This window comes from Nonomuraea sp. 10N515B (genome assembly GCF_052245915.1).
GTDB lineage: Bacteria > Actinomycetota > Actinomycetes > Streptosporangiales > Streptosporangiaceae > Nonomuraea.
This window is the reverse complement of record NZ_JBQQBQ010000033.1, coordinates 1-112,477: the sequence shown is the minus strand read 5'-3', so window position 1 is coordinate 112,477 and position 112,477 is coordinate 1. Positions and strand designations below refer to the sequence as shown.

Here is a 112,477-nt window from a genome sequence, read left to right as displayed (position 1 = left end):
CGCCCCTCGGGTTGCCAGGAATACCATAGGGGGGTATGGTGTTGTCACGGGCAACGAACCCGATGGAGGACTGACATGGCCGGATACAGCGATAGCAAGCATGAGCAGGCGATGAGGCTGCGTCGCATCGAGGGGCAGATCCGTGGCCTGCAGCGCATGGTCGACGAGGACAAATACTGCATCGACATCCTGACCCAGGTGTCGGCGGCCACCAGCGCGCTGAGGTCGTTCTCCCTGTCGTTGCTCGAAGAGCACCTTGCCCACTGCGTGGCCGAGGCCACGAAGAAGGGCGGCCCGGAGGCCGACGCAAAGATCAAGGAAGCCTCCGACGCCATCGCCAGACTTGTCCGTTCCTGACCGCATTGATCGAAGGAGAGATCGCCATGAGCACCGCCACCTACACCGTCAAGGGCATGACCTGCGGCCACTGCGTCAGCTCGGTCAAGGAAGAGGTCAGCGAAGTGGCCGGCGTGACCAACGTCGAGGTGGACCTGGCCACCGGCCTGCTGACCGTGGACAGTGACGCCCCCGTCGACCCGGCGAAGATCGTCGCCGCGGTCGAGGAGGCCGGATATGAGGTGGCGAACCCGTGAACACCGCAGTCAAGCTCGGTTCCTACGTCCTGGGGCTCGCCGTCGTCTTCGGCGGCGCCCTGGGCGTGGGCAAGGTGGTGGGGCCGGTCGGGACGCCCCAGGCCGAGGATCACGCCGCGATGACGACCATGGCGACGCCGACGGCGAGCGCGGGACACGGGGAGCACGCCACCGAGCAGGCGAAGAGCGATACCCCCGGGGGGCTCCAAGTGTCCGAGAACGGCTATACCCTCAGCCCATTGACCACCATCAAGGCCGGCGAGCCGACGGACTTCCGTTTCACCGTGACCGGTCCTGACGGCAAGCCAGTCACCGACTACAAGGTTGAGCACGATAAGAAGCTGCATTTGATTGTGGTCTCCCGGGATTTGGGCAGCTTCCAGCACCTGCACCCCGAGATGACACCCGATGGCATCTGGTCGGTGAAACTCACGCTGGACGGCCCAGGCGCCTATCGCGCCTTCGCCGACTTCGTCCCCACGGGCGGGAGCGGCCTGACGCTCGGCACAGACCTGCTGGTCGACGGCGATTACGCACCCAAAGCCCTGCCCGAGGTCAGCCGGACGGCGGAAGTGGACGGCTACACTGTCACCCTCGACGGCGACCTGACACCTGGGCAATCCAGCAAGCTCACCCTCAAGGTCAGCAAGGACGGCAAGCCCGTGACGGACCTGCAGCCCTACCTCGGCGCCTACGGGCATCTGGTGGCCCTGCGCGCCCGGGACCTGGCCTACCTGCACGTTCACCCGGACGGCGAGCCCGGCGACGGCAAGACCCCGGCCGGACCCGAGATCGTCTTCTATGCCGAGGTGCCCAGTGTCGGTGACTACCGGCTCTTCCTGGACTTCCAGCATGACGGCAAGGTCCGCACCGCCGACTTCACGCTCGGCGCGGGCCAGCGGCCGGCGATCCCGACTCCCACGCCCACATCCTCTGGGCACAGCGACGACAGTCACGGCCACTGAGCGAGAGAAAGGAGAACGGTGATGTCCTCCCTCACCGATGACCGGACCAACGCGGTCGAGCTCTCGATCGGCGGCATGACCTGCGCATCCTGCGCCAACCGCATCGAACGCAAGCTCAACAAGATGGACGGCGTGACCGCGACGGTCAACTACGCGACGGAGAAGGCGAAGGTCACCTTCCCCGAGAGCGTCGATGCGCAGCAGCTGATCGCCGAGGTGGAGAAGGCCGGTTACACCGCCGCGCTCCCGGCGCCGCCCAAGGCGGAATCGGCCGAGCAGGAGCCGGAGGACGAGCTCCAGCCTCTGCGTAACCGCCTCATCACCTCCATTGTGCTGGCGGTGCCGGTGATCGCGATGGCGATGATCCCGCCGTTGCAGTTCACGAACTGGCAGTGGTTGTCGCTGGTGCTGGCCGCACCGGTGGTGGTGTACGCGGGCTGGCCGTTCCACAAGGCCGCCTGGACCAACCTGCGGCACGGCGCCGCGACGATGGACACACTGATCTCGATCGGCACCATCGCCGCTCTGGGCTGGTCGTTGTGGGCGCTGTTCTTCGGCACCGCGGGCACCCCCGGAATGACGCACCCGTTCGCGTTCACCATCGAGCGCACCGACGGCTCCGGCAACATCTACCTGGAGGCCGCGGCGGGGGTGACGGCCTTCATCCTGGCCGGGCGCTACTTCGAGGCCCGCTCCAAGCGCCGCGCGGGCGCCGCGCTCCGTGCGCTGCTGGAACTGGGCGCCAAGGAGGTGGAGCTGGCCGACGGGCGGCGCCTCCCGGTCGAGCAGCTCACGGTGGGCGACCGGTTCGTCGTCCGTCCTGGCGAGAAGATCGCCACCGACGGCGTGATCGAGGAAGGCACCTCGGCGGTGGACGCCTCGATGCTCACCGGTGAGTCCGTGCCTGTCGAGGTCAAGCCTGGCGATGGGGTGACCGGTGCGACGGTGAACGCGGGCGGCCGACTGATCGTCCGCGCGACCCGGGTCGGCGCCGACACCCAGCTCGCCCAGATGGCCAAGCTGGTCGAGGAGGCCCAGACCGGAAAGGCGCAGGTGCAACGCCTGGCCGACCGCATCTCCGGCATCTTCGTCCCGATCGTGATCGCGCTGGCTCTCGGCACGCTCGGCTTCTGGCTCGGCACGGGCGACGGCGTGGGCGCGGCGTTCACCGCGGCGGTCGCGGTGCTGATCATCGCCTGCCCGTGCGCGCTCGGCCTGGCCACGCCGACCGCGTTGCTGGTCGGCACCGGCCGGGGTGCCCAGCTGGGCATTCTGATCAAGGGGCCGGAGGTGCTGGAGTCCACCCGCCGCATCGACACCGTGGTGCTGGACAAGACCGGCACGGTCACCGAAGGCAAGATGACCCTGGTTGACGTGCACGTGGCCGACGGCGAGAGCGAGGAGGAGGTGCTGCGCCTGGCCGGCGCGCTGGAGCACGCCTCCGAGCACCCGATCGCCCAGGCCGTTGCCAAGGGCGCCGCCGCCCGCGTCGGCGATCTCCCGTCGCCGGAGGACTTCGCCAACGTCGAAGGGCTCGGTGTGCAGGGCATCGTCGACGGGCACGCGGTCCTGGTAGGCCGGCCCCGGCTGCTGGAGGAGTGGTCACAGCACCTCACCCCCGACCTGGAGCGAAAGCTGCACGCCGCCCAGGCCGCCGGCCGCACGGCGGTCGCGGTGGGCTGGGACGGTCGGGCGCGGGCGGTGCTCGTGGTGGCCGACGTGGTCAAGCCGACCAGCGCCGAGGCCATCGCACAGTTGCGGAAGCTGGGCCTGACCCCGGTCCTGCTGACCGGGGACAACGAGGCCGTGGCCAAGGCGGTGGCGGCCGAGGTGGGCATCGACGAGGTCATCGCCGAGGTGCTGCCCGCCGACAAGGTCGACGTCGTCAAGGAACTGCAGAACGAGGGCAAGGTCGTGGCCATGGTGGGCGACGGCGTCAACGACGCCGCCGCGCTGGCGCAGGCCGATCTGGGGCTGGCGATGGGCACCGGCACCGACGCCGCCATCGAGGCCTCCGACCTGACCCTGGTCAGAGGCGACCTGCGGGTGGCCGCCGACGCCATCCGGCTGTCGCGCAGGACGCTCAGCACGATCAAGGGCAATCTGTTCTGGGCGTTCGCCTACAACGTGGCCGCCCTGCCACTGGCCGCGCTCGGCCTGCTCAACCCCATGATCGCAGGGGCCGCGATGGCGTTCTCCAGCGTCTTCGTGGTCAGCAACAGCCTGCGGCTCCGCCGCTTCAAGTAGAACGACTCGGAATGGGCTCCGTCGCCGATCGGCGACGGAGCCATCCCTTTGGAATCGATCCGCTCGCCGCGATTCCGGTGTTCCTGACGCTGACGCGGCTCCAGAGCCCGTCGGCCCAACGGCGGACGGCCCGCGTATCGGTGCTGGTGGCCGCGGGGATCGCGGCGGTCTTCGCCGTCGCCGGAAACCATCTGCTCGACGCCTTGGGCATCTCGCTCCAAGCCTTGCAGATCGCCGGCGGTGCGCTGCTGGCGCTGATCGCGCTCGACCTCCTCAAAGCGGATTGCGCGCGGAAACGGCTCATCGCTGGGGCGCTGAAGTTCTGGATGCGGTGGGGCGTGTCCTGAGCGCGTACCGTGTGCGGCCGCGCGGCTTGTACACCGCCAGCACGGTGGCCGCTAGCAGCAGCATCAGGGCGAGCACGGTGTGGATGAGGACGGAGGGGTTTCGCAGCAGGCCCAGGTCGGTGTCCGGTGCTGCTGCGAGGCCTGCCAGATAGCCGAGCGTCTCGGTGTACATGAGCAGGACGACGATGGCGCCGACGTTGATCAGGAGCTTGAAGATGACCCAGTAGTGCCGGAACAGGCCCCACGTGGTTCCCAGGGACTGGACGAGGCCGGTGAACAGCGAGGCGACGGCCAGCGGGATGAGGGTGTACCAGGCGGCCGGCTCCATCACCAGGTAGACGGCTCGTACGGTCTGATCGTCCTGACTGGTCAAGCCGATGACAGCCAGGGCCAGGAAGGCGAGGACGGCGCCGAGCCAGCCCACCGACGAGGTGATGTGCGTGGTGAGGACCAGTTTGCGGAGCGGGGGCGCCATGGTCCTCATGAGGTGACGAGTTTTGCGACCGCCGACGTCGCAGCGGAGTGGCGACCGGGCCCGTGCTCACCCGTGAGCAGCAGGACGACGAAGAGCAGGACCAGAACGGCGGCGATGATCCCCGTCACCTTCACCCAGCGTGGCATGCCGACATCGCTGTCGGCGCGGTCGCGTTCATCAGCCATATGGCTGTCCTCCATGGATTGTCGGCCTGCGTAGGCCTATGTTTACAAAACACTCCGTCTATATCAATACATTGTGTATTGATCCTTTTGTGTCGTATGCTCAAAGCATGCCCAGGCTGTGGAATGAGACGATCGAGGCGCATCGCCGTGATGTACGTGATGCGATCCTCGACCGCACTTCGGCACTCGTGGCCGAGCACGGGCTGCGGTCGGTCACGATGTCCCAGATCGCGGAGCAGGTCGGGATCGGGCGCGCGACCCTCTACAAGTACTTCCCGGACGTCGAAACGATCCTGCTGGCCTGGCACGAGCGGCAGATCACCGCTCATCTCGGACAACTCGCTCGTGTCCGCGACCAGGCTGGCGGCCCTGACACGCGGCTGCAAGCCGTGCTGGAGGCGTACGCGCACATCACCCAGCGGTCCCGGGCGCACGGCGATGGTGCGCTCATGGCGCACCTGCACCGCGACGAGCAGGTTGCACGAGCACAGCGACAGCTCCACGACATGATCCGTGACGTCTTGGCGGAAGGCGTGCGGAGCGGGGTGTTCCGCGATGACGTCGCGCCGGACGAGCTCGCAACCTACTGCCTCCACGCCGTATCGGCGGCCGGTGAACTGCCGTCCGAGGCCGCCACCCACCGACTCGTCAAGGTCATCCTGACTGGGTTGCTGAGGTAGCCCGGCCGGCGGCCGGCAGGCGGGCGGCATCGCAGTCTGGCCGTCTGACGGCGGCGCTCAGCCGGTAGGGGCGAAAGCCGTGGTGAAGGTCTTGCCGCCGTCCTTGGAATCCAGGACCGTCCCGTCCTCCATGGCGGCCAGCAGGCGCTGCCGGTTCACGGCCGTGAACGCGGTCGCCTGGCCAGGGAGCTCGCCGACGGCCGACCAGCTCTTGCCGCCGTCCTGGCTGGTGTGGATCTTCCTGTCGGCTCCGGCCCCAACCAGTACCTCGCCGCGGAGCACGTCCACGTGGCTGAGCAGGGGTGCCTTCGCCACGTCGGTGAAGTTCACGCCGCCGTCCTCGCTCACCTTCAGCCCGTCTGGTGTGGTGGCGTAGATGCGCGAGGGCTGTTCGGCGCCGGCCCCGAGGTCGATCACCTTCTCCTCGGTGCCTTGCGTCCAGGTGGCGCCGCCGTCGAAGCTTCGCCAGACCTTCGAGGTCTGGCTGTCGAAGGCGTACAGGTTGTCGCCGGCTGGCTGGATGGAGTGGAAGTCCGCGGAGCCGTCCGCCGAGATCACCTTCCAGGTGACACCCGCGTCCGTCGACTTGATAAGGCCGAGGTGTGGTGGGCGTTCCGGCGAGACCTCCTCGGCGGAAGGATGCCCGCTGGCCAGGAAGGTCTTCGGGCCGGCGATGGTGAAGCCCATGTGGTCCTGGTCGCGGTCGGCGACCCGGGCGATCGTCGTCGGCGACGTGACTTTGAACAGTCCGTGGTGTCCCGCGACGTAAAGGCTGCCGTCAGCGAGATCGAGGCCGAGTCCGTGGACATGGCCCACACCCGGTTCGGGGTCGGCCTGCCCGTCGTGCTCCGGCGCCGCTTGACCACAGCCCGCTAGGGCCGCCACAAGCGCCACGCCTGCGGCGCTTGTGCGCAGCCGCCGACTCACACACCTCATGGGTGCGAGTCTACTACCCGCTACTATCGCCCTTCGTAGAAGATCAAAGCGTGATGAGGAAGGAATGGCAGTGGTGGGCGAGAAAGGCGCCCAGACCGGGGGCTGCGGCCAGGGCGGTGGGACCGGCGAGCAGCGCTGTCACCGCCAAGAGCCCCGAGAGGCGTTCGCGCCATTCGAGCGGCGCCTGCGGATGCAACATCCGGCGCACGCGGATGAGCGCCGTTTCCCCGCCCGCGCCCAGCGCGAATGCGGGAACTCGTCCCGTCGCCAACCGGACCAGGGCCGCCGCGATGTGGATGCGCGGGTGATGGCGTGCGGCCTCATCGTCGGCCAGCAGCTCGACCAGGCGGGCGATCTCTGCCCGCGCCTGATCGAACAGCGGGATGCGGGGAAACGCCCGCGCCAGGGCCTCGGCGGCGGCCAGCACCAGGTGGTGGTGCCCGCGCAGGTGTGCCTGCTCATGGGCGAGCACGGCGGTGACCTGCTCCGGCGCCAGCGAGCGCAGCGCCCCGGTGGTGATGACGGCGTGCCCCTTCCGGCCGGGCAGGCAGTACGCCAGGCGCTCCTTGTAGTCGACCACGAGCGCGCCGAGGTCGTGATCGTGCCTGCCGAGCAGGGCGAGCGCCTCGGCATGCCGTCGGCGTCCGCGACGCGTGCTCAGCAGGACGGCTCCACCGGTATAGGCAAGCCGCGCCAGGACCAGTCCACCGATGAGCAGGCCGATCCGGGCGCTCGTCGTGCTCAATGTCGCTCCGTGGCCCAGCAGGGCCGCGCAGGCCTCGAACAGCGCGGCCAGGCCGTGCCCCACCACGGAGGCGGGGACGGCGATGGCAAACGCTGACAGCAGCACCGAGACCACCACCGAGGCGCCCGCCGCCTGCCACATGGCGATGGCCAGCCGGGGCGCTCGGTCGGTCCAAGCGGCCCGCCGCAGCAGCCGCGGCAGTGCCACGGCGGCGAAAGCGGCGTACGCCGCGAGGGCGATCGCCACCGTCACGAGCTGCGTCCCCTCGGCGGGTACACCTGGAGCGCCGCTTCCAAGGCGCTGGCCTCGTCAGGGGTAAGTCGTTCGAGGAAGTGCACGAACGTGGCCGCCCTGTTGCCGCTCTTGGCCAGGGATTCGCGCATCACGTCGGCGGTGTAGGCCTCCTTCGACGACACCGCCTCGTAGATGTACGCCCGGCCGACCGGCTTGCGCTTGAGCAGGCCCTTGGTGTGGAGCTTGTCCATCACGGTCATCACCGTCGTGTAGGCCAAGGCGCGGTTCTTCCGCAGGTGCTCCAGGACGTCCCTGACCGAGGCGGGCGCGTTGATGGCCCACATGCGATCCATGATCGCGGATTCGAGCTCCCCCAGACCACGCACCATCTACCAGTCCCCTCTACCCGCCGTTCGTTTGATGCTACCGGCGGTCGTAGACAAGCGGGTAGGCGTGCATTCGCGCTATGCCAGGGTGTCCAGGCGGTCGCCGGCCATGATGGCGCGCTTGACGCGGATCAGGTCCTTTGGGGCGTTCACCGCGACCCCGCCGACGAGCAAACCATCTCTGGCGAAGGCCACCGCGAAGCGGTTCTCCTCCGGCGATCCGGCGACGACGCGGCTGGTGTCGGCAAGGTGCGGCAGGCCCGCGATCTGGACGCGGGCCCCGTGCACATGGGTGGCGGCCACCACGTCCGGCGCACCTACGGCGAACAGGCGCTCGTCGCAGACCACGCCATCGCTCAGCGCCAGCCCGCTGCCCTCCAGCCAGTCGGTGTTCGGCACCACGCCCATGCCCGCGACCACCAGATCGGCGGGTAGCGTGCGGCCGTTGCTCAGCCGTATCCCTGTCACCCGTCCGGTTCCGTCGAATCCGGTCACGCGGGCCTCGCTCACCAGGTCGACGCCGTTGTCCCGGTGATGGCCCGCGAGCCAGCGCGCCGCCTCTGTGCCCAGGACCCTCTCCATCGGGTACGGGGACGCGTCCACGAGGGTGACCGGCAGGCCGAGGGAGCGGGCGGTCGAGGCGACCTCCCCGCCGATGAACCCGCCGCCGATGACCACCACGTTGCCGGGGCCAGTGGCCAGTTCGGCACGCAGAGCCAGGGAATCTTCGATCGTGCGCAGAGTGTGCACGCCGTCCCTTCAACCACTGGTCGCCGAGTTCCTCCGCGCCGGGCAGCATGATCTCGTCGTCGCCCTTGAGCATGCTCTTGGACAGGGGCGGGCGGTTGTAGGGGAGATGCCTTTCCCCGCCGATCAGCATGATCGTTCCGTCGAAGCCCTCTCGTCGCAGTGCCTGGACGGCACGCAGACCGGCCAGGGACGCTCCGACGACCGCGATGACATTCAGCTCTCTCATGCGGAGGAGAATACCCCTACGGGGTATAGGATTTAGCGTGATTTATGTCTCATATACCCCTAGGGGGTTATGGTGGTTCGGGTGGCATTGCTGGCGTGACGGCCGTGGATGTGGACCTCGCCACCGGCAAGGTGATCGTGACGGGGGACGCGCCCATTGACGAGGCGCTTGTCCGCGACGCTGTCGAGGAGGCGGGCTACGAGCTGACCTCCGCCTGACCTGACGCCCGGTGGAAGCGGCTTCCATTGGTGAACGGTGGCCGGTCGGGGGCCGTACCTTCCCATGACGGCACCCGGCCGGCTCGGCCAGTACTACGAGACTCGTTAGTACTATGGGATTTGGAATACGCCGATCATCAGAGGAGGGGCTGATGGGAGTCGTGCGGCGACGCCTAGCGTTGCGGGTCGCGCGCGGTCTCCTGCTCGTCGCCCTCGCCCTAGGCGTGGGCGGCATGCACACCCTGGGACACGTGGACGGCGGGCACGCTGGCTCGCCACCGGATGCCCACGGCATGGGCGTCGCTCAAGAGCCCCCTCTCACCGTTCCAGCGGGACTGCAGGCATTCGTTCCCGAGCAGAAGATGCCTGGACTCGACCCGACCAGCGTGTGCCTGGCCATCCTGTCCTCGCTCATGGTCGTGTTGTTGATCGCTGCCTGGATCCGAGTGCGGCGACGACTCGGGGACAGCAGCGGGGTGCTGCCATCGGTGCGGCGGGTGGCCCGCCCTCCGCCGAAGCCCACGTCCGTGAATCTGGCAAGTCTCTCGATATTGCGCATATAGGCCGATGACCTGCGGACGAGCTCTGAGGCAGCCGTCCGCACGACAGGCCGAACGTTCCGACAACATCGAGAGATCAAACGACCATGCGTATCAACCGCAAGCTGTCCTTCGCCGCTGCCGCGGGTGCCCTCGCTCTGCTGACCGCCTGCGGGAGTAGCGGCGACTCCATGGCGGGACATGAGGGGATGAGCAGCAGCAGCGCGCCTGCCGCCACCACCGCCGGCGCTTCGCCGTCCGCCGCCTTCAACGACGCGGACGTCACGTTCGCGCAGATGATGATCCCGCATCACGAGCAGGCGGTCGAGATGGCCGACCTCGCGGCGACGCGGGCGAGCGATCCGGAGATCAAGGAGCTCGCCGTCAAGATCAAGGCTGCTCAGGACCCGGAGATCCAGACCATGAAGGCCTGGCTGACCGGGTGGGGCAAGGCCGCGCCCGAGGGTGGCATGGGCCATGAGATGCCGGGTGTCATGTCCGAGGAGGAGATGAAGAAGCTCGAGGCGGCCAAGGGTACGGAGTTCGACGAGCTGTTCGCCCAGCAGATGATCGCCCACCACAACGGAGCGATCGAGATGGCCCGCACCGAGCAGACCGACGGCTCGAATCCGGAGGCCAAGGAACTGGCCAAGACCATCGAGACCGCTCAGCAAGCCGAGGTGGAGGACCTTCAGAAGATCCTTGATCGGCTCTGATGTCTGACCCGCCCGGGCGCGACCTGCGCCCGGGCGGGGACGCAGATGCGTGCTACAGCAGTTTGCCGGGTGTGATGGGCAGGGCTCGGATATTGATCCCCCTGCCCATCAATGTGGGACTACACCGTCGGCGAGCACCCGCCGGTAGTTCGCCACGCGGTCGTCGACGGTGTCCAGGCAGCAACTGGAGCACTTCACCTTCTCCGAAGAGGTGTAGTAGAGGCAGCAGGTGTTGCGCAGGTAGAAGAGTCCTTCCCGGCCACCTTCCACGAGCCGGATCAGCTCGCCGAGGCGGTCGAGCCCGCCGGTGGCGGCGGCCAGAAAGGTCTGGTGGGCGCTCTCCAGTTGGTCGACGTCGCCGCCGCGCCGGCTCGCGATACAGAAGGCGGCCGCGCAGCCGTGGGCCACGCCGCCGTAGAGCTGGCGTAACCCGGCTCGGGTGCGGACGTGCATGGCCTGGGCGAGGGGCAGCAGGTGGTCGTCCAGCACCCACGTGACCAGGGTCTCCACGGGCGCGTCGGTGACGGTGGGTTCGCGCAGCCCGACGCCCTCGAAGCCGTGATGCGGGGAGAGCCGGATGGCGACGTTGTGCGGCCGCATGTCGATCACCACGCCGTCGACGGCCCAGGCCAGCACGGCGGCCGCGGTCACAGTGCCCGCGTACACCGCCATCACGGTCAGTGCGGTCGCGTGATCGGAGACCTGGCCGCTGGCCCGTCGCTCGGCGTCGAGCACCTGTTTCAGCTCGCCGGACCACGGATCCAGCAGTTGGTCGCAGGCGATCCAATCCTTTCCCGGCGCGAGCCCGCGCTGGAGGCGGAAGCGGTCGCCGAAGGATTCCAGGCGTGCGAAGACGTCCGTCACTCTGTCCGTCCTTGTCAGGTCTGAGCTGCTTCAAGCAGTTGGGCCGTGTACGGATGGGAAGGTGCGCTGGCGAGGTGGGCGGACAGGCCGTGCTCGACGACGGCGCCGCTGCGCAGCACCACGATCCGGTCGCACGACTGCACCGCCTCGCCCAGGTCGTGGGTGACGAACAGGACGGCGAGCCCGCGATCGACGGCCAGCGTGCGGAGCGTGGTGGCGATGCCGGCGCGAGTGGAGACGTCCAGCATCGAGGTGGCCTCGTCGGCGACCAGGAGGATGGGATCGGCGGCGAGCGCCCTGGCGATGGACACGCGCTGCCGCTGCCCGCCCGACAGCTGACCGGGGAAGCGCTGCAGGAACTCGTCCGACACCGGCAGCCCGGAGGCGCTCACCGCCTCCCGCACCCGCTCGGCTCGCTGTTCCCGTGGTGCGCCGGTCGTCACGAGGGGTTCGGCCACCAGGCTCGCGACGCGCATCCCGGGGTGGAGCGCGTCGTAAGGGTCCTGGTGGACGAAGCCGATCCGTTGCTGGAGGCGGCGCAGCGCACGGCCCCGCCGCGTGGTCAGGTCCTCACCCGCGATCTCCACCCGGCCGCCGGCCGGGCGCAGCAAACCGAGCATGATCCTGGCCAAGGTGCTCTTGCCTGAGCCGCTCTCGCCCACCAGCGCGACGATCTCTCCAGCGTGGATGTCGAGATCGACGCCACGCAGCGCCTCCACGGTCCTCGTCCGCGTCCGGTAGCGATGATGGACACCGGCCACGCTGACCACCGGAGCTCCCAGCGGATGGTCGCCGCGCGGCACCACTGGGAATGCCGGTTTGTCGTAGTGGTGACAGGCCACCTGCGCCGGGCCGTGCGAGCGCAGCGGCGGCGCTTCCTCGCTGCACAGGCTGGTGGCCAGGGGACAGCGTGGGGCGAACCGGCACCCTTCCGGCAGCAGGTCGAGCGCGGGCGCGGAGCCGGGGATGCTGCCCCACGGCACCTGCCGGTCCGCGACAGGCGTGGCCGTCAGCAGGCCCGCCGTGTAGGGGTGGGCATGCTCGGCGGCCAGCGTACGGGCGGGGCGCACCTCGGCGAGGCGGCCCGCGTACATGACCGCCACCCGGTCCGCGTACGGCATCAGCCCGGCGAGGTCGTGCGAGACGATGAGCATGGTGGTGCCGAGACCCGCGAGCAGGGCGAGGACCTGCCGTTGCGTGATCGCGTCCAGCCCCGTGGTGGGCTCGTCGGCGATCAGCAGCCGCGGCTCGCCCGCCAGGGCCAGGGCGATCGCGACCCGTTGCCGCTGGCCTCCGGACAGCTCGTGCGGATAACACCGCAGCATGGCCGGCTGGAGGCCGACGCGTTCCAGCAGCTCGGCCGGTTCCGCGTGGCCGCCGTGCAGGGTGAGCATCTCGGTGAGCTGGGCGCCGATCCGGTGCACCGGGCTGAGGCCGGACATCGCGCCCTGCGGCACGATGGCGACCCGGCGGCCGCGGATGTCCTTCCAGTCGGTACGCCCGGCCAGCTCGTCCTCGCCGAGCTGCGCGGAGCCGGTGATGGAAGCGGTGCGGGGGAGCAGCCCGAGCAGGGCGCGGGCGAGCGAGGTCTTGCCGCAGCCGCTCTCGCCCACGAGCGCCACGACCTCGCCCTCCGCGACGTCCAGGCTGATCCGGTCCACCGCGGTCAGGTTGCCGTAGCTGATCGTGAGGTCGCGCAGTGACAGCGTCATCGGCCGGCCTCCCTGAGTGCCGGGTTGAGTCGTTCCTCGACGGCGACGCCGATGAGGGCGAGGGCCAGCACGGTGAGCGTGATCGCGGCGCCCGGTGGCAGCGCCCACCACAGCCAGGCCTCCGACAGGAACACGCCGTTGGTCTGCACCCAGAACAGCGTGGTGCCCCAACTCGGCGCGGTCGGGTCCCCGAGGCCGAGGAACGACAGGGTCGCGTCGTAGATGACGGCACGCATCGCCGTACGGACGAAGACCGGGATGAGCAGCGGCCCGATCAGGTAGGAGCCGTGCCGCAGGAGCAGCCACCAGCGGGGCGCCCCCATCGCGCAGGCCACCTCCAGATGGCCGCGCGACCAGGCGGTCAGCACGGCGGCCCGCAGCACCCGGGCCGGGACCGGCCAGAGGATCAGGGCCAGGATCGTCACCCGTGTGCCGAAGGACTGGCCGAGGAAGGCCGCCGCGAGAATGTAGAGGATCAGCTCGGGCAGCACCAGCATGACGTCCGTGCCGCGCATCAGCGTGGCCGACAACCACCGCGGCCCGATCCCGGCCGCCCCGCCCACCAGCGCCGCGAGCGCGGTGGTGGCCGCGGCGACGATGAACGCCAGGCTCAGCGAGGTGCCGGCGCCGACGATGAGCTGGTCGAGGAGGTTCCTGCCGAGATCGTCGGCTCCGAGCGGCAGCCCCGCTCCCGGAGGGGCGTAGGGCTGCGCCACCCGGGCGCGGCCCGCGTCGTCGGGCAGCAGCGTGCCGTAAAGGGCGACGCCGACGATCGCGACAAGGATGCCGGCGCCGATCAGCCCTTGCGTGCCGAGGAGGCTGCGGCGGCGGGCGCGCAGGAACATCATGGGCCGCCTCCGGTTCTGGCGCGTGGATCGAGCAGCGGGTAGGTGGCGTCGGCCACCGCGTTCATCAGCACGACCATCAGCGTCAGCACCAGGAACGCGCCCTGCATCAGTGGATAGTCGCGGGCCGTGATCGCGTCGAAGGTCAGCCGGCCGAGCCCCGGATAGGCGAAGACGGTCTCCACCACGATCGAGCCCGCGGCCAGGAAGCCGATCTCCATCATGAGGATCGTGTGCACGGGCAGCAGGGCGGGCCGCAACGCATGCCGCCTGACAAGCCGCCCATAAGGGACGCCTCGGGCGTGCGCGTGCTGGATCGGCTCGCTGGTCAACACCGTCAGCAGCGACGAGCGGGTGTAGAGGAACAGGTAGCCCATCCCGGTCAGCGTCATGGTGGTCACCGGCAGAATCAGATGCAGCAACACCCCGGAGACCGTCACGCCTTCGACGCCCGACACCCCGAAGGTCGGCAGCAACTGGAGTTGCACGCCGAACAGGACGATGAGCAGCATCCCCAGCCAGAACTGGGGAAACGAGTCGAGCACGATGGCCGTGCCGAGCAGCCCCGAACCCTTGCCTTCGCGCCGGCGCAGCGCACCCAGCACACCGAACGTCACGCCCACCAGCGCAGTGCAGATGATGCTGGTGCCAACGAGCAGCAATGTCCACGGCAACGCCTCGCCCAGCGCCTGTGTCACCGGCCGTCCGTCGGACAGTGAGGTGCCGAGGTCGAGGGTGAAGACGCCGCCGAGGTAGTCGAGGAACTGCTCGTGCAGGGGCTTGCCGAAGCCGTACTGGGTGGCGATCTGCGCCCGTTCGTCGTCAGTCAGCCTCGCGAGCGCCTCCGGGCTGCCGAACGACTTCAGCGGGCCGCCCGGCAGGGCGCGGGGCAGGGCGAAGTTCAGCGTGAGCGCCACCACCAGCACGGCGGCGTACTCGGCCAGCCTGCCCGCCGCATATCGCCAGGGCATCACGGCTTGAACTCGACGAGGGAGAACTTGTTGAGCACCGCCGAGCCGTTCTGCCAGGCCCAGCCGCTGTAGACGTCCTTGCGGAAGGCGTAGGCGCCGTTGCGGTAGTAGAGCGTCAGGAACGGCATCTGCTCGGCGATCTGCGCCTGGAGCTGCTTGGCCGCCGCCGTCCTGTCCTCCATGGTGAAGGCTGAGGTGAGGGTCTTCACGACGGAGTCCACTTGGTCGTCCTTGAAGCCGACGATGTTGAGGGAGCCGTCCTCCGGGTCCGAGGCGACCAGCTGGGCAATGGTGCCGCTGCTCAGCATCACCGGAGCGGACCAGCCCCACATGGACATGTCGTAGTTGCGGCCCTTGCGTACGTCGTAGTCGGGCCACACCTTCGCATCCAGCGAGTCGGGGTCGAGCGAGGACACCTTCACGGCCACACCCACTGCCTTGAGCATGTCGCGGATCAGCTCCGCGCTACGCAGCCGGTCGGTGGAGGTGCTCTGGACCAGCAGTTCGTACGACATGGGCTTGCCGTCGAGCACCCGGATCCCGTCGGCGCCCGGCTTGGCCCCCAGCGCGTCGAGCTCACGCTTGGCCGCTTCGACGTCGTAGAGCGGGGCGAGGCTGTCGGGCTTGACGGGGGATTCGGCGTGGATGAAGCCCGGGTTGCCGGGCGTGCCCTGGCCGAGCAGGGCCGTCTTGACCAGGTCGGTCACGTCGATCGCCTTCGCCAGCGCGCGCCGGACCTCCGGCTTGTCGAACGGGGCCCTGGTGGTGTTGAAGGCCAGCAGCGTCGAGGCGAACTCGGTGCCCTTCACCACGCCGATGTTCGGCTGCCGCTCCAGCGCCTGGAGCTGCTGCGGCGGCACGATACGGGTGGACAGGTGGATCTCGCCGGTGCGCAGGGCGGCGAACTGCGTGGACTCCTCCGGAATGACGACGATCTTCACGGTGTCGGCCTTCGGCTTGCCCATGGCATAGGAGGCGTTGGCGGTCAGCGTGTAGCCGCGGGCGTTGTCGTACTGCGTGAGCTTGTACGGGCCGGTGCCGATCGCCTTGTCGGTCCCGGCCTCGCCGACCTTCTCCACCGACTCCCACAGGTGCTTGGGCAAGATCGCCATGTCGGCCAGAATGCGCCGCGGGAACTCCGGATCGGGCGCCTTGAGGGTCAGCGTCACGGTGTCGCCGCTCGCGGTCACACTCTCCACCGGCCGCACGTCGATCGAGGAGTCACCCTCCAGGTGCTTCTTGTAGAACTCGACGCTGAACACCACGTCGTCGGCGGTCAGCGGCTTGCCGTCGTGCCAGGTGACGCCCTGCCTGAGCGGCATGGTGAAGACCTTGTTGTCGGTGGTCTGGATCTGCCTGGCCAGCAGCGGGGTGACCCCGTCGCCCTGGACGATGACCAGCGTGTCGAAGATCAGCTTCACCAGGTTGTTCCCCGGATAACCGGTCTGGTTGGTGAACGGGGTCAGCGTCCCCTCATCCGAGGAGATGGCGATCGTCACGCTCTTGGCGGCAGTGGAGGTCTTCCCGCTCTGTGGAGGCTCGGTACCCGCGCCGCACCCGGCCAGAGCTAACCAGAGTGCGGCCGCCATCGCGATGAACATCCTCGATTGCCGGTACACGGAACCTCCCGGGGGTATAAGAGGTCGAGATCGCCGCCGCGGTGGGCGAACGGGTGTTTCATGCGACTCTATAGAGGTTTTCCGTAGATACAAGTGCCCAATATGTAAACTCCGTAATTCCGCTGCACGGCTCCTTTATGAGGCCGTTTATGCCTCTGAGCTGCTCTTATATAGGCCATAAGCATGGTCGAGCGGCTGGGAAGAGGCTGTTAGCTGACCGTCCGTAACGGTCACGAAACGATGCTTCCTATTGATCATCGTAGACCCAAGGCCTTCCGGCCTGCCGCGATCTCTACTTGCATCGATACCCAGGTGGGGTATAAGTTGTCGCCCAGATGCGCTTGATCGACCTAGAAGGTAGCAATGTCTGAATCAATTCACCACGCTGGCCATGAACACCGGGATCACGACTCGCATGATCACCATCGCTCTCAGAGCGATGATCATGAAGCGCACCAGATGAAGGTGACCTGGGGAGCGGCCGCGTCGGCGACGCTGCACTGCCTCACCGGTTGCGCCATTGGCGAGGTCCTCGGCATGGTGATCGCCACCGCGCTGGGCTGGCATGACGTGCCCAGCATCATTTTGGCCGTCGTCCTGGCGTTCATCTTCGGGTACGCGCTCACGCTGCGTGGCCTGTTCCGTGCCGGCGTGGACTGGCGTAAGGCGCTGCGGCTCGCGCTGGCCGCGGACACGCTGTCGATCCTCGTCATGGAGATCGTCGACAACGGCGTCATGGTGATCGTTCCGGGCGCCATGGACGCCGGTCTCGCCTCTGTGTTGTTCTGGGGTGCGCTGGCCTTCGCGCTGTTGGTCGCGTTCCTCGTCACGTGGCCGATCAACAAGTGGATCATCGGACGGGGGAAGGGCCATGCGGTCATTCATGCCTACCACCACTGACGACCCGCACTCCTGAGGCCTCTCCTACGAGCGATAGCGCGAAGACCGACAGCGAAGCGCCCTCGTATCGAGGGCGCTTGCTTCGCTTCGTGCTCTACGCCGTCGCCTTGACGGCTGAGCCCGCCGCGGTCCGCTCCCGCGTGACGCGGCGGCGCCGGGTCGGCAGCCCGAGCGTCGGGTTGGCCACGCCCCAGGCGGCGCCTTTGCAGACCAGCTCCTTGTAGACGGCGGCGAGCCGTCCGGCCAGGACCGCCGGTACGGCGCGGTCGTCGGCGGTGACGTACTGGATCAAACCCTCCTTGCGGCCCAGTGAGATGCACTGGTTGAAGTAGCGGATCGGCGTGTTCGGGAGTTTCCCGCCGGTCAGGCGCGCCGCGATCGCGTCGGCGGCCTGCCACGCGGTCGGAATTCCCGAGGCGCACGACATCCGCAGCGGCTTGTCCCCTGGGCCCATCACCATGGCCGCGTCGCCGACGGCGTACACGTCCGGGTGTGAGACCGAGCGCATGGTCCCGTCGACCACGATCTGGCCGCTGCCGGTGACCTCCAGCGTGGTCGCCTTCGCGATCGGGTGGGTCGCGAAGCCGGCGGTCCACACGGTGACCGCGGCCGGGATGGCCGTGCCGTCGGCGGTGGCGACGCGGTCCGCTTCGACACCGGTGACGGCGGCGTGCTCGTGCACGGTGATCCCGAGCTTGCTGAAGACCTTCCGCAGGTGCTCGCGGCCTTTGGGCGAAAGCCAGTCGCCGAGGCCGGCGCGGGCGGCGAGGGTGACGTCGAGGTCCGGGCGGGCCTCGGCGATCTCGGTCGTGGCTTCCACGCCGGTGAGGCCGCCGCCGACGACGACCACGCTCTGCCCGGCGTCGAGGCGGGCCAGGCGCTCGCGCAGCCGAAGTGCTCCGGGGCGGCTGGCGATCTCATAGGCGTGCTCGGCGGTCCCGGGGACGCCTTGGGCGTTCCAGCCGCTGCCGAGGGCGTAGACGAGCGTGTCGTAGGCGAGTTCTTCTGCGCCGGACTCGGGCGCGATCGAGGCTGCGCCGGACTCGGGCGCGATCGAGGCCGCGCCGGACTCGAACGGCGCGATCGGGCCTGCGCCGTTCGCGTCGATGACGGTGACGGTCTTGCGGTCGACGTCGACGCCGGTGACCTTCGCGAGCCTCAGCTCGACGCCGGTGCCCGCGAACATCTCGCTGAACGGCCGGGGCTTGAGGTCCTGTCCGGTCGCCAGCTGGTGCATGCGGACGCGTTCGACGAAGTCGGGCTCGGCGTTGACGAGGGTGATGGCGACGTCCTCGCGGCGCAGCCGCTTGGCGAGGCGGCCGGCGGCGATGGCTCCGGTGTATCCGGCTCCGAGGACGACGATGCGGTGCTGCATGTCCTTGCTCCTGTCGTGCGCGGGTTTGCCCCTTGAACCGGGCGGCCCGCCGTTTCCTGACAGGAACGCGATGTGAAGCACCTCACACAAGCGGTCAGAAGCCGTTGAACAGGGGCTCCCCGTGGTCGACGCCCGCCCACTGCGCGGTCGCGCGTTCGAGCTTGTCGGGGTTGACCTGGTTGCGGAACGCGGCGATACCATCGGCGGTGACCTCCAGGCACATGACGCCGATGACCCGCCCGTCCACGACGGCCACGACGGCGGGGTCGCCGTTGGCGGTCCAGGCGTAGATCTCGGGCACGCCGCCGGCCAGGACGCGCTTGGCCTCGCTGGGTTTGAACAGGCCCCGCAGGAACTTCGCGACCGCGACGGCGCCCTCGAACGCCTTGGCGCGGGCCGGAACTTTCCCACCGCCGTCGCCGATCGAGATGGCGTCCTGGGTGAGCAGGCGCACGAGCGGCTCGGTCCGGCCGCTGGTGGCGGCCGCCAGGAACTCCTCGACGATCCGCCGGGCGGCGGCCTTGTCGATCTCGGTGCGGGCCTTGCCGTCCGCGACGTGCTTCTTGGCGCGGTGGAAGATCTGCTGGCTGGCGGCCTCGGTGATGTCGAGGATCTCGGCGATCTCCCGATGCGGATAGTCGAAGGCCTCCCGCAGCACGTAAACCGCCCGCTCGTTGGGGGAGAGGCGCTCCATGAGGGTGAGGACCGCGTAGGAGACCGATTCGCGCTGCTCGGCGGTGTCGGCAGGGCCGAGCATCGGGTCCCCGGCGAGCAGGGGCTCGGGAAGCCATTGGCCCACATAGGTCTCGCGGCGCGCCCGTGCGGAGGTGAGCTGGTTGAGGCACAGGTTGGTGAGGACCTTCGTCAGCCAGGCCTCGGGGACCTCGATGCGGTCGACGTCGGCGGCCTGCCAGCGCAGGAACGTCTCCTGCACGGCGTCCTCCGCTTCGCCCGCGGAGCCGAGGAGGCGGTAGGCGATGGCCTCCATGCGCGGCCTGGAGACCTCGAACCGGTCGACGTCGTCCGCGGTCAAGGGCATGGCCCGATCCTAGCCCGCACGGCGTGCGACGCGCCCTGATCTGCACGGCCACGGCTACGCTGCCTTATGCGCCGCAAGACCACCACCGTCCTGTCCGTCGCCGCCCTGCTGATCGCCGGCACGGCCACGGCCTGCAGGACCACTGCCGACCCCGACCCCGGCACCGCAACAGGCACCGAAGGCACCGCAACCGGCACCGCAACCGGCACCGCAACCGGCACCGCACCCAGCAGCGGAAGCGAGGTGGACTCCGTCACCCTGCCCGCCTCCCTCACCGCCCAGAAGCTGAGGTGGAAGCCCTGCCCAGCCCCGTCCGTCCTCCAGGGCGCTGACAGAAGACCGGGCAGGCTGGCGGACGGCACCGCCTGGCAGTGCACGACGATGAAGGTGCCACTCGACTACGCGAAGCCGGACGGCGAGACGATCGACCTCGCCCTCATCCGGGCCGAGGCCAAACCGAAGACCGAGTCCAAGGGACGGATCGGCTCGCTCGTCTTCAACTTCGGCGGCCCCGGCAGCTCCGGAGTGGCCTCCCTGCCCCAGTTCGCCGCCGACGAGTACATGAAGCTGCACGAGCGCTACGACCTGGTGAGCTTCGACCCGCGCGGCATCGGCAACAGCGGGGGCGTGCGCTGCCTGGACGACAAGGCCCTCGAACGCTGGCTCGCGGCCGATACCACCCCTGACGACGCCACCGAGCTGGGGCAACTGCGCACCAGGTCCAAGGCGTTCATCCGGGCCTGCGAGAAGAACTCCGGCAGGATACTGCCGCACGTCGACACCGTCAGCGCCGCTCGCGACATGGACCTGATGCGTCAGCTCCTCGGCGACCGCAAGCTCAACTACTTCGGCATCTCGTACGGCACCGAACTGGGCGGCGTCTACGCCCACCTCTTCCCCGAGAACGTCGGCCGCACCGTCCTCGACGCCGTCGTCGACCCCACCCAGGACGATGCGGCCGTGGCCCTCAGCCAGGCCAAGGGCTTCCAGTTGGCGCTGGAGAACTTCATGAAGGACTGCGCCAAGGAGCCCGACTGCCCCACCGGCTCCGGCCCCGCCGCCCGTGAGAACACCGACGCGGGGATCCGCAAGATCACGGCCCTGCTGAAGCGGCTCGACAGCAAGCCGCTGAAGGCCGGCGAGGACGGCGGCGAGCTCACCCAGGCCGAGGCACTCACCGGCATGGCGGCCGCGCTGTACGGCAAGGAGACCTGGGTCATGCTGAAGTCCGGGCTGCGGGACGCCATGAAGAAGGACGGGGACGGACGCTGGCTCCAGTTCCTCGCCGACTTCTACAACGGCCGGGACAAGAACGGCCGGTACAACAATCTCCAGTCCGCCTACACGGCCGTGATCTGCGCCGATTCCAGCGACCGCTACACCGAGCAGGATGTCCTGAACCGGCTCCCGGAGTTCCGTGACGCATCGCCCGTCTTCGGCGAATCCATGGCCTGGACCCTGCTCACCTGCTCCGGCTGGAAGGTCAGGGAAGGATCGTCGCGGACCGTCGAGGTCAGCGCCAAGGGCGCGGAGCCCATCGTCGTCATCGGCACCACAGGCGATCCGGCCACCCCGTACGAGGGCGCCCGGCGGATGGCCGACCAGCTCGGCGAGGGCGTCGGCGTCGAGGTCGCGTACAAGGGCGAGGGCCATGGCGCCTACCCCGGCAGCGACTGCGTCACCGACGCGGTGGACGGCTATCTGCTCGATGGCAAGGTCCCGGCCGACGGCACTGTCTGCTCGTGACGCCCGGTGCCTCCGGAGGCGTCAGGTGTTGGATGTCCGCTTTGTAACCAAGCCTTGACGCCCATGGATAGGACAAGTTAACTTCCTTGAACTTCAGGATTAACGTTCACGTGAACGTTAATCCTCTTGGTTCGTAGGAGGACGACTTGGAAAGCGATGATCTGCGTCGCGCGCTGATCGCGGCCGATCCGAAGCTGTCGAAGTTCAACCCGCTGCCCCGCATCCTCGCCTTCGACGAGTTCAACACCGGCACCCACGGCTGGACCGAGCTCATCGGCAACCATGACGGCCACGGCAATCTCGACACCGTCGACAAGCACATGCGCGACTTCCGTCCGCCGCAGCTCAGCTCATGCGACTTCTTCGACACCGGCACGCACGGCGCGATGAGCGGCACGTACGCGCTCAAGGTGGCCACCAGAGCGGTCACCGGACACACGGGGGTGGCGATCCGCCGGCTGACGATGGCGCGGCGCGGGATCGTGCAGTTCGAGACCTATTTCACCTACAAGAGCGAGGCGGCGACGGCAGAGTCCAGCCTCGGCAACCGCTTCGGCGAGATCGAGTGGGACGGCAACCTGCACCCGTCGGAGGCGCAGTTCGGCTGCTTCACGATCGCGACCGACCTGTGCGACGGCGACGGCGTCCGCTACCACACGGTGATGCGCTACCAGAACACCGACCTGGACAACAAGCTGACCAGGCGCTGGGTGTACCCGGTGGTGCCCGAGCCGACGCCAAAGGAGAACCTGCACAACCAGGACAACCTGGTGGCGACCGAGGACTTCACCGCGCCCAACCCCGAGGACTGGCAACCGCTCGACGAGGAGCCGCAGTTCCTCTGCTACAACGAGGTGCCGACCAAGGTCAACTGGCACTACTTGCGCTGGCAGTTCGACACCCGCTCGCGGACCAACGTCGAACTTCAGGTCAACGACCGGGTGATGGATCTACGTGACGTCCCTGTCCCGCACTATCCGGACAGGTATGACGGCTTGGAGAACCTGCTGAACTTCTACGTCAGCGTGCGGACCCATTCTCCCGTCCGCAACTTCCTCTTCCTTGATTCCGCCCTGATCTCCGTGGATTGGTGAGCATCGGCATGAAGAACGCTCAGACGGCAGTACTCGAGCGGAACACCACTTTCACCGCAGATTTCACGACTGAGCCGTACGAAGCCGCATGGGCGGGCGAAGCCCGATGGTTCGTGCGGACGCTGGAGCTCGAAGGTGAGCAACCCAGCCTCCACCTCGTCACCCAGATCTCCCCTGACGGGCTGCATTGGTGCGACGAGGAGACACCTGAGCTGGTGACCACTGAGCCGGGCTTGGTGTCCTGGCGCGTGCGGGAGTTCGGTCACTGGCTGCGGCTGCGGGCTTCACTTCGCGGGGGCGATCCGAAGGCGAAAGTCCTGATCTACCTGGCACTCAAGAGCTGACAGAGCTGACAGAAGGTAAGCGACATGGACGATGTAGGCAGGCGCCAGTTCCTCACCCTCCTCGGAGGGACTGTCCTGATCGCAGGATGCGCCCCTGGCGGGCCCGGCTCCGACCAGAACGCCCCGCTCAGCGCCGCGTTCAACCAGGCCATCAACGACCTGGACCCACACGGTCCGAGCGCGGTCGACGAGGCGTCGCTGCTGGCCAACCGGCAGATCTACGACACCCTCGTGACCAGGACCGGCGCCGAGCCGGTGCCGAGCCTGGCCACGTCGTGGACCCAGCCCGACGACAAGACGTGGGTGTTCACGCTTCGCGAGGACGTCACCTTCCATGACGGCAGCAAGCTGACCTCGGCCGATGTGAAGGCCTCGCTGGAACGGCTGGCCAAGTCGACCGGGCCGCAGAAGCCGCTGTGGGCCGCGGTCGCCTCGGTGGAGGCGCCGGATGCGCGGACCGTCAAGATCACCACCACCGAGCCGCTCGGCACGATGCTGGTGAACCTGACGCTGGCGTTCATCCTCCCGGCGGCCCAGATGGGCAAGGCGGGCTTCTTCCGCAAGCCGGTGGGAAGCGGGCCGTTCGCCGTGGAGTCGTTCACGCCGTCGTCACAGCTGGTCCTCACCCCGGTGAAGAACTACTGGGGCGGCGCGTCCACGCTGCGGGGCCTGCGCCTGCCCTACATCCCCGAGGCGTCCACGCGGATGACCTCGCTGCAGAACGGCGAGGTGGACGTCACCTGGATCATTCCGCCCGACGAGCTCAAGCGCCTGCGCCAGGTTTCCGGGATCTCCGTCGCGAGCACACCGGGCCTGAACTACTTCCTGACCTGGTTCAACTGCGCGCGCAAGCCGTTCACCGACCCCAAGGTGCGCCGCGCGCTCTCCCACGCGCTCGACGTCAAGGGCATCGTCGCCAACCTGTACGGCGAGGCCGCGACGGTCATGGACGCGCCCATCCCGGCGGCGGTGTTCGGACACGCCCCGCAGAAGCCCTATGAGTACGACCCCGACCTGGCCAAGAAGGAGCTGGTAGAGGCGGGATACGCGGACGGCATCCGTACCTCCATGATGTGGTTCAGGGACACCGGGCCCTTGGCCACCGAGCTGGCCCAGTCGTTCATCTCCGCGTGGGCCAAGGTGGGCGTGGTCGTCGAGCCGCAGCAGATCGAGAAGGCCGCCTGGATCAAGCGGCTGACCGCGCTCGACTGGGACATCGAGCTCCAGGTCAACACCGTGACCACCGCAGACGCCGACTACACGCTCGGCCGCTTGTACACCTCGGCGGCCAACCGCATGGGCTACGCCAACAAGGAGCTCGACGCGCTCCTCGCCGAGGCCAAGTCGACCGCCGACCAGGACAAACGCAAGGCCCTCTACGGCCAGGCGTGCGCGATCATCTGGTCCGACGCGGTCGGCGTGTTCCCGGCGGCGCTGACCGCCACGTACGGCGTGCGCTCCACGGTCAAGGGCTTCCGCCCGGCGGCCAACAGCCAGCCCGAGTTCAGGACGGTCTCCGCCGATCATGCCTGAGGGACGCCGTACGACGCTGAAAGACATCGCCGAGAGCCTCGGGGTGTCGGTCAACACCGTGTCGCGGGCGCTGTTGGACAAGGACAGCGTCGGCGTGGAGACCAGGAACCGGGTCAAGGCGGAGGCGGCCCGGCTCGGCTACGTGCCGAACGTGACCGCCCGCTCCCTGGTCCTGGGCTCCGCGACCACGCTCGGCATGGTGATCACGAATCCGTCCAACCCGTTCTACGCGCAGCTGATCAGCGGCATGGAGCAGCACTGCCGTGAGCACGGCTACTCGCTGCTGCTGATGGCGACCGAGGAGTCTCTGGACAACGAGCGGCGAGCAGCCGAGGAGCTGCTGCGCCGCGGCGTCGACGGGGTCCTGATGGTGGCCGTGCAGGAGGGCGCCGAGCACTGGCGCCCGTTCCGCTCGGCCGGGGTGCCGCTGGTGCTGATCAACCGTGACATCCCCGAGCTGAACGCCGACCTCGTGGGCGTCGATCACGCTCGCGGCGGCTACGAGGCGGCCAGGCACGCCCTTGACCAGGGCGCCAGGAAGATCTACTTCCTGGAGGAGGACCTGGGCGTCTCCTCGGTCGCCGACCGGGTCGAGGGCTACCGCCGTGCCATGGCCGAAAGCGGGCTGCCGATGCGGCAGGACACGGTGATCAAGGTCCCGACCAGGCGGCGGGAACAGAGCGCGATGCCGTGGGACCCGAGCGAGGCCTACCGGATGGCCCGCGAGGTGATCAGCGCCGCCGAGCGCCCGATGGCCTTCGTCGCGGGGAACGACTACTTCGCGCTGGCCATATACCGCGTCGCGCACGAGGCGGGGCTGCGCGTCCCCGAAGACGTGCTGGTCGTCGGGTACGGCGGCCACCCCTTCGCGCCCTACGTCATACCGTCGCTCACCACGGTCGACCTGCCCGCCGCGGAGATCGCGGTGTCGGCGGTCGACTGCATGCTGCGGCGGCTGACCAAGTCGGCCACGGGCTCGCCGGAGAAGATCCTCTTCCAGCCGACGCTCATCGTGCGCGGATCGAGCCGCCGATGACCGGATTCCTCGGACGCCGCCTCGCCCAGGCGCTCTTGCAGATCTGGGGCGCGGTCACCATCGTCTTCATCGCGCTGCGCGTGCTGCCCGGCGACCCCGCCGAGCTGATCCTCGGCAGCCAGGCCACCCCCGAGCAGCTGGCCGAGCTCCGCACCGAGCTGGGCCTGGATCAGTCCATCATCGCGCAGTACTTCGGTCACCTGCTCGACGTGCTGCGCCTGGACTTCGGCGACTCCTGGCGGCAGGGCGGCAGCGCTCTGGACGCCACGCTGGAACGGCTCGGCCCCACACTGAGCCTGTCGATCTGGGCCATGATCTTCACCGTGGTGCTCGGATTCCTGGCGGGCACGTTCGCGGCCAGGCACGCCAACACCGTGGCCGACCACCTGGTCTCCGTCTCGTCGCTGGTCGGGCAGGCTCTGCCGCCGTTCTGGATCGGCATCATGCTGTCACTGATCTTCGCCAGGCTGCTGCAGATCCTGCCGAGCACCGCCGACGGCACCATGGCGAGCCTGCTGCTGCCCGCGCTGACGCTGGCGCTGCCGTTCGTCGGCTGGCTCGGCCGTCTGGTGCGCACCGGGATTCTTGAGGAGATGAACCAGGACTACGTGCGCACGGCTCGGGCCAAGGGCCTGAGCAGGCGGGTGGTCTTCTACATCCACGTGCTGCGCAACACGTTGGTGCCCGTCGTGACCATGCTCGGCCTGCTGATGGGCTTCTTCATCGCCAACGGCGTCATCGTCGAGGTGGTCTTCGCCTGGCCGGGGATCGGCTCGCTGCTCGTCGACTCGATCACCTTCCGCGACTACTCCGTGGTCGAGGCCGTCCTCACTGTGGTCACCGTCTGCTACATCACGCTCAACCTGCTGGTCGACGTGCTCTACAGCTACCTCGACCCCAGGATCCAGTTGGAGAACGCATGACGCTCGACACCGCCGTCCTCCGGCGGCTGCCCCTGCGGGCGCGGCTGGCCATCGGGACGGTGCTGCTGTTCGCGGTCGCCGGCGTGGTAGGGCCGTTCCTGGTCCCGTTCGAGGCCGCGGTCACCAGCCCGCAGGACCGGCTGCTGCCTCCGGGCAGCCGGTTGTCCGACGGCGCCATCGCCTGGCTCGGCACGGACCAGGTGGGCCAGGACCTGCTGGCCGAGGTGCTGGCCGGCATGCGCACGTCGCTGACCGTGGCGCTGGTGACTGTGCTGGTGGGCGGGTCGATCGGCCTGGTGCTCGGCCTCCTGTCCGGATATTTCGGTAGCTGGACCGATGGCATCATCTCCCGCATCGGCGACATCCAGCTCGCCTTCCCCAGCCTGCTCCTGGCGATCCTGCTGGCGGGCGTCCTCGGGCCCAGCATGGTCAACGTGATCATCGCGCTCGCCGTGACCCGATGGGTGATCTTCGCGAGAGTGGTGCGCGGGTCGGCGCTGGCCGTACGGCACCGCGAGTTCGTCGACTCCGCCCGCGTCCTCGGCGCCTCCCACGGGCGCATCCTCATCCACTACATCCTGCCCTCCTGCCTGCCGCCGCTGCTCGTGGCGGCGACCGTGCAGGTCGGCCTGACCATGGTCGCCGAGGCCTCGCTGAGCTTCCTCGGCCTCGGCGTGCCCGCCTCGCAGGCCTCCTGGGGCGCCACCATCGCGCAGGGCCGCGACTACCTGGCCTCCGCCTGGTGGATCGCCGCCGCGCCCGGCCTCGCCCTGGCGCTCGTGGTGGTCAGCATCGGCGTGCTCGGTGACCTGTTGCGAGACCTGTCCGACCCGATGACGGAGCTGAGCGCATGAGCCCCCTGCTGGAGGTCGAGGATCTGGCCGTGGAGTTCGGCGGCACCCGCGTCGTGCGCGGCGTCTCCTTCCAGGTCGAGGAGGGCGAGACGCTGGCCGTCGTCGGTGAGTCGGGCAGCGGCAAGAGCGTGACCGCGCAGTCGCTGCTCGGCCTGGTGCCGCACGGCGCCCGGCTGGCCGCAGGCCGCATCCGCATCGAGGGGCAGGAGGTCACCGGGCTCACCGACGAGCAATGGCAGAAGCTCCGCGGCGAGCGCATCTCCATGATCTTCCAGGATCCGCTCAGCGCGCTGAACCCGTCGCTGACGGTCGGCTACCAGATCGGCGAGATGTTCCGGAGGCACCGCGGCCTCGGCAGGAAGGAGGCGCGCAGCCGTTCGGCCGAGCTGATGAGCCTGGTCGGCATCCCCGACGCCACCCGGCGGCTGGACGAGCATCCCCACCGCTTCTCCGGCGGCATGCGCCAGCGCGTGATGATCGCCATGGCGCTGGCCCTCCACCCTCGCCTGCTCGTCGCCGATGAGCCGACCACCGCGCTGGACGTCACCGTACAGGCCCAGATCCTGCGCTTGCTGCGCGAACGCCAGCGGGCGGAACGCCTCGGCCTGATCCTCATCAGCCACGACCTGGGCGTGGTCGCCAGAGCCGCCGAACGGGTCGCCGTCATGTACGCGGGCCGGATCGTGGAGACGGGAACCGTGCCCGAGGTGTACGAGCGGCCCGCCCATCCCTACACCCGCGGCCTGATGCGCGCCGTGCCCTCCGTGCGCGACGACAGGCCGCTGGAGATGATCGGCGGCCAGCCGCCCGACCTGAGCAAGCCGCTGACCGGCTGCTCTTTCGCCGCCCGCTGCCCGCTCGCCCGCGACGTTTGCCGCGAGAGCGATCCCGAACCCCGTCAACTCGGACCCGGGCGCACGAGCGCCTGCCACTTCGCCGAGGAGGTGATCGCGCATGCTTGAGCTCGTCGATCTCGTCACCACCTACCGCACGCGCCGCGTCGAGGTGCAGGCGGTGGCCGGGGTGAGCCTCACTGTCGCCGAAGGCGAGACCGTGGGCCTGGTCGGCGAGTCCGGCTGCGGCAAGTCCACCGTGGCCAGGACCATCGTCGGCCTCGTCCGCCCTGCCTCCGGTGAGGTGCTCTTCGAGGGCAAGGACCTGGCGTCGCTGCCCGCCAAGGAGCTGCGGCGGCTCAGGCAGGAGATCCAGCTGATCTTTCAGGACCCGTACGCGTCGCTCAACCCGCGTATGAAGGTATCCGCGCTGATCAAGGAGGCTTGGCGGATCCACCCCGGCCTGGTGCCACGCGAACGGTGGGACGAGGAGATGCGCGACCTGCTCGACCGGGTCGGGCTGCGGCCCGAGCACGCCGACCGCTACCCCCACCAGTTCTCGGGCGGGCAGCGCCAGCGCATCAGCATCGCCAGGGCGCTGGCCGTGCGGCCGCGCCTGATCATCTGCGACGAGGCCGTCTCCGCGCTCGACGTCTCGGTCCGCGCCCAGATTCTCAACCTGCTGCAGGAGCTCCAGCGCGACCTCGGCGTCGCGTACCTGTTCATCTCCCACGACCTCGGCGTCGTCCACCACCTGTGCGACCGGGTGGCGGTGATGTACCTCGGCAAGGTCGCCGAGATCGGCCCGAAGGACAGCATCTACGCCAAGCCCGCCCACCCCTACACCCAGGCGCTGCTGTCGGCCGCGCCCGGGATCGACGACTGGCGAGAGACCGGCCGTCACGAGATCGTCCTGTCGGGAGATGTTCCCTCCCCGTTGTCGCCGCCGACAGGCTGCCGGTTCCGCACCCGGTGTTGGCTGGCCCAGGATCGGTGCCGCGACGAGGAACCCTTACTGATCGAAAGAGGCGCCGGCCACCCGGTCGCCTGCCACTTCGCCGCCTCATAAGGAGATCTCCATGACCAAGACGGTCATGTCCGCGCTGGCCGCCGCCGCGCTGGCCTTACCGCTCGCCGTGTCCGTCCCCGCGTCCGCCGCCGACTCCACCTGCGCCGCCGCGCCCCTCGTCCCGGTCACCTCGGGCGCCGTGTTCAACAACCCCGTCGCGGGCGAGGGCGCCGCCATCGTCCAGTGGCTCTGCTCCATGATCAAGCAGACCCCGGCGGGCGCCAGGATCAGGGTGGCGCACTTCGTCATGTCGGGTGCGGCGGGCGAGGGCTTCGCGACCGAGCTGATCAAGGCCCGCGACCGCGGCGTTCACGTGCAGGTGCTCGTCGACGGCGACACCCGCGGCGGCACGGTGGCCGCCCAGCTCGCCGCCGCACTCGGCACCGACATCACGGCGACCTCCTGGCTGCACGTCTGCACCGGGCCGATGTCGGGCGGCACCGCCGCGTGCATCGGCAACAAGGGCCAGCACAACAAGTTCTACCTGTTCTCCCGCACCGGCTCCGCCTCCGACGTCGTCGTGCAGTCGTCGGCCAACCTCACCGACCTGAACTCCACGACGTACTGGAACAACGCCGTCACCTTCACCGATGACCGGCAGCTGTCGCGTGCGTACAACAGCTACTTCGAGGACCTCGCGGCCGAGCGCAAGAACCTCGACTACAACCGCACCGTGCACACCGGCTCCGTCGTCGCCACCTTCTTCCCGCAGGCCGAGGGTGACATCATCGTCGACAGCCTGCGCAGAGTGTCGTGCCGGCCGGGTGAGAAGATCCGCGTGGGCATGTCCGAGTGGGACACCTTCCGCATCGCGATCGCCGACAGGCTGCGCGAGCTGGCCAGGAGCGGCTGCGACGTGCAGATCGTCGCCGGGATCCTCAGCCCGGAGGTCAAGCAGAGTCTCCTCACCGAGCCGCGCGTCGACCTGCGCCTGCTCGCCGACGGCAGCGCGCTGCCCGGGCGCATCCACTCCAAGTACCTGCTGGTGGACGGCAAGGTGTACACGGGCAGCCACAACTTCAACGAGACGTCACTGCGCCGCAACGACGAGACCCTGCTGCGCGTGAACGACCGCGGGATCTACGGCCAGTACGTCGCCAACTTCGAAACCCTCCGCGCCGCCGCCGTCCCTGCCAACCTCTGACCCTCCATCGCCCCGACCAGCGCGGCGCTGCTCGCGCTCCGTTCTGCGCCACGAAGGCCGCCCCCAGGACCGACCACGGCGGCTGCTCTCTCATCCTGGGACGCCCCGGTGACGGGGCCGTGCGCGTCGGCGCAATGTGCTTGAGCCTCGCCAATGATGATCAGTTCGGCCGGTGCGTGGTCGACCTGGAGGGTGGTGTGGTCGATGCCGTAGGTCTCACGCAGCATGCGCTCGGCGGCCTGCCGGATCGTGTGGCAGTCGGCGCCCGGCGTGACCAGGATGTGCGCCGACAGGGCGGCGTACCCGGAGGTGACCTCCCATACGTGCAGGTCGTGGACTTCGGCGACGTCATCGAGCGCGGCGGTCTTCTGGCCGATCTCTGCGGGGTTCATGCCGACCGGCGCCGCCTCCATGAACACCCGGCCGGCGTCCCTGACCAGGCCCCATCCGGCCTTGAGCATCAGCCCGGCCACCACCAGCGCGGCCAGCGCGTCGGCTCGGGCCCAGCCCGTCCACCACACCACCGCACCGGCGACGGTCGTGGCGATGAAGGCGAACAGGTCGTTGAGGATGTGCTGGTAGGCGCCTTCGACGTTCAGGCTGGAGCGGTCGGCCCGTGACAACATCCAGGTCGCGACGAGGTTGACGGCGATCCCCGCCAGCCCGGTGACCACCACGTACGCGCCCTCCACCTCGGGAGGATCGATGACGCGGCGGACGCCTTCGTACAGGAAGTAGGCGCTCAGGAGCAGCAGCGTGATGCCGTTGATCTGAGCTGAGAGGATCTCCGCACGCTTGAGCCCGTAGGTGAATCCGCCCCGCGGCGGCTTGGCGGCGATCCGCATGGCGATCAGCGCGAAGACGATCGCCACCGCGTCGGTGAGCATGTGACCGGCATCGGAGATCAACGCCAGCGATTGCGCGATCACGCCGATGACCACCTCGATCGCCATGAAGGCGACGATCAACGCCAGCGCGCCGCCCAGAAGGCGCCGGTCGGCGTCCACGCTTACCGCATGGCCATGTCCGTGACCGTGGTCGTGTCGAGGATGGCCTTGATCGGTCATCGCTGAACCCCTTTGCCCCTTCGGAGATCGCACTGCCAACACTTGAATGACTGCTCATATGAGAGGTTGAACCATGCCTTCCATGCTGTCAAGGCCGTGTAGCACCCATCGGGACAGAGTGACCCGGCCATACGGCAGCACCAAACACCTGAACAGCGATTCAGATGTTTAAGCAATACGTAACGAGTCAACAACTCTGCGTAAGGAAAGGAGTCGCCCACATCTTCCCTCACGGCCTGCCCGAATTCTCCGAGGGGCCGGCAGCGGAGCGAGCCTCCGAAGGATACGTCGCGCCATCGCTCAGCAATCGATCTGTTGAAAGGACACGGCCATGCACCCAGACCAGGACGGGCATGACCACGCCCCTACCGAAGTGCTCGACGAGCGCCAAGTCCGCACGTACCTGACGAGTCCCGCCACGGTGCTGGACCCGACCGCGGTCCGCAACCAGGTCTTCACCGTGGTACGCCTGCGGGAGGGGTACGACCTGACCGAGGTGGACGCCTTCCTCGGCAACGTGGAGGCCTCACTCGGAGTGCTCCTGCGAGAGAACGCCGAACTGCGCGCTCGCAACACTTCGGATGCGCGGTCGAAAGCCGATTCCGCCCGGATCATCGCCCTGGCCCAAGAGACGGCCGATCGCGCGGTCGCCGCCGCCCGTCAGGAGGCGGACCGCATCACGCGGGAGGCCCGCGACCAGGCCGAAGCCCTCATCGAGGAGTCCCTGGACCAGGCCGCGGCTCAGCAAGCACTGGAGCGGCAGGTCCACTCGCTGAATCGCTCGGTGACCGGCTATCGCGACCGCTTGGCGAACACTCTGCAGACCCAGCTGAGCCAGATCCAGGACCTCCTCGCCGAGCTGACCGAGATAGGCGACAGCCGGCAGACCTCCTCATCCGACGCCGATCCGATCATCGATCGCCAGCCGCCTGAATAGGGAGGACCCGTGCAGACAACAACGTGGATGCTTGCCCTTGGACCCGTGCTTGAAGGCGGGCGACCGGGGGACGAGGCGTGGCTCGCCGTAGGGCTGGTCTCGCTCTCCACGCTGGCCGGAGCATGGCTGGCCCGGCGTGCCTCCGAACGGTTGACCATGTGGCTGACCGTCGCCTCGGCCATGATGATGGTCACGGCGCTGACCGATCTCCTCCCGGACGCCTGGCAGGATGCCGTCGAGCACGGGGTTCCGCTGTGGGTCGTCGGCGTCTCCGTCGCCGCCGGCTTCCTCGTGATCACCTACTTCACCCGTAAGGGCTGCGGGCATGGTCACCGTCGCCCAAGGACCCTCGCAAGGCACGCACCTGGTCTGCACCGGCGGGTCAAACAAGCCGTGGGCGCCGCCTTGTTCGGCGGAATGGGGACGGCGGCGGCCCTGACCGTGCATCGCACCATAGAAGGAGCGACGTTGGCGCTTGCCGCCTCGGCCGTCGTCGTCATCGCTTTGATGGTGCACTCCGCGAGCGAGGGCCTGGCTCTGGCCGCCCTTCTCGACATGGCCCGGCAGCGGCTGTGGCCGTGGCTGGTGGTCTCGTGTGTCAGTCCCGCCGTCGGCGTCCTCGTCGCCGGGGCCGGTCCGATCCCTGGCCAGGTGGTGCCGCTCCTGCTGGGCGCGGTCACCGGAGTGCTGTTGCGTACCGCCATCGTCGGTATTCGTCTGGCCTCCGGGAACGGGAGCGGGCTTCCCCGCCGGCATCTCGTCCTCGCGGGAGTGGCGGCGGCCACGATGACAGCGGGCCTGGCCGCCTTGCACTGGGTCAGTCCGCCCTTGGTGAGCGACGACACGAAGCACGACGGTCTCCGCCCGAAGACGAATCAGCGGGTTCAGCCGACCGATGGGCCGAACGCACGCGTACGGCCCACACCCACCTCGTCACCGGCCAAGCGCCCGCGGATGCATCCTCGGGAGGGGGCGAAGCTGGACGGATGACTCAGAATGCCGGTCAAGCCGCAGGTGACGGACCGTTCTCGTCACCGGGGCTCCTCATCGGACTCTTCCGACGGCAACACCGAGGCGGCAGCCGACCGTTAGCCTGGCCCAGTCGAGGTGAAGGCAGGGTAGTGGGGCAACTCGGCGACATCCCACTCTGCGGTTGTCTCCAACCATGCCTGGACGGCTTCCCGGACAGCGGGGAGCTCGTCCCGGCCCCGGTCGAGCTCGTTGAGCAGACGACCCCACCGGTAGCGCAGGAGCTGGCGCTCGCTCGGCACCGGTGTCCGGGTGGAATGCATGGGCTGATCCCGCTTTTGGGCCCGCGGAAAGAGGACCCATGTCATGTGAATCGTCCAGGTGGCCACCGCCTTCCGCATCCCTGCCTCCCAAAGCTCGTCGTCGGCCAGCTCGGGATGAACGGCGACCACCTCCTTGCGATAGACGTCCTCGATCTCCGCTTCCAACCCGGGCGGCAGCCGGAACACGCACCAGCACGTCGCGAACGGCATGCGTACGTAGGCCGCTTCGAGAAAGGCCGAGTGATATCCGGCGCCCTCGAAGTCGAGCACCCGCAGCCCGTCCGCCGTCAGCAGGTTGTTGTCCGGGCAGATGTCACCTGGGGAGAACACCGGATACCGCTCGCTGCTCGCCTCCAGCGCCGTCAGTTCGTCCTCAAGCCCCGAAGGTGCAACGGGTAACACCTCTTCCAGATCGCCTATGTCGCCGAAGAGACGCCATCCCGCGCCCACTCCCGAGTAGCCGGCCCGAGATCGCTCCCACTCCTGCTGTCGCCCTGCGGCGGCCACGGCGATCCGCCCGTACGTCCGCGCCCACGCGAGCAGCCCTTCCCTCGCCGCTTCCGCCGAGTCCCCGAGCAGCACGTCAGCCAGGCTCGGCGCGACGCCGAGGTCCGACATCACGATCAGTGGGAAGGACGGGTCCACAGCCAGCAATCGGGGCCCGAACCCGCCGCTCAGCGGCAAGCCGGCCGCCTCGGCCGCGAAGCCCGCAGCGTCCCGATACGCCTTCACCACCACCGCGCCGCCATCGTCAGTCACACACCGCAGGACGTGGCTGCGCGAGCTCCCGCCCAGATCGACCGGCCGGTTGACCCTCTTGCCCAAGACCGCCGAGGCTGCCGCCAAGATCTTCTCCACGCCCAAGACTCTAGAGGCCCACTGGCTCGGATGTGGCGGCGCTCTCGAGCCACCAGGCTCCAGGAAACTGACGTCTGACGTAACTTACATAGAAGGATAGTTGCTTCCCATGCTAGTTTCCTTGTGTGCGGACCTTCGTTGGCAGGGCTGAGGAGTTGGCGGCGCTCGAAGCGTGGTGGGCGGGCTCCGCGCCGCGTCCGGCCATGGTGTGGGGGCGGCGGCGCGTCGGAAAGACCGCGTTGATCGAGAAGTTCGCCGAAGGCAAGCGGATGGTCTTTCACACCGCGGCGCGGCGGCCCGCGGTGGACGAGCTCCGGGAGTTGTCGAGCCGGATGGCACCGGCGGCGGCGGAGTCGCTTCGTGATCTGCGGGAGCGGCCGTACGAGCGTTGGGAAGATCTGCTCGACGGCCTTGCGGAGCTGGCCCGGGACGAGCCGCTGCTCCTCGTTCTGGACGAGTTTCCCGAGCTGATCGCCGCCTCGCCCGCGTTGCCGACGATTCTGCGGGCGTTTCTGGACCGATCGCAGGGGCACACCCGCCTGCGGATCTTGATCTGCGGATCCTCGGTCCGGGTGATGGCGGCGATGCAGGACTACCGCGAGCCGCTGTACGGCCGGTTCGACGAGAGCATTCTGCTGCATCCGTTCCGCCCCGTTGAGGCGGCCGCAATGCTTCCTGGCCTACCTCCGACGGATCGTGCGCTGGTGTACGGGATCACCGGCGGGATGCCGCTCTACCTGCAATGGTGGCAGCAGGATCTCTCGGTACGGGAGAACCTGCGGACACTGGCCTGCCGCCCGGGGGCGCTCCTGCTCACCGAGGGAGAGCGGGTCCTGGGGACCGAGATCGAATCCGGCGACAAGCCGGCCGCCATCCTCTACGCCCTGGCCGCAGGACGGACGAAGCACCATGAGATCGAAGACGCCATCCGGGCGGAGGCGAGCCGCACTCTAGAGCGTCTGATCACCATGCGACTCGTGGAACGCCTGATCCCGGTCACCGAGGACCCGGCGCGCAGCAAGCGGCGCATCTACCGGATCGCCGACAATTTCTTGGCGTTCTACCTGGGGATCCTGTCGCACTACCGAGCCGAGATCGAGCGCGGCCTCGGGGCGACGATCGTCGACGCCCTGCTGAACGACCTCGATGACCACATGGGGGCCATCTACGAGGAGGCGTTCCGCGACCACCTGCGGCGACTGGCGGTCGAAGGACGACTCGGCCCCGCGGTCGTCGCGGTCGGACCCTGGTGGCGGCACGACGGCCAAGACCAGCTCGACGCCGTCGTCCTGGCCAAGCAGGGCAGGACGAGAAAGCCCATCCTGGCCGGAGAGTCGAAATGGGCGCGGCAGGTGGATGCGGCGCGCATTCGCCGGGGACTTGAGCGCAAGGTCGCCGACCTCGCGGATCCAGACGAGTTGCGCTACGCCGTCTGCGCGAGAGAAACGCTGATCAACCTGGACGACGACGTCCTCGGCATCACCGCTGCGGACATCTTCGCCCCCTGAGGCAGAAGCGTCACGTGATGCCCGACTCCACGTCCCAGAAGTGGGCAGTGAACGCCTCGCCGGGCGCCGGCCGGGCTAGCGGCGCGCGAGGGCCGGGCTAACGGTGCGCGAGAGCCGGGCTAGCGGGATCGTGAAATATCCAGATCGTGGATCTCCTGCTCGTCGCGTGCCAGGTCCTGATCGGGGCCGTGTTCGCCGTTGCCGCGTTCATCAAGCTGCGCAGCCGCGCGGACCTGCGCTCGTTCGCGTCCACCCTGGTGATCGTGCCGGAACGGCTTCGCCTGCCGGTGGCCGGTGTGGTCGCGACGAGTGAGGCGGCGACGGCTGCGCTCATGGCGATCCCGGAGATCGGGCTGGTCCTCAGCGGGATCATGCTCGGCGCATTCAGCCTGGTGATCGCTGTCATCGCCCGGCGGGGCACGCCAGTGTCCTGCCGCTGCTTCGGCCCGTCCGAGGTCTCGCTCGGCTGGATTCATCTGGTGCGAAACGCCCTGCTGTTGCTGGTGGTGGCGCTGGGCGGGATGGCGGTGACCTTCACGGGCGGGCCGCCGGCCGCGCCGGCGCTGGCGGTGGCGTTGCCGGCCGGGCTGGCGGGGGCGGTCGTGCTCATCGCCTTCGACGACATCGCCGAGTTGTTCATGGACAGATAGGGGGAGGGCAGATGCAGTACCTGGTCGCCGCGGTCGTGCTGGTCGGTCTGCTGTGCATGGTGAACTTGCTGCTGACCGTCGGCGTGATCCGCCGGCTGCGCAAGGAGAGCTTGCCACCATCGATGATGGAGGAAGGCCTCTCGCCCGGCTCGAGGGTCCCGCAGTTCGCCGCCATGACCACGAGCGGCGAGCCGATCTCCCACGAGCTCCTGAGCGGACCCGCGCTGGTCGGCTTCTTCTCGCGGGGCTGCCAGCCGTGCAAGGAACTGCTCCCGCTCTTCGTGGAGCGGGCACGCGACACGTCGGACGCCGTGCTCGCCGTGGTCGTCGCCGACCCCGGCCAGGACTCCGCAGCCGACATCGAACGGCTCTCGGAGGTGGCACGTGTCGTCACGGAGGTGCCCGGGGGACCCCTCCAGACGGCGTTCAAGGTCAACGCGTACCCGACGGTCATCACGATCGACGCCGCGGACACGGTCGTCAGCAGCGGCCACACCATGCCCGCCGAGGTCAAGGCGTCGTGAGGCGGGCGTTCCTTGCGGCGGCGTGCGGGCTCGCGGGTCTGGCCCTGCTGGCCGTACGGCTGCGCGCGACGTACCTGGTGATCCGCGTCCGCGGCAACAGCATGGCGCCGGCGCTGACCCATGGAGACCGGATCCTGTCCCGGCGCACGCGACTGGCGGCGCTGCGCAACGGGCAGATCGTCGTCGTCCTGAGCCCTCGCCCGACCGGCAGCAAGTTCCTGGTCAAACGCGTTGCCGCCCTGCCCGGCGATCCGGTCCCGGAGTGGGTACGGAAGGTCGTCGCCGACGACGTCGTCCCGGCCGGCAGGTTCGTCCTGATCGGTGACAACACCGAGGCCAGCTTCGACTCCCGCGAGCACGGCTTCTTCCACGCCGACGACCTCCATGCCGTCACTCTCCGGAAGCTGGAGCCGCAGCATGGCCGTTGACGGGGTGCGCCTGACCGCCTCCGCGCGTGAGGCGGCGGCCACCGGCTGGAGCGGCGCCGCCGTTCCCATGATCGGGTATGCGCTCACTCTCCTGGGCATGGCCGCGGCGCCGGTGGCGGTGGCCTGGCTGACCAAGCTGGTCATCGACGGCCTCACCGGGACGGCCTCCCTGGCCGAGCTGCTGGGCCTCGCCGCGGGGCTGGCCGGTACCGGCGTCGCCGCCTCGATCCTGCCGCACTGCTCGCGGTATCTCGGCAGCCAGATCGGCCGCGCCATGGCGGCCACCACGACGGACCGGCTCTTCGCGGCCACGGCACGATTTCCCGGGCTCCGGCCCTTCGAGGATCCGCGTTTCCTCGACCGGCTGCGCCTGGCCCAGGAGGGGACGTCCAGGGCCGACGGCATCGTCACCGAGGCCTTCGGCCTGGTCCGCTCCGCCGTCACCGTGATCGGCTTCGTCGGGTCCATGCTGGTGATCAGTCCTGCCATGACGCTGATCGTGTTGTGCGCCGCCGTACCGGCACTCATCGCACAGCTGAAGCTGTCCCGCCAGCGCACGACCATGATGTGGGAGATCGGTCCGGCGGAGCGACGGCAGCTCTTCTACAGCACGCTGCTCAGCACGATCGAGGCGGCCAAGGAGATCAGGCTCTTCAACCTCGGCGGATTCCTGCGCGGCCGGCTCATGGCCGAGCTGTCGACGACCCATGCGGGCAAGCGGCGGATGGACCGCAAGGAGCTGTCGGCGGAGGGGGCGCTCGCCCTGCTGTCCGCCGTGGTGGCCGGCGGCGGCCTCATCTGGGCCATTGGCGCGGCCCGGACCGGCACGCTCACCGTCGGGGACGTGTCGATGTTCACCGCCGCCGTCGTCGCCGTCCAGGGCGCGCTCGACACCTTGGTCAACGGCATCGCGATCACCCATCACAACCTGCGGCTCTTCGGCCACTACGTGGCGGTGGTCAGGGCCGAGCCCGACCTCGTCGTGCCGGCCGACTCCGCGCCGCCGCCGGCGCTGAGCCGGGGGATCGAACTGCGCGACGTGTGGTTCCGCTACAGCGACGACCATCCCTGGATCCTGCGCGGCGTCGACCTGTTCATCCCGTACGGCGCGGCCGTGGCGCTGGTCGGGCTCAACGGCGCGGGCAAGAGCACGCTCGTCAAACTGCTCTGCCGGTTCTACGACCCGAGCCGGGGAGCGATCCTCTGGGACGGGGTCGACCTGCGCGACGTCCGGCCGGAGGCGCTGCGGGAGCGGATCAGCGGTGTCTTCCAGGACCACATGGCCTACGACTTCTCCGCCCGCGACAACATCGGCGTGGGAGACGTCGGAGCCCGTGACGACCTGAACCGGATCCGCGCCGCCGCGCGAAGGGCCGGGGTGGACGAGCTGCTGGCGGCCCTTCCTCGCGGCTACGACACGCTGCTCACCCGGATGTTCACCAGCGAGGAGGACCGCGAGGACTCCTCGACCGGCGTCGTGCTCTCCGGCGGCCAGTGGCAGCGAACCGCCCTGGCCAGAGCCTTCCTGCGCGACGGACGGGACCTGATGATCCTCGACGAACCGAGTTCCGGTCTCGACCCCGAAGCCGAGGCCGACGTGCACGCCCGGATGCGCCACCACCGCGCGGGCCAGACCAGCCTGCTCATCTCCCACCGGCTGAACACGGTGCGGGACGCCGACCTGATCGTCGTTCTCAAGGACGGGGTCGTCGCAGAGCGCGGAAGCCACGACGACCTCATGGCGGTGGACGGCACCTACGCCCGCCTCTTCCGCCTCCAAGCCCGCGGATATCACGAGGTAGCCCCCCGTGATACCGCGCCCAGTGAACCCGAGGCAAGAAAGGAGGTGAAAACAGAATGCTGGACAAGCTCATCGACCGGTTGATCCCCACGGTCAAGGCTGACGCGGCGTGCACCCCGAGGTGCGTGCAGATCAGCTACGACCCGAACACCGGGTGCTACAAGATGAGGTGCTATCGATCCGACTGCACCTATCGCACGGTCACTCTTTGCGAATAACTCGCCGGAGAAAGGAGGTGAAGACAGAATGCTGGACAAGCTCATCGACCGGTTGATCCCCACGGTCAAGGCTGACGCGGCGTGCACGCCGAGGTGCACGGTCATCGGCCAACCGTCCCCTGGGTGCTACAGGATGCGGTGCGTCAACGGCGACTGCTCCATTCATTACGTCACTGTGTGCGAGTAATCGACGGAGAGAGGTGGGACAGGTGAAGACCATCACCGCACTGGCGGACCGGATCGTCGCCTTTGTCGTACCGGCCAGCGACGCGCAGGCCGCGTGCACGCCACGTTGCATCCTCGACCACACGACCTGTACGGGCAGCATCTGTTGCGCTTACTACAAGTGCTGGACGAGCGACTGCACGCCGTACTGGAAGAAGCGGTGCGCCTAGGCAAGTAAAGAGACCACCCCCTGGCTGGCGCCGGCCAGGGGGTACTCCCGTAGAACGCATTAAGGGGCTTGTTGCTAGGTTGACGCGCCTCGGAGTATGTCCTGATGCTGCCGGCGTAGGTAGTCGGCCGGTTCGATGCCGAGTTCCGTACTGAGGATGTCACGCATGCGCCGGTAGGCGGCGAGCGCTTCGGCACGGCGGCCGCGCCCGGCCAGGGCACGCAGCAGCAGCTCCCACAGGGACTCACGGAATGGGTGGGCCTCGACGAGGCGCTCCAATTCCGGGATGACCCAGTTGTGGAGGCCGAGCCGCAGCTCGGACTCCACCCAGAGCTCGGACGCGGTCAGGTGCACCGCGTCCAGGCGCCGGCGCTCGCAGCGGACGGTTTCGACGTCGATCTCCGGCGCGAGCGGACCGTGCCACATGTCCAGCGCCTCCCGCAGCAGCCCGGCCGCCACCGCCGGACTGCCCGCGGCCAGCGCCTCCGATCCCTGGGTGAAGTACTGCTCGAACACCCTGATGTCCACCGCTCGATCCGGGACGACCAGGGTGTAGCCGTTCGCGAGGGTGATCAGGTTGACACCGTGGGCGGCAAGCGGTGCCAGAGTGCGTCGCAGGCGGTAAACATACGTTTGCAGACTCGCTCTGGCCGTGGCCGGCGGCTCGTCCGGCCAGAGCTCCGTCATCAGTCGATCCATGCTGACCACTCCGCCCGGGTTCAGCATGAGAACGGCGAGGATCGCCTGCTGCTTCGCGGCCCGGACGTCGATCGCGCGGCCCCCGCCGTCGACCACCGCCAAGCGTCCCAACAGTTGGAACATCGTTCACCTCCGATCGGCATTGTGCAGGTGGCGGGTATATCCCAGGTATGCCAGGCGCACGTGCCGGCTGGTTCCGCTCGACGGTGTTGCGGCCTCCGTCGTCGTCGCTCTGTGCGGACATTCGACGGTCGGCCCGTGGTAGCCGCTCTCGGCCGGGTGTCCAAGCAGCTGCGGAGGGTGCGATGGCGCGGCCACGTGACGGGGCCGGTTATGCCCCGTCTGGGAAGTCGATCGATGTGTCGGTTCTCAGACCGGTCACGATGAGATCGGCGAGGAAGTCCGCCCGCTGCCGGAGACGGTGGGACCGAATGGCCGCTGGCGATGTCCAGCGACGAGAGCGACCGCGTCGGGCGCGTCACTCAGTGAGTTCTTTCCCCGCGCCCAGCAGAGCAGGAGGTGAAGCCGGTGGCGACCACGCCCAGCGGGTCACCGGTCATGTGATCGCGGGCGGTGACGGTCGGTGGCACCGACAGGCCGCCACGCCCCGTGCCGGGATCCAGCCGAGCGGCCACCCGCACGTCGTGGTGCTGTTGCCGGCGGCCGAGGAAGGTGCCACCGGGCCGGTCCAACGTGCCACCGGTGGCCCGCAGCGTGAGCCAGCCCGGCCGTTCGGTGAGCGACCACGCGTGTGGCGGGCGGCTTCGGGGTGAGATCCAGCGCGGGGACAGCGCCGTGGCGTCGAAGTCGTCACGCTCGGGTTCGGCCGGCATCGGGCTCCAGGCCCGAGGCGCCTCGCCGTTGCCACCAGTCGCCCTCAGGCGTGTCGACCAGATCGGCGTGGCCGATGGCCTGGATCGGCCTGTTGGTGCTGCAGTGGGAGAGGATGGGGTTGGCCGGTGCGGGCGTGAACGGTCCGCGTGGCCCGTGCCGGACCGGCCACGGTCCTTCCACGATGACACCGCGCTTGGGGTCGATGCGCGCCGGCCTGTCCAGGATGTTGCCGATCTGCCGCCAGTGCACCAGGTCCCGGCTGTGGAAGATCGGCACACCGGGGAAGTACTCGAAGAGGCCAGGTAGTAGTCCTCACCGACCCGGCAGATGCTGGGGTCGGGGTGGAAGCCGCCGATGATGGATTGCGGTACTCGGGCATAGCCGGAGGTCCTTAGGCGTGCGGATCAGAGGTCAGAGGGGTTCCAGCCGTCCGAGCCGGCGAGGTACTTCTGTAGGGTGTAGTTCTCCGCGTCGGCGTCGGCCAGTTGAGGACGGTTGCCGTTGACGGCAGCCCCGGGTCCGGTGTTGCGGTACTCGAAGAACCGGGCGGCGGTCCAGGAGTTCGCGGACATGTTGATCCACGGTTGTGCGGTGGCGATGGTGGATGACAGCCACGATTCCCGGTACAGCACCTGCGCATCCGGGCGCCACGGCCGGCCGAGCTGGGTGACGTTGTCGGCGGCGCCGGTGATGGTCGACCGGTAGAACAAGAAGCCGTAGGTGCTCCCCGCCGGAGTGCTCGCCGCGGTGATCGGACCGCCGGTGAGCCGCTTCTGGTAGATGTCGCAGCGGTCGAAGACGGCGCTGGCTTCGCCGAAGATGAAGTCGACGGTGCCTTCCACGTAGCAGTTCCTGAAGTAGGCGCGGCCGGCACGGGCGTAGAGGGTGTCCTGGTCGCCGAGCACACGGATGTCGCGATAGACGGCACGGTCCGCCCGGGTGTACAGCGCCACCGCCTGCCCGCCGCTGGTGGCAGTGCTCTCGTCGAAGTCATTGGCGATGGTCAGGTTGCGGGCGGTGAAGTCGTGGCCGTAGACGAACATGGTCGAGCTGCCCGTTGTGCCGTACGCTCCGGCGTGGCGGTTGTTCACGATGACGGTGCTCTCGGGCGAGCGGCCAAGCCCGCGCAGCGTGATGTACGGCTTGTTCGACGGCACCGTGACGATCTCCCGATAGGTGCCGGGCGCGACGGTGATGGTGACCTGGCTGGTGTTGCCGCTCGCCACGGCGTCGATGGCGGCCTGGACGGTGGTGTACGTCCCGCTCCCGTCGGCGGCCACCGTCGCCTGAGGCGTGGCAGTGGCGGGCGACACCACGCCCGCCTGCAGCACTAACGCAGTGGCGGTAAGGATGATCCAGCGACATGCCTTGCTGAGGTTCTGTGTTCTCATGATGTCCTCGTCATCTGTTCGAGACCGGTCGTGGCAATGCCCTTGACGCCTGGTCAAAGGCCGATGGTGGGCTGCGGACCGGAGGACTCGGCCAGCAACGTGGGAAGGGCGGTGGCGGGGTCGAGGGTGTAGGAATAGAAGCTCGCCGGGTCGAAGGCGGCCCCCTGCTCCTTGATGAGACCGTCGCGCCAGGAGCTCGTGCCGGTGACGACGTTGCCCCGCTGGACCAGCTCGCCGGCGGGATCGACGAAGTACGGGTCGGCCACGTTGTGGAAGAGGCTGTGCTCGATCACGCCCTTGGTCTCGCCACGCGCCCAGTTGCCGTACGACCTGATGTCCTGCAGGTAGTTGCTGTACATGTGCATGTTGAGCAGGTTGCCGCCGCTGGGATTGCGCTGGTTGGTGCGGGCGAACCAGTTGTGGTGGAGAGTCATCCGCGTGATGAGGTTGGCCGTCCAGCCGATGCCGAGGGTCTTGTTGTTGTCCAGGAATTGGTTCCACGACACCGTGATGTCGGTGGCGTCCTTGCGGCTGTCGAGCAGGCCGTCGTTCATCCGGGCGAGCCGGTTGTGGTCGATCCAGACCTTCGTCGCGGAATCGATCTGGATGGCGTCGTAGTCGAAGTCCTTGTCATCCGGGTCGTCCTCGGGCATGAGGGTGTCGCGGATCGTCAGGTTCCGGATGATCACGTTGCTCGTGGTCGCGCCGAGGAAGAAGCCGCCGCCGACGATCTCGCCTGCCGTACCGACCCCGATGATGGTCTTGTTGGAGGCCACCTTGAGCTCGGTCCCCTTCGGACTGATCTCGATCGGGCCGGCGACCTTGATGATGTACGGCTCGGCGGCCGTGACGTAGGTGTTCAGCTCTTCCTGGGTGGTCACGGTGACGACCTGGCCGCCCTGGCCTCCCGTGGTGCCCGCGGCGAAGCCATCCGCCCGGCCGGACCAGTGGCGGGACCCGCCCACCGGGCGGAAGGTCCAGAGCCGGTCGGCGATCTGGTACTTGCCGTCGCCCGCGTAGGTCAGGGTGACCTCGGCGGAGCTGCGGTTGGCGCCGTTGACCAGGTGGACCTGACCGCCCGCCGCGGCCTCCAGGCGGAGCTCGGCGGTGCGGCCGCGGCAGGGCTGCTCCCGGAGCTTGATGTCCAGGCACTGGCCGGTCTCGGCGTTGACGATGTGGTAGCCGCCGCCCACGTGGCCTGAGGCGGCTGAGGCCGGGGTCGCGGTGGCGGCGAGCAAGGTCAGGGTGGCAGCCGCCAGGGCGGCATGACGCGCAGTGGTCACAGGGGGGTCGCTTTCCTGAGGGAGATCCGGCCGTGGCGGTCTCCGCAGTCGCCACGGCTGGGAGTCTGGGGCGAGGTGCCCTCACTGTAAGAAGGCCGCAGAATTAGCGTCAATGGCTTTCCTTAATATTTCTTTCACGGATTGACGCAATCGGAAACCCGGCCGTAGCCTCCTGGCAACCCCCCGTGCGAAGGGCAACGAGTCATGATTTCCAGAAGAGACATGCTGCGCACTGCCGGACTGACCGGACTCGGTCTGGCCGTGGCCGCCTGTGGACGTGGTTTCGGCGGCGGCGGCAGCGAGTCCGCCTCCGGCAAGATCGAGCTGAACATGGTCTGGTGGGGCGACGCCGACCGCGCGACCAAGACCCAGGCCGCGCTTGACCTGTTCATGAAGCAGAACCCGACCATCAAGATCAAGACCGAGTACCAGGACAGCGGCCCCTACAAGGACAAGCTGGCCACGCGTTTCGCCGCCGGCAACCCGCCGGACCTGATGATGATGCGGATGGACTCCCTGCGGGAGTATGCCGACCGCAAGGCGCTGCTCAACCTCGACGACCACGCGGGCGCCGTCGACATGGCCAACCTCAGCCAGGCCGCCAAGGACCTCACCAAGGTCGGCGACGCCACCTACGGCATCCCCTCGGGCCTGAACACCATCGGCTTCGTCGTCAACAAGACGATCATCGACCAGTACGGCGTGGCCATCCCCGACGGCAACACCTGGACCTGGGAGGACCTGGCCAAATTCGCCAAGGAGATCACCGACAAGAGCGGCAAGAAGGTCTACGGCACCCTCGTCGACCCCGCCACCATGGCCAACGTCATCGTCTACGTCGCCCAGCAGGGCGAGGACTTCTTCACCGCCGACGGCAAGTTCGGCGTGAGCGAGGCCACGCTGACCAAGTGGTTCCAGATGTTCGAGGACATGCGCAAGGAGGGCGGCTTCCCGCCCGCCGGATTCGTGGAGACCACCGGCTCCTCCCCTGAGCAGTCCTACATCGCCAAGGGGTCGGTCGCCTCGCAGATCATCCCGACCAACAACTTCCTGCGCTACAACCAGGTGTCCGGCGGCAACCTGCAGCTGCTGCGCATCCCCGGAGAGGCCGACGCCAAGCACCGCGGTATGAACATCGGCACCCCGGCCCTGTGGTCGGTCGCCGCGGCCTCCAAGCACCCCCAGGAGGCGCTGAAGCTGCTCAACTTCCTCATCAACGACGTCGAGGGCGGCAAGGCGATGAAGACCACCCGAGGTGTCCCGGCCAGCAGCACCGTCGCCGACGCGATCAAGCCTTCGCTGGACAAGGACGACCAGGTGGCCACCGACTACCTGATCGGGCTGCAGAAGGAGAAGCTCCTGGCGGTCCCGCCGTACCCGGTGGGCGCCAGCGCCATCCAGGACGCCCTGACCGCGGTCGCGCCGGAGGTCGAGCACGGCCGCGTGACCCCGGCGGAGGCCGCCAAGAAGATCATCGACGAAGCGGCGAAAGCCCTGTCGCAGTGACCGTCACGCAAGTCAAGGACCCGGCCGTACCCCTGGTCACCGCGGCGCCAAGGAAGCCGCGCCAGGACCGGTCGGGCTACCTGTTCATCCTGCCCTGGTTCCTCGGGATGGCCTTCACGATCGTCCCGTTCTTCGCCTCGTTGTATCTGTCGTTCACCGACTACAACTTGCTGAACGTGCCGAACTGGATCGGCCTGGACAACTTCGCCAAGATGTTCTCCGACGCCACCTGGTGGCAGTCGGTCAAGGTCACGTTCGTCTACACCTTCGTCTCGGTGCCGCTCTCGCTGGCCGCCGCACTGGGCGTCGCCATGCTGCTCAATCGCGGCGTGCGCGGCCTGCCGGTCTACAGGGCGATCTTCTACCTGCCCTCGCTGCTGGGCGGCAGCGTCGCGCTGGTGCTGCTGTGGCGTTACATCTTCGGCCTCAACGGCATCGTCAACGCCTTCCTCGGCTTCTTCGGCATCGAGAAGATCGCCTGGACCTCCGACCCCGACTTCACCCTCACGACGCTGATCATCCTGCACATCTGGACGTTCGGCTCGCCGATGGTGATCTTCCTGGCCGGGCTGCGGCAGATCCCGGCAATGTACTACGAGGCCGCCGCCATCGACGGGGCGAACAAGTGGATGCAGTTCCGCAAGATCACGCTGCCGCTGCTCAGCCCGATCATCTTCTTCAACCTCATCCAGTCGCTGATCTCGTCCTTCCAGACCTTCACGCAGGGCTACGTCTTCGGCGGCGGCAAGGGCGGGCCGGCCAACTCGACCTTGTTCTACAACCTCTACCTGTACAAGCAGGGGTTCGAGCAGTTCCACATGGGATACGCCTCGGCCATGGCCTGGATGCTGCTGATCATCATCGCGGCGTTCACCGGCCTCAACTTCCTCCTGGCCAAGCGGTGGGTGCACTATGACAACTGACGAGAGCTACCTCGAGCGCTTCGGCGACACCCGTGCCAAGCGCTTCGGCAAGCACCTGCTGCTCTGCCTGGCCGGTGGAGTCATGCTCTACCCGCTGGCATGGCTGGTGGCCAGCTCACTCAAGCCCAACTACCTGATCTTCAAGGATCTGTCGTTGTGGCCCGCCGAGTGGGACCTGTCCAACTACACCCAGGGCTGGACGGCCCTCGAGTACCCCTTCGACCTCTACCTGGTCAACTCCCTTGTGATCGCGGCGCTGACCATCCTCGGCAACCTGATCTCGTGCTCGCTGGCCGCCTACGCCTTCGCCCGGCTCAACTTCCGCGGGCGCAAGCTGTTCTTCGCGCTGACGCTCGGCACCATGATGCTCCCCGGCCACGTGCTGCTGGTCCCGCAGTACATCCTGTTCAACAAAATGGGGTGGCTGGACACCTTCTACCCGCTGATCGTGCCGAACTTCCTGGCCACCAGTGCCTTCTACATCTTCCTGATGGTGCAGTTCATCCGCTCCCTGCCCAAGGAGCTGGACGAGGCGGCCCGCATCGACGGCGCGGGCACGTTCCGGATCTTCTGGAGCGTCATCCTGCCGCTGTGCAAGCCCGCCTTCGCCACCACGGCGATCTTCACCTTCATCGCGTCCTGGAACGAGTTCTTCAGCCCGCTGCTCTACCTGACCGAGCAGGAGCTCTACACCGTGCCGCTGGCGGTGCGCCAGTTCATCGACTCCGAGGGCCAGTCCCAGTGGGGGCAGATGTTCGCCATGTCGTTCGTCTCCCTCGCCCCGGTCATCGGGTTCTTCATCGCCGGCCAGAAGTACCTGGTCAAGGGCATCGCCACCACGGGATTGAAGTAGATGCAACGCTATTGCTTCGTCGGGACCGGCTCGCGCGCCCAGATGTACCTGGCCGCCCTGCTCGGCCCCTACGCCGACCTCGGCCGTCCGGTGGCCTTCTGTGACACCAACGAGGTGCGCATGGCCTACTACGACCGGATCGTCGGCGCCCCTCTGCCGCACTACCTCCCCGACGCCTACGACGAGATGCTCGAACAGAGCGACGTCGTCTTCGTCACCTCCCGCGACGACACGCACGCCGGCTACGTGAGCCGTGCGCTGCTGGCGGGGGTGGACGTGGTGGTGGAGAAGCCCATGACCATCGACCTGGCCGGGGTGCGGCAGATCCACGACGCGCTCCAGGCCGGTACGTCGGAGCTGACGGTCACCTTCAACTACCGCTACTCCCCGCGCAACGCGCTCATGCGGCAGCTCATCGCCGACGGGGAGATCGGCGAGGTCACCTCCGTCACCTTCGAATGGTGCCTGGACACCGTGCACGGCGCCGACTACTTCCGCCGCTGGCACCGCGACAAGGCCGCCTCCGGCGGGCTGCTGGTGCACAAGGCCACCCACCACTTCGACCTGGTCAACTGGTGGCTGGGCGACCGTCCCGAGGTGGTCTTCGCCCGCGGCGGGCTGCGCTTCTACGGCCCCGACAACGCCCGCCGCCGCGGCCTGGGCACCCGGCCCGCGCGCGGCCTCATCGACGGCGACCCGTTCTCCCTGGACCTGGCCTCGGACGAGAAGCTCCGCGAGCTCTACCGGGACGGCGAGCACCTGGACGGCTACATCCGCGACCGCGACGTCTTCTCCGACGGCATCACCATCGAGGACAACCTCAACCTGGTGGTCGGCTATCGGGGCGGCGCGTCGATGTCCTACACCCTGCACGCGCACTGCCCGTGGGAGGGCTACCGCGTCGCGATCAACGGTACGGCGGGGCGCATCGAACTCGACGTGGTCGAGCGGACCCACGTCTCACCCGCGGGCGCCTCCTCGACGATCGGCGCGGCCACCGCCGCCTCGAAGGTGGCCGTCGCCTTGGCCGAGCCGGCCGAAGTCCTGGACCCGAGCGCTCTGTCGGAGAGCGAAAGTGCCGTCGCTGACGCGGGACACCGGCAACGTGGCTCGCGTCTGCTGCTGCAGCGCCACTGGGAGCCCGCGGTCGAGGTGCCCATCCCCGAAGGCGTGGGCGGCCACGGCGGCGGCGACGCCATGCTCCTGCACGACGTCTTCCGCGGTCCTTCCGGAGACCGGCTGAGCAGGCACGCCGGGTTCGCCGACGGCGCCGCGAGTGTGCTGGTCGGCGTGGCGGGCAACGAGTCGCTGCGCACCGGCAAGGCCGTTCGTCTGGATGAGCTGGGATTGCCATTGCCATGACGCCCGCCCTGCTCGTGGCGGCACCGCCCGGGGACTACGCTCATAATCCCCGAATGCGAGAGGGCGGCGAGATGGCCACGGAAGTGCTACGGCTGGATGGACGAGAGGTGGCCTCCTATGTCTGGCAGCCGAAGGCGCCCGCTTCCAGTTCACCGCGCCCCTTCCTGCATCCCGTGCGCACCCTGGCCGGCCGTACCGTGACCGACGCCATGCCCGACTCCCACCCGCACCAGTTCGGGATCGGCGTGACCTTCCCCGACCTCGACGGAGTCAACTTCTGGGGCGGGCGCACCTTCGTGACCGGTCACGGGCCGGCCTGGCTCGACAATCACGGCAGCCAGCGGCACGAACGCTGGCTGAGCCGCAGCGAGACCTCGCTCTCGCACGCCCTGCGCTGGCTGGGGCCCGACGACGGGCTGCTGCTGCACGAGCGGCGGACGATCACCTGCACGCCGGTCGACGGGACCGTCTGGTCGCTGGCCGTACGGACCCAGCTGACCAACCGCGCCGAGCGGGCCCTGGTGATGCGGAGTCCGGCGGCCAAGGGCCGGGTCGGCGCGGGCTACGGCGGCTTCTTCTGGCGCGGGCCGAACGTCACCGGCGCCGCCGTGTTCAGCGCCGCGGGCGAAGGCGTAGAGCCCGCGCACGGCCGGAGCGCCGCCTGGGTCGCCGTCGCCGCCCCGGAGTGGACCCTGGTCTTCCGGCCCGGCGACGAGGGCACCGCCCAGGACCCCTGGTTCGTCCGGGCCCGCGACTACCTCGGCGTCGGCTCCTGCGTGGCCTGGGCGGAGCCGCTGGTGCTGGAGCCGGACGAGACGATCTCCCGCACCGTGGTCGTCCTGGTGGCCGACGGCCGCCTCACGGCCGAAGACGCGGCCCGGCTGGCGACATGACCGCCGCCTTCCGGCCCAGCGCGCCGCGCTCGCCCGAGGGCGCCGTCCGGCAGGAGAACCTGCGCGACCTCAACCTCGAGGTGGTCTTCCAGCGCATCCTCACCGCGGGCGGTCCCATCTCCCGCACGGAGCTCGCCACCGCCACCGGGCTGACCCGGCCCACCATCACCCGCATCGCCGAGGAACTGCTGGCCGGACAGCTCATCACCGAGAAAGGCGTCACCCACAGCGGCCGGGCGGGCCGCCCGCGCGTCGGCCTCACGCTGTCGGACCGCGGTCCCGCCGGGCTCGGCCTGGACATCCGCGTCGACGGCCTGGCCGCGTGCGTCGTGGACCTGACCGGCACCGTGCGCCACCTGACCTTCGTCCCGGCCCGCTACGCCGGCCGGGACGCCGCCGCCGTCCTGACCGAGCTGGCGCGCATGGCCCGCGAGGCCGTCGACGCCGTCACCGCCAAGGACCTGACCGTGGTCACGACCACCTTGGCCGTGCCCGGGCCGGTCGACGGCGGCATCGTTCGCTCGGCCCCTGCGCTCGGCTGGCGCGACGTGCCCGCCGGAACGTTCCTCGGCGACCTGGGCCTGACCACCGCCGTCGAAAACGAGGCCAACCTGGCCGCCCTCGGCGAGCTGTACGCCGGCGACAACACCCTCGACAGCTTCGTCTACGTCTCCGGCGGCCTCGGCATCGGCGCCGGGATCGTGCTGGGCGGCCACCTCATGCGCGGCGCCCGCGGCTGGAGCGGCGAGTTCGGCCACGTCACCGTCCACCCCGACGGCGCTGCCTGCCCGTGCGGGGCTCGCGGCTGCCTGCAGGCCTACGCCAGCACCGCTGCCATCGTCGGCGACGACCCCGTTCCGGAATCCGTCAATCCCGACAACGCTGTCACCGAGCGCGCCGAGGCAGGCTCTCCCTCCACGCTCGCCGCCCTGGAGCGGGCCGGCACCGCGCTCGGCATCGCCCTGTCGAGCGCACTGAACATCCTCGACATCGACACCGTGCTGCTGGGCGGCAGCTTCTCGCTGATGTCGTCCTGGCTCACCGCCACCGCCAAGGCCGAGATCGACCGGCGCGTGCTCACCGCCGCCTGGGCTCCCGTCACCGTCCGCCCCGCCCTGCTCGGCCCCGACGCCGCCGTGATCGGCGCGGCGCTCACCTCCATCGACCAGATCCGCCGGCAGCCCACCGTCTGGCTCGCCCGCCACGCCTGAACCTCCGGCAGAAGCCGTCTACCACGCCCTGCCCACCGACGGCCGCGACGCCGACACCCGGGTGGCCGGCGCTCTGGAGGGGTTGAGTGCTCACCGTGAGCGTCCTTTCTGACTGTGGCCAGTGCTGACGGTGTTCGGCGCCTGGCAGGCGTCGCACGGCTGCGAGTCTGCGTCGCCCCCGGAGACGGACGCACGAAAAATTGCCGGACCGGCAAGAGGCGCCCCGAGGGAATGCGAGCGCAGACGTGGACGCTTGACGCCATGGCTGGACGTGGAGCCGCGTCCGGCGCTTTGCGTTCCTCGTTGCCGAACCAGCAAGGATGGCCACTGTGGACGACGATCTCGACGCCGCGCTGACGGCCCTGGGTCCGAGGCTTCGGCGGATGCGCCGCCATCGCGGCCTGACCCTGGCCGACCTGGCCGCGGAAACCGGCATTTCGGAGAGCACCCTGTCGCGCCTGGAGAGCGGCGGGCGGCGGCCGAACCTCGAACTCCTCCTCCCGCTGGCCAGGGCCCACGGCATGCCGCTGGAGGAGCTCATCGGGGCACCGCAGACCGGCGACCCACGCGTCCACCTGCGGCCGATCCAGCGCGACGGCATGACCTACATCCGGTTGACCCACAAGGCGGGCGGCACCCAGGCGTACAAGCTGATCATTCCCGGGGCGACGGGCCCTGCGGAGCCCGATCCGCAGCGTCATGAAGGCTATGAGTGGGTCTACGTGCTCAGCGGCCGGCTACGGCTCGTGCTCGGTGACCAGGAGCTCATCCTGGCGCCTGGTGAGGTGGCCGAGTTCGATACGCATGTCCCGCACTGGATGGGGAACGCCGGGGCCACGCCGGTCGAGCTGCTCATCCTGTTCGGGCCCCAGGGGGAACGCGCTCACGTACGTGCCCGGCCACGTCCGAACCGCGGCTGACGCGCGAGTGCCTCAGCGGCGGGCAAGGTGTCCGCCTGCCGCTGCCGTCTGGGTGGCAGGGTCGGCCGCTCAGATCGCGGTGAAGCCGCCGTCCGCCGCGACCGCGGCGCCCGTGATGAAGGCCGCCCTCAGCCGCACACGCTGATCAGTAGGCCATGTCGACGGTGTGGCGGTGGGCGCCCCGAGTCGGCCAGGACACGCGGAGCGCGGCGTAGCACGCTCGATTGCGGTGCGTGCGTTCTGTGACGTCTCGCCGCTGTATAGACGTCTTCCTTCCCCCTCCACCAGCTGCCGACGGCCCCACACGAGGCGCTGCATCGTGAAGAGGGCAAACGTGGCCTGACGCGGCACTAGGTCCAGTTGGTGATGCGGCGCAGGACGTGCTCCACGGGCCCGTAACGGTGGTTCCGCAGCCAGAGCGCGCTAAGCCACAGCAGAACCGTGTAGATCACGAGGGCCACGCCCATCACGGCGATCGGCGACAGCTTGCCCGCCAGCGCCAGGCCGTACCCGGTGAAGACGAGGCACGCCAGCACGGATTGCCCCACGTAGTTGGACGCCGCCACCCGCCCCGCAGGCGCCAGCGCGCGGCCTGCGGCGGGGAAGCGCCTGATCACCCGAAGCAGGGTCGCCACGTAGGCGGCGGCCAGCAGGATCGAGGTGAGGGTGTTCACCGAAACACCCGCCACCTCCCCCGGGCCCGAGGCACCGGACGTCCAGGCGAACAGGATTCCGCCCGGAATGCCGACTCCGAATCCCACCCACTGAATTCGGGGCAGCAGCCGCGACCACCGCTCGCATTCCTCCAGCAGCCTGGACTTGCCCGCCGCCAGCCCGAACAGGAACATGGCCAGTGCCGTCGGCCCCTGGAAGAGCCAGATCATCGTCACGAGCGGCGGATAGAGTTCCAGTTGCAGGGACAGGAAGTCGAGCGGCCCGCCGGTGGCCAGCTCCAGCGCCCTCGCCGCCACGGCGGGATCCGCCGCCGGCTGTCCCGCGGTGGGGTCCAGCGTGGTCAGCCACGCCAGCGCCGACCACAGTAGGGTCAGCACGCCGATGATGGTCGATCCGATGACGACGGCGGTCTTGGGCCTGAGGTTGCGCAGCGAGAGCAGGATCAGGCCCAGCACGGCGTACAGGGTGAGAATGTCGCCGACCCACAGCAGGATCCCGTGGAGCAGGCCGATCACGAATAGGCCCAGGCACCTACGCAGGGTCCTGCCCTTCACGCTCGCCCCTGTCCGCTCCGCCGAGCGCATCTGCAGCGTGAACGAGTAGCCGAACAGGAAAGAGAAGATGATGTAGAACTTCGTCAGGACGAAGGCGGTGATGGCCATGGCCACCGGCCCCTCCGGCATGGGCATGTTGCCCGCCATGGCGTAGCCGGGGTCGGCGAAGAAGCCGATGTTCGCGACGAGGATGCCCGCCAGCGCGAACCCGCGCAGCACGTCGACCTCGTGGACACGGCTGGCGGGCGGTGTGCGGAGTTCCGTCATGTACCGAAGCTACGAACGACGTGCACGCCCCCGCATCGAACCTTGGTCTCGAAAGAGGCCGACCAAAGCAGGACATTCCTCTGGCGCAAGGGCGGTGCCTGTCACCCCCGCGCGGGCGGAGCTACTTCGTGGACCGAGCCCGGTTCGACATCGGCGATCCATGCCAGGTCTGCAATGGGCTTTCATAGCAAGCAGGAAGCACCGAACTGAGGGATAGTCGGGAGATGCCTACGACGGTGCTGGCCACCAAGGTGTTTGCGCCGGCAAGACGCCCTCAACTGGTTGCTCGGCCGCGGCTGATCGACCGGCTGGACGCTGCGCTGGATCCCGGCCGGAGGCTGACACTCATCTCGGCGCCCGCCGGCTTCGGCAAGACGACGTTGGTCACCGACTGGATCGAGCACACCACGCGACGTCAGCTCGCGGCGCGGGTCGCCTGGCTGTCGCTGGACGACGGCGACAACGACCTTCCGCGGCTGCTGACCCACCTCGTGGCCGCGTTGCAGGGACTGGAGGAGGACCTCGGCTACGAGGCGCTCGGCCTCCTTCACGGCACGCTCGCGCTCCCGGTTGAGGCGTCCCTGACCGCACTGATCAACGACGTGGCGCAGACCGCCGGGCAGATCGTGCTCGTGCTCGACGACTACCACGTGATCGACGCCCGGCCGGTGCACGAGGCGATGACGTTCCTGCTCGACCACCTGCCCCCGCAGCTGCACCTGGTGGTCGCGAGCCGCTCGGATCCGCCGCTACCACTGTCCCGCCTGCGGACCCGCGACGAGTTGGTCGAGCTGCGCACCGCTGACCTGCGCTTCACACCGGACGAGGCGATGAGCTTCCTCAACCAGGTCATGGGCCTCGGCCTCTCCACCTCGGACGTCGACGCACTCGAGACTCGCACCGAAGGTTGGATCGCCGGACTCCAGCTGGTCGCCCTCTCGCTGCGCGGCCATGTCGACGTCTCCGGATTCATCGGAGCGTTCACCGGCAGCCACCGCTTCGTCCTGGACTACCTCGTCGACGAGGTGCTGCAGCACCAGCCCTCGCACGTCCGCGCGTTCTTGCTGCACACCGCAGTCCTCGACCGCCTCGCCGCGCCGCTGTGCGACGCCGTCACCGTACGGACCGACAGTGTCGCGATGCTGGAGAACCTCGATCGCGGCAACCTCTTCGTCGTCGCCCTCGACGATCAACGGGAGTGGTCCCGCTACCACCACCTGTTCGCCGACATGCTCCGCGCGCGCCTGCGCAGCGAGGAACCCGAACTGATCCCGGTGCTGCACAGGCGCGCGAGCGACTGGTACGAGCGCCATGATCTCGCCGAGGACGCCGTCCGGCACGCCCTGGCTGCCCGGGACTTCGATCACGCGGCCCACCTGATGGAACTGGCCCTGCCCGCGCTGCGCCGCAACCGGCAGGACGCGATGCTCCTCGGCTGGCTCGCCGCACTCCCCGACGACGTGGTCCGGCGCAGCGCCGTACTCAGCGTCTTCTACGGCTGGAGGCTGATGGTCTCGGGTGACCTCGACGCGGTCGAAGACCGCCTGGACGACGCCGAACGGGCACTCGCCGCCGGCAGCACCCCGGACACCGGCAACGAGGAGCTCCGCACCCTCCCGATGACCCTGGCCATATACCGTGCCTCGCTCGCGCAAGCCCGCGGCGACGCGGCAGGTACGGCGCTGCACGCGCAGCGAGCGCTCGAGATGGCCGGGCCGGGCGCCCACCTCTCCCGTGGCGCCGCCGCGGGGTTCCTCGGGCTCGCAGCTTGGGCGAACGGCGAGATCGAGCCAGGGCTGCGGACGTTCTCCGAGGCTGTGCGGAGCCTGCGCGCTGCCGGGAATCTTGCCGACGCGTTGAGCGGCACGATCGTCCTTGCGGACATGTGGCTCGCGGCTGGACGACCTGAACGGGCACGCGGGCTTTACGAGGCTGCGTTGCGAGAGGCCACTGCCCACGGCGATACCCACGGCACAGCCCTGCCGCTCCCGACCGCGGACCTACATGTCGGTCTGAGCGAGCTCGACCGCGAGCTGGGCAACCTCGCAGGCGCGACCCGACACCTCGAGACCGCCAAGGCGCTCGGGGAGCGGGCCGAGATGACGGAGAACCGGCACCGGTGGTTCCTGGCGATGGCGCGGATCCGGGAAGCGGACGGCGACCCAGACGGAGCCATCTCCCTGCTGGACCAGGCTGAGCGGCTCTACGTGCGCGGCTTCTTCCCCGACGTACGGCCGATCGCGGCGATGAGGGCGCGCATCCGGATCATCCAGGGCAAGCTCTCGGAGGCCGCCGACTGGGCCCGCGAACGCGGCCTGCCCGCCATGGATGACCTCAGCTATCTCCGCGAGTTCGACCACCTCACTGTGGTGCGGCTGCTGATCGCACAGCACCGCAGCCACCCGGACGCCGGTACCATCCGCGAGGCGGTCGGCTTGTTGGGCCGGCTGCACGAGGCCGCCACACAGTCCGCACGATCAGGGAGTGTCCTCGAGATCGCCATGCTGCAAGCGCTCGCACACCATGCCCAGGGCGACCTGGCCCGCGCGCTCGACGCGCTGGAGCGAGCCCTGGGCCAGACACCCGAGGCGGGGGGCTACGGCCGGCTCCTCCTCGATGAGGGTGAGCCCATGGTCTCGCTGCTGCACGCCGCCGACGAACGCGGCCGGCTCGGCGACCATGCTCGTCGCATGCTCCGTGCCCGCACCCCCAGCGAAAACGGCTCGGACCAGGTGACACCACCGTCGGCAGGGGGGTTGAGCGAGCGCGAGCTGCAGGTGCTCAGACTGCTCAACAGCACCCTCAGCGGGCCGGAGATCGCCCGCGAGCTATTCATCTCGCTCAACACCTTTCGCAGCCACACCAAGCACATCTTCACCAAGCTCGACGTCAACAGCCGCCCGGCGGCTGTGAGCCGCGCCCGGGAGCGTGGCCTGCTCTAGCCCTGCCGCCGCTCTCACCACGTCAATCACATCGTGTGGGGATGCCCGGTCACCACCTTGCTTCCTAGATTCCGAGTCATCCGCGGCACCTGGCCACGGCGACTCGAAGCGAGGGAAGCGTCATGTCCGTTACCACCACCAGACTCACCTGTGCGGCCGGCCTGGCGGCCGTGGTGGCAGGGCTGCTGTTCATCCTCATCCAGCTGATCCATCCCCACGAGGACGTCGCAACGGTCACAACGACCGCCTGGACCGTTACCGCGATCCTGACCATGGCGATGTCCGTCCTGTTGCTGGTCGGGCTCACCGGGCTGTACCTCCGCCAGGTGACGGAGACCGGCGTGCTGGGCCTGGTCGGGTTCCTGCTGTTCGGAGCCTGTTTCGTGCTCACGATTGCGGTCACCTTCGTCGAGGTGTTCGTCCTGCCGCCGCTCGCGGATCAGGCGCCCCAGTATGTCGGTGACTTCCTCGCGACCTTCACCGGTGCTGCCGTCACCGGCGGCGTCGGGCCCCTGCCGGTGGCCAATCTGGTGTCGGCAGTCGGCTACCTGCTCGGCGGTCTGCTGTTCGGTGTCGCGCTCTTCCGGGCCCGCATCCTCGCGCGGTGGGCTGCCCTGCTGCTCGCAGTCGGAGCTGTGGCCACACTCCTGGTGCCTCTTCTCCCGCACGCACTCGACCGGCTGCTCGCATTCCCCGTCGGACTGGCCCTGGCCGGCCTCGGGTACTCGCTCTGGCTCGAGCAGCGCGGCACCTCCCATGAGTCCGTGCAAAGCGGCCCCAGAGCGCGGCTCGACGCGGCCGGTGTCGAGTGACGTCCCGAACCGGGTCCTTCGCGGTAAACCGACCCGAGCATGGTCCAACCTCTGGCAAGAAGGCAGCTCCGGCCCAGTCTTTGCGGCCGGTCCGGCGCCGCGCGTGGACCTGGCGGATACCCGCCGCGCTGGTCGCGCTCAGCCTGGTCCCGGTTCTGGTCGGCTCGGCCCGACTCGTCGAACTGTCGGGCGGCCCGCATCTGCTGCCTTCCCGCGTCAACGACCCCTCACCCGTGCCGCTGGTCGCGCACATCGTCAGCGTCATCGTGTACGCCGTTCTCGGCGCCTTCCAGTTCGCCGCCGGGCTCCGCCGCCGCAGAGTCGGCTGGCATCGGGCCTCCGGACGCCTTCTCGTCCTCGCCGGCATGGTCGTTGCGCTGTCCGCGCTGTGGTTGACGCTGTTCTATCCCCGCGCCGAAGGCGGTGACCTGCTCTTCGCGTTCCGGCTGCTGGCCGGATCGGGCATGGCCACGAGCCTCGTCCTCGGCGTCCTCGCCATCAAGCGGCGCGACGTCGCCCGGCACCGCGCGTGGACGACCCGCGCCTACGCCCTCGCCCTGGGCGCCGGCACCCAGGTGTTCACTCTCGGCATCGGGGAGGCGATCCTCGGGGCGAGTGACCTCAGCGAGGCCCTTCTGCAGGGCGCGGGCTGGACGATCAACCTTGCCGTCGCCGAGTGGTTCATCCGTCGGCAGCCGGCCCGCCGGTCCGCAGATCCGGTCGTGAAGTCCCGATGAGCGACCAGGGCAGCAGAGGACAGGCGCCCGCCCGCTACGAGCTCCGGATCGACGGGCACCTCGACGACCACTGGACCGCGTGGTTCGACGATCTGACCCTCACCCACGAGAACGACGGGACGACCACCCTGTGCGGTCTCGTACCCGACCAAGCGGCACTCCACGGCCTGCTCGCCAAGGTACGCGACCTTGGCGCCACGTTGATCTCGGTAGAGGTCATCGACGCACCTGACTGAGTCCTCGTTCCACCATCCCCTCGTTCCACCATCCCCTCGTTCCACCATCCCCTCGTTCCACCAGCCCCTTGGCCTCCGGCCGGGAGCCGTCAACCAATCGAAACCGTTGGAGAAAGCCATGTCCCATCCCGTCCCTACGACGCTCTATCGCATCGCCGCAGCCGCTGGCTGCGGAAGCGCCGTCGTCCTGCTCATCAATGCCGCCAAGCGCGCGGAGGTCATCCCGACCTCTGCCTTCACCCAACTGGTCGCCCCGCTCGCTCAGATCCTGGCGCTGGCCCTTGTCACCGCCCTCTACCTGGCCTTCGGTCGCCGCGCCGGCACCTTCGGCCTGGTCGCCTTCCTGCTGAACGCATTCGCCCTGTCCGCGCTGGTCGGCGTGGAGTTCGTCATCAATCTCGTCTTCAACGACCTCCCGGACCACACGATTGGTGCGCTCCGCGACGGCACGCTCGGCATCGCGCTGACCGCGGCATCCATCCTGTTCCTCTTGGGAACCCTTGCCTTCGTCGCGGCCATGCTCCGGTCCCGCGAGGTCCCCACCACACCGCTGGTCCTGTACGCCGTCGGCGCCGTACCCGTGTCGCTGCGAGCCTTCGTGCCCGAGGCGGCGCTGGACTTCGGACTCGTTACCCTGGCCGTGGGAATCGGCTGGCTCGCGATCTGGCTGTTCGCCCGCTCCAGCCGCATCGTCACGTGGGCACACCACGCGGTCGCCGACGAACCGCTGGCCGGGGCGAACCACTGATGTGTATTCGCCGCGCCCGCCAAAGCCAACGCAGCTCCGAGCGCTGCTGTAACCTGTCTGGTCGGTATCCCTTCGCATAGCGCTTGCCTGCTTACGTTCGGTGAAGCAACACTGGGAACTGCCAATCCCTCTGGGTTCGGAAGTGAGGCCGGCACTCCGTCGAGCCACCAGGTGTTAGGCGCTCACCACGGCGTCGGCCGCCCACACCAGTGGCTCACTGCTCGACGGCTGCCAGGTGACCGCCAGGCTTTTGGGCACGATGGTCGCCTTGCGGAGTCCGGTGAGGATGTGCGGTTGCGGTAGCACGGGCCCAGCAGTCGCAGACTGTGCCGCTCCGAACCGGCTGGCTGCAGGTCGTTGTGTTCGCACCTGATCACGGGTCGTCCGGGAAGAGGAAGGCCGGTGACGGCTCCCTCTGCCCGTGCTCATCACCCGTCAGAAGCTGCTCGGCCCAGATGACCTTGCCGCGGCGCGTGTAGCGGGTGCCCCAGCACTCGGTGAGCTGCGCGACCAGGAACAACCCGCGTCCCCCTTCGTCGGTGTCGGCCGCGCGACGCGGGCGCGGAGATGTCTCGCTTGCGTCGGACACCTCGCAGATCAGCCTTCGGTCCAGGATCAGCCGCGCCTGGATGGGTTCGGTGCCGTAGCGGATGGCATTGGTCACCAGCTCACTGAAGATCAGTTCGGTGTTGAAGGTCAGCTCCTCCAAGTTCCAGGCGGCGAGCTGCTTGGTGACCTCGGTGCGTATGCGGGCCACCACAGCGGGATCGGCAGGCAGGTCCCAGCAGGCGACGTGCTCAGGCTTCAGCGCCCGGGTCCGGGCGACCAGCACGGTGACGTCGTCTGTTGGGCCATCGGGCGGCACGGCCCAGGGCGAGCCGCAGCTGTTCCAGCCCGGCGTGGGTGCCGATCTCTCGATCGCCGGTCAGCAGGCCCTTGGTGTACAGAACGAGCCTGCTGCCCTCGGGGAGCTTCACCTCGGCTGTCTCGAAGGGTGGGCCCCCGAGCCCGAGCGGCTGTCCCGTGGGCACGTCGAGGAACTCCACCACGCCGTCGGGATAGACGACCGCAGGCGCCGGATGGCCTGCGCTGGCTATGGCACAATGCTGGGATGTCGGGTCGTAGACCGTATACACGCATGTCGTCCCGGTGACACCGTCTCCGGCGCTCGCAGCGGCGATATCCCCGATGTCCCGCAGCAGGTGGCTCTCCTGGCTTCCGGCCTGGTCGGCCTCCTCGCGGCTGAGGCGGCGGACCAGATCGTCGAGATGCCCCAGAATCTCTGCGGGCGGCATGTCGAGGGCGGCGAAGTTGCCTACGGCGGTACGCAGTCGTCCCATGGTGGCCGCGCCACGCAGGCCGCGACCGGCGACATCGCCTACCACCAAGGCGACACGGGCACCCGAGAGGCCGATGACGTCGAACCAGCCGAAGCCAGCCGCCGCCTGCGCCGGTATGTAGCGGTGGGCCACCTCGATCGCGGTCTGCTCGGGAAGACTGCGGGGCAGCATGCTGCGCTGCAAAGCCGCCGCCATGGCTCGTTCCCGCGTGAAACGCCGGGCGTTGTCCACGCAGATCGCCGCGCGGCCGACCAGTTCCTCCGCCAGCGAGACGTCGTCTTCCTCGAAGGGCTCAGACTGGCCGGAGCGCATGAAGGTCGCCAGGCCCAGGACACTGTCGTGGGCGAGCAGCGGGACGGCGATGACCGAACAGATCCCGCGCCCGGATGTCCGCGGCGTGGCATCGGAGGCCGGTGTCTGTCCCTCGGTGCGTGGATCCAGCCGCAGCACGGCTTCTTTCCGGAGGAGGGAGTCGGCCTGCGGGCAGGATGGGACATAGTGGATCGGCTCCCCCACGGCGACGGGGGACAGTTCCTCCCGCATACCGCGGACCGCGACGCGGCGCAGGCCCATGACCGGATCGGTGGTCTCCTCCCCACGCAGGACGCACTCGTCAAGATCGACTGTGACGGAGTCGGCGAACTGCGTAGCCATCACCTCGGCGAGTTCCTCGGCCGTTCGTACCACATCGAGGGTTTTGCCGATGCTCATCGCGGCCTCGTACAGCAGTCTGATGCGCCTGCGGGCGGAGGCGGCGAGCTTGCCGACTGTCGGCTCACCGAACAGGAACAGCCACGGATCGGCCGGCGCCTGTGACTTCATCGACGTCTCACACACGGGCGTCGACTCGGGATCCTCACCGCCGTCGAGTCCCACCCCACTGCCCGCCATCGCCTTCGCAGCCAGCGGGGCGGCCGGGCCCAAGAGCGCGGGGCTATTCCCCAAATCCGGGATCGCGGAGACCGGAACGCCGGCGAGAGGCTCCCATGGGCCGCCCTGGATCCTGACCTGCGCCACGACACCGACCGCACCGGCGGGCTCCGTCGCCGGCACAGCCCGCAGGATAGCCACCCGCCCGCCGGAGAGCATGATCTCGATGGCCGCCCGCTGCCCCAACGCGATCATCTCAACGGCCTTCTCCTCCAGAACAAGGCGGTCTACGCGCGGCAGATCGTGCAGGAACAGACCCGTTCTCTCGTCCGGCAACCGGCAGGGCAGGTCTCCGGCTCGCAGGAACGCCTCCAACAGGGCCCGCTCGCGTTCGCTGCTGTGCTCCAAGAACCGCCGTTCGATGGCCTCGGCCACTTGCCGGACGAGGACGCTCATCGCCAGATCCTCGCGCTCGTTGGAGCAAACTATGGTGACGGCGCCGCAGGCGTGACCGGTGAGCGGGTCCAGGATCGGAACACCGGTGGCGGTGAAGGGCTGCACGCAGGGGGCGGGATGCTCGAAAGCCGAGACGCGAAACAACCGTTTCTCGCGCAGTGCGGTGCCGATGCCGTTGGTTCCGAGAACGGCTTCTGAGTATCCCGCGCCGGGAACGGCATGCGTCTTGTCGAACAATCTCCTCATCCCAGGGTCGCTGAGGTAGCGAAGCAGCATCCTCGCTTGGTCGTCGGCGAGGAGCAGAGCCGCGTCCGCGTCCGCGACGATGGGTTGCGCTCGTTCGAGGACCGGCCGAGCCATCCGGATCAGGAAGGTGTCCGAGTCGAGTTCCACCGGGTCGGCGATGCCAAGCTTCTCCCGGGCCCCCGCCGCCTTGCATCGCCGCCAAGACCTCAAGATGGCAGGACGCACGGATAGGTCGACCTGCTCTCCCTGCAGAAACCGCTCGAAAACCTCCTCGGCTGGTCCGCCGCCACCCCCGATTTGTGCCACTTGGGTTACCCCCGACGCATCAGCGGTCTATCTCCTTATCATAATCGACATTAGGGGACATAATGTGATAAATCGCCGCCAGGGAATGCGGGGCGCCGGCTGGGCCGACATCACCGCGGCGAGGATGTGTGGGCAGCCCGCGGAGGCGGGCGCGTCGATGGCCACCGCGGCGAGCCGGATCGAGATCTGGCTCGGAATCCTTACCCAGCAATTGATCCGCCGCGGCATGTCCTCCAGCGTCCACGTCCTGTGAAGACAGTGGAGCTGAGTTGGGCGCTCGAGTTCCGGTGATGACGAAGGTCGGTGAACGGGTCGAGCACGTCCGGATGCAAGGAGGGCCCGATGATCCTTTCATGCCTGCTGATTCTCGTCGAGCAGCGCGCGGGCCGTCGTGACGTCGGTGATGATGACGTTGACCCAGCCGCCGCTGATCGCCGCGCGGATGGCCGCGTGCTTGCGCTCGCCGCCGGCCATGCCGATCCTGCGCGGGATCGTCCGCAGAACCTCCGGGTCGATGCCGACGACCCGGCTGTTCAGGTCGCTGTGGATCAGCTCGCCGGCTGAGTCGAAGAAGCGCTGGCAGACGTCGCCGACCGCGTGCGCGGCGATGAGGTGATCCTGGTCGGCGGGGGCGATGGCGTTGCCGCTGTCGCGCAGCAGCGGCGAGGGCTGCACGCTGCCGATGCCGACCAGCGCCATCGTCAGGCCCTGCCACTCTTCGATCACAGGTTGCATGGCCGCGTCGCTGATCAGGCTCTGGCGGATCTCGGCGGTGCCGACCAGGCCAGGAGCCTGGACGTAGAGCGGCTCGGCGCCGACCAGCTCGGCGAGGTGGCCGAGCAGGCGGTTGGCCTTGGCCTGTACGGCGCCCTCGCCGACGCCGCCAAGAAGTTGCACCACGCGGTCGGCGCCGGCCACGCGAAGGGGATGCAGCCGCTCGGCCACCGACAGGAGGGTCTGGCTCCACGGCGAGATGCCGATCCGCTCGCCGCCGGCCAGGGTCGATTCGAGGTAGGCCGCGCCCGCGGAGCCGATGCCGGCGATGATGTCGGACTCGTCGCCCTCGACGTCGACGACGACCGCCTCCCGCAGCCCGTAGCGGCTCTCCAGGGCCTGCTCCAGCGTTAGGTGCACGCCCTGGGAGACGACGACCACCGTGCGCACAATGCCGATCTCGCCCGCCCGCTTCAGCAGCCTGGACACCTTCGTCTGCGAGATGTGCAGCGCGTCGGCGATGTCGGCTTGACGGATGCCCTGCTCGTGGTACATGTGTGCGACCTTGGTGATCAGTCGCACCCGGCCGTCGGAGGTGGACCGGCCGGCGCCGCCTGCGTGCACAGCCATCAGGATCCGTCCCCTTCGCCGTCGCGGAATCTCGTCGCCCCACATTGTCCATCCGGAAGGCCACTCCTCGGGCCCGCCGGACCTAGGTCCTCATGGCCCGCCTTGCCCCGTTGTGCGGGCGAGGCAGCCCTCGGTTGCGCGTTTCGACTGCACCAAGCAGTTCTCACCGTCGAGGGTTGCTCAACGTTATTGACAGGCATGCGCGGATCAGCCAATCTACGACCACGGGAAATTATGCACTATCGCATAATTATGCACCATCGGGAGACTGCGATGCGCCACCGCAAAGTGATCATCAACACGGACGCCAAAAACGAGGCCGACGACCAGTTCGCCATCGTGCACGGCCTCCTGTCACCCACCTTCGACGTGCGAGGACTGATCCCGGCCCACTTCGGCACCCGGCGCACGCACCGCAGCATGGAAGAGTCCCGTGAGGAAATCGACCTCCTGCTCGACCTGCTCAAGATGAGCGGCTCCGTCACCGTGGCGAACGGCGCCGCGACCGCCCTGCCGGACGAGCGGACCCCGGTGGACTCGCCCGGCGCCCGGCTGATCATCGAGGAGTCGAAGCTCGCGAGCGACGACGACCCGCTCTACGTGGCCTTCCTCGGCCCGCTCACCGACATGGCCACAGCGATCCTGCTGGACCCCGAGCTCGTCCGGCGTCCCGTGGTCGTGATCTGGATCGGCGGCCCCGGCTACCGCGGCTACGACGAGGGACCCGGGATCGAGTTCAACCTCTCCAATGACATCCACGCCGCCAACGTGGTGTTCGACTCCGGCATCACCGTGTGGCAGGTGCCCAGAGACGTCTACACCAAGGTCTCGGTGAGCTACGCCGAACTGGAGGAGAAGATCGGCGACGCCGGCCCGCTGGGCCGCTACCTCATCAAGCAGCTCCACGAGTGGAACGCCACCTACTGTCCCGAGCCGATCGAGTCCCGTTCCCTGGGCGACTCCCCGGCCATCGCGCTGATGCTCTTCCCGCGGAGCGGCAACCTGCGCGTGCGGCCCGCTCCCCGCTTCGGCGCCGACGGCTCCCACCTGCCCGGATCGAATCACCCGATCCGGGTCTGCGAGGAGGTCGACGTTCGGTTCCTGCTGGCGGACATGTTCGCCAAGATCCGGGCCTTTAGCGGAGAGCACCACTAAGCACTTGTCCTGCGTACCAAGGGAGATTCGACATGACTGGCAGCTCGTATACCCGTCGCAGGTTCCTCGCTCTGTCGTCCGTCGCGGCCACCGGGCTCGCCATCAGCGCCTGCACCGGTGCCTCGGTCGGCGGCAGCGCTACGACGGCTGCTCCGACGAACAAGCTGCGCCTGTTCACCTACGACGACGACACCACCATCGGCATGCTCAGGGCGCAGGTCAAGAAGTTCGACGAGCAGAACGGCACCACCACCACGGTCGACAACCTACCCGGCTCGGGTGCGGCCCAGTATCCCGACAAGTTGCGGACCGAGCTGCTGGGCGGCAGCGGTCCCGACCTCTGGCGGATCTGGGGCGGGCAGATCGGCGCGCCGTTCGCCAAGGCCAAGCAGGCCGCCGACCTCGCGCCGTACTACCAGAAGTTCGGCTGGGACTCCTCGATCAACACCGCGGCCATCGCGGGCATGACGTTCGACGGCGTCAAGGCGGGCGTGCCGTTCACGGCGCGCGGGGTGGGCGCCTGGTACAACATGGAGCTGCTGGCCAAGGCCGGGGTCGACGTCCCGCCCACCACGTACGCCGAGCTCGAGAAGATGAACGAGCGACTCGTCGCCGCCGGCATCACCCCGTGCGGGCTGGGCGGCAAGTACGGCTGGCACATCATGCGCCTGTTCGAGTATCTCCTGGAGCACACCGCGGGCCCGCAGCTCCACGACAAGCTGCTGCTGGGGCAGGAGAGCTGGGACCGGCCCGAGGTCGTCGAGGCGTTCACCCTGTTCAAGAAGTGGCAGGACAACAAGTGGCTGCCCGAGGGCGCTCTGGGCCTGGACCCCGCGGACGTCGGCAACTGGTACGTACAGGGCAAGGTCGCCTACGACCTCGAGGGTCAGTGGTCGGAGGTCTCGGCCATCCTGGCGGCGAAGAAGGATCCCGCGCAGTTCGGGAACTTCCAGTTGCCCACCGATCACACCCCGGTCCGGCACTCCGGGTTTGTCGAGGGCTACATGCTCAACGCCAGGTCGGGGAACAAGGACAAGGCCGCGGCGCTGCTGGACTTCCTGCTGAAGCCGGACAGCCAGAAGGCCATGCAGGTCACCTCGTCCACCGTGAAGGGGGCCGAGGCCGACCCCAAGGAGCTGCCGCTGTCGGCGGGATGGGACCAGAAGTACGGTTCGAGCCCCTTCTACACGATCCAGGACCAGGCCTTCCCCAAGCAGCAGTCGGACCAGTACTTCAGCGTGCAGAGCGACCTGCTGCAGGGCAAGGTGACGCCGGCCGCGGCGGCCAAGAAGATGCAGGAGATCGTCTCCGCATGGGTCCGTAATTGATCCGGGGCAGCTCATGACTACCGTAACTCCCCAGAGAGGGAGATGGCGGTCCTGGCTGTTCGCCGTCCCCGCGCTTGGGATCTACCTGATCTTCCTCGTCTACCCGGCCGTGTCATCCCTGTGGTTCAGCTTCACCGACTGGGACGGCCTCAGCCCGTCCTACAACCTCGTCGGCCTGGACAACTACGCGCGCATGCTCGGCGATCCCGTGGTGCTGACGGCGGCCCGGAACAACCTCCTGTGGTCGGTGGTCACGATCGTCGTGCCGGTGACGCTCGGCCTGGCATTGGCGCTGCTGCTGAACGGCAAGGTGCGGGGCAAGCCCGTGCTGCGCCTGATCTTCTACGCGCCGGGTGTGCTGCCGCTGGTGTCGATCGCCTCGATCTGGGGGTGGCTCTACAACCCCGAGCACGGCGCCATTAACTCCTTCCTGCAGCTCATCGGCCTGGACGGCCTGGCCCAGCCCTGGCTCGGCCAGGACTCCACCGCGCTGTGGGCCGTGATGGTGCCGGCGGTGTGGCTGCGGACAGGCTTCCCGATGCTGCTCTACCTCGCCGCCCTGCAGGGCATCCCCGGACAGCTCTACGAAGCGGCGCGAGTCGACGGGGCGAGCCGCTGGGAACAGTTCCGGCACGTCACCATGCCGGGCCTGCGCTCGGCGCACTACATCGTGCTGGCGCTGTCCCTGATCGACTCGTTCAAGGTCTTCGACCTGGTCTACGCCATGACCTACGGCGGCCCCGGCACGGCCACCCAGGTCATGGGGACCTGGATGTACGCCAACGTCTTCCAGTACTACCAGACCGGATACGGCACGGCCATCGCCGTCATGATCACCGTGGTGGCGATCGCGGTCGGCATCCCGTACGTCCGGTCCCAGACCAGGGAGCGTACGGCATGACCTCGATCGCCTCCGCACCGACGACACGGACCGTCACCCCGGCGCAGCCACCGGCCGAGAAGAAGACCAAGGGCCGCCTCGCCCTGACCGTCGTGCTCGCCGCGGCGGCCGTCTTCTGGATCTCACCCCTGGCGCTGCTCGTCGTGACCGCGATCCGGCCGCTGGCGGACTTCGTCGGCAACGGCCCGCTGTCCTGGCCGTCGGAGTTCACGTGGGAGAACTTCGCCGACGCCTGGGACATCGGCAACTTCGCCACCACGTACGGCAACAGCGCCCTGCTGCTGCTCCTGAAAGTGCCGCTCGGCGTGCTGATCTCGGCGATGCTCGGATTCGCCCTGGCCAAGCTGCGGATGAAGTTCCGCCGGACCGTGATGTTCACCGTCTTCCTCGGGCTGACGATCCCGATCTACATCACGATCGTCCCGGTGTTCATCATGATGAAGACCGCCGGCGCGACCGACAGCGTCCTCGGCCTGATCGGCCCGTACCTCGCCTTCGGCATCCCGTTCGAGGTGCTGGTCCTGCAGTCGTTTTTCCGGCAGCTCCCGGACGAGATCGTCGAGGCGGCGCGCGTGGACGGGGCGGGGGACTGGCGGATCTTCTGGCGGATCGTGCTCCCGCTGTCCGCGCCAGCGCTGGTCACGGTGCTGATCCTGGACGCCGTGGCCACCTGGAACGAGTTCCTGTTCGCCCTGATCCTGCTGAACTCCGACGCGAACAAGACGCTGCCCGTCGGGCTGCTCAACTTCCAGGGCCAGTTCTCCAACAACAACACCGGCCTGGCCGCGGGGATCCTCATCGCGGTCGTGCCCATCCTCATCGCGTACACGCTGCTCCAGCGGTGGATCGTGGCCGGCCTGACGGCCGGCGCTACCAAGGGATAGGAGTGATCGACGTGCCGACCTTCGGCGCTGGAATCTGGCATTTCGCCACCTACAAGGACCGCTACGCCACCGACGGCTACGGGCCGCCGGTCGGCCTGCTAGAGCAGATCGACCGCGCGGGAGCCGTGGGCGAGCTGTCGGTGGTGGACCTGAACTGGCCGTTCGCCGGCTTCGACGGCACCTTGGACGACGTCAAGGCGGCACTGGCGAAGAACGATCTCAAGGCGATCGCGATCACGCCCGAGATCTACACGCGCGACTTCGTCAAGGGCTCGTTCACCAACCCCGATCCGGCGGTGCGCAAGCGGGCGATCGCGTTGATGCACGACGCCACCGAGGTGGCCCTGGAGCTGGGTTGCTCGTACGTCAAGCTGTGGCCGGGCCAGGACGGCTGGGACTACCCGTTCCAGGTGAACTACCACGACATCTGGCAGCTCGCGCTCGACGGCCTGACCGAGCTGTGCTCAGCGTACACCGAGATCAACTATGTGATCGAGTACAAGCCCCGCGAGCCCCGCGTGAAGATCATCTTCCCGAGCGTCGCGCGCACGCTGCTCGGCATCGAACGCATCGGCCTGCCCAACCTGGGCATCCTGCTCGACTTCGGCCACTCCCTGTACGGGCAGGAGACACCCGCCGACGCGGCGCAGCTCGCCATCGACTACGGGCGCCTGTTCGCCATCGACGTCAACGACAACATGCGCGGCTGGGACGACGACATGGTCGTCGGCTCGGTCCACTTGGTGGAAACCTTCGAGTTCTTCCACACCCTGCGCAAGAACAATTGGGACGGCGTGTGGCAGCTCGACCAGTTCCCCTTCCGCGAGGACAGCGTCCAGGCGGCCAAACAGGCCATCCGCTTCCTCAAGGCGGTGGACCGGGCGCTCGGCGTCCTGGACGACGAGGCGCTCGCCCAGGCGCAGGCCGCGCACGACGCGCTGGCCGCCCAGCGGCTCGTGCAGAACGCGCTGCTGACCTCGATGGCCGGGCTGGAGGACGCATGACCGATCTCGTCGAGGCTGTGCGGAGCCATGTCACCCTGCCGGTGTTCGGCAGGGTGGACCGGCACGCCGGCCGCGCGGAGCAGATCGCGCATCTCGCCGAGGCGGCCTGGCGGATCCGCATCCAGGACCTCAAGCTGGTCTACCACGCTGGAGCGGGGCACATCGGCGGCGACTTCTCGGCCATTGACATCCTGGCCACCCTGTACGGCGCGGTGCTGGACATCAGCCCCGACCGGGTCGCCGACCCGGAACGGGACCGGTTCATCCTCAGCAAGGGGCATGTCGCGGGCGCGCTCTACACGACCCTCGCCGCGTTCGGCTTCCTGCCCGTGGCCGAGCTCGCGACGTTCTTGCAGCCGCTGTCGGCGCTGAACGGCCACCCCAGCCGTACCAAGGTCGCGGGCGTCGAGGCCAATACCGGGCCACTGGGACATGGCCTGCCCGTCGCGGTCGGGCACGCGCTGTCGGCCAAGCTGGATGTGTCGCTGCGCCGCACGTACGTGCTGGTCGGCGACGGCGAGCTGCAGGAGGGCAGCAACTGGGAGGCGATGATGGCCGCCTCCCAGCATCAGCTCGACCGGCTCACCGTGATCGTCGACCGCAACCGCCTCCAGCAAGGGGCGACGGTCAAGGAGACCAACGACCTCGACCCCCTCGCGGACAAGGCGGCCGCCTTCGGCTTCGCCGTGGTCGAGGTCAACGGGCATGACCACGGTGAGCTGCTGGACGTGCTGTCGTCGGTGCCGTTCCGGCCCGGCAAGCCCACGTTCGTGATCGCTCACACGCACAAGGGACATCCGATCTCGTTCATGAGCAACAACGTCGCCTGGCACCACAAGGTGCCGGACGAGGCGGAGTACCACCAGGCGCTGACCGAGCTGGAGACGGCGCGCCACCCCCGATTCGGCAAGGAGCATTGATGCCGCGCACCTCGGTCGCCGACCTGCCCCGCTTCGACTGCCGGGACGCCTACGTGGCGACCCTGTCGGAGCTGGCGCACGAGGACCACCGGATCGTCGGCGTGGTCAACGACTCGGTCGGCTCCAGCAAGCTCAACAGCTTCCGCAAGGCCTTCCCCGACCGGCTGATCAACGTCGGCATCGCCGAGCAGGACATGGTCGGCGTGGCCGCGGGCCTGGCCAACGGCGGCCGCATCCCGTTCGTCTCGGCCGCCTCCTGCTTCCTCACCGCCCGCGCCTTGGAGCAGATCAAGGCCGACGTCGCCTACTCCAACCACAACGTCAAGCTGTGCGGGATGAGCCCCGGCGTCGCCTACGGCGAGCTCGGCCCCACCCACCACTCCATCGAGGACATCGCCTGGCTGCGGGCCATCGACAACCTGACCGTCATCGTCCCGGCCGACCCCGTCGAGACCAGCGCCGCGCTGCGCTGGGCCGCCGCCGTCGAAGGGCCGGTGTTCGTGCGGGTCAGCCGCATGAGCGTGCCCCAAGTCCACGCCGACGACTACACCTTCACCCCGGGCAGGGCCGTGACGCTGCGCGACGGCGGCGACGTGACCTTGATCGCCAACGGCACCGTGCTGTGGCGGGCGCTGGTCGCCGCCGAACGGCTGGAAGCCGAAGGCGTCTCGGCACGCGTGCTGTCGATGCCGACGGTCAAACCCCTGGACACAGAGGCGGTCGTGGCCGCTGCCCGGGAGACCGCCGGCATCGTGACGATCGAGGAGTCGACCATCGCCGGCGGCCTCGGAGGCGCCGTCGCCGAGACCGTCGTCCAGCACCACCCCACCCGGGTCGCCATCCTCGGCATCCCCGAGTTCGCCCCCACCGGATCGGCGGCCTTCCTGCTCGACCGCTACGGCATGTCGCCCGAAGGCATCGCCGAGGCCGCACGGAGTCTGCTGCGCCATGGCTGACCCGCTTATCCTGGCCATCGACCAGGGCACTAGCTCCACCAAGGCGCTCCTGGTCGACACGCGCGGCCAGGTCGTCTCCCGCGCGGTCGCGCCCCTGTCCGAGGCGCAGCCTCGCCCCGGCTGGGTGGAGCAGGACCCCGGCGAGCTGTGGCAGAGCGTCCAGCGGGCGGTCGCCGACTGCGTCACGCCCGCACACGCCGAACGCGTCGCGGGCGTCGGGATCAGCAACCAGCGCGAGTCCCTGGTGTTGTGGGAGCGCCGCACCGGCGAGCCCGTCGGGCCGCTGCTGAGCTGGCAGGATCAGCGCACCGCCGACCGCTGTCACGAGCTGGCCGGCTCCGCCGAGCTGGTCCGCTCGGTGAGCGGCCTGCCGCTGGATCCGATGTTCTCCGCGCTCAAGGCCCGCTGGCTGCTCGACACCTACGACCCCGGGCGCCGCCGGGCGGGCGAGCTGTGCCTGGGCACCGTCGACTCCTGGCTGCTCAGCCGCTTCGGCGGCGAGCACCTCGTCGAGGTCGGCAACGCCTCACGCACCCAGCTCCTCGACCTCGCCACCGGCGACTGGGACGCCCGGCTGCTGGAGCTGTTCGGCGTGCCGCGCGAGGTGCTGCCGAGGGTGGTGCCCTCGTGCGCCGCCTTCCCCGCCGCCCGCGGTCTGGCCCCGCTTCAGGACGGGGTGCCGGTCCTGGCGGTCATGGGCGACTCGCACGCCGCGATGTTCGCCCACGCCGGCTGGCGGCCCGGCGTCGTCAAGGCCACCTACGGCACCGGCTCGTCGGTGATGGCCATCGGTGAAGACGGCCAGGCGCAGGGCTTGTGCCGCAGCATCGCCTGGGACCTCGGCGACGGCCTCGCGCTGTGCGTCGAGGGCAACATCCGCGCCACCGGCCGCACGATCACCTGGCTGGCGGAGCTGTTCGGCGTCCCCGTCCAGACGCTGCTGAACGAGGCGGAGGCCGCCGACGGGGTGCATTTCGTCCCCGCCTTCGGCGGGCTCGGCGCCCCCTGGTGGGACCCCGACGCCACCCCCGTCATCACCGGCTTCTCGTTGGGCACCCGGCGCGCCCAGCTCGCCGCCGCCGCCCTGGAGGCCGTCGCCTTCCAGGTCGAGGACGTCCTGACAGCGATCGAGCAGGCCGTCGGACAGGTCCGCGTGCTCATGACGGACGGCGGGCTCACCCACAGCGACCGGCTGATGCGGCTCCAGGCCGATCTCAGCGGACGCGTCGTCGCCCGCTCCGGCGAGCACGACCTGTCCGCACTCGGCGTGGCCGACGCCGCCGGGCTGACGGCCAAGCTGTGGACTCTCGAAGAACTCGAACGACGGCCCAGGCCGGCCGACACCTACGAGCCCGGGCTCGGCGAGGCGGAGCGCCGCGCCAGGAGGCACGCCTGGCACGAGGCCGTCCGCAGATCCCGCCCCGCGCAGGAGAGGAGCGCCACGTGACCACGACCGCGCCGACGAGCCGCCGGCGTATCCCGGCCCGCTGGATCATCGCCGCGGCCGTCGCCGTGCTGGTCGTCCTCATGGCGGCCGACACCGAGTACCGGACGGTGGAGACCGCGGCGGCCGCGGCGCCGAAGAAGTTCGACCCCGCCACGTTCGGCGCGCAGAACTACCAGGCCAAGGTGGTGCCCGCCATCCAGGCCGCCGCCGTGGACCTGCCGGTCCTGCTCGAGGCGCTGACCGAGGACAAGGAGGCGGCCGGGCAGAAGTACGGCAAGCGCCAGGGCAGCGGCCCCTACACCTTCGCCGTCAAAGCGACGGGCACGGCCGGCGAGGCCAGGTCCGGGCTGCTGCCGGTCACCGTCAAGGGCCTGCCGGACGGCACCAGGGTGTCGCTGCAGATCGGCCCGGCCATCAACGGCACCGCGCTGCGCGACGCCGCCGGGTACATCACCTTCGGCCAGTTCACCAACCAGGTCGAGTACGCCGACGCGGCCACCGCCCTGAACAACGAGATGCGCGCCAAGCTGCTCAACGGCCTGGACGTGGCCGCGCTGGACGGCAAGGAGATCTCCTTCGTCGGAGCGTTCACGCTGCTCACCCCGCAGACCGTGACGATCACCCCGGTGGCGGTCACATGAGCGCGCCGGTGCTGTGGGCCTGCGAGGTCGCCAAGGTCTACGGCGGCACGCACGCGCTCAAGGGCGTGGACTTCGCCGTGGCGGCCGGCCGCGTCACCGCCCTGTTCGGGGAGAACGGCGCGGGCAAGTCCACGCTGATGAAGATCCTGGCCGGGATCGAGCAGCCCACCACCGGCCACGTCGAGCTGGACGGCCGGCCGCTGCGGCTGCAGTCCTCGCGGCACGCCGCCGACCTGGGCATCGCCATCATCCACCAGGAGCTGAGCCTGTGCCCGAACCTCAGCATCACCGACAACCTGTTCCTGGCCCGCGAGCTACGCACCCCCTACGGGGGCGTGGACCGCAGGGCGCAGCGGGCGGCGACGCGGGCGGTGCTGGACCGGCTGGAGGAGCACGTCGATCCCGACCTGCTGGTGGGTGACCTACGCCTGGGCCAGCAGCAGCTTGTGGAGATCGCCCGCGCCCTGCTGCAGAACGCCCGCGTGCTCATCATGGACGAGCCGACCTCCGCGCTGACCGCGCCCGAGGTCGAGGTGCTCTTCCGCGTGATCAGGGAGCTGACCGCCGCCGGCGTGGCCGTCGTCTACATCTCCCACCACCTCGACGAGGCGCTCGACATCGCCGACGACGTCGTGGTGCTGCGTGACGGCACGCTGGTGGCTACCGCGCGGGCCGCCGAGGTGGACATCCGCTGGATCGTCGAGCAGATGGTCGGCCACGACCAGGACGCCCTGTTCCCCGCGCACGACCCGGTGCTCGGCCAGGCGGCCCTGACCATCCGGAACCTCACCGTCGCCGACCCGGCCACCCCCGGCCGGCTGGCCGTCGACGGGCTGTCGCTCGACGTCCGCGAGGGCGAGATCGTCGGGGTCTACGGCTTGATGGGCTCCGGCCGTACCGAGCTGCTGGAGACGCTGGCGGGCCGGCTGCGGCCCGCCTCCGGCGAGGTCCTGCTGGCCGGGGCGCTGCTCGGCGACAGCGGCATCCGCGAGCGCATCGCCCGCGGCATGGTGCTGGTGCCCGAAGACCGCCAGCGCGACGGGCTCGTCCAGACCATGTCCGTCGGGCAGAACCTGTCCCTGGCGGCGCTCGGCACGTACGTGCGCGGCCTGTTCGTCTCCGAGCCACGCGAGCGCGCCGCCGTCGCCCAGACGATCACGGACGTCACCGTCAAGACCAGCGGCGCCCAGGCGGCCATCGGCTCGCTCAGCGGCGGCAACCAGCAGAAGGTCATCATCGGCAAGGCGCTGCTGACGGGCCCGCGCGTCCTGCTGCTGGACGAGCCGTCCCGCGGCGTCGACGTGGGCGCCAAGGCCGACATCTTCGAGTTGATGGCGGCCCAGGCCCGGCGCGGCCTGGCCGTCCTGTTCACCACGTCCGACGCCGAAGAGGCCCTGCACATCCCCGACCGGCTGCTCGTGCTCGCCCGCGGCGCCCTCGTCGGCGAGTTTCGGCGCGGCGAGCTCACCCGGGAGGAACTCATGCGCGTATCCGACGGCGGCCAGGTAACAGACGAGGATCGCCTCTCATGACGACCACAGCGACCACCGCGCCCCCGGAGCAGGCCGCCGCCCGCGCCCGCCACCTGTCGGTGCTGAACATCGCCTTCGAGCTGCGTGCCTTCATCGCACTGGCAGTGCTCATCGTGATCTTCGGCTTGCTGTCCGACTCGTTCCTCACCGTGCCGAACCTGATCACGATGACCAAGCACGTGGCGATCAACGCCGTAATCGCGCTGGGCATGCTGCTGGTGATCCTCAAGGGCGGCATCGACCTGTCGGTCGGCTCCATCGTCGGACTGTCCGGCGTGGTCGCCGGCGAGCTGCTGGGAGGCCTGCACGTGGGGGGCGTGATCGCCTACCCGCCGGTGTGGGTGGTCATCGTGCTGTGCGTGGCCGTCGGCATGGCGGTCGGCGCGGTCAACGGCGTGCTGATCACCCGCTTCAACGTGGCGCCGTTCATCGCCACACTCGGCATGCTCTACGTGGCGCGCGGCGCGGCCATGCTCATCTCCGACGGCGCCACCTACCCCAACCTGGCCGGCAACCCTGCCCTCGGCAACACCGGCTTCGGCCTGCTGGGCAGCGGCCGGCCCCTCGGCCTGCCCACCTCCATCTGGATCATGATCGCGCTGGCGGTGGCGGTCACGCTGCTGCTGGCCAAGTCCCCCTTCGGCCGCTGGCTCTACGCCACCGGCGGCAACGAGCGGGCCGCCGACCTGTCCGGCGTGCCGATCCGGCGGGTCAAGACCATCGTGTACGTGATCTCCGGCGCGTGCGCGGCCGTGGCCGGCCTCATCATCGCCTCCGAGCTGACCTCGGCCGCCCCGCAGGCCGGGGAGACGTACGAACTCAACGCGATCGCCGCCGTCGTGATCGGCGGAGCCGCGCTCAGCGGCGGCCGGGGCACCGTGCGCGGCACCCTGGTCGGCGCCTTCGTCATCGGCTTCCTCGCCGACGGCCTGGTGATCCTGGGCGTGTCGACGTTCTGGCAGATCCTCATCAAGGGCGCGGTCATCATCCTGGCCGTCATGCTCGACCAGGGCCAGCAGCGATTCAAACGCCGGGGAGCCGCCGCCGCGGCGGTCGCGGCGACCAAGCACCACGACTAGACAGCACCACCCCCCACAAGGAGAACCACCATGCGCCGTGTCCTGACCATGGCCCTGTCCCTGACCCTCGGCTGTGCCGCCCTGACCGCCTGCGGAGGCGGTGGCGAGCAGCCTGCCACCAGCGCGCCCGCGAGCAGCGGCACCGGCGCGGCCGGCGGGCTGATCGCCATCATCACCCCCTCGCACGACAACCCCTTCTTCAAGGCCGAGGCCGACGCGGCGAAGGCCCAGGCCGAGAAGCTCGGCTACCAGACGTCCGTGGCCTCCCACGACGACGACCCCAACAAGCAGAGCGAGCTGATCGACGCCGCCATCTCCCGCCAGGCCAAGGCGATCATCCTGGACAACGCCGGCGCCGACGCCTCCATCGGCCCGGTCCGCAAGGCCACCGACAGCGGCGTTCCCGTCTTGCTGATCGACCGGGAGATCAACGCCACCGGCATCGCCAAGGCCCAGATCGTCTCCAACAACTCCCAGGGCGCCCAGCTCGTCGCGCAGTCGTTCGTCGAGGCGATGAAGAGCAAGGGCAACTACGTCGAGCTGGTCGGCAAGGAGTCCGACACCAACGCCAGCGTGCGCTCCAAGGGCTTCGCCGACGTCATCTCCCAGTACCCCGACATGAAGCAGGTCGCCAAGGAGAGCGCCAACTGGGACCAGCAGGAGGCGTTCACCAAGATGGAGACCATCATCCAGAAGAACCGCGACATCCAGGGCGTCATCGCCGGCAACGACACCATGGCCCTGGGCGCGGTGGCGGCGCTGAAGGCCGCGAACCTGCTGGACAAGGTCACGGTGGTCGGCTTCGACGGCAGCCCCGACGCGATCGCCGCCGTCAAGGCGGGCGAGATGCACGCCACCGCGCTGCAGCCCGCCGCGCTCGGCGCCACCAGCGCCGTGGACCAGGCCGACCAGTTCATCAAGACCGGCAAGACCGGCAAGGAGGAGAAGCAGTCGATCGACTGCGAGCTGGTCACCGCTGACAACGCCGACGAGTTCGGCGTCTTCGCCAGGAAATAGGAGACACAGGAACTGATCGCCGCTAGCGAGCGTCAACGAGAACGGGCGGGACTCCGTGAGACTGGAGACCCGCCCATTCGTACGATGTTCGCCCTGGTCAGCGGCCGAAACCATTGATCAAGATCGTGTGCCCCGTGTAGGATTCGAACCTACGCACCCGGCTCCGGAGGCCGGTGCTCTATCCCCTGAGCTAACGGGGCTCAACGAGTGATAAGGCTACCAGCATCTAGCTACCACTCTGCACCGGATAACGCTCGTCGAACACATCCCGTGAAAACCGCACGTGACGGGTCCGCTACCGGTTAACTTTGCGCCCGTGAGCGAGGTTCTTGGCAAAGTGCTGGTCGTGGACGATGACGAGGTCATCCGTCAGCTCATCGCAGTCAACCTGAATCTGGAGGGGTTCGAGGTGGCCACCGCCACGGATGGGCAGGATTGCCTTGATCGCGTGCGGGACGTCATGCCCGACGTCATCACGCTGGATGTGATGATGCCGTACCTGGATGGGTGGGCTACGGCGGAGAAGTTGCGTACGGACGAGGACACCAGCCACATCAAGGTCGTGTTGATCACGGCGCGGGCGCAGGATGACGACAAGCGCCGGGGGCGGGGTATCGGGGTTGACGCCTATCTGACGAAACCCTTTGATCCGGCGGAGTTGATTGAAGTTGTGCGGGATCTCGCGGCGAACGCTCAAGGGTGAAGGGTGCTACCTCAGCCGGCCGGGTCGGCTGTGGTCACGGCCGTCTTTGCGTCCAGCTCCCAGCCTTTCGCGTACGCTGCGGCGAACTCTTCCCTGCCCAGCGAGGCCTGACCACGGCGGGTGAGCTCGCGGACCTGCGGATCGGTGTGGTCGTGCGCGCCCCGCAGCCGGGCGGCGGCCCCGAGCAGCACGGCCGACTCGTGCTGGCGCCCGCGCGTTTCGGCGAGCGCGGCCGCGTTCACCGTCACCAGCGACAGGATCGGCAGTTCCCGGGTTGCCAGTGCGGCCGCGTACGCCTCCCGCAGCGCCTTGTCGGTGCCGGGCAGGTCGCCCAGCGCCAGGCAAAGCGCGGCCCGTGCGCTGCCGACCAGCGTCCGGGCGTGGTCGGCGGGGAACGCGGTGTCGCCGGATAGACCCCGTTCGGCGTCGTCGAGCAGGTCGGCCGCCCTGCCCAGGTCGCCGAGCCGCACCCGGATGTCGGCCTCCCGCGCGTCGACCAGGACCAGCAGCTCTGCCGAGGACGCGTGCAGCGCACGCTCCCGGGCGGAGTCGATCATCGCCATCGCCCGGTCGGTGTCGCCGCGCCGCATGTGCACGTCGATCCAGCGCAGGTCGCTGTAGAGCTGGTCGCCGAGGCTGAGCGAGCCGAACTCACCGGCCAGCGCGCGGGCCTCGAGCAGGTCGGCCAGCGCGCCGTCGAGGTCGTCGTATCGCCGCAGCCGGGCGCGCCTCGGAAGCGTGGCGGCTTCGCCCCAACGGTCGCCGACCTGCCGGAAGCAGGCCAGAGCCGCCTCCACGTGGACACGCATCCGGTCGAGCGCGCCCGCGTTCTCGGCGATCTCGGCCTGGAACATGTGGGCCAGCCCGGACAGCCACACGTCGTCGCCGTCGGCGAGGCGCTGGAAGATCGCGAACGCGGCCTCCTCCTCCAGCAGGAAGAGCAGGACCGGGCCGAACACGCGGTAGTGGCTCGGCAGCTCCGGATGCGCGAGCAGCCGGTCGGCCAGCTCGCGCATCTCCGCCCGGTCGTCCGCGGCTTCCCCGGCGCTGATCCCCGACAGGATGTCCGCCCGGTTGAGCAAGTAGACGGCTCGGGCGCAGTCGCGCTCGGGCGTCGGCCCGCCGCCGGGCACCGCCAGGGCCTCGCCCAGCCAGTACGCGGCGTCGGAGTGGCGGCCGGAGATCTGCCAGTACCAGGTCAGGGTCAGGGCGAGGGTGGTCGCGCCGGGGGAGTCGTGGGTGGCGCACAGGTGGCGCAGGGCGGCGAGGGTGTTGTCGTACTCGGCGCTGATGACCTTCATGGCTGTCAGCTGGCCGGGCCCGCGTAGTTGAGGGTCGTGGCGGGCCATCAGCTCGGTGAAGTGGGCGGCGGCCAGGTCGCGGGCCGTGCGGAGGTCGCCGGTGTCGGTCAGGCGGTCGGCGCCGTACTCGCGGATGGTTTCGAGCATGCGGTAGCGGCCGGTGCCGGGCGCGAGCTGCAGCAGTGACCGGTCGACGAGGGTGGCGAGCAGTTCGGGGATTGCGGCGGTGGGCACGGTGGTGCCGGCGCAGACGGCGGTGGCTGAGGCGGGTGTGACGCCGCCGGGCAGAATGGAGATCCGTTCCGCGACGATGCGTTCGTGCTCGCTCAGCAGCTCCCAGCTCCAGGCGATGACCGCGCGCAGGGTGCGGTGCCGGGGTGGTGCGGTCCGGCTGCCGGTGGACAGCAGCCGGAACCGGTCGGAGAGCCCGTCGGCCAGGTCGGGCAGGGACAGCGTCCGCAGCCGGGCGGCGGCCAGCTCGAGGGCCAGCGGCAGGCCGTCCAGGCCGTGTACCACGCGCACTATGTCGGGCAGTGTGGTCTCGTCGACGTCGAAACCCGGTCGCACGGCGGTGGCCCGCTCGGTGAACAGGCGCACCGAGGCCGCCGTGCGGGCCTGCTCGACGCTGTCGTCCGGGTCAGGCAGCGCGAGCGGGGCCAGCGGCACGAGCGCCTCGCCGTCGACCGCGAGGGGTTCGCGGCTGGTGGCGAGCACGCCCAGCCCGGGGCTACGGGGCAGCAGCGCCGCGACCAGGTGGGCCACGGCGTCGATCAGGTGCTCGCAGTTGTCGACCAGCAGCAGGCTCTCCCGGCCGCCGAGCTCGCCGACGAGGACGTCCAGCTCGTCACCCTCGACTCGCTTGCGGGCGTCGAGCATCGCGCCGCCGCGCAGCCCGATCCCGGCGAGCACGGCCGTGGCGATCTTCGCTGGTTCGGTGACGGGAGCGAGGTCGATGAGCCAGACGCCGTCGCGGTATTCGTGGCGGTGGCGGCGAGCGGCCTCCAGCGCGAGCCGAGTCTTCCCGGAGCCGCCGGGGCCGAGGACGGTGACCAGGCGCCTGGTGGTGAGCAGGGTGCCGATGCGGCTGAGGTCGTCGTCGCGGCCGATGAAGGTGGTCAGCGGCGCAGGTAGGTTGGTCGGCCGGATCTGGCCGGGGTCGGTGGACGCCTGCATCGCCGCCTGCCACCTGGCATTCCGCCCGGTTACAGCCGCAGCGCTCTGGTCGGGGCGCAGCAGGCGCTGGTGGCGTTCCCGCAGGGCGGTGCCCGGGTCGGCGCCGAGGACATCGGCCAGGGTCTGCCGGACCCGCTCGTAGACGGCCAGCGCCTCGGCCTGACGCCCCTGAGCGGCGAGCGCGTCCATCAGCAGCGCGGCCGCCCGCTCGTGGACCGGCTGCTCGGCCAGCAACCCGGTCAGCCGGGCGGCGGCCACCTCTGCCCGTCCCAGCGACAACTCGGCGTCGGCGAGGTCGGCGACCGCCTCGATCGACACATGTACCAACCGTGTCGCGACCGTGGGCGCGACCGCGGCGATGACCGCGGGTTCGGCGCCAGGATCATCGCCCCACAACGCCACGGCCTCGGCAAGCGCGGCGACCGCGGCCTCAGGGTCACCTGCCCGCAGCCTCTCCCGACCGGCAGCGGTGAGCCGCTCAAAGCGCGGCGCGTCCACGTCGGCCGCGTCCACCGCCAGCCGGTAGCCCCCCGCGACCTGCACGACCACGCCACCGGCCGCGCCGGTCGGGGTGAGGGCGCGGCGCAGCCGGGAGACGAGGGCCTGCAGGGCGTGGGCAGGGCCGGACGGCGGCTCCTCGGCCCAGATCGCATCGACCAGCACGCCCGGCTCGACCGCGCGGCCACCGGCGAGCGCAAGCCGTACGAGCAGGCCCTGTAACCGCGCACCCGCAACGGGCAGGACGGCGTCACCGCGGGACACCTGAAACGCGCCGAGCAGCCTGACGCGAAGCCGTCCATCCCCGTCCATTCCCCGATTTTCGCGCGCTCACCCGCAAGGCCCCAAATCGGGCGGCCGTGTCAGCGCCGCGTGTGTCCCGTGTGTGCCCCGTGTGAGCGACCCGCCTCAGTCTTCACATGCCGAACCAAAGGAGGAAACCTTGAACGACATCAAGCAGCGCCGCGGGGCCGGGACGGCGCTCATCGCTAGCGGAGGCATCTTCTTCACCGCCGAGTTCATCGCCGCCGCAGCATGGACGAATCCGCCCTACAGCTACACGCACCACTTCATCAGCAACCTCGGGGTTCACGGCCCCCTAACGGCGTTTGGGCAGTTCATGTACTCCCCGCTCGCGACGGTGATGAATACCGGCTTCTTCTTGTTCGGGCTCGCCGCGCTGACCGGCGTCGTCATGCTGAGGGGACTGCCGGGCAGGTGGCGCTGGGCGATGGTCGCGACGGCGGTGCTGCTGGCGGTCGGCGGCATGCTGGTGGGACTGTTTCCGGGGTCTGACGACAACGGCACGACCGACTACCACGGGCTGGGCGCTCTCATGGCGTTCGTCCCCGGCAACGTGCTTTCCATCTTGATCGGCAGGGCGCATCAGCTCCTAGGAATCTCCCCCAGACTGGGCCGGGCCCTGGTGGTGTTCGGGATACTCGGCTTGGTCTCGCTGGTGGGCTTCGAAACCGTCCTCGTCTCGGATGCCGGCGTCCTCATCGGCCTCTTCGAACGCGGAATCATCTATCCGTTCCTGATCGGCTTCATCATCGTGGGAGCGGCACTACGGAGGCGCCGTCCGTAGGAGCTCAGCGGTGTCGCGAGGGCGCTCGGCGACGGCTCGATGTTCGCGCCCGCGCCCGGCAACGCCATCGTCGCTCACCGCGCTGGTCACGGACGCCGACAGCAGGCGCTGCGCTTGGGTCGATGAGGCGCGTGCGCGGGTGTAGGGCTCTTCCGTACGCTGGCGGCAACATTCCCGTTCGAAGGGTTGAATCGTGCGTAGCTCGATTTTCGGCAATCTCGACGGCCAGCCGCTGCCCGGTGGGTTCGCGCTGGAGAACAAGAAGATGTTGCGGGTCCAGTTGCCTCATGAGGTGCTCGCCAAACAGGGCTCGATGGTCGCCTTTCAGGGGCAGATGGACTTCGATTACGAGGGCGCCGGAGGGCTCGGCAAGCTGTTCAAGAAGGCCGTCACCGGTGAGGGCGCCTCGCTCATGCGGGTCCGTGGTGAGGGACTGCTCTACCTGGCCGACAATGCCGACGACATTCACCTGTTCTACCTGGAGAACGAAGGGCTGACCGTCAACGGGCGGAATCTGCTGGCGTTTCAGCCGCAGCTCACCTGGGACATCCAGCGGGTCCAGGGGGCTGGGGTGGCTGCGGGTGGACTGTTCAACACGACGGTCACGGGGACGGGGTGGGTGGCAGTGACCACGCACGGCACGCCGGTGCTGCTCGACGTCGCCCGCATGCCGACCTTCGCGGATGGGCAGTCGGCGGTCTGCTGGAGCACGGGGCTTCAGGTCGGAGTCAACCGGACGATGAAGGTGGGGGCGTTGATCGGGCGGGGGAGCGGGGAGGCCATGCAACTGGCGTTCAGGGGGCAGGGCTTCGTGCTGGTGCAGGCCAGTGAAGGTGCCCCCATAGTGACAGGCCAGTGAAGGTGCCCCATCGTGACGACGTCATGACGAGCTGCTAGGCGCAGGTCGGCGCGGGGTCGGTGTTGGCGCCGTTCCAGGAGGCGAGGAAGCCGAACGTGGCCGTGGCGCCGGGTGCCAGCGAGCCGTTCCAGCTCACGTTACGCACCGTCACGTCCGCGCCGCTGGCGCTCAGCGTGCCGTTCCAGATCTGGCTGATCTGCTGCCCGTTGGCGAACGCCCACCGGACCGTCCATCCGTTCATCGGTCCGGTGCCGGTGTTCTTGACGGTGACCTCGCCCTGGAAGCCGCCCTGCCACTGGCCGACGTTCTTGTACGTGGCCGTGCATCCGCCAGTGCCGGTGGGGGTCACGGTCGGGGTCACGGTTGGGGTCACGGTGGGGGTTACGGTGGGTGACGGGGTTACGCCGGACAGGGCGTTCACCAGGGACGGGTACCACTTGTCGGAGATCTTCTGGTCGCCCGCCGCGTTCGGGTGCACCCCGTCGTAGGTGTCCGTGCTGGTGCTGAACCCCGTCCACTGGTCCACCACCGTGATCGGCGACTGCTGGGTGGAGGTGGTGGCGGCCCAGCCGGGGATGGCGTTGTTCAGGTTCACGGCGCGCTGGGCGCATTCGGCGCACGTGGACGGGTTCATTGGGATGATCTTGGCGACGAGGATCTTCATGGCGGGGTTGCTCGCCCGCATCTGGTTCACCAGCGTGGTGTACGCGCTGAGGATCGTCGCGGGCGGGATGTTGCTCCACACGTCGTTGGTGCCGAAGTGCATCATGACGATGTCGGGCCGGGTCGCGGCGAGCCAGCCGGGCAGCTGGTTCTGGTTGGCGACGTTCGTGGCCAGGTAGCCGCCGTGTCCCTCGTTGTCGCCGTCGTACGGGACCGAGCAGCCCTGCGCCGGGAGGGTGCCGACGAAGTCGACGTCCGTGTAGCCGGTGCTCTGGAGCTTGTTCCAGAGCAGGGCCCGCCAGCAGCCGGGGGAGCCGGTGATCGAGTCGCCCAGGGGCATGACCCGGATGGCGGCGGCGCTGGCCGGGGTGGTCGTCAAGAACAGCACCGCGCCGGCCGTCGCGAGCAACGCCGCCAGTAACACCCAGGTCTTCCGCATCGTCCGCGCTCCCGTCGTCGCCTGGCGCTGATCGTAAGAGCGCGGCTCGGAGACGGGAAGGCGGCTGCCTGGGCGGAGGGACGCGACCTGCGGCGATGCGTGATCCGGGATGTAACTTTCAAGTCAGGGGCGGACGATGGCGAGCGGGCACGGCGCGTGGTGGAGCAGGGCGTGGCTGATCGAACCCATGATCATCCCAGTCAGCTGACCGTGCCCGCGCGTCCCCACCACCAGCAGGTCGGCCCGCGCCGCCGCTTCCTTGAGCACCTCGATGGGGTGCCCGTGGACGACCTCGGCCACCACCTCCACCCCTGGATGCCGCGACCGGCCGTCGGCGGTCAGCTTCTGCAGCGCCCGGAGGGCGTTCTGCTCGCCGTTGGGGTCGGCCGGTTCGAAGCCGCTCGGGTGTGGCCAGGCCCACGCCTGTACGGCACGCACCCGCGCACCGTGCAACTCGGCCTCGGTGAGGGCGAAGTCGAGTGCGCACAGCCCGCCGGGCGAGCCGTCCACCCCGGCCACGATTTCCCTGCGCGGCGGCCGGGGCAGCTCACGGATGAGGACCACGTTCGTACGGGCGTGCGCGGCCACGCCGTGCGCGACGGACCCGACCAGCAGCCCGCGGATGCCACCGATGCCGCGGCTGCCCACGACCAGCAGCTCGGCGCCTTCGGAAGCGTGGATCAACGCGGTGCGGGGATCGCCGGGCAGCAGCTCGGTGGTCACCTCGACCTCCGGGTGCTCGCGACGGACCCGGTCCTCGGCCGCCGCGAGCACCGTGGTGGCGCCCTCGCGCATCCATCGCCTGACCTCGGCGTAGTGGCTGCTGGGCGTGTCCTCGTACACCCACTTGGCCACGGCGTGGGCCACGACGAGCGGCGTGCGCCGAAGGGCGGCCTCGGCGGTGGCCCACGCGGCGGCTTCCAGCCCGGTGCGTGAGCCGTCCACCCCAACGATGATCACGACGACCGCCTTTCAGGTAAACGCGAAGCACTCCACCTCTGCCCGGCGGAACGGCAGCCCTTTGTCCGTGGAGTCCTTGGTGCACTGGCGCTCGGCTCTGCTGAGCTTCAGCGTGCCGCAGACGGACACGCCGGAGTACGTGCGGCAGTCGAGCGTGGGGTCGGCCTCCCCGATCTGGTACATGGCCTTGACGTCCGCGCGGCACTGGGTCCGCGCCCGCGCCGTGTTGGCGTAGCGGCATTGGGCCATCAAGGTCTCGTACTGCTCCTGGCTGACTTCGTGCTTGTCCATGCCGTCCCCAGCGGCGGTGGTCCCTCCCAACGCGGCCACCACCACGAGTCCTGCGACAGCGGCTATCTTCATCATGGTTTCCCCTGATGGGGACGTACCGCCCAGGGCGCTCGTCAAACCTCGCGCCGGCGCGCCAGCACGCTGAGCCAGGTGCGGTGGGTGGTGCTCAGACCGTGTTCCAGGACCTCGAACCCGGTCGATTCCAGCATCGCCAGCAGCGTGTCGGGGTCGCGGTGCACGAACCACCGGGAGACCTCGGTGTCGTAGGGGATCGGCTCCCATTCCTGCCGGTCGCCGGCCGAGGTGCTCATTCCGAGCACGCCGCCCGGCCGCAGCGCCGCCGACCAGGCGCGCAACGTCGGCTCGGTCTCGTCGGCGGGCACGTGGAGCAGCGCCGCGCAGCACCACAGACCTGCCAGTGAGCCGGGGGCGAGCGGTGGCCTGCGCAGGTCGCCCAGAACCGCGGGCACCCTCTGGGCGGCGGCCAGCCTGGCCATCTCGGTGGAGCGGTCGACCCCCACCACCGGCAGCCCCTGCTCCAGGAACCAGGCCGCGTCGTGCCCAGGACCACACCCCAAATCGGCCACCGGCCCCCGCACCGCCTCGGCGAACCGCTGACGGAAGGCCAGGAAGCCGCCGCTGCGGGTCCGGCTGCGCTCGGCGAAAACCGGGGCGATGCGGTCGTAGGTCGCGGTCGTGCGGGGGGTGGGATCGTCCATCACCCGGATCATGCCAGGTTTGGCGCGGCATCGGGGGTGGGTACGATCACCGCCGTCCAACGCGGGAGCCCGGTACGGACCGGGCTGAGAGGACGGCTGACAGCCGCCGACCGCCAGAACCTGCTCCGGGTAATGCCGGCGAAGGGAGTTTGCGCAATGCATGACGCGCGTTTTACCAAGGTTTACACCGGTGACCTCCGTGTGCCGATGCGTCAGGTGCGCCTGTCGAACGGATCGACGGTGACGTTGTACGACACGTCAGGCCCGCACACCGACCCCGCCATCGAGACCGACGTCAGGCGCGGGCTGCCGCGCCTGCGCGAGCACTGGGTACGCGACCGCCGCGCCGCCGGCCAGCCCGTCACCCAGGTCGGCTGCGCCAGGAAGGGGCTGATCACCAGGGAGATGGAGTTCGTGGCCGTCCGTGAGGGCCTCGACGCCGAGTTCGTCCGCCAGGAGGTCGCGGCCGGCCGGGCCATCATCCCCGCCAACGTCAACCACTCCGAGTCCGAACCGATGATCATCGGCCGCCACTTCCTGGTGAAGATCAACGCCAACATCGGCAACTCGGCCGTGACGTCCTCCATCGAGGAGGAGGTCGAGAAGATGACCTGGGCCACGCGGTGGGGCGCGGACACGATCATGGACTTGTCCACCGGCCCGGACATCCACGAGACCCGCGAGTGGATCATCCGCAACTCGCCGGTCCCGGTCGGCACCGTGCCCATCTACCAGGCGCTGGAGAAGGTCAAGGGCCGTCCTGAGGACCTGTCGTGGGAGGTCTACCGGGACACGCTCGTCGAGCAGTGCGAGCAGGGCGTGGACTACGTGACTGTGCACGCGGGAGTGCGGCTGGCGTACGTGCCGCTCACCGCCGGCCGCAAGACCGGCATCGTCTCGCGCGGCGGCTCGATCATGGCGGCCTGGTGCCTGGCGCACCACCGCGAGAGCTTCCTGTACGAGCACTTCGCCGACATGTGCGAGATCCTCGCTCGTTACGACGTGTCGTTCTCACTCGGGGACGGGCTGCGGCCCGGCTCGATCGCGGACGCCAACGACGAGGCCCAGTTCGCCGAGCTGCGCACGCTCGGCGAGCTGACCAGGATCGCACGTGAGCACGACGTCCAGGTCATGATCGAGGGCCCGGGACACGTGCCCATGCACAAGATCAAGGAGAACGTCGACCTGCAGCGCGAGCTCTGCGACGACGCCCCCTTCTACACGCTCGGGCCGCTGGTCACCGACATCGCCCCGGGCTACGACCACATCACCTCGGGCATCGGCGCCGCCATGATCGGCTGGTACGGCACCGCCATGCTCTGCTACGTCACCCCCAAGGAGCACCTCGGCCTGCCGGACAAGGACGACGTCAAGACCGGCGTGATCACCTACAAGATCGCCGCCCATGCGGCGGACCTGGCCAAGGGGCATCCGCGGGCGCAGGAGTGGGACGACGCGCTGTCGGACGCGCGGTTCGAGTTCCGCTGGGAGGATCAATTCGACCTGTCGCTCGACCCCGACACCGCCCGCGCCTTCCACGACGAGACCCTGCCTGCCGCACCGGCCAAGACCGCGCACTTCTGCTCGATGTGCGGGCCGAAGTTCTGCTCCATGCGGATCAGCCACGACATCCGCCAGGCGGGCTACGCGGAGAAGGCGGAGGAGTTCCGGCAGCGCGGCGGCACCGTCTACGTCGATCAGCCCGGCAGGGTCTCGCCGCCGACCGGGGTCGGCCCCTCGCCCGTGCAGGACGACAGCCTGCCGGGCCAGGCTGAGCGGGACGACGACAGCCTGCCGGGCCAGGTCGTCAGCCGAGGCTGAGCAGGCCCGCGTCCACGACCCGGCGGCCGAAGGGGCGGGCGAGTTCGGCCAGGCGCTCGCAGCCGTCCTCGCCCAGCGCCCCGTACGCGGCCATGGCCAGGGTGTCCGTTCGGTCCTCGAGGTGGCGGCGCAGCGCCTGGCCCGCCGCGCTCAGGGCATCCCCTTCCAGGAGCCCGCGGGCGTGGAGGCCGGCTTCCGCGGCCGTCCACGCCTCCTCCGGCCAGGCACGGCTGATCTTGAGGAAAGCGACGGGGACCTCGCCGCCGGCGGCATGGAGGACCAGGGCTTCCAGGCCGGTGAGGCCTTCGGCGAGGAGGGTGGCCACATGGCCGTCGCCGCGGAACTCGCGGAGCAGGGTCTGAGCGTGCCAGAGCTGCTGGAGCGGGTCGACCGGCCAGGGGAGCGCGGCGTGGGCGGCGAAGAGCGGTCGGCCCTGGGGGTGGTCGCAGGCCGCCGTAGCGGCTCGGCGGGCCAGGTCGAGGGTCTCGGCCAGGTGAGGAAGCTCGTGGATGCCCGCCCGGCGCAGGGCTTCGTCGGCGGCTTCGAGGCGGGCCTCGAGCATCTGCTCCGGCGTCACCACGTCCCAGGCGGCGGGGAGGGAGCGGCGTACGAGGTCGGGGCAGAAGTTGTAGAAGGTGGCGATGACCAGGTCGGCGGAGGCCCGGCCGAAGGCAGCGCCACGCGAGGCGAAATATCCGGACATGCCGGTGAGGCCGAGCCTGGCGTACCGATCGGCGGCCTCGGGAACGAAGTAGATCATGCCGTGCAACGGCTCCAGGCGGCGCCAGGCGCGGCGGGCCGCGGCCGTGTCGCCCGTCATGACGTCGTCAGGGAGTCGATGAAGCGCGACATCCCGGCCAGCCATCGGTCGGGATCCTCCGCCTTGCGGCGCGCGAACTCTCCCACCTCCGGGTGCGGGAAAATGTGGAAGCGCTCGGCCGCCAGGCCCTCGACGACGGTGGTGGCCACGTCGGCCGGGTCGAGGATCGTGCCCGACGCGCCCACCGCGCGGGCGGTCAGGTGGTCCTCCTCCTGGCCACGCTCGTACATGTTCGTCCGCACCCCTTGCGGGCACAACACGCTGACCTTGATGCCCTGGGAGCTGTAGTGCATGGCGACCCACTCGGCGAACGCGATCGCCGCGGCCTTCGTGACCGCGTACGGGGCGTCCCCGGGGCAGCCGATCAGTCCGGCGGCGGAGCAGGTGTTCAGGAGATAGCCGCCGCCGCGGGCGATCATGGAGGGGACGGCGGCGCGGGCGGCGTACACATGGGCCAGGACGTTGACCGCGTACAGGTCGCTCCACTCCTGGTCGGGGGCGTCCAGGCCGTGGCCGCCGATGATGCCGGCGTTGGAGCAGAACAGGTCGACGGGGCCGAACGGGGTGTCCACCAGGGCGGCGACGTTCGCTTCCGATGCCACGTCCACCCGGGCAGGCACCGCGCGCTCGCCGATCTCCTTGGCCACCGCGCTCGCGCCCGCCTCGTCGAGGTCGGCGACCACCACCCCCGCCGCGCCTTCGGCGGCGAACCGCAGGGCCAGCGCCCGGCCGATCCCGCCCGCCGCACCCGTGACCACGACGACCTTGTCCCGCACCTGCATGGATGCTCCTCCTGAACCGACCGCCCGGTATGTAGAACCATATTCTATACGGGCGCGATCAGATGAGAGCTTTCTCATCTGGGCTTCAGCGTGGTCTCCTCGAAGGGCATCAAGGTCGATGGCATGAGACAGCGGGCAATGGTGATGCTGTTCGGGCTGGGTGCGGCGGTGGCCGGAATCCTGTCGGTGGGGCTGGTCAATGCGGCCGATCGGGGCTCTGATCTGGGTGAGCCCGTCGTGGTCTCGCCATCCCCTTCGGCCTCGCCTGATCGAAGCCAGTCCCCGTCGCCAGGCCGGAGCCAGTCAGGCGATGCGGCCCATACGCCCGAGAAGACCGAGAGCAAGCGGCCGACTCCACGCAAGACCAAGGCCGAGCCGGTCAAACCGCCATCCCCCAGGCCAGGCGGCGGCGATGATGATGGCGGCGACGACGATGATGATGGTGGGGACGACGACGGTGACGACTGATGGGGAGACCGCATGCGAGTGAGCGCCCGTGCCCGGATCGTGGGCTGGATGCTCGCCGTCGTCGGCCTCGCCCTGTCAGTCTCGATCTTCGCGACCTGGACCTTCCTCCAGACGAACCTCGACAACCGGGTGCAGCACGAGCTCGAGAACGAGGTCGACAAGCTGCGTAGGTACGCGGACAACAGCCGCGCCATCAGGGACGTCGAGGTCCTGCTTGAGGGATACCTCGCGATCAACTCGCCGGACCGGCATGAGACTTTCTTCAGCATCGTCGACGGCCAGCCACACAGGATCACGGCGATCCCGCCGCCCGTGCGCCTCGACACCGACGACGACCTGGTGGCGCGGCTGGCCGCGGCCACCAGGACGGTCAGCGGAAATGTCGAGAGCGCCGGGGGGAGGGTCCGATACGCGGTCATCCCGGTCAGGGTGACCGCCGACCCCCGCGCCGCCCACTTAGTGGTGGCGATCTTCTACGACAGGCACCGTAATGAGATCGTGGAGGCGGTGCGGGTGCTCGGGCTGTCCGCCTTGGCCGCGATGGCGCTGGCCGGGGCGGCCGGGTGGTTCGTGGCCGGGCGGGTGCTGGCGCCGGTCCGGCTGGTCAGCCAGACGGCCGAGCAGATCAGCGACTCCTCCGACCTGACCCGCCGGCTGGACGTGCCGGGGGACGACGACGTGGCCGCGCTCGCCGGTACGTTCAACCACATGCTCGACCGACTGGAACGCGCCTTCTTAGTACAGCGGAACTTCCTGGACGACGCCGGGCACGAGCTGCGTACGCCGATCACCGTCATCCGCGGTCACCTGGAGCTCATGGGCGACGACCCGGCCGACCGCGCCGAGACGCTCGCCCTCGTCACCGACGAGCTGGAGCGTATGAACCGCATCGTCGACGACCTTCTCACGCTCGCCAAGGCCGAGCAGCCGGGGTTCCTGGCCGTGGACACCGTCGAGCTGGCCGACCTTACGGTCAGCGTGGTCGCCAAGGCGCGGGCGCTCGGCGAGCGGAAATGGCGGGTGGACGAGGTGGCCGAGGCCCGCGTGCCGGCCGACCGCCAGCGGCTCACGCAAGCGCTCATGCAGCTGGTCGCCAACGCTTTCCGGCACACGAAGGATGGCGACCTGATCGCCGTCGGGTCCGCCGTCCGGGATGGCCGGGTCGATTTGTGGGTACGCGACAGCGGTCCCGGGGTGGCGGTCGCGGATCGGGAGCGCATCTTCAGCCGGTTCGCCCGCGGGGCGGGCCGTACCGGCGCCCTCGACGGGTCCGGGCTCGGCCTCGCCATCGTCAAATCCATCGCCGAGGCCCATGGGGGCCAGGTGCAGGTGACCGAGGCTCCGGGCGGCGGGGCCTGTTTTGTCATGTCCATCCCGCTGTGGGAGGTGCGGTGAACCGCATTCTGATCGCCGAGGACGAGGCCAGGATCGCCTCTTTCGTGGAGAAGGGGCTGCGGGCCAACGGGTTCGTGACCGCCGTGGTGGGGGACGGGCTCGCGGCGTACGACCTGGCGTGCGCGGGCGGGTTCGACCTGCTCATCCTGGACATCGGGTTGCCGTTGAGCGATGGTTTCACGGTGTTGCGGCGGTTGCGGGAGTCCAAGGTGACCATCCCGGTGATCATCCTGACCGCCCGCGACAGCGTCACCGACACCGTGGCGGGGCTGGAGGGCGGCGCGGACGACTACATCGCCAAGCCCTTCGCCTTCGAGGAACTGCTGGCCCGCGTGCGGCTGCGGCTGCGGGCCGAGCGCACGCCCGAGGTGACCGTGCTGCGCGTGTCGGATCTGTCGCTGGATCTGCGGACCAGGCGGGCTTACGTGGGGGATCGGGCGGTGGACCTGTCCACCAGGGAGTTCGCGCTGGCGGAGATCTTCTGCCGGCACCCGGACCAGGTGCTGACCCGCGAGCAACTGCTCAGCCACGTGTGGGGGTTCGACTTCGACCCCGGCTCGAACGTCGTGGACGTCTACGTGCGGTACCTGCGTCGCAAAATCGGCGCGGACCGGATCGAGACCGTACGCGGCACGGGATACCGCATGAGAGTCGCCTAATCATCACCTCACGGCTGCTTCACCGGCCTCCTCCAGGCTGTTCATCAACAGGACAGAAAGAGGAGGGACCGTGTTCACCGGACTGGCGATGGACCTCGTGGCGATCATCTTGCTCGCCTACGGCATCTACTATCGGCGCCACCACAGGCGCGATCTGCTGTTCGCCTACATCGCGTTGAACGTGGGCATCTTCGCGGTGGTGTCGCTGCTGCTGGTCCAGCGGGTCGACATCGCCGTCGGATTCGGGCTGTTCGGGCTGCTGTCGATCATCCGGCTGCGCTCCAGCGAGATCACCCAGCAGGAGATCGCCTACTACTTCGTCGCGATCGTGCTGGGGCTGGTCAACGGGATCGCGGCGGCGATGCCGCTGACGGCGCTCACCCTGAACGGGGTGCTGCTCGTCGTGATATACGTCGCCGACCACCGCGGGCTACTCGGCCGCACCCGCCAGCAGCTCGTGACGCTGGACGTCGTGCACGCGGACCCGGAGCTGCTGAAGGCCGACCTGGAGAGCCGGCTGCGGGCCCGGGTGCTGCAGGCCATGGTCACTCAGGTGGACTACGTACGCGACGTGACCGTCGTGGACGTGCGCTACGTGGTGCCGGACATGAAGGCGAGGGTGCGGTGAACGCGGACGTGGTGCTCGCCGGGGTCGCCGCGGGGGCGGCGGCGATCGAGCTCGAGGACGTGCCGGAGTTGATGAGCCGGGTGGACTCCAAGTACATCGTGCCGGCCGCGACCATGGTCAGGCTCGCCGCCGAGCTGGGTGACCGGTTCGCGGTGTTGCGGATCGACGGGCGGCGGCAGTTCCGCTACACCTCGACGTACTTCGACACGCCGGACCTGGTCACCTTCCGGCAGCATCGGCAGGACCGGCGCCGCCGGTTCAAGCTCCGGACGCGGACGTACCTGGACGGGGGCGGCCGGTGGCTGGAGCTCAAGCTCAGCGGGGCACGCGGCAGCACCGACAAACACCGCATCCCCTACGACGACGCGCCGGCGCACGCGCTCACCGCGGAGGCGCTGGACTTCGTGAGCGACACCCTGGTGCGTGAGCTCCGCCTGACCATGCCCCGCCCGCTGGGGCCGGTCCTGTCCACCGACTACAAGAGGGTGACCCTGGTGGACCGGGCGGGAATGGCCCGCCTCACCTGCGACACCGGCCTGGTCTGCCGCGGTGCGGGGCGGGTCGTGCCCGCCCGCAGGGACCTGGTCCTGCTGGAGTCGAAGTCCGCGGACGGCAAGGCGGCCGTCGATCGGGTGTTACGGGGGATGGGGGTGCGGCCGGTGAGCGTGAGCAAATATTGCATCGCCGTCGCCACCCTCCGCGACCGCCGCGCCAACCGGTGGCATCCCGTGGTGCACCGCTACCTCGAGCCCGAGCCGGCGGTTCAGACGGCGATGACGACTTTGCCCCTGGCGTGTCCTTCTTCCAGGTAGCGGATCGCCTCCGCCGCCTCGTTCAGCGCGTACGTCCGGTCGATGACCGGGATGATCGTCTTGTCGTCGAGGAGGTCGTGCAGGGCGGTGAGCGTGTCCTTGCTCGGGCGTGCCACGTAGTTCACGAGCCTCTGGCCGCCGAACAGGAACATCAGCTTCCCCCCGATGATCCGGTTCATGGGGCCGGCCCAGCGACCGCCGCTGCCGGAGTTGGGGATGAACGTCCCGCGGGTGGTCAGAACGCGTCTGATCGCCGACAGGGGATGGTTGCCGACGTTGTCGAGGATGAGGTCATAGCGCCGGCCGCCGCGGGTGAAGTCTTCTTTGGTGTAGTCGAGGACGTGGTCGGCGCCGATGGAGCGGACCATCTCGACGTTGCCGGTGCTGCACACCCCGGTCACCTCGGCGCCCAGAGCTTTGGCGATCTGCACCGCGAAGGTGCCCACTCCGCCCGCGGCGCCGTTGACCAGCACCCGGTGCCCGGGCCGGACCCGTCCCACGTCGCGGAGGCCGAGCAGGGCGGTGACCGCCGCCGTCGGCACGGCCGCCGCCTGCTCGAACGTCAAGTTGGCCGGTTTCCTCAGCACCGCCGCGTCCTGGCGGACGGAGACGTATTCGGCGAGCGCTCCCTCGGCGCAGCCGAACACCTCGTCGCCCGGTTGTAACTCGGTGACATTCGCGCCCACTGCCTCGACGTGCCCCGCGAAGTCGGCGCCCAGGCCGTTGGCCTTGGGGCGGGTCAGGCCGGCCACCGCGCGGAAGATGTAGGGCGCGCCCCGCATGAAATGCCAGTCGCCGGCGTTGACCGCGGCTGCTCGGACGCGGACCAGCACGTCGTCGTCCCCGACCGCCGGCAGGCCGGTGTCCTGGAGAGTGAGCACGCTGGGCGGGCCGTAGGCGTAGAAGCGGATCGCCTTCATGAGACTCCTTGTTCATCTTGCTCTGTCTGGTGTAATAAATTTCTGACAGGTATAACCGTAACATTCGCCTCCCGACCCGGCAATGGCATGAAAAAGCCCCGGAGACGAGCACGTCGTTCCGGGGCGGGAGGGGCGGAGGACTACAGAGGAAGGCCGCCGGTGGCCGCGCTCGTCGAGCCGGTCGCCCGATAGGCGGCGATCGTGCGTTCGGCGATGCGCATCTGGTGGATCTCATCGGCACCGTCGGCGAAGCGGGCCCAGCGGGCGTGCTGGAACATGCTCGCCAGCGGCGTGTCCGTCGAATATCCCAGCGCCCCGTGCACTTGGATCGCCCGGTCCACGATCCGGTTGAGGCTGTTGGCCACGAAGTGCTTGGCCATCGACACCTCGGTGCGGAAATCCTCACCCTTGTCGATCTTGGAGGCGGCGTGCAGCACCATCAGCTTGCACTGGTACAGCTCCATGGTCGAGTCGGCGATCATCCACTGGATGCCCTGCTTCTCGGCCAGCAGGGAGCCGTGGCTGTAGCGGTTGAGCGCGCGGTCCACCATCATGTCCAGCGCGGTCTCCGCCTGCGAGATCCACCGCATGCAGTGCGCGAGCCTGGCCGGACCGAGGCGATACTGGCCCAGGCGGTGGCCGTTGCCCCGTCCGCCCAGGATCTGGTCGTCGGGCACGCGGAGGTCCTGGATGTGGATCTCGCTGTGGCCGGTCGAGCCGTGCATGGTCTCGACCTCGCGCACGTCGTTCCAGCCCGGGCTGGGCAGGTCCACGAGAAAGGCGGTGGTGGCGCCGCGCGACCCCTCCGGCACGTCCGGCTCCGTCCTGGCGATGAGGATGGCGAAGGTGGCGCGCCGGGCATTGGAGATGAACCATTTGTGACCGTTGATCACCCATTCGTCGCCGTCGCGTACGGCTTCGGTGCGGATCAGCGTGGGGTCGGAACCCGCCACCTCCGGCTCGGTCATCGCGAAGCAGGACATCTGCGTGCCGTCGAGCAGCGGGCGCAGGTATTTCTCCTTCTGTTCGTCCGTCGCCCAGTGCAGCAGCGTGTGCATGTTGCCCTCGTCGGGGGCCATGCAGTTGAGCACCCACGGGCCGACGCGGGTCTTGGCCGCCTCCGACTGCACCATGGCCAGCTCCACGTGGCCCAGCCCCATGCCGCCCCACTCCTTCGGCATGTGCGGCAGCCACAGGCCCTCGGCCTTCGCCTGTGAGCGCAGCCGGACGAGGGTCCGCAGGTACGCGTCGCGGTCGTGCTCCTTCACCTCCTCCATCGCGGGGATGACGGTGCCCTGGATGAAGGCGCGGACCCGCTTGCGGATCTCCTCGTGCTCGGGGGCGAGGGTGAAATCGATGGCCACCTCCCCGAAAGTACTCTCTCAGCTGGGTTTGCGCAGCGGGGTGAAGGCCCAGGACATGCGGGGCTCGACCGCCCAGTGGAAGAGCTTGCGCACCGGCGGCGTGCACAGCAGCGTGGCCGCGACCAGGCCGAGCCCGATCGACGGCAGCAGGCCCAGCCTGATCGCCGTGCCGGTGAGGTCGTCCACGCCGATCTCCGTGTTCGACAGCCGCCACCTGATCCACTCCGTCGGCACGGCGGCGTGCACGAGCAGCGCCGTCGCCAGCCCCAGGCCGAGCACGCAGGCCCCGGCCAGCCTCATGTACGGCCTGCGCAGCCACTGGAAGTGCTCCGGCTTCAACATCAGCCCCAGCACGTAGAAGGGCAGCAGGCCGAACGTGCGGTTCATGGACAGCTCGTCGAGCAGCTTGCTCATCCCGGTCACCAGCGACAGCACGACCGCGACCAGCAACGGCCACCTGAGCTGCTGCCACACCGGCGTGGAGAGCCGCCACAGGAACAACGACATCAGGAACCAGGTCAGATAGTACGGCTCCAGCAGGCTCAGCTCGAACTTCCCGTAGAGGAACAGCCGGGGCAGCGAGTACGCCAGCTCGAAGATCACGTACGGCACCGCGAGCGTGGAGATCAGCTTGCGTGCCTTGCCCGCCCCGAACGTGAACTTCCGCGACAGGTAGCCGGTGAGCACGATGAACAGCGGCATGTGGAAGACGTACACGCAGAAGTAGAGCGCGTGCGCGATGGGCGCGTCCCGCTGGTTCTCGATGAGGTGACCGCACACGACGAGCAGGATGGCCAGGTATTTGGTGTTGTCGAAGAACGGATCCCTGGCGGTGACAGGCTCGGCAATTACGGCCGTGCTCACAGGCTCGCCTTCGGCGACCCTGTGAGCACGGCGCTGCTGTGTCTATTGGTTCGCTCGCTCACAGGCAACGCACCCTAGCCAGGCTCATGGAACCGCCAGGAAACCGCGGGTTAAACCTCGGCGGCCAGCTCCGCCACCTGGGCGTGGTCGAGCCGCCCGTCCGCGACGATCGTGACCACCCGCCGGGTCAGCGTGTCCTCGACGACCAGCGGCCGGTCCCACGCCAGCGCCTGCCCGACGCCCGGATACTCCTCGACTCGCACGAACCACGCGTCGCCGTCGTCCTGGACGAACACCAGCGTCCAGTCCCGCCCCTCCGGGTCCGTGCCGGACATGGCGATCCACCGGTCCCGGCTGCCGTGCACGGCCTGCTCGTCGCCCGGCAGAGTCGTCCGGGCGGTGGAAGTCCCTGGCGCGCGCCAGAAGAAGCCGCCGTAACCCGCGCCCACCCGGCCCTTGGTGGCCGAGCTGTTGATCTCCACAGGCGCACCGGTGAGGTTGGTGAGCGTGAACGTGAAGTCCAGGGCCCACGCCTCGCCGACCGGCCGCGCGAGCACCGTCCGCTCCTCGCGTGCCATGAGCCGCCCGTCCGGGCCGATCCACTCCAGCTGCTCGGTGAAGCCGTCGTCGTCGAGCCGCGAGAACGCCCGGTGCCGCTGGCTGCCATGATCGCCGAGCCAGGCCGGACCCTGGTCCTTCACGTACGTGCGGCCGCCCCAGAAGTTCGCCCCGCCCAGGTCGGAGATCGCCACGCCGACCCCGAGGTGGTGCACGTGGTCCTCGGGCCGGACCTGGGTGACCTCGATGCCGCCCAGGGTCCGCACCCCGTGCAGGTACGGGCGCGGCGAGTCCGTGGCCGGGAGGTCCGGCTGCACCTCGTAGTCGGCCACCGGCGTGCCGGCGGCCAGGAGCCGCACCTTCGTCCACGGCGCGTCCAGCTCCGAGTAGAGGGCCAGCTCGTCCGCGCTGCGGGCCGTCAGGTCCGCGATGCCGGGCAGGAACCGGTAGGCGACCTCGTCCGAGCCGGGCTCCCGTGCGAGGAGCTGGTGCCGCTCGGGGATCGGCAGCGGCTCCGGCGCCAGCCGCACCGCGTCGAGCACCTGCGTGAACGTCTCGGTCCGGGAGAGCGGCACCAGCAGGTCCACGCCCGTACGGACATGATCGATGAGGTTCTCCAGCAGGTTGGTGCGCTCGTACACGGTGGTCGTGACCGACCCGTCCGCGTGCTCGACCTTGAGCTGGTCCTGGGTGTAGACGAGCGTGGCGCGGCCCTGGTCGCCATGCACGACCAGGTACGGCTCGTGCCGCTCGGACGCGCACAACGTCACCGCGATCGTGACCACGAGACCGTCGTCCATCCGGATCCGCACGCACGACGTGTCGTCCGACTCGATCGGGTTGGCGTGGTAGAGCTCGGTCTCGATCTCCGCGATCGGGCCGTCCACCAGCGCCAGCGCGGTCGCCACGGCATGCGCGAACGGGTTGGTCAGCGCGCCGTCCACCACGTCCACGCCGTTGAGGCGGCGCTTCCCCGACCAGGCCGAGCGGGTGAAGTACGTCGACGGGCGTTCCCACGCGCCGGCTCCGCCGATGCCGCGCACCCGGCCGAGCGCGCCGCTCGCGATCAGCTCACGCACCGCGGGCACGGCCGCCGACCCGAGCGACTGGAACCCGACCTGGCAGGCCAGCCCGGTCTCGGCCACGGCCGCCGCGATGCGCCCATGTTCGGCGGGGCTGGGCGCGGGCGGCTTCTCCAGCAGCACGTGGGAGCCCGCGTGCAGGGCGGTCACCGCGAGGTCGGCGTGCGTGTGGATGGGCGTGCAGATGATCGTGATCTCCGCGCCGGTCTTCTCGATCAGCGCGCCGAGATCGGACGACTGCAGGGGCGAGGCGAAGTCGACCTCCACCGGCCGCACGTCGCAGATCCCGGCCAGCTCGACCAGCCCTCGCTCGGCGAGGCTGCGCAGGTTGCGCAGGTGGTGCTGCCCGTGCCCATTCGCCCCCGCCAGAACGACCTTCATCGTCGTGCCCACCTCAGTCCCAGCCCTTCGTGCTCGCCCACCCGCAGCACGCCGTCCGACACGACCACCGGATACGGCTCCTCCAGGAGCCCGAGCGTGGCGAACGACGCGTCCTCCACATCCTCCGCCATGATCGGCAGTGGCAGCGCCAGGGCCAGTTGCCCGGACACGTCCGGGAGCAGGTGTGGGTAGACGGGCACGTCGTACGTCCTGGCCAGCTCCACGATGCGCAGGAACGGCGTGATGCCGCCGACCCGCACCACGTTCGGCTGCACGACGTCGCACGCGCCGGCCGCCAGCAGGTCGCGGAAGCCGTACGTCGTGTAGACGTTCTCGCCCACCGCGACCGGCACGTCGATGGAGCGGCGCAGCTCCACGTGGGCGGCCACGTCGTCGGCCGGCAGCGGCTCCTCGATCCAGTGCAGGTCGAACTCGCGCAGCGCGGCCAGAGCCCGCCGGGCCCGGTGCAGGTCCCACCGCTGGTTGGAGTCGATCATCAGCAGCCGGTCGGGCCCGAGCACCTCGCGTACCGCGGCCACCCGCGCCACGTCCTCGGCCAGGTCGGGACGACCGACCTTGATCTTGACACCCTTGTATCCGGCCGCCATCCACCGCCTGACCTGCTCGAGGAGTTCCTCCAGCGAGTAGTGCAGGTTGACGCCGCTGCCGTAGACCGGGACCTCGTCGCGCCGCCGGCCCAGCACGTCGGCCAGGCCGGCCTCGCCGCAGCGCAGATCCCACAACGCCAGGTCGATGCCGGCCAGCGCGATCGTGGTGATCCCGCCGGGTCCGGCTTCACGCAGGTGCCGCCAGAGCCGGTCCCACACGACTTCGGGGTGCGCGGGCAGCCCGATCAGCGCCTCCCGCAGGTCGTGGTCGAGCAGCGCCCGTACGGCGTGCGCGCCGATCTGCGGCGTCCACGAGAACCCCGTCCCGGTGCGCCCGTCCTTCAGCGTGACGTGCGTGACGATCACGTGGTTGGCGGGCACGTCCGGGCCCCACGGCCGGGGCAGCGGGGCGGTGCGCAGCTCGGTACGCAGGTCCGCGATGGTCATGACGTCGCCAGCTCCAGCCCCGTCTTGATCAGCGTCTCCAGCTCCTCCAGGTGCTCGTCGGTCACGTCCACCAGCGGCGGGCGGACCGGGCCCACGTCCAGGCCGCGCAGCCGTACCCCGGCCTTGACCAGGGCGACCGGGTAGCCCGGGACCTTGCCGCGCAACCGCACGAGCGGGGCGTAGAACTCCGTCAGCAGCCGCTCGTCACCGTTCAGATAAGCCAGCGCGATCTCCGGCGCGAACGCGAACACCGCGCTCGAGTAAAGCTCCACGCCGATGCCCCGATACGCGGGCATGGTCAGCTCGGCCGTCGGCAGCCCGTTGAAGAACAGGAAGTCCGGGTAGGTCTCCCGGATCGCCAGCACGGTCCGCTGCATCCGGTCGATGTCGCCGAGGCCGTCCTTGAGCCCGATCACTCCGGGGATCCCGGCCAGCTCCACCGCGGCGTCCGGCTCCAGCACCACCGTTCCGCGCTGGTAGACGATCACCGGCAGCTCCGCGGCCACCGCCTCCACATACGCCTTGAACCCGTGCCCAGGCCCCTGCGCCAGGTAAGGCGGCATGAGCAGCAACCCGTCGGCCCCCGCCTCCCGCGCCGCCCGCGCCTGGTTCAGCGCCGCGCCGAGCGATCCGCCCGCCCCGGCGAACAGCGGCACGCGCCCGTCCACGACCTCGGCCGCCACCCGCACCGCCCGCTCGTGCTCCGCCTCCGACAACGCGGAGAACTCGCCGGTGCCGCACGCCACGAACACCCCGCCGGGACCGTGCGCCATGCCCTGCCGGATGTGCTCGGCCAGCACCTGCTCGGCGAGTGTGCCGTCGGCGGCGAACGGGGTCACGGGAAAGAACAGCACACCGCTGAGATTCATAGAGATTCCTTGAGTTCGGTACGCCAACTACGCTTCGCCTGCCAGCCCAGCAACCGCTCCGCCTTGGACGTCGAAAAGGCCGGGGAGGTCCCGGTGAGGCCCGCCGCGAACGGCTCCGTGCCCGGGATGACCTGGGGGAGCAGCTCGGCCAGCGGTTTCCTGGCCAGCGCGTCCGCGGCGCCGACGAAGAACACCTCGCCGTTCGGCAGCTCGGGCAGCGCCTCGATGAGCACGCCCACCATCTCGGAGGCGTCACGGGAGTCGACGTAGTTGAACAGCGACACCCCGCCCAGCTCCGGCCGGTCCAGCCGCTCGTTGACGGTGTGCCCCGACTGCGTGGGCGCGCCGGCCCACTCCTCCGGAGGGATGACGAAACACGGCCTGATCGCGGCCAGCTTCGTCGTCCCCGCCTCGGCGAACGCCTTCATGGTCTGCTCAGCCGCCACCTTGGACAGGTTGTAGGCGTTCCACGGCCGCACCGGGTGGTCCTCGTCGATCGGCAGGTACGCCGGCGCCCACCCGCGCGGAGCGCCGTAGCCGATCACGGTCGGGCTGCTGGCCACCACCACGTTCCGCACGCCCAGGGCCACCGACGCCTCGCAGACGTTGAACGCCAGCTGCGTGTTGACCCGGTAGATCACCGACTCCGGCCGGCTGAACGGCGTGGCGATGGCGGCCAGATGGATCACCGACTCCGGCCGGAATCTGGCGATCACCTCGAACGCCTCTCCCGTGTTCGTGAGGTCGGCAGGGAGGGTGGCCGCGGCCTCCGCCGGCGTGCCCGGCGCGCTGTCCACGCCGATGACCTCGTGCCCGGCCGCCGCGAGCGTGCTGACCACGCTGCGGCCGAGGCGTCCTGCACTTCCGGTGATGAGGACTCTGCTCACCGTGAGGGGCTCCTTCAAGACTGCAAACAGTTGCACTAAACCTTTGTGTCCCCGGACCCAGGGCGTCAAGAGGTGATTTCATTCCCCTAGCGCTACCTGGGGATTCCGGGTGAGGCTCGGTATGCCGTAGACCGGCAAGCGCTTTCAGGGTACTCATGGTTCTGCAAGCGGTTGCGTTAGGGTGGGCGACTGTGACAGTGACGATTCGTGATGTGGCCCGAGCGTCCGGCGTGCACGTGTCCACCGTGTCGAGGACGTTCTCCGCGCCGCACATGGTGAACGCCGCCACCCGCACCAGGGTGCTGACGGTGGCCGAGGAGCTCGGATACCGCCCGAACCGGGCGGCGCGGGCGCTCACGACCGGCCGCACGCACAACCTCGGGTTGATCGTGGCCGACATCGCCAACCCGTTCTTCCCTCCCTTGATCAAAGCCGCGCACGCCGCCGCCCGGCAGCGCGACTACCACCTGTTCGTGGCCGACACCGATGAGGAGCCGGCCGCGGAGGAGGAGCTGGTGCAGGCCTTCTCCAAACAGGTGGACGGGCTCGTGCTGTGCAGCCCGCGCTCGTCCAACAAGGTGCTCGAGCGGCTGGCCGAGCGGGTGCCGTTCGTGGTGATCAACCGGCGGCTGCGTGGCGCCGCGACGGTGCTGATGGACGTCGGCCACGGGGCCAGGCTGGCGGTGGAGCACCTGACCGGGCTCGGGCACCGCCGTGTGGCGCTGGTGTCGGGGCCGACCGGCTCGTGGACGAGCGCGGAGATCCGGGCGGCCGCCGAGCAGGTGGCCGGCGTCGAGCTCGTCGTGATCGGCCCCAACCCGCCGACCGAGCGGGGCGGATTCGACGTCGCCAAGCGGGTGCGGGACGCGGAGGTGACCGGCGTGCTGGCCTACAACGACCTGGTGGCGATCGGTCTCATCGAAGGGCTCTGCGAGCTCGGACTGAGCGTTCCTGAGGACGTCAGCGTCGTGGGGATCGACGACATCGTGCCAGGGCGGCTCAACCGCCCCAAGCTCACCACGGTCGCCATGCCCACCGCGGCGGCCGGGCGGCTGGCGGTGGATCTGCTCATCCAGGAGGTGAGCGCCACCACGTCGCTGGAGACCCGGCTCGTCATCCGGGACTCCACCGCAGCGCCACGATAGCCCGGTCGCTGCAACCGGTTGTACTATCCGCGATGCAAATTCGTCTGACTTCTTCGGCCGCCGAGTCTGTCACCTGGGAAAACGCTGTGGCGATATATCGGTAACGGGTATGTAACGCCTGCAAAGGGTTGACGTAACTTTCCCGACGGCTATAGGAAAGCGCTATCCATCCACATTTCGCCGGAAGGTCCGTGTGATGACTGACGTTTCGGTGGCGGTGAAGCCCCGGGGAGCGGCGACCCAACCCCCACGGGGCGGTCACCGCGCCACAAAACGTTCCCGCCGTGAGGCGCGGGCCGCCTATCTGTTCCTGGCGCCCTGGTTCGTCGGCCTGCTCGTCATCACGATCGGCCCGATCTTCGCCTCGCTGTACCTCTCCTTCACCGACTACAGCCTCCTGGAGGAGGCGAAGTGGGTCGGATTCGATAACTACATCACGATGTTCACCGAGGACCCGAGGTTCCTGTCCTCGCTGAAGGTGACCACGATCTACGTGGTCGTCTCGGTCCCGCTGCAACTGGCGTTCGCGCTCGCGCTGGCCCTGGTGCTCGACCGGGGGCTGCGCGGCCTGTCGATCTACCGCTCGATCTTCTACCTGCCCTCCCTGCTGGGCGGCAGCGTCGCGATTGCGATCCTGTGGCGTAAGGTGTTCGGCGCCGAGGGCCTGGTCAACGCGGTGCTCGCGATCTTCGGCATCCAGGGGCCCGGCTGGGTGGGAGATCCTGACACCGCGCTCGGAACGCTGATCCTCCTGCACGTGTGGACGTTCGGCGCCCCGATGATCATCTTCCTGGCCGGGTTGCGGCAGATCCCCAGCAGTTACTACGAAGCGGCCTCGGTGGACGGCGCGGGCGTGTGGCGGCAGTTCAGGTCGATCACGATTCCGCTGCTGACACCGATCATCTTCTTCAACCTGGTGCTGGAGGTCATCAAGTCCTTCCAGTCGTTCACGCAGGCTTTCATCGTGAGCGGCGGCAAGGGCGGTCCGGCCGACTCGACGCTCTTCTACACGCTCTACCTCTACCTCAAGGGGTTCAAGAGCTACGACATGGGCTACGCGGCAGCGATGGCCTGGGTTCTGCTGCTCATCATCGCCGGGCTCACCGCGGTGAACTTCCTCGCTTCCAAGTATTGGGTCTTCTATGGCGACACCAAGTAGGCCGATCCCGGTCCTGTTCCGCCCGCTCAAGGGCGGGCCTCTGGTCAAGCACATCCTGCTGATCGGCTTCGGCCTTGTCATGCTCTATCCGCTACTCTGGATGATCTCCAGCTCGCTCAAGCCGGAAGAGCTGATCTTCCGGGAGCCCGGGCTGTGGCCGAGCCAGGTCACCCTGGAGAACTACACCGAGGGCTGGTACGCGCTGAAGCACCCCTTCGGCTACTACCTGTGGAACTCCGCGGTGGTTACGGCCCTGTCGGTGGTGGCGAACCTGGTGGCCTGCTCGCTGGCCGCCTATGCCTTCGCCCGGCTGAACTTCCCGCTGAAGAAGTTCTGGTTCGCAATCATGCTGGGCACGATCATGCTGCCGCACCACGTGGTCCTCGTGCCGCAGTACATCATGTTCTCCGAGCTCGATCTGATCAACACGATCTGGCCGCTGGTCATGCCCAAGGTGCTCGCGACGGACGCGTTCTTCGTCTTCCTGATGGTCCAGTTCATCCGTACACTGCCGAGGGAATTGGACGAGGCGGCCGAGATCGATGGAGCGGGCTACTGGCGCATCTTCATCCGGGTGGTCATGCCGCTCTGCATGCCGGCCTTGGCGACGACTGCCATCTTCACCTTCATCTGGACGTGGAACGACTTCCTCAGCCAGCTGCTTTACCTCAACAACCCGGACAACTTCACCGTTCCGGTGGCCCTGCGCACCTTCCTCGACGCCAGCAGCGACTCGTCGTGGGGACCCATGTTCGCCATGTCGATCATCGCGCTGGGGCCGATCTTCGGCTTCTTCCTGGCCGGTCAGAAGTACCTGATCCGTGGTGTCGCCACCACGGGCCTGAAGTAGCACCACCTCCAACTCAACACCCCCCAACTCGAATAATCCCCTAGGAGGTAGAGCCGTGAGCTCTGGCAAGAAGATGTGGTCGGCGGCGCTGCTGGCCACCGCTGTGCTGGCGGTCACCGCGGCCTGTGGCAGCGGCAGCGGCGGCGGCGGAGAGAGCGCCGGAGGCAAGACTGTGCTGCGCTTCTCCTACTGGGGCAGCGACGCGCGGCAGAAGATGACCGAAGAGGCCATCAAGAAGTTCGAGGCCAAGAACCCGAACATCGACGTCCAGGGCGAGTTCTCCGACTGGGCGAGCTACTACGAGACGCTGTCCACGAAGGTCGCCGGCAACGACGCGCCCGACGTCATCACCATTGAGATCCGCGGCCTGCGCGAGTACGCCGACCGCGGCACGCTCGCCGACCTGGCCAGCAAGGTCAACACCGCCGACATCGACGCCAAGGTGCTGGGCACCGGCGCCATCGACGGCAAGCAGTACGCCGTTCCCACCGGCGTCAACGCCTTCTCCCTGATGGTCAATCCCGGCCTGGTCGAGAGCAGCAAGGCGAAGCTGCCCGACGACGCGACGTGGACCTGGAACGACTACGTCGACCTGGCCTCCAAGATCAGCGAAGGCAGCGCTGGCAAGATCACCGGAACGCAGCTGAGCTGGAACCCCGCGTACCTCCAGATCTACGCCGCGCAGAAGGGCGAGCAGTTCTACAACGGCAACAAGATCGGCATGTCCCCCCAGACGATCAAGGACTGGTGGGCCATTATGCAGAACCTGATCAAGACCAAGGGCGCCCCCGACGCCGCCAAGAGCACCGAGATCGGCGCGACCAGCATCGACCAGTCGCTGCTCGGCACCAACACCGGTGCGATGGGCATGTGGTGGAGCAACCAGCTCGGCGCGGCCTCCAAGGCGTCGGGGCAGCCACTGGACCTGCTGCGGATGCCGAAGGTGGAGGGAGCCACGACCGGCGGCATGTTCCTGCAGCCGGCGATGTTCTACTCCGCCTCCTCCAAGTCGGAGCACGCTGCTGAGGCGGCGAAGTTCATCGACTTCATGATCAACGACCCGGAGGCGGGCCAGATCATCCTCAGTGACCGTGGCCTGCCGGCCAGCTCCAAGGTCCTGGCGGCGGTCAAGGACAAGCTGCCGGACGCCGACAAGAAGACGCTGGAGTTCATCGACAAGGTCAGGAGCGAGCTGTCCGACCCGCCGGCCGCGCCGCCGAAGGGCTCCAGCGCCATGGAGGACATCCTCACGCGGTACTCGGAGGAGGTCATGTTCGGCCGGATGACCCCTGACGACGCCGTTCAGAAGTTCATCACCGAGGCCAACGCCTCGATCGCAGGCTAAAGGAGAGTCATGAAGTACGCGTTCGTCGGGCTCGGGCACCGCGCGCAGATGTACGTCGACGCGCTGCTCGGGGAGTGGCGTGACGCCGGCACCATCGTCGCCCTGTGCGACACCAACCGGACCCGCATGGACTATTACGTCGAGCGGATCGGCCAGGAGGTGCCGTGCTTCGCGCCCGCGGAGTTCGACAAGGTGCTCGAGCTCGCCGACGCGGTCATCGTCACGACCGTCGACGCCACGCACGCTCGCTACGTGTGCGCGGCACTCGACGCCGGTCGCGACGTCATTGTGGAGAAACCGCTCACCGTGGACGCCGAGGGCTGCGCGGCCATCGCCGAGGCGGCCGAGCGCAGCAGCGGCAAGCTGATCGTCACCTTCAACTACCGGTACTCGCCGCGTAACTCGGCCGTGCGCCGGCTGCTGATGGAGGGCGCGATCGGCGAGGTGACGTCCGTGCACTTCGAGTGGACGCTCGACACCATCCACGGCGCCGACTACTTCCGCCGCTGGCACCGCAACCGGGCCAGCTCGGGCGGGCTGCTCGTGCACAAGTCCACCCACCACTTCGACCTGGTCAACTGGTGGCTCGGGGCGGCCCCCGAGCTCGTCTTCGCCCAGACCGACCTGCGCTTCTACGGCGCCGAGAACGCCAAGAAGCGCGGCCTGGAGGAGCGCCCCGCGCGAGGGCAGGGCGCTCCCGGGCTGGGCACCGACCCGTTCATCCTGGACATCTCCGTCGACCCCCGGCTCAAGCGGCTCTACCTGGACGCCGAGCACGAGGACGGCTACATCCGGGACCAGGACGTCTTCGGCGAAGGCGTGGACATCGACGACAACATGTCCGTCCTGGTGCGTTACGACAACCGGGCGATTCTGACCTACTCCCTGCACGCCCACGCCCCCTGGGAGGGCTACCGGGTGGCCTTCAACGGCACGGCCGGGCGCCTGGAGCTGGACGTGGTCGAGCGGGAGTGGACGCCGCCGCACGCCGCCATCGACCCGAGCGCGGCCGGCAAGAAGCACGCGGCCGGGTCGTGGGAAAGGCTCACGCTGCACCGGCACTGGAGCAGGCCGGAAGAGGTGCCCATCGAGACCGGGGCCGGCGGACACGGCGGCGGCGACAAGCTGCTGCTCAACGACGTATTCCGCGGTCCCGACAACGACCCGCTGGCCCGGCAGGCCGGCTACCGCGACGGCATCCGCAGCGTCCTGACGGGCGTCGCGGCCACCATGGCTGCGCAGACCGGCACGCCCGTCCGCTTGGTGGACGACGGGACCCGTGTCGGCTGAGCCAACCGGGCCCTCGCCTGCCGCCCCGGCCGGGCCCGTGCCTGCCGTATCGCACGGGCCCGTGTCCGCCGCACCGGCCGGGTCCGTGCCTGCTGACGGGACCGGGCTCGTGTTCTCGGAGCTGGCCGGGATCGCCGCGGCGCAGCTCGGGATCTACCCCGCGGCGGGACCTGAGTTGCGGGCGGCGGCGCGGGACGCCCTCGGGGTGCTGGAGCTGCGCGCCGAGGACGTGCGGGTCGAGCGGACCTGGATCGACGGCGACCTGGCGGGCGAGGAGTTGTCCTGGTCCGTCGGGTTCGGGCCGCGGACGCGGGCGTTCCTGCTGCGTCCCCGGGATGCGGTGGGGCCGCTGCCCGGGGTGGTGGCGCTGCACTGCCACGGCGGCATGAAATGGGTCGGCAAGGAGAAGATCGCCGACGGTCCCGAAGAACCGTCGCCTGAGGTAGTCAGGGCGAGGGCGGCCATTTACGGCGGTCGCGCCTTCGCCAACGAGCTGGCCAGGCGCGGGTTCGTCGTGCTCGCGCACGATGTGTTCGCCTGGGGCAGCCGCCGCTTCCCCCTCGACCCGGAAGCGGCCCCCGCCACGGCCGAGGCGCCGCTCAGCGAGGCCGACCGTTACGACCGGCTCGCCGGGCCGCATGAGCACATCGTGGCCAAGCACTGTGCCGTGCTCGGCACCTCCTTCGCGGGCGTGGTGGCGGGCGAGGACCTCGCGGCGGCGGCCTACCTGCGCTCACGCCCCGACGTCGGCCCCGTCGGATGCGCCGGGCTGTCCGGCGGCGGGCTGCGGGCAGCGCTCCTGGGCGCCTTCGACCCCCAGATGAGCGCCGTCGTGGTTGCGGCGATGGTCTCGTCCTACCGGGACATGCTGGACGGGCACGTGGCCAAGCACACCTGGATGTTCTACCCGCCGGGCCTGCCGCGCCTCGGTGACTGGCCCGACCTGGTGGCCGCCCGCGCGCCCCAGCCGCTCATGGTCCAGTACGCCATGCGCGACCGGCTGTTCCCAGAGCCGGGCATGCGCCGCGCCCACGCCATCATCAGCGAGCGGTACGGGGACACCGGCGCGTACGAGGCGGTGTTCGCCGACGTGCCGCACAGCTTCGACGTGCCCAGGCAGGAGCAGGCCTTCGACTGGCTGGCCCGCCACCTCCGATGACCTGCCGCCGCCCGGCCTGCCCCGGGCGGCGGCACCCCTCGCAGCCGTCAGTCACCCGCCTTCCACTGCGCGATGAGCTTGTCGTAGTCCAGCGTGGCCGGTTTGCCGCGCTCGTCGGCCAGCTTCGGAGCGGGCGCGCCCGGCTGGTCGTACCAGTGCTGGGCCGATTGTTCGGGGTTGAGCTTGGGCGCGCAGTTCCCGCCGTAGCCGCGCCGCTCCAGCCGGGACAGGATGTCGTCCTGCTGCTTGGCCAGGTTGTCCATCGACTGCTGCGGCGTGGTCTCGCCGGTCACGGCGGTGGCCACGTTCTGCCACCAGAGCTGGGCGAGCTTGGGGTAGTCCGGAACGTTCGTCCCGGTCGGCGTCCACTGCTTGCGGGCCGGGGAGTTGTAGAACTCGATCAGGCCGCCGTACTTCTTGGCGTTCTGGGCGAAGTACTCGCTCTTGACGTCGGAGTCCCTGATGAACGTCAGGCCGACGATCGACTTCTTCAGCGACACGGTCTTCGACGTGACGAACTGCGCATACAGCCACGCCGCCGCCCTGCGGTCCTGCGGCGTGTTCTTCAGCAGCGTCCACGAGCCGGCGTCCTGGTAGCCGAGCTTGTGGCCGTCCTTCCAGTACGCCCCGTGCGGGCTCGGCGCGATGCGCCACTTGGGCGTGCCGTCGCTGTTGACGACCGGCAGCCCTTCCTTGGTCATGTCGGCCGTGAACGACGTGTACCAGAAGATCTGCTGGGCGATGTTGCCCTGCGCGGGCACCGGACCGGCCTCGCTGAAGTTCATGCCGGCGGCTTCCTTGGGCGCGTACTTCTTCAGCCAGTCCACGTATTTGGTGAGCGCGTAGACCGAGGCGGGGCCGTTGGTGTCGCCGCCGCGGGTGACCGACGAGCCGACCGGGCGGCAGTTTTCCACCCTGATGCCCCAGTCGTCCACCGGCAGGCCGTTGGGGATGCCGGGGTCGCCGTTGCCGGCCATGGACAGCCAGGCGTCGGTGAAGCGCCAGCCCAGCGACGGGTCCTTCCTGCCGTAGTCCATGTGGCCGTAGACCTTCTTGCCGTCGACGGTCCCGTTTCCGTTGACCTTGTTGGTGAAGAAGTCGGCGATGTCCTCATAAGCCGCCCAGTTGACCGGCACGCCCAGGTCGTACCCGTAGGCGTCCCTGAACTGCTTCTTGATCTCCGGGTCGGTGAACCAGTCGTAGCGGAACCAGTAGAGGTTCGCGAACTGCTGGTCGGGCAGCTGATAGATCTTCTTGTCCGGGCCGGTGGTGAAGCTGATGCCGATGAAGTCGTTCAGGTCGAGCGTGGGCGAGGTGACGTTCTTGCCCTCGCCGGCCATGTAGTCCGACAACGGGATCACGTAGTCGCCGCGCGAGTGGGTGCCGATGAGGTCGGAGTCGTTGACGTAGGCGTCGTAGATGTTCTGGTCGCCCTGGATCTGGGTCTGGAGTTTCTCGACGACGTCGCCTTCCTGGATCAGGTCATGCTTGATCTTGATCCCGGTGATCTCGGTGAACGCCTTGGCGAGCTGCTGGGACTCGTACTCGTGCGTGGTGATCGTCTCGGACACCACGTTGATCTGCATGCCCCGGTACGGCGCCGCGGCCTTCATGAACCAGTCCATCTCCGCGAGCTGCTGGTCCTTGGCCAGCGTGCTGGGCGTGAACTCCTCCGACACCCAGCGTTGCGCCGCCGCCTTCCCGTCGGCCTCCTTGAAGTCGCTGGCCGGCCGCTGTGTGCTCTGCGCGCAGCCGGCGATCATCAGAATCAGCGTGGCCAGACCAACGGCCGCGGACCTGCCTGCCCGATGCCTCATTGCATGGCTTCCCTTCTGTCAACCCCATATCCCGATCACGACCACCACGAGCAGCGCGCAGCCCAGCGCGATCCACATGGACAGGTCGGTGACGGCCATCCAGGCGGCCAGCACGACCGCGGCGCTAATCAAGCCGATGTACAGCCGGTCGCCCCGGTCGGTCTCGATACGCAGGAAACCTCGCCTGGCCACGGGCGGGGAGACGCGGCCCCAGACCGCCATGACGACGAGCAAGAGAGCGAGCCCAATGAAGACCAGGGCCGTGGGGAGGGTCCACACCATCCACTCGAGCATGCGCTAGACCCTCCCCAGGGCGAAGCCCCTAGCAATGTAATTGCGCACGAACCAGATGACGATCGCGCCGGGGACGATCGTGAGTACCCCCGCCGTGGCCAGCAGCGCCCAGTCCACGCCCGCCGCGCTCACCGTCCGCGTCATCGTCGCGGCGATGGGTTTCGCGTCGACCGACGTGATGGTCCTGGCGATCAGCAGCTCGACCCAGCTGAACATGAAGCAGAAGAACAACGTCACGCCGATCGCGGACCGGATCATCGGCAGGAATATGCGAATGAAGAAACGAGGGAGCGAATAACCGTCGATCGCCGCGGTCTCGTCGATTTCCCGGGGGATTCCCGACATGAATCCCTCGAGGATCCACACGGCGAGCGGGACGTTGAAGAGCATGTGCGCGATGGCCACCCCGAGATGGGTGTCGAAAAGCCCGACGCTCTGATAAATCTGGAAAAATGGCAGCAGGAAGACGGCGGGCGGCGCCATGCGGTTCGTCAGCAGCCAGAAGAACAGGTGTTTGTCGCCGGCGAAACGGAAACGTGAGAACGCGTACGCCGCGGGCAGCGCCACGATGAGCGACATCACGGCGTTCAGCGACGTGTAGATGATGGAGTTCAGATAGCTCGAATACCACGACACGTCCGTGAAGAACGTGACGTAGTTGTCGAAGGTCACCCGCTGCGGGATGAGCGAGAAGCTGCCGAGGATGTCCTCGTTCGGGCGGATCGACATGCCGAACATCCACAGCAGAGGCAGCATGAGCGTGGCCACGTACAGCCAGAAGACCGTGCGTGCCCACGGGAGCCGGCGTCCGGTGGTCCTGGCCATCCGCCTCACCTCCCCGACCTGGTCAGCACGGTGAAGAAGACGTAGCAGAGGACCTGCACGATCAAGAAGTAGATCAGCGAGAACGCGCCCGCGGGCCCCACGTCGAACTGGCCGACGGCCATCTTCGACAGCAGGATGCTCAGGAACGAGGTCGCGTTGCCCGGCCCGCCGCCCGTCACCACGAACGGCTCGGTGTAGATCATGAAACTGTCCATGAACCTGAGCAGGATCGCGATCGTCAGCACCCCGCGCAACCTGGGCAGCTGAATGTGCCGGAACGTCGCCCACCCTGACGCGCCGTCGATCTGCGCGGCCTGGAAGTACGGCTCGGGAATCGACCGCAGCCCGGCGTACGCCAGCAGCGCCACCAGCGGCGTCCAGTGCCAGACGTCCATGACGAGGATCGTGATCCAGGCGTCGGTGGAGTCGAGGGTGTAGTTGAAGCCGATGCCGAGCACGTTGTTGATCGTCCAGCCGCCGAGCCCGATGTCGGCGCGGGCGAAGATCTGCCAGATCGTGCCCACCACGTTCCACGGGATGAGCAGCGGCAACGCGACCAGCACCAGCGCCGCGGACGCCCAGAACCCGCGGCGCGGCATCGCCACCGCGATCGCCACCCCGAGCGGGATCTCCACCAGCAGCACCTGTGCCGAGAACAGCAGCGTCCTGACGAACGCCTCCCGGTTCTCCGGCCGCCGCACGGCCTCGTAGAACCAGTCCAGGCCGACGAACACCCGGTCGCTGGGGCTGAAGACGTCCTGGACCGAGAAGTTGACCACGGTCATCAGCGGGATGATCGCCGTGAACGCCACCGACACGACCACCGGCAGCACCAGCCACCAGGCCCGGTTGTCCTTGCGCTTCAGATCCGTGCGCGTCTCCTGGGGCTCGGCGGGCGCGGCCGTGACGACCTCGCCGCTCACCTGGCTGCCCGCGGTCACGTGGCGCTCCTTCCGTCGAGCGGCGCGAGGAAGCCGCACCTGACCTGGTCGCGGAACAGGAACGTCCGATCCGACGGGAAGTGCAGGAACGCCTGCGCGTCCGGCTGATAGCCGGAGCCCGCCTCGGTCCTGGCGATGACGGGGTGTTCGCCCACCCGGGTCTGCACCAGGTCGTACGCGCCCATGCGGTCGATCCCGGTCACCTGGGCGGCCACCCCGGGAGAAGCCCGGCTGATGCGGACGAACTCGGGCCGCACCCCGATCCGCACCGGACCCGGCGGGAGGCCGTCCGCGACCGACCCCACGGCGGCCTGCCCGACGCGGACGACGTCGCCGACGATCTCGGCGGGCACCATGTTCATGCCCGGTGAGCCGATGAAGTGCCCGACGAACTCGTGCGCCGGCGACAGGAACAGCTCCGCCGGCTCGCCCGCCTGCACGATCGCCCCCTCGTTGAGCACCACAACCTCGTCGGCGAACGTCAGCGCCTCCGTCTGGTCGTGCGTGACGTAGATCAGCGTGTGACCGGTGTCGCGGTGGATCTCCTTGAGCTTGCTGCGCAGTGTCCACTTCAGCGCCGGATCCACCACCGTCAGCGGCTCGTCCAGTAACACGGCCGCCACCTGGGAACGCACCAGCCCGCGGCCCAGGCTGACGATCTGCTGCCGGCCCGGGTCCAGCCGGCGCGACCTGCGGCGCAGGAGGTGGTCCAGGCCGAGCAGCTGGGAGACCTGGCGGACGCGCTGGTCGATCTCGTTTTTCGGATATTTCCGGTTGCGGAGGGGGAAGGCGAGGTTGTCGTAGACGGACATCTCCTCGTACAGGACCGGGAACTGGAAGACCTGCGCGATGTTCCGGCCCGCCGTCGGCACGTCAGTGACATCGCGGTCGTCGAAGAAGATCCGCCCCACCGTCGGGGTGATCAGGCCGGAGATGATGTTCAGCAGCGTCGTCTTGCCGCACCCGCTCGGGCCCAGCAACGCGTACGCCCGCGCGGTGCGCCACGTCCACGTCATCGGCTTCAGCGCCCAGGTCGTGCCGCCGTCGTAGCTGTGCCCCACGCCTTCCAGGCGGATGTCAGCCATGCACGCCTCCGAGGTCCGCGGCGCTGGTGGCCAGCAGCCGCCCGCCGGCCTCGTCGAAGACGAAGATGTGCGCGGGGTCCACGTACGCGACCGTGGCCTCCCCGGGGGTGAACAGCTGGGTGCCCGGCAGGTGGGCGACCAGGTGACGGTCGCCCCGCAGCAGCAGGTGCAGGAACGTGGCGCTGCCGGTCACCTCGGCGAGCCTGATCTCCGCGGGCAGTTCCAGCGCACCGGGCCCGTCGCGGGCGATCCGCACCTGGTGGGGGCGGATGCCGAGCATGACGTCGTGGCCGGTGGCGTGCGCGTGGGGCGCGGGGAACGACGTACCGAGCACCTCGATCCGGCCGTCGCGGACCACACCGGGCAGCAGGTTGAGCGGGGGATCGCTGAGCGTGGCGGCCACGGCCAGGGTGGGCG

At 69.0% G+C, this 112,477-nt stretch carries 112 protein-coding genes, 1 tRNA gene, 2 pseudogenes and 1 riboswitch; of the genes and pseudogenes, 68 read left to right on the top strand and 47 right to left on the bottom strand.

All coding sequences use genetic code 11. The annotated features are described in order from the left end of the window. Positions 1–75 precede the first annotated feature (75 nt). The 5 genes from ACTWQA_RS37000 to ACTWQA_RS36980 are packed head-to-tail and all read left to right on the top strand — an operon-like array spanning position 76 to position 4,152. A complete protein-coding gene (locus ACTWQA_RS37000) occupies positions 76–357 on the top strand; it encodes a metal-sensitive transcriptional regulator (RefSeq protein WP_443163612.1) in 282 nt (93 codons plus the stop codon). A gap of 26 nt (positions 358–383) precedes the next feature. Beyond that, positions 384–593 (top strand): heavy-metal-associated domain-containing protein, encoded by a 210-nt coding sequence (locus ACTWQA_RS36995; RefSeq protein ID WP_327585193.1) that lies wholly within the window; start codon positions 384–386, stop codon positions 591–593. Then, the gene (locus ACTWQA_RS36990; protein WP_443163611.1) at positions 590–1,558 is read left to right on the top strand and encodes a hypothetical protein; all 969 of its coding nucleotides are present in this window, start codon (positions 590–592) and stop codon (positions 1,556–1,558) included. The genes ACTWQA_RS36995 and ACTWQA_RS36990 overlap by 4 nt, the downstream gene beginning before the upstream one ends. Before the next feature lie 21 nt (positions 1,559–1,579). Continuing rightward, positions 1,580–3,805, top strand: a complete 2,226-nt coding sequence (locus ACTWQA_RS36985; RefSeq protein WP_443163610.1) for a heavy metal translocating P-type ATPase — start codon at positions 1,580–1,582, stop codon at positions 3,803–3,805. An 11-nt stretch (positions 3,806–3,816) separates the two neighbouring features. Continuing rightward, on the top strand, positions 3,817–4,152 hold the full coding sequence (locus ACTWQA_RS36980; protein ID WP_443163609.1) for a MarC family protein: 336 nt from the start codon (positions 3,817–3,819) through the stop codon (positions 4,150–4,152). On the opposite strand, the gene ACTWQA_RS36975 is transcribed toward ACTWQA_RS36980, so the two are convergent. Together ACTWQA_RS36975 and ACTWQA_RS36970 are read right to left on the bottom strand one after the other, a co-directional pair. Then, positions 4,106–4,627, bottom strand: coding sequence for a hypothetical protein (locus tag ACTWQA_RS36975; protein ID WP_443163608.1), 522 nt, complete (start codon positions 4,625–4,627; stop codon positions 4,106–4,108). The genes ACTWQA_RS36980 and ACTWQA_RS36975 overlap by 47 nt on opposite strands. Before the next feature lie 5 nt (positions 4,628–4,632). Next, entirely contained in the window at positions 4,633–4,812 is a 180-nt protein-coding gene (locus ACTWQA_RS36970) for a hypothetical protein (protein WP_443163607.1), read from the bottom strand. A gap of 107 nt (positions 4,813–4,919) precedes the next feature. Between ACTWQA_RS36970 and ACTWQA_RS36965 the strand changes: the two genes are divergently transcribed. Next, the gene (locus tag ACTWQA_RS36965) at positions 4,920–5,492 is read left to right on the top strand and encodes a TetR/AcrR family transcriptional regulator (protein WP_443163606.1); all 573 of its coding nucleotides are present in this window, start codon (positions 4,920–4,922) and stop codon (positions 5,490–5,492) included. Positions 5,493–5,549: 57 nt separating this feature from the next. Here ACTWQA_RS36965 and ACTWQA_RS36960 read toward each other — a convergent pair whose 3' ends face one another. From ACTWQA_RS36960 to ACTWQA_RS36940, 5 genes and pseudogenes are all read right to left on the bottom strand, one after another. Further along, positions 5,550–6,428, bottom strand: coding sequence for a F510_1955 family glycosylhydrolase (locus ACTWQA_RS36960; protein WP_443163605.1), 879 nt, complete (start codon positions 6,426–6,428; stop codon positions 5,550–5,552). Positions 6,429–6,471: 43 nt separating this feature from the next. Beyond that, positions 6,472–7,425: a M56 family metallopeptidase gene (locus tag ACTWQA_RS36955; protein WP_443163604.1), complete on the bottom strand. Its 954-nt coding sequence runs from the start codon at positions 7,423–7,425 to the stop codon at positions 6,472–6,474. Then, positions 7,422–7,796, bottom strand: coding sequence for a BlaI/MecI/CopY family transcriptional regulator (locus ACTWQA_RS36950; RefSeq protein WP_327585184.1), 375 nt, complete (start codon positions 7,794–7,796; stop codon positions 7,422–7,424). The genes ACTWQA_RS36955 and ACTWQA_RS36950 overlap by 4 nt, the downstream gene beginning before the upstream one ends. A gap of 75 nt (positions 7,797–7,871) precedes the next feature. Continuing rightward, positions 7,872–8,543: an FAD-dependent oxidoreductase gene (locus ACTWQA_RS36945; RefSeq protein ID WP_443163603.1), complete on the bottom strand. Its 672-nt coding sequence runs from the start codon at positions 8,541–8,543 to the stop codon at positions 7,872–7,874. 61 nt (positions 8,544–8,604) lie between these two features. Continuing rightward, positions 8,605–8,769 (bottom strand): annotated as a pseudogene (locus ACTWQA_RS36940) (FAD-dependent oxidoreductase); the annotation flags it as partial. 95 nt (positions 8,770–8,864) lie between these two features. Here ACTWQA_RS36940 and ACTWQA_RS36935 point away from each other — a divergent pair. The 3 genes from ACTWQA_RS36935 to ACTWQA_RS36925 all read left to right on the top strand — a co-directional run bounded on the left by ACTWQA_RS36935 (position 8,865) and on the right by ACTWQA_RS36925 (position 10,242). Next, positions 8,865–8,987, top strand: coding sequence for a cation transporter (locus tag ACTWQA_RS36935; RefSeq protein ID WP_443163602.1), 123 nt, complete (start codon positions 8,865–8,867; stop codon positions 8,985–8,987). A 152-nt stretch (positions 8,988–9,139) separates the two neighbouring features. Further along, the gene (locus ACTWQA_RS36930; protein WP_443163601.1) at positions 9,140–9,550 is read left to right on the top strand and encodes a hypothetical protein; all 411 of its coding nucleotides are present in this window, start codon (positions 9,140–9,142) and stop codon (positions 9,548–9,550) included. Between the two features lie 83 nt (positions 9,551–9,633). Beyond that, positions 9,634–10,242 (top strand): DUF305 domain-containing protein, encoded by a 609-nt coding sequence (locus tag ACTWQA_RS36925; protein WP_443163600.1) that lies wholly within the window; start codon positions 9,634–9,636, stop codon positions 10,240–10,242. Between the two features lie 108 nt (positions 10,243–10,350). On the opposite strand, the gene ACTWQA_RS36920 is transcribed toward ACTWQA_RS36925, so the two are convergent. From ACTWQA_RS36920 to ACTWQA_RS36900, 5 genes are read right to left on the bottom strand one after another with little or no spacing between them, the layout of a single operon-like run. Further along, the gene (locus ACTWQA_RS36920) at positions 10,351–11,106 is read right to left on the bottom strand and encodes a (2Fe-2S)-binding protein (protein WP_443163599.1); all 756 of its coding nucleotides are present in this window, start codon (positions 11,104–11,106) and stop codon (positions 10,351–10,353) included. 14 nt (positions 11,107–11,120) lie between these two features. Next, positions 11,121–12,818, bottom strand: coding sequence for an ABC transporter ATP-binding protein (locus tag ACTWQA_RS36915; RefSeq protein WP_443163598.1), 1,698 nt, complete (start codon positions 12,816–12,818; stop codon positions 11,121–11,123). Next, on the bottom strand, positions 12,815–13,666 hold the full coding sequence (locus ACTWQA_RS36910; protein ID WP_443163597.1) for an ABC transporter permease: 852 nt from the start codon (positions 13,664–13,666) through the stop codon (positions 12,815–12,817). Before ACTWQA_RS36910 ends, ACTWQA_RS36915 begins: the two co-directional genes overlap by 4 nt. Next, entirely contained in the window at positions 13,663–14,634 is a 972-nt protein-coding gene (locus tag ACTWQA_RS36905; RefSeq protein ID WP_443163596.1) for an ABC transporter permease, read from the bottom strand. The genes ACTWQA_RS36910 and ACTWQA_RS36905 overlap by 4 nt, the downstream gene beginning before the upstream one ends. Further along, positions 14,634–16,253 (bottom strand): ABC transporter substrate-binding protein, encoded by a 1,620-nt coding sequence (locus ACTWQA_RS36900; protein ID WP_443163595.1) that lies wholly within the window; start codon positions 16,251–16,253, stop codon positions 14,634–14,636. Before ACTWQA_RS36900 ends, ACTWQA_RS36905 begins: the two co-directional genes overlap by 1 nt. 459 nt (positions 16,254–16,712) lie before the next feature. On the opposite strand from ACTWQA_RS36900, the gene ACTWQA_RS36895 reads away from it, so the two are divergent. After that, complete coding sequence (locus ACTWQA_RS36895) at positions 16,713–17,153, top strand: DUF4396 domain-containing protein (RefSeq protein WP_305919047.1); 441 nt, start codon at positions 16,713–16,715, stop codon at positions 17,151–17,153. Between the two features lie 94 nt (positions 17,154–17,247). On the opposite strand, the gene ACTWQA_RS36890 is transcribed toward ACTWQA_RS36895, so the two are convergent. Beyond that, positions 17,248–18,528 carry an NAD(P)/FAD-dependent oxidoreductase gene (locus ACTWQA_RS36890; RefSeq protein WP_443163594.1) on the bottom strand — a complete coding sequence of 427 codons (1,281 nt, stop codon included), beginning with the start codon at positions 18,526–18,528 and terminating at the stop codon, positions 17,248–17,250. Between the two features lie 94 nt (positions 18,529–18,622). Continuing rightward, a complete protein-coding gene (gene sigJ / locus ACTWQA_RS36885) occupies positions 18,623–19,567 on the bottom strand; it encodes an RNA polymerase sigma factor SigJ (protein ID WP_443163593.1) in 945 nt (314 codons plus the stop codon). 66 nt (positions 19,568–19,633) lie between these two features. On the opposite strand from sigJ, the gene ACTWQA_RS36880 reads away from it, so the two are divergent. From ACTWQA_RS36880 to ACTWQA_RS36835, 10 genes are all read left to right on the top strand, one after another. Next, on the top strand, positions 19,634–21,313 hold the full coding sequence (locus tag ACTWQA_RS36880) for an alpha/beta hydrolase (protein ID WP_443163592.1): 1,680 nt from the start codon (positions 19,634–19,636) through the stop codon (positions 21,311–21,313). Between the two features lie 146 nt (positions 21,314–21,459). Further along, on the top strand, positions 21,460–22,407 hold the full coding sequence (locus ACTWQA_RS36875) for a DUF6772 family protein (protein ID WP_443163591.1): 948 nt from the start codon (positions 21,460–21,462) through the stop codon (positions 22,405–22,407). A gap of 8 nt (positions 22,408–22,415) precedes the next feature. Then, positions 22,416–22,751: a hypothetical protein gene (locus ACTWQA_RS36870; protein WP_305919042.1), complete on the top strand. Its 336-nt coding sequence runs from the start codon at positions 22,416–22,418 to the stop codon at positions 22,749–22,751. Positions 22,752–22,775: 24 nt separating this feature from the next. Next, positions 22,776–24,284, top strand: a complete 1,509-nt coding sequence (locus tag ACTWQA_RS36865; protein WP_443163590.1) for an ABC transporter substrate-binding protein — start codon at positions 22,776–22,778, stop codon at positions 24,282–24,284. Continuing rightward, a complete protein-coding gene (locus ACTWQA_RS36860; RefSeq protein WP_443163589.1) occupies positions 24,277–25,320 on the top strand; it encodes a LacI family DNA-binding transcriptional regulator in 1,044 nt (347 codons plus the stop codon). The genes ACTWQA_RS36865 and ACTWQA_RS36860 overlap by 8 nt, the downstream gene beginning before the upstream one ends. Beyond that, complete coding sequence (locus tag ACTWQA_RS36855; RefSeq protein WP_305919039.1) at positions 25,317–26,243, top strand: ABC transporter permease; 927 nt, start codon at positions 25,317–25,319, stop codon at positions 26,241–26,243. The genes ACTWQA_RS36860 and ACTWQA_RS36855 overlap by 4 nt, the downstream gene beginning before the upstream one ends. Next, positions 26,240–27,097, top strand: a complete 858-nt coding sequence (locus tag ACTWQA_RS36850; protein WP_443163588.1) for an ABC transporter permease — start codon at positions 26,240–26,242, stop codon at positions 27,095–27,097. The genes ACTWQA_RS36855 and ACTWQA_RS36850 overlap by 4 nt, the downstream gene beginning before the upstream one ends. Then, positions 27,094–28,059, top strand: coding sequence for an ABC transporter ATP-binding protein (locus tag ACTWQA_RS36845; protein ID WP_443163587.1), 966 nt, complete (start codon positions 27,094–27,096; stop codon positions 28,057–28,059). The genes ACTWQA_RS36850 and ACTWQA_RS36845 overlap by 4 nt, the downstream gene beginning before the upstream one ends. Then, positions 28,052–28,999 carry an ABC transporter ATP-binding protein gene (locus tag ACTWQA_RS36840; protein ID WP_443163586.1) on the top strand — a complete coding sequence of 316 codons (948 nt, stop codon included), beginning with the start codon at positions 28,052–28,054 and terminating at the stop codon, positions 28,997–28,999. The genes ACTWQA_RS36845 and ACTWQA_RS36840 overlap by 8 nt, the downstream gene beginning before the upstream one ends. Before the next feature lie 10 nt (positions 29,000–29,009). Beyond that, positions 29,010–30,143 carry a phospholipase D-like domain-containing protein gene (locus ACTWQA_RS36835; protein WP_443163585.1) on the top strand — a complete coding sequence of 378 codons (1,134 nt, stop codon included), beginning with the start codon at positions 29,010–29,012 and terminating at the stop codon, positions 30,141–30,143. Here ACTWQA_RS36835 and ACTWQA_RS36830 read toward each other — a convergent pair. Further along, on the bottom strand, positions 30,080–31,150 hold the full coding sequence (locus ACTWQA_RS36830) for a cation diffusion facilitator family transporter (protein WP_443163584.1): 1,071 nt from the start codon (positions 31,148–31,150) through the stop codon (positions 30,080–30,082). The genes ACTWQA_RS36835 and ACTWQA_RS36830 overlap by 64 nt on opposite strands. Positions 31,151–31,541: 391 nt before the next feature. Here ACTWQA_RS36830 and ACTWQA_RS36825 point away from each other — a divergent pair, with 391 nt between their 5' ends. Together ACTWQA_RS36825 and ACTWQA_RS36820 are read left to right on the top strand one after the other, a co-directional pair. Further along, positions 31,542–32,147 carry a DivIVA domain-containing protein gene (locus tag ACTWQA_RS36825; protein ID WP_443163583.1) on the top strand — a complete coding sequence of 202 codons (606 nt, stop codon included), beginning with the start codon at positions 31,542–31,544 and terminating at the stop codon, positions 32,145–32,147. A gap of 9 nt (positions 32,148–32,156) precedes the next feature. After that, on the top strand, positions 32,157–33,137 hold the full coding sequence (locus tag ACTWQA_RS36820; protein ID WP_443163582.1) for a hypothetical protein: 981 nt from the start codon (positions 32,157–32,159) through the stop codon (positions 33,135–33,137). A gap of 98 nt (positions 33,138–33,235) precedes the next feature. Here ACTWQA_RS36820 and ACTWQA_RS36815 read toward each other — a convergent pair whose 3' ends face one another. Then, on the bottom strand, positions 33,236–34,297 hold the full coding sequence (locus tag ACTWQA_RS36815; RefSeq protein ID WP_443163581.1) for a hypothetical protein: 1,062 nt from the start codon (positions 34,295–34,297) through the stop codon (positions 33,236–33,238). A 125-nt stretch (positions 34,298–34,422) separates the two neighbouring features. Between ACTWQA_RS36815 and ACTWQA_RS36810 the strand changes: the two genes are divergently transcribed. The 6 genes from ACTWQA_RS36810 to ACTWQA_RS36785 all read left to right on the top strand — a co-directional run bounded on the left by ACTWQA_RS36810 (position 34,423) and on the right by ACTWQA_RS36785 (position 39,821). Beyond that, positions 34,423–35,805 carry an ATP-binding protein gene (locus ACTWQA_RS36810; protein ID WP_443163580.1) on the top strand — a complete coding sequence of 461 codons (1,383 nt, stop codon included), beginning with the start codon at positions 34,423–34,425 and terminating at the stop codon, positions 35,803–35,805. 146 nt (positions 35,806–35,951) lie between these two features. Continuing rightward, the gene (locus tag ACTWQA_RS36805; RefSeq protein ID WP_443163579.1) at positions 35,952–36,455 is read left to right on the top strand and encodes a MauE/DoxX family redox-associated membrane protein; all 504 of its coding nucleotides are present in this window, start codon (positions 35,952–35,954) and stop codon (positions 36,453–36,455) included. Between the two features lie 11 nt (positions 36,456–36,466). Beyond that, complete coding sequence (locus ACTWQA_RS36800; RefSeq protein WP_443163578.1) at positions 36,467–36,979, top strand: TlpA family protein disulfide reductase; 513 nt, start codon at positions 36,467–36,469, stop codon at positions 36,977–36,979. Further along, a complete protein-coding gene (locus ACTWQA_RS36795) occupies positions 36,976–37,407 on the top strand; it encodes a S26 family signal peptidase (protein ID WP_443163577.1) in 432 nt (143 codons plus the stop codon). Before ACTWQA_RS36800 ends, ACTWQA_RS36795 begins: the two co-directional genes overlap by 4 nt. Next, positions 37,397–39,292: an ABC transporter ATP-binding protein gene (locus ACTWQA_RS36790; protein WP_443163576.1), complete on the top strand. Its 1,896-nt coding sequence runs from the start codon at positions 37,397–37,399 to the stop codon at positions 39,290–39,292. Before ACTWQA_RS36795 ends, ACTWQA_RS36790 begins: the two co-directional genes overlap by 11 nt. A 343-nt stretch (positions 39,293–39,635) precedes the next feature. Continuing rightward, positions 39,636–39,821 carry a hypothetical protein gene (locus ACTWQA_RS36785; protein WP_443163575.1) on the top strand — a complete coding sequence of 62 codons (186 nt, stop codon included), beginning with the start codon at positions 39,636–39,638 and terminating at the stop codon, positions 39,819–39,821. Between the two features lie 74 nt (positions 39,822–39,895). Here ACTWQA_RS36785 and ACTWQA_RS36780 read toward each other — a convergent pair whose 3' ends face one another. The 5 genes and pseudogenes from ACTWQA_RS36780 to ACTWQA_RS36760 all read right to left on the bottom strand — a co-directional run bounded on the left by ACTWQA_RS36780 (position 39,896) and on the right by ACTWQA_RS36760 (position 44,027). After that, on the bottom strand, positions 39,896–40,642 hold the full coding sequence (locus tag ACTWQA_RS36780) for an AfsR/SARP family transcriptional regulator (RefSeq protein ID WP_443163574.1): 747 nt from the start codon (positions 40,640–40,642) through the stop codon (positions 39,896–39,898). A 359-nt stretch (positions 40,643–41,001) separates the two neighbouring features. Then, positions 41,002–41,352, bottom strand: coding sequence for a hypothetical protein (locus ACTWQA_RS36775; protein WP_443163573.1), 351 nt, complete (start codon positions 41,350–41,352; stop codon positions 41,002–41,004). Positions 41,353–41,592: 240 nt separating this feature from the next. After that, positions 41,593–41,712 (bottom strand): annotated as a pseudogene (locus ACTWQA_RS36770) (family 43 glycosylhydrolase); the annotation flags it as partial. A gap of 45 nt (positions 41,713–41,757) precedes the next feature. Continuing rightward, positions 41,758–42,744, bottom strand: coding sequence for a pectinesterase family protein (locus tag ACTWQA_RS36765; protein WP_443163572.1), 987 nt, complete (start codon positions 42,742–42,744; stop codon positions 41,758–41,760). Between the two features lie 53 nt (positions 42,745–42,797). Beyond that, on the bottom strand, positions 42,798–44,027 hold the full coding sequence (locus tag ACTWQA_RS36760) for a pectate lyase family protein (protein WP_443163571.1): 1,230 nt from the start codon (positions 44,025–44,027) through the stop codon (positions 42,798–42,800). A 222-nt stretch (positions 44,028–44,249) separates the two neighbouring features. On the opposite strand from ACTWQA_RS36760, the gene ACTWQA_RS36755 reads away from it, so the two are divergent. From ACTWQA_RS36755 to ACTWQA_RS36725, 7 genes are all read left to right on the top strand, one after another. After that, positions 44,250–45,533, top strand: coding sequence for an ABC transporter substrate-binding protein (locus ACTWQA_RS36755; RefSeq protein ID WP_443163570.1), 1,284 nt, complete (start codon positions 44,250–44,252; stop codon positions 45,531–45,533). Continuing rightward, positions 45,530–46,456: a carbohydrate ABC transporter permease gene (locus tag ACTWQA_RS36750; RefSeq protein WP_443163569.1), complete on the top strand. Its 927-nt coding sequence runs from the start codon at positions 45,530–45,532 to the stop codon at positions 46,454–46,456. Before ACTWQA_RS36755 ends, ACTWQA_RS36750 begins: the two co-directional genes overlap by 4 nt. Then, the gene (locus tag ACTWQA_RS36745; protein WP_443163568.1) at positions 46,446–47,309 is read left to right on the top strand and encodes a carbohydrate ABC transporter permease; all 864 of its coding nucleotides are present in this window, start codon (positions 46,446–46,448) and stop codon (positions 47,307–47,309) included. Before ACTWQA_RS36750 ends, ACTWQA_RS36745 begins: the two co-directional genes overlap by 11 nt. After that, positions 47,310–48,671 (top strand): Gfo/Idh/MocA family protein, encoded by a 1,362-nt coding sequence (locus ACTWQA_RS36740; protein ID WP_443163567.1) that lies wholly within the window; start codon positions 47,310–47,312, stop codon positions 48,669–48,671. A gap of 53 nt (positions 48,672–48,724) precedes the next feature. After that, positions 48,725–49,564 (top strand): PmoA family protein, encoded by an 840-nt coding sequence (locus tag ACTWQA_RS36735; protein WP_443163566.1) that lies wholly within the window; start codon positions 48,725–48,727, stop codon positions 49,562–49,564. Then, positions 49,561–50,775: an ROK family transcriptional regulator gene (locus tag ACTWQA_RS36730; protein ID WP_443163565.1), complete on the top strand. Its 1,215-nt coding sequence runs from the start codon at positions 49,561–49,563 to the stop codon at positions 50,773–50,775. Before ACTWQA_RS36735 ends, ACTWQA_RS36730 begins: the two co-directional genes overlap by 4 nt. Positions 50,776–51,104: 329 nt before the next feature. After that, complete coding sequence (locus tag ACTWQA_RS36725; RefSeq protein WP_443163564.1) at positions 51,105–51,695, top strand: helix-turn-helix domain-containing protein; 591 nt, start codon at positions 51,105–51,107, stop codon at positions 51,693–51,695. 350 nt (positions 51,696–52,045) lie between these two features. Here the strand turns inward: ACTWQA_RS36725 and ACTWQA_RS36720 are convergent, their stop codons facing one another. Next, on the bottom strand, positions 52,046–53,191 hold the full coding sequence (locus tag ACTWQA_RS36720; RefSeq protein ID WP_443163563.1) for a DUF418 domain-containing protein: 1,146 nt from the start codon (positions 53,189–53,191) through the stop codon (positions 52,046–52,048). 224 nt (positions 53,192–53,415) lie between these two features. Between ACTWQA_RS36720 and ACTWQA_RS36715 the strand changes: the two genes are divergently transcribed. From ACTWQA_RS36715 to ACTWQA_RS36695, 5 genes are all read left to right on the top strand, one after another. Next, the gene (locus ACTWQA_RS36715) at positions 53,416–56,133 is read left to right on the top strand and encodes a LuxR C-terminal-related transcriptional regulator (RefSeq protein ID WP_443163562.1); all 2,718 of its coding nucleotides are present in this window, start codon (positions 53,416–53,418) and stop codon (positions 56,131–56,133) included. Positions 56,134–56,255: 122 nt separating this feature from the next. Then, positions 56,256–56,945, top strand: a complete 690-nt coding sequence (locus tag ACTWQA_RS36710; RefSeq protein ID WP_443163561.1) for a hypothetical protein — start codon at positions 56,256–56,258, stop codon at positions 56,943–56,945. Positions 56,946–57,025: 80 nt separating this feature from the next. Then, positions 57,026–57,682, top strand: coding sequence for a DUF2306 domain-containing protein (locus tag ACTWQA_RS36705; RefSeq protein WP_443163560.1), 657 nt, complete (start codon positions 57,026–57,028; stop codon positions 57,680–57,682). Then, entirely contained in the window at positions 57,679–57,918 is a 240-nt protein-coding gene (locus tag ACTWQA_RS36700) for a hypothetical protein (RefSeq protein WP_443163559.1), read from the top strand. The genes ACTWQA_RS36705 and ACTWQA_RS36700 overlap by 4 nt, the downstream gene beginning before the upstream one ends. Positions 57,919–58,036: 118 nt before the next feature. After that, positions 58,037–58,666, top strand: a complete 630-nt coding sequence (locus tag ACTWQA_RS36695; RefSeq protein WP_443163558.1) for a hypothetical protein — start codon at positions 58,037–58,039, stop codon at positions 58,664–58,666. Positions 58,667–58,840: 174 nt separating this feature from the next. Here ACTWQA_RS36695 and ACTWQA_RS36690 read toward each other — a convergent pair whose 3' ends face one another. The 3 genes from ACTWQA_RS36690 to ACTWQA_RS36680 form a co-directional block, all read right to left on the bottom strand. After that, the gene (locus tag ACTWQA_RS36690) at positions 58,841–58,972 is read right to left on the bottom strand and encodes a hypothetical protein (RefSeq protein WP_443163557.1); all 132 of its coding nucleotides are present in this window, start codon (positions 58,970–58,972) and stop codon (positions 58,841–58,843) included. Positions 58,973–59,039: 67 nt separating this feature from the next. Next, a complete protein-coding gene (locus ACTWQA_RS36685) occupies positions 59,040–59,498 on the bottom strand; it encodes an ATP-binding protein (protein WP_443163556.1) in 459 nt (152 codons plus the stop codon). After that, positions 59,464–61,725, bottom strand: a complete 2,262-nt coding sequence (locus tag ACTWQA_RS36680; RefSeq protein ID WP_443163555.1) for a SpoIIE family protein phosphatase — start codon at positions 61,723–61,725, stop codon at positions 59,464–59,466. The genes ACTWQA_RS36685 and ACTWQA_RS36680 overlap by 35 nt, the downstream gene beginning before the upstream one ends. A 283-nt stretch (positions 61,726–62,008) precedes the next feature. Between ACTWQA_RS36680 and ACTWQA_RS36675 the strand changes: the two genes are divergently transcribed. Then, complete coding sequence (locus ACTWQA_RS36675; RefSeq protein WP_443163554.1) at positions 62,009–62,137, top strand: hypothetical protein; 129 nt, start codon at positions 62,009–62,011, stop codon at positions 62,135–62,137. A gap of 98 nt (positions 62,138–62,235) precedes the next feature. Here the strand turns inward: ACTWQA_RS36675 and ACTWQA_RS36670 are convergent, their stop codons facing one another. Continuing rightward, positions 62,236–63,228 (bottom strand): sugar-binding transcriptional regulator, encoded by a 993-nt coding sequence (locus tag ACTWQA_RS36670; RefSeq protein WP_443163553.1) that lies wholly within the window; start codon positions 63,226–63,228, stop codon positions 62,236–62,238. 273 nt (positions 63,229–63,501) lie between these two features. On the opposite strand from ACTWQA_RS36670, the gene ACTWQA_RS36665 reads away from it, so the two are divergent. From ACTWQA_RS36665 to ACTWQA_RS36610, 12 genes are read left to right on the top strand one after another with little or no spacing between them, the layout of a single operon-like run. Then, positions 63,502–64,383, top strand: coding sequence for a nucleoside hydrolase (locus ACTWQA_RS36665; RefSeq protein ID WP_443163552.1), 882 nt, complete (start codon positions 63,502–63,504; stop codon positions 64,381–64,383). A gap of 32 nt (positions 64,384–64,415) precedes the next feature. Next, positions 64,416–65,711, top strand: coding sequence for an ABC transporter substrate-binding protein (locus tag ACTWQA_RS36660; RefSeq protein WP_443163551.1), 1,296 nt, complete (start codon positions 64,416–64,418; stop codon positions 65,709–65,711). 13 nt (positions 65,712–65,724) lie between these two features. Beyond that, positions 65,725–66,612: a carbohydrate ABC transporter permease gene (locus ACTWQA_RS36655; protein ID WP_443163550.1), complete on the top strand. Its 888-nt coding sequence runs from the start codon at positions 65,725–65,727 to the stop codon at positions 66,610–66,612. Next, the gene (locus ACTWQA_RS36650) at positions 66,609–67,496 is read left to right on the top strand and encodes a carbohydrate ABC transporter permease (RefSeq protein WP_443163549.1); all 888 of its coding nucleotides are present in this window, start codon (positions 66,609–66,611) and stop codon (positions 67,494–67,496) included. Before ACTWQA_RS36655 ends, ACTWQA_RS36650 begins: the two co-directional genes overlap by 4 nt. Positions 67,497–67,507: 11 nt before the next feature. Next, a complete protein-coding gene (locus tag ACTWQA_RS36645) occupies positions 67,508–68,500 on the top strand; it encodes a sugar phosphate isomerase/epimerase family protein (RefSeq protein WP_443163548.1) in 993 nt (330 codons plus the stop codon). After that, a complete protein-coding gene (locus ACTWQA_RS36640) occupies positions 68,497–69,420 on the top strand; it encodes a transketolase (RefSeq protein ID WP_443163547.1) in 924 nt (307 codons plus the stop codon). The genes ACTWQA_RS36645 and ACTWQA_RS36640 overlap by 4 nt, the downstream gene beginning before the upstream one ends. After that, positions 69,420–70,376 (top strand): transketolase family protein, encoded by a 957-nt coding sequence (locus ACTWQA_RS36635; RefSeq protein ID WP_443163546.1) that lies wholly within the window; start codon positions 69,420–69,422, stop codon positions 70,374–70,376. The genes ACTWQA_RS36640 and ACTWQA_RS36635 overlap by 1 nt, the downstream gene beginning before the upstream one ends. After that, positions 70,369–71,823 (top strand): FGGY-family carbohydrate kinase, encoded by a 1,455-nt coding sequence (locus tag ACTWQA_RS36630; protein WP_443163545.1) that lies wholly within the window; start codon positions 70,369–70,371, stop codon positions 71,821–71,823. The genes ACTWQA_RS36635 and ACTWQA_RS36630 overlap by 8 nt, the downstream gene beginning before the upstream one ends. Beyond that, entirely contained in the window at positions 71,820–72,464 is a 645-nt protein-coding gene (locus tag ACTWQA_RS36625; RefSeq protein ID WP_443163544.1) for a DUF2291 family protein, read from the top strand. Before ACTWQA_RS36630 ends, ACTWQA_RS36625 begins: the two co-directional genes overlap by 4 nt. Further along, entirely contained in the window at positions 72,461–73,996 is a 1,536-nt protein-coding gene (locus ACTWQA_RS36620; RefSeq protein WP_443163543.1) for a sugar ABC transporter ATP-binding protein, read from the top strand. The genes ACTWQA_RS36625 and ACTWQA_RS36620 overlap by 4 nt, the downstream gene beginning before the upstream one ends. Further along, positions 73,993–75,075, top strand: a complete 1,083-nt coding sequence (locus ACTWQA_RS36615) for an ABC transporter permease (RefSeq protein ID WP_443163542.1) — start codon at positions 73,993–73,995, stop codon at positions 75,073–75,075. The genes ACTWQA_RS36620 and ACTWQA_RS36615 overlap by 4 nt, the downstream gene beginning before the upstream one ends. Before the next feature lie 30 nt (positions 75,076–75,105). Further along, positions 75,106–76,092, top strand: coding sequence for a D-ribose ABC transporter substrate-binding protein (locus ACTWQA_RS36610; RefSeq protein WP_443163541.1), 987 nt, complete (start codon positions 75,106–75,108; stop codon positions 76,090–76,092). 128 nt (positions 76,093–76,220) lie between these two features. On the opposite strand, the gene ACTWQA_RS36605 is transcribed toward ACTWQA_RS36610, so the two are convergent. Further along, positions 76,221–76,292 (bottom strand) — tRNA-Arg (locus ACTWQA_RS36605). Between the two features lie 116 nt (positions 76,293–76,408). Here ACTWQA_RS36605 and ACTWQA_RS36600 point away from each other — a divergent pair. Beyond that, positions 76,409–76,795 carry a response regulator transcription factor gene (locus ACTWQA_RS36600; RefSeq protein ID WP_305924602.1) on the top strand — a complete coding sequence of 129 codons (387 nt, stop codon included), beginning with the start codon at positions 76,409–76,411 and terminating at the stop codon, positions 76,793–76,795. Positions 76,796–76,806: 11 nt separating this feature from the next. Here ACTWQA_RS36600 and ACTWQA_RS36595 read toward each other — a convergent pair whose 3' ends face one another. Then, positions 76,807–80,079: an AfsR/SARP family transcriptional regulator gene (locus ACTWQA_RS36595; RefSeq protein WP_443163540.1), complete on the bottom strand. Its 3,273-nt coding sequence runs from the start codon at positions 80,077–80,079 to the stop codon at positions 76,807–76,809. Between the two features lie 130 nt (positions 80,080–80,209). Between ACTWQA_RS36595 and ACTWQA_RS36590 the strand changes: the two genes are divergently transcribed. Beyond that, on the top strand, positions 80,210–80,854 hold the full coding sequence (locus tag ACTWQA_RS36590) for a DUF998 domain-containing protein (protein WP_443163539.1): 645 nt from the start codon (positions 80,210–80,212) through the stop codon (positions 80,852–80,854). Between the two features lie 193 nt (positions 80,855–81,047). Continuing rightward, positions 81,048–81,713, top strand: coding sequence for an AIM24 family protein (locus tag ACTWQA_RS36585; RefSeq protein WP_327585095.1), 666 nt, complete (start codon positions 81,048–81,050; stop codon positions 81,711–81,713). Positions 81,714–81,747: 34 nt separating this feature from the next. Here ACTWQA_RS36585 and ACTWQA_RS36580 read toward each other — a convergent pair whose 3' ends face one another. The 4 genes from ACTWQA_RS36580 to ACTWQA_RS36565 all read right to left on the bottom strand — a co-directional run bounded on the left by ACTWQA_RS36580 (position 81,748) and on the right by ACTWQA_RS36565 (position 84,785). Beyond that, positions 81,748–82,815, bottom strand: coding sequence for a cellulose binding domain-containing protein (locus tag ACTWQA_RS36580; protein WP_443163538.1), 1,068 nt, complete (start codon positions 82,813–82,815; stop codon positions 81,748–81,750). Positions 82,816–82,938: 123 nt separating this feature from the next. Further along, positions 82,939–83,775 carry a universal stress protein gene (locus ACTWQA_RS36575; RefSeq protein ID WP_443163537.1) on the bottom strand — a complete coding sequence of 279 codons (837 nt, stop codon included), beginning with the start codon at positions 83,773–83,775 and terminating at the stop codon, positions 82,939–82,941. 12 nt (positions 83,776–83,787) lie between these two features. Beyond that, positions 83,788–84,141, bottom strand: coding sequence for a hypothetical protein (locus ACTWQA_RS36570; protein ID WP_443163536.1), 354 nt, complete (start codon positions 84,139–84,141; stop codon positions 83,788–83,790). A 38-nt stretch (positions 84,142–84,179) separates the two neighbouring features. Beyond that, positions 84,180–84,785, bottom strand: coding sequence for a class I SAM-dependent methyltransferase (locus ACTWQA_RS36565; protein WP_305924609.1), 606 nt, complete (start codon positions 84,783–84,785; stop codon positions 84,180–84,182). Between the two features lie 51 nt (positions 84,786–84,836). Further along, positions 84,837–84,949: riboswitch (TPP riboswitch) on the top strand. Between ACTWQA_RS36565 and thiC the strand changes: the two genes are divergently transcribed. Next, the gene (gene thiC / locus ACTWQA_RS36560; protein WP_443163535.1) at positions 84,942–86,606 is read left to right on the top strand and encodes a phosphomethylpyrimidine synthase ThiC; all 1,665 of its coding nucleotides are present in this window, start codon (positions 84,942–84,944) and stop codon (positions 86,604–86,606) included. (Overlaps the previous riboswitch by 8 nt.) On the opposite strand, the gene ACTWQA_RS36555 is transcribed toward thiC, so the two are convergent. Both ACTWQA_RS36555 and ACTWQA_RS36550 read right to left on the bottom strand, forming a co-directional pair. Beyond that, on the bottom strand, positions 86,593–87,426 hold the full coding sequence (locus ACTWQA_RS36555) for an SCO6745 family protein (protein WP_443163534.1): 834 nt from the start codon (positions 87,424–87,426) through the stop codon (positions 86,593–86,595). The two genes, thiC and ACTWQA_RS36555, sit on opposite strands and share 14 nt — an antisense overlap. Next, positions 87,423–88,208: an SDR family oxidoreductase gene (locus ACTWQA_RS36550; protein WP_443163533.1), complete on the bottom strand. Its 786-nt coding sequence runs from the start codon at positions 88,206–88,208 to the stop codon at positions 87,423–87,425. The genes ACTWQA_RS36555 and ACTWQA_RS36550 overlap by 4 nt, the downstream gene beginning before the upstream one ends. Positions 88,209–88,298: 90 nt before the next feature. Here ACTWQA_RS36550 and ACTWQA_RS36545 point away from each other — a divergent pair, with 90 nt between their 5' ends. From ACTWQA_RS36545 to ACTWQA_RS36525, 5 genes are all read left to right on the top strand, one after another. Next, on the top strand, positions 88,299–88,676 hold the full coding sequence (locus tag ACTWQA_RS36545; RefSeq protein ID WP_443163532.1) for a hypothetical protein: 378 nt from the start codon (positions 88,299–88,301) through the stop codon (positions 88,674–88,676). A 12-nt stretch (positions 88,677–88,688) separates the two neighbouring features. Continuing rightward, a complete protein-coding gene (locus tag ACTWQA_RS36540; RefSeq protein WP_443163531.1) occupies positions 88,689–90,071 on the top strand; it encodes a sensor histidine kinase in 1,383 nt (460 codons plus the stop codon). Further along, entirely contained in the window at positions 90,068–90,730 is a 663-nt protein-coding gene (locus tag ACTWQA_RS36535) for a response regulator transcription factor (RefSeq protein WP_443163530.1), read from the top strand. Before ACTWQA_RS36540 ends, ACTWQA_RS36535 begins: the two co-directional genes overlap by 4 nt. A 70-nt stretch (positions 90,731–90,800) precedes the next feature. Further along, complete coding sequence (locus ACTWQA_RS36530; RefSeq protein WP_443163529.1) at positions 90,801–91,358, top strand: DUF4956 domain-containing protein; 558 nt, start codon at positions 90,801–90,803, stop codon at positions 91,356–91,358. Then, positions 91,355–92,170 carry a polyphosphate polymerase domain-containing protein gene (locus ACTWQA_RS36525; protein WP_443163528.1) on the top strand — a complete coding sequence of 272 codons (816 nt, stop codon included), beginning with the start codon at positions 91,355–91,357 and terminating at the stop codon, positions 92,168–92,170. The genes ACTWQA_RS36530 and ACTWQA_RS36525 overlap by 4 nt, the downstream gene beginning before the upstream one ends. Here ACTWQA_RS36525 and ACTWQA_RS36520 read toward each other — a convergent pair. The 7 genes from ACTWQA_RS36520 to ACTWQA_RS36490 form a co-directional block, all read right to left on the bottom strand. Beyond that, on the bottom strand, positions 92,122–93,090 hold the full coding sequence (locus ACTWQA_RS36520) for an NAD(P)-dependent alcohol dehydrogenase (RefSeq protein WP_443163527.1): 969 nt from the start codon (positions 93,088–93,090) through the stop codon (positions 92,122–92,124). The genes ACTWQA_RS36525 and ACTWQA_RS36520 overlap by 49 nt on opposite strands. Positions 93,091–93,230: 140 nt before the next feature. Then, positions 93,231–94,454, bottom strand: coding sequence for an acyl-CoA dehydrogenase family protein (locus tag ACTWQA_RS36515; RefSeq protein ID WP_443163526.1), 1,224 nt, complete (start codon positions 94,452–94,454; stop codon positions 93,231–93,233). An 18-nt stretch (positions 94,455–94,472) separates the two neighbouring features. Then, positions 94,473–95,318 (bottom strand): acyltransferase family protein, encoded by an 846-nt coding sequence (locus ACTWQA_RS36510; RefSeq protein WP_443163525.1) that lies wholly within the window; start codon positions 95,316–95,318, stop codon positions 94,473–94,475. A gap of 110 nt (positions 95,319–95,428) precedes the next feature. Next, positions 95,429–97,339, bottom strand: coding sequence for a DUF6807 family protein (locus ACTWQA_RS36505; RefSeq protein WP_443163524.1), 1,911 nt, complete (start codon positions 97,337–97,339; stop codon positions 95,429–95,431). Continuing rightward, positions 97,336–98,394 (bottom strand): mandelate racemase/muconate lactonizing enzyme family protein, encoded by a 1,059-nt coding sequence (locus tag ACTWQA_RS36500; RefSeq protein WP_443163523.1) that lies wholly within the window; start codon positions 98,392–98,394, stop codon positions 97,336–97,338. Before ACTWQA_RS36500 ends, ACTWQA_RS36505 begins: the two co-directional genes overlap by 4 nt. After that, a complete protein-coding gene (locus ACTWQA_RS36495; protein WP_443163522.1) occupies positions 98,391–99,263 on the bottom strand; it encodes a 5-dehydro-4-deoxyglucarate dehydratase in 873 nt (290 codons plus the stop codon). Before ACTWQA_RS36495 ends, ACTWQA_RS36500 begins: the two co-directional genes overlap by 4 nt. Next, positions 99,260–100,150 carry an NAD-dependent epimerase/dehydratase family protein gene (locus ACTWQA_RS36490; RefSeq protein WP_443163521.1) on the bottom strand — a complete coding sequence of 297 codons (891 nt, stop codon included), beginning with the start codon at positions 100,148–100,150 and terminating at the stop codon, positions 99,260–99,262. Before ACTWQA_RS36490 ends, ACTWQA_RS36495 begins: the two co-directional genes overlap by 4 nt. A gap of 191 nt (positions 100,151–100,341) precedes the next feature. On the opposite strand from ACTWQA_RS36490, the gene ACTWQA_RS36485 reads away from it, so the two are divergent. From ACTWQA_RS36485 to ACTWQA_RS36460, 6 genes are all read left to right on the top strand, one after another. Further along, positions 100,342–101,295, top strand: coding sequence for a LacI family DNA-binding transcriptional regulator (locus ACTWQA_RS36485; RefSeq protein ID WP_443163520.1), 954 nt, complete (start codon positions 100,342–100,344; stop codon positions 101,293–101,295). 196 nt (positions 101,296–101,491) lie between these two features. Further along, positions 101,492–102,454, top strand: a complete 963-nt coding sequence (locus tag ACTWQA_RS36480) for a carbohydrate ABC transporter permease (RefSeq protein ID WP_443163519.1) — start codon at positions 101,492–101,494, stop codon at positions 102,452–102,454. Beyond that, positions 102,438–103,304, top strand: coding sequence for a carbohydrate ABC transporter permease (locus tag ACTWQA_RS36475; protein ID WP_443163518.1), 867 nt, complete (start codon positions 102,438–102,440; stop codon positions 103,302–103,304). Before ACTWQA_RS36480 ends, ACTWQA_RS36475 begins: the two co-directional genes overlap by 17 nt. 55 nt (positions 103,305–103,359) lie before the next feature. Then, positions 103,360–104,649 (top strand): extracellular solute-binding protein, encoded by a 1,290-nt coding sequence (locus ACTWQA_RS36470; protein ID WP_443163517.1) that lies wholly within the window; start codon positions 103,360–103,362, stop codon positions 104,647–104,649. 9 nt (positions 104,650–104,658) lie between these two features. Continuing rightward, positions 104,659–105,939 (top strand): Gfo/Idh/MocA family protein, encoded by a 1,281-nt coding sequence (locus ACTWQA_RS36465; RefSeq protein WP_443163516.1) that lies wholly within the window; start codon positions 104,659–104,661, stop codon positions 105,937–105,939. A gap of 61 nt (positions 105,940–106,000) precedes the next feature. Then, entirely contained in the window at positions 106,001–107,098 is a 1,098-nt protein-coding gene (locus tag ACTWQA_RS36460; RefSeq protein ID WP_443163515.1) for a dienelactone hydrolase family protein, read from the top strand. A gap of 47 nt (positions 107,099–107,145) precedes the next feature. On the opposite strand, the gene ACTWQA_RS36455 is transcribed toward ACTWQA_RS36460, so the two are convergent. The 6 genes from ACTWQA_RS36455 to ACTWQA_RS36430 form a co-directional block, all read right to left on the bottom strand. Then, positions 107,146–108,915, bottom strand: coding sequence for an ABC transporter substrate-binding protein (locus tag ACTWQA_RS36455; protein ID WP_443163514.1), 1,770 nt, complete (start codon positions 108,913–108,915; stop codon positions 107,146–107,148). A gap of 18 nt (positions 108,916–108,933) precedes the next feature. Next, positions 108,934–109,209 (bottom strand): DUF2160 domain-containing protein, encoded by a 276-nt coding sequence (locus ACTWQA_RS36450; protein ID WP_327585069.1) that lies wholly within the window; start codon positions 109,207–109,209, stop codon positions 108,934–108,936. A gap of 3 nt (positions 109,210–109,212) precedes the next feature. After that, on the bottom strand, positions 109,213–110,034 hold the full coding sequence (locus ACTWQA_RS36445; RefSeq protein ID WP_305924631.1) for a carbohydrate ABC transporter permease: 822 nt from the start codon (positions 110,032–110,034) through the stop codon (positions 109,213–109,215). A 5-nt stretch (positions 110,035–110,039) separates the two neighbouring features. Further along, complete coding sequence (locus ACTWQA_RS36440) at positions 110,040–110,975, bottom strand: carbohydrate ABC transporter permease (RefSeq protein ID WP_443163513.1); 936 nt, start codon at positions 110,973–110,975, stop codon at positions 110,040–110,042. Beyond that, positions 110,972–112,060, bottom strand: coding sequence for an ABC transporter ATP-binding protein (locus ACTWQA_RS36435; RefSeq protein ID WP_443163512.1), 1,089 nt, complete (start codon positions 112,058–112,060; stop codon positions 110,972–110,974). Before ACTWQA_RS36435 ends, ACTWQA_RS36440 begins: the two co-directional genes overlap by 4 nt. After that, the coding region (locus tag ACTWQA_RS36430; protein ID WP_443163511.1) for a TOBE domain-containing protein at positions 112,053–112,477 on the bottom strand (425 nt) is incomplete at its 5' end. The genes ACTWQA_RS36435 and ACTWQA_RS36430, both read right to left, overlap by 8 nt.

Coding starts and splice junctions, on each gene's coding strand:
- ACTWQA_RS37000 (WP_443163612.1), top strand. CDS start 76: ATGGCCGGATACAGCGATAGCAAGCATGAGCAGGCGATGAGGCTGCGT.
- ACTWQA_RS36995 (WP_327585193.1), top strand. CDS start 384: ATGAGCACCGCCACCTACACCGTCAAGGGCATGACCTGCGGCCACTGC.
- ACTWQA_RS36985 (WP_443163610.1), top strand. CDS start 1,580: ATGTCCTCCCTCACCGATGACCGGACCAACGCGGTCGAGCTCTCGATC.
- ACTWQA_RS36980 (WP_443163609.1), top strand. CDS start 3,817: ATGGGCTCCGTCGCCGATCGGCGACGGAGCCATCCCTTTGGAATCGAT.
- ACTWQA_RS36975 (WP_443163608.1), bottom strand. CDS start 4,627: ATGGCGCCCCCGCTCCGCAAACTGGTCCTCACCACGCACATCACCTCG.
- ACTWQA_RS36970 (WP_443163607.1), bottom strand. CDS start 4,812: ATGGCTGATGAACGCGACCGCGCCGACAGCGATGTCGGCATGCCACGC.
- ACTWQA_RS36965 (WP_443163606.1), top strand. CDS start 4,920: ATGCCCAGGCTGTGGAATGAGACGATCGAGGCGCATCGCCGTGATGTA.
- ACTWQA_RS36960 (WP_443163605.1), bottom strand. CDS start 6,428: ATGAGGTGTGTGAGTCGGCGGCTGCGCACAAGCGCCGCAGGCGTGGCG.
- ACTWQA_RS36950 (WP_327585184.1), bottom strand. CDS start 7,796: ATGGTGCGTGGTCTGGGGGAGCTCGAATCCGCGATCATGGATCGCATG.
- ACTWQA_RS36930 (WP_443163601.1), top strand. CDS start 9,140: ATGGGAGTCGTGCGGCGACGCCTAGCGTTGCGGGTCGCGCGCGGTCTC.
- ACTWQA_RS36925 (WP_443163600.1), top strand. CDS start 9,634: ATGCGTATCAACCGCAAGCTGTCCTTCGCCGCTGCCGCGGGTGCCCTC.
- ACTWQA_RS36915 (WP_443163598.1), bottom strand. CDS start 12,818: ATGACGCTGTCACTGCGCGACCTCACGATCAGCTACGGCAACCTGACC.
- ACTWQA_RS36910 (WP_443163597.1), bottom strand. CDS start 13,666: ATGATGTTCCTGCGCGCCCGCCGCCGCAGCCTCCTCGGCACGCAAGGG.
- ACTWQA_RS36905 (WP_443163596.1), bottom strand. CDS start 14,634: ATGCCCTGGCGATATGCGGCGGGCAGGCTGGCCGAGTACGCCGCCGTG.
- ACTWQA_RS36895 (WP_305919047.1), top strand. CDS start 16,713: ATGAAGGTGACCTGGGGAGCGGCCGCGTCGGCGACGCTGCACTGCCTC.
- ACTWQA_RS36890 (WP_443163594.1), bottom strand. CDS start 18,528: ATGCAGCACCGCATCGTCGTCCTCGGAGCCGGATACACCGGAGCCATC.
- sigJ (WP_443163593.1), bottom strand. CDS start 19,567: ATGCCCTTGACCGCGGACGACGTCGACCGGTTCGAGGTCTCCAGGCCG.
- ACTWQA_RS36880 (WP_443163592.1), top strand. CDS start 19,634: ATGCGCCGCAAGACCACCACCGTCCTGTCCGTCGCCGCCCTGCTGATC.
- ACTWQA_RS36870 (WP_305919042.1), top strand. CDS start 22,416: ATGAAGAACGCTCAGACGGCAGTACTCGAGCGGAACACCACTTTCACC.
- ACTWQA_RS36865 (WP_443163590.1), top strand. CDS start 22,776: ATGGACGATGTAGGCAGGCGCCAGTTCCTCACCCTCCTCGGAGGGACT.
- ACTWQA_RS36860 (WP_443163589.1), top strand. CDS start 24,277: ATGCCTGAGGGACGCCGTACGACGCTGAAAGACATCGCCGAGAGCCTC.
- ACTWQA_RS36855 (WP_305919039.1), top strand. CDS start 25,317: ATGACCGGATTCCTCGGACGCCGCCTCGCCCAGGCGCTCTTGCAGATC.
- ACTWQA_RS36850 (WP_443163588.1), top strand. CDS start 26,240: ATGACGCTCGACACCGCCGTCCTCCGGCGGCTGCCCCTGCGGGCGCGG.
- ACTWQA_RS36845 (WP_443163587.1), top strand. CDS start 27,094: ATGAGCCCCCTGCTGGAGGTCGAGGATCTGGCCGTGGAGTTCGGCGGC.
- ACTWQA_RS36840 (WP_443163586.1), top strand. CDS start 28,052: ATGCTTGAGCTCGTCGATCTCGTCACCACCTACCGCACGCGCCGCGTC.
- ACTWQA_RS36835 (WP_443163585.1), top strand. CDS start 29,010: ATGACCAAGACGGTCATGTCCGCGCTGGCCGCCGCCGCGCTGGCCTTA.
- ACTWQA_RS36825 (WP_443163583.1), top strand. CDS start 31,542: ATGCACCCAGACCAGGACGGGCATGACCACGCCCCTACCGAAGTGCTC.
- ACTWQA_RS36800 (WP_443163578.1), top strand. CDS start 36,467: ATGCAGTACCTGGTCGCCGCGGTCGTGCTGGTCGGTCTGCTGTGCATG.
- ACTWQA_RS36790 (WP_443163576.1), top strand. CDS start 37,397: ATGGCCGTTGACGGGGTGCGCCTGACCGCCTCCGCGCGTGAGGCGGCG.
- ACTWQA_RS36780 (WP_443163574.1), bottom strand. CDS start 40,642: ATGTTCCAACTGTTGGGACGCTTGGCGGTGGTCGACGGCGGGGGCCGC.
- ACTWQA_RS36775 (WP_443163573.1), bottom strand. CDS start 41,352: ATGCCGGCCGAACCCGAGCGTGACGACTTCGACGCCACGGCGCTGTCC.
- ACTWQA_RS36765 (WP_443163572.1), bottom strand. CDS start 42,744: ATGAGAACACAGAACCTCAGCAAGGCATGTCGCTGGATCATCCTTACC.
- ACTWQA_RS36755 (WP_443163570.1), top strand. CDS start 44,250: ATGCTGCGCACTGCCGGACTGACCGGACTCGGTCTGGCCGTGGCCGCC.
- ACTWQA_RS36745 (WP_443163568.1), top strand. CDS start 46,446: ATGACAACTGACGAGAGCTACCTCGAGCGCTTCGGCGACACCCGTGCC.
- ACTWQA_RS36740 (WP_443163567.1), top strand. CDS start 47,310: ATGCAACGCTATTGCTTCGTCGGGACCGGCTCGCGCGCCCAGATGTAC.
- ACTWQA_RS36735 (WP_443163566.1), top strand. CDS start 48,725: ATGCGAGAGGGCGGCGAGATGGCCACGGAAGTGCTACGGCTGGATGGA.
- ACTWQA_RS36730 (WP_443163565.1), top strand. CDS start 49,561: ATGACCGCCGCCTTCCGGCCCAGCGCGCCGCGCTCGCCCGAGGGCGCC.
- ACTWQA_RS36720 (WP_443163563.1), bottom strand. CDS start 53,191: ATGACGGAACTCCGCACACCGCCCGCCAGCCGTGTCCACGAGGTCGAC.
- ACTWQA_RS36715 (WP_443163562.1), top strand. CDS start 53,416: ATGCCTACGACGGTGCTGGCCACCAAGGTGTTTGCGCCGGCAAGACGC.
- ACTWQA_RS36710 (WP_443163561.1), top strand. CDS start 56,256: ATGTCCGTTACCACCACCAGACTCACCTGTGCGGCCGGCCTGGCGGCC.
- ACTWQA_RS36700 (WP_443163559.1), top strand. CDS start 57,679: ATGAGCGACCAGGGCAGCAGAGGACAGGCGCCCGCCCGCTACGAGCTC.
- ACTWQA_RS36695 (WP_443163558.1), top strand. CDS start 58,037: ATGTCCCATCCCGTCCCTACGACGCTCTATCGCATCGCCGCAGCCGCT.
- ACTWQA_RS36675 (WP_443163554.1), top strand. CDS start 62,009: ATGTGTGGGCAGCCCGCGGAGGCGGGCGCGTCGATGGCCACCGCGGCG.
- ACTWQA_RS36670 (WP_443163553.1), bottom strand. CDS start 63,228: ATGGCTGTGCACGCAGGCGGCGCCGGCCGGTCCACCTCCGACGGCCGG.
- ACTWQA_RS36665 (WP_443163552.1), top strand. CDS start 63,502: ATGCGCCACCGCAAAGTGATCATCAACACGGACGCCAAAAACGAGGCC.
- ACTWQA_RS36660 (WP_443163551.1), top strand. CDS start 64,416: ATGACTGGCAGCTCGTATACCCGTCGCAGGTTCCTCGCTCTGTCGTCC.
- ACTWQA_RS36655 (WP_443163550.1), top strand. CDS start 65,725: ATGACTACCGTAACTCCCCAGAGAGGGAGATGGCGGTCCTGGCTGTTC.
- ACTWQA_RS36650 (WP_443163549.1), top strand. CDS start 66,609: ATGACCTCGATCGCCTCCGCACCGACGACACGGACCGTCACCCCGGCG.
- ACTWQA_RS36640 (WP_443163547.1), top strand. CDS start 68,497: ATGACCGATCTCGTCGAGGCTGTGCGGAGCCATGTCACCCTGCCGGTG.
- ACTWQA_RS36635 (WP_443163546.1), top strand. CDS start 69,420: ATGCCGCGCACCTCGGTCGCCGACCTGCCCCGCTTCGACTGCCGGGAC.
- ACTWQA_RS36630 (WP_443163545.1), top strand. CDS start 70,369: ATGGCTGACCCGCTTATCCTGGCCATCGACCAGGGCACTAGCTCCACC.
- ACTWQA_RS36620 (WP_443163543.1), top strand. CDS start 72,461: ATGAGCGCGCCGGTGCTGTGGGCCTGCGAGGTCGCCAAGGTCTACGGC.
- ACTWQA_RS36615 (WP_443163542.1), top strand. CDS start 73,993: ATGACGACCACAGCGACCACCGCGCCCCCGGAGCAGGCCGCCGCCCGC.
- ACTWQA_RS36610 (WP_443163541.1), top strand. CDS start 75,106: ATGCGCCGTGTCCTGACCATGGCCCTGTCCCTGACCCTCGGCTGTGCC.
- ACTWQA_RS36595 (WP_443163540.1), bottom strand. CDS start 80,079: ATGGACGGGGATGGACGGCTTCGCGTCAGGCTGCTCGGCGCGTTTCAG.
- ACTWQA_RS36580 (WP_443163538.1), bottom strand. CDS start 82,815: ATGCGGAAGACCTGGGTGTTACTGGCGGCGTTGCTCGCGACGGCCGGC.
- ACTWQA_RS36570 (WP_443163536.1), bottom strand. CDS start 84,141: ATGATGAAGATAGCCGCTGTCGCAGGACTCGTGGTGGTGGCCGCGTTG.
- ACTWQA_RS36565 (WP_305924609.1), bottom strand. CDS start 84,785: ATGGACGATCCCACCCCCCGCACGACCGCGACCTACGACCGCATCGCC.
- thiC (WP_443163535.1), top strand. CDS start 84,942: ATGCATGACGCGCGTTTTACCAAGGTTTACACCGGTGACCTCCGTGTG.
- ACTWQA_RS36555 (WP_443163534.1), bottom strand. CDS start 87,426: ATGACGGGCGACACGGCCGCGGCCCGCCGCGCCTGGCGCCGCCTGGAG.
- ACTWQA_RS36550 (WP_443163533.1), bottom strand. CDS start 88,208: ATGCAGGTGCGGGACAAGGTCGTCGTGGTCACGGGTGCGGCGGGCGGG.
- ACTWQA_RS36540 (WP_443163531.1), top strand. CDS start 88,689: ATGCGAGTGAGCGCCCGTGCCCGGATCGTGGGCTGGATGCTCGCCGTC.
- ACTWQA_RS36520 (WP_443163527.1), bottom strand. CDS start 93,090: ATGAAGGCGATCCGCTTCTACGCCTACGGCCCGCCCAGCGTGCTCACT.
- ACTWQA_RS36505 (WP_443163524.1), bottom strand. CDS start 97,339: ATGAAGGTCGTTCTGGCGGGGGCGAATGGGCACGGGCAGCACCACCTG.
- ACTWQA_RS36500 (WP_443163523.1), bottom strand. CDS start 98,394: ATGACCATCGCGGACCTGCGTACCGAGCTGCGCACCGCCCCGCTGCCC.
- ACTWQA_RS36495 (WP_443163522.1), bottom strand. CDS start 99,263: ATGAATCTCAGCGGTGTGCTGTTCTTTCCCGTGACCCCGTTCGCCGCC.
- ACTWQA_RS36480 (WP_443163519.1), top strand. CDS start 101,492: ATGACTGACGTTTCGGTGGCGGTGAAGCCCCGGGGAGCGGCGACCCAA.
- ACTWQA_RS36475 (WP_443163518.1), top strand. CDS start 102,438: ATGGCGACACCAAGTAGGCCGATCCCGGTCCTGTTCCGCCCGCTCAAG.
- ACTWQA_RS36465 (WP_443163516.1), top strand. CDS start 104,659: ATGAAGTACGCGTTCGTCGGGCTCGGGCACCGCGCGCAGATGTACGTC.
- ACTWQA_RS36455 (WP_443163514.1), bottom strand. CDS start 108,915: ATGAGGCATCGGGCAGGCAGGTCCGCGGCCGTTGGTCTGGCCACGCTG.
- ACTWQA_RS36450 (WP_327585069.1), bottom strand. CDS start 109,209: ATGCTCGAGTGGATGGTGTGGACCCTCCCCACGGCCCTGGTCTTCATT.
- ACTWQA_RS36445 (WP_305924631.1), bottom strand. CDS start 110,034: ATGGCCAGGACCACCGGACGCCGGCTCCCGTGGGCACGCACGGTCTTC.
- ACTWQA_RS36435 (WP_443163512.1), bottom strand. CDS start 112,060: ATGGCTGACATCCGCCTGGAAGGCGTGGGGCACAGCTACGACGGCGGC.